117 protein-coding genes, 2 tRNA genes, 1 other RNA gene and 2 pseudogenes (1 of these 122 running past the window's edge) are annotated in these 115,343 nt (G+C 42.5%); 82 read left to right on the top strand and 40 right to left on the bottom strand.

Features of this window, described 5'->3' with window-relative positions:
• On the top strand, positions 1-101 hold the end of the coding sequence (locus DWY37_RS13170) for a D-alanyl-D-alanine carboxypeptidase family protein (protein ID WP_118542290.1). 1,321 nt of this gene lie to the left of the window's left edge; only the last 101 of its 1,422 coding nucleotides appear in the window; its start codon lies off the left edge, out of view; its stop codon occupies positions 99-101.
• A 194-nt stretch (positions 102-295) separates the two neighbouring features.
• Here DWY37_RS13170 and DWY37_RS13165 read toward each other — a convergent pair whose 3' ends face one another.
• Positions 296-808 carry a hypothetical protein gene (locus tag DWY37_RS13165; RefSeq protein ID WP_117842281.1) on the bottom strand — a complete coding sequence of 171 codons (513 nt, stop codon included), beginning with the start codon at positions 806-808 and terminating at the stop codon, positions 296-298.
• A gap of 196 nt (positions 809-1,004) precedes the next feature.
• On the opposite strand from DWY37_RS13165, the gene DWY37_RS13160 reads away from it, so the two are divergent.
• Together DWY37_RS13160 and DWY37_RS13155 are read left to right on the top strand one after the other, a co-directional pair.
• A complete protein-coding gene (locus DWY37_RS13160) occupies positions 1,005-1,619 on the top strand; it encodes a type IV toxin-antitoxin system AbiEi family antitoxin domain-containing protein (protein WP_117699118.1) in 615 nt (204 codons plus the stop codon).
• Positions 1,619-2,488, top strand: a complete 870-nt coding sequence (locus DWY37_RS13155; protein ID WP_147403597.1) for a hypothetical protein — start codon at positions 1,619-1,621, stop codon at positions 2,486-2,488. The genes DWY37_RS13160 and DWY37_RS13155 overlap by 1 nt, the downstream gene beginning before the upstream one ends.
• A gap of 4 nt (positions 2,489-2,492) precedes the next feature.
• Here DWY37_RS13155 and mobA read toward each other — a convergent pair whose 3' ends face one another.
• From mobA to DWY37_RS13135, 3 genes are all read right to left on the bottom strand, one after another.
• On the bottom strand, positions 2,493-3,539 hold the full coding sequence (gene mobA / locus DWY37_RS13150) for a molybdenum cofactor guanylyltransferase (RefSeq protein ID WP_242994347.1): 1,047 nt from the start codon (positions 3,537-3,539) through the stop codon (positions 2,493-2,495).
• Positions 3,540-3,575: 36 nt separating this feature from the next.
• Positions 3,576-4,592, bottom strand: coding sequence for an ATP-binding protein (locus DWY37_RS13145; protein ID WP_118542296.1), 1,017 nt, complete (start codon positions 4,590-4,592; stop codon positions 3,576-3,578).
• A 595-nt stretch (positions 4,593-5,187) separates the two neighbouring features.
• Entirely contained in the window at positions 5,188-5,970 is a 783-nt protein-coding gene (locus DWY37_RS13135) for a sporulation initiation factor Spo0A C-terminal domain-containing protein (protein WP_117697945.1), read from the bottom strand.
• A gap of 393 nt (positions 5,971-6,363) precedes the next feature.
• Here DWY37_RS13135 and DWY37_RS13130 point away from each other — a divergent pair, with 393 nt between their 5' ends.
• The 8 genes from DWY37_RS13130 to rsmI are packed head-to-tail and all read left to right on the top strand — an operon-like array spanning position 6,364 to position 13,232.
• Positions 6,364-7,779 carry an aminotransferase class I/II-fold pyridoxal phosphate-dependent enzyme gene (locus DWY37_RS13130; RefSeq protein WP_118541174.1) on the top strand — a complete coding sequence of 472 codons (1,416 nt, stop codon included), beginning with the start codon at positions 6,364-6,366 and terminating at the stop codon, positions 7,777-7,779.
• 56 nt (positions 7,780-7,835) lie between these two features.
• Positions 7,836-8,426, top strand: a complete 591-nt coding sequence (locus tag DWY37_RS13125) for a guanylate kinase (protein ID WP_117947469.1) — start codon at positions 7,836-7,838, stop codon at positions 8,424-8,426.
• An 8-nt stretch (positions 8,427-8,434) separates the two neighbouring features.
• Positions 8,435-8,875 (top strand): YaaR family protein, encoded by a 441-nt coding sequence (locus DWY37_RS13120; RefSeq protein ID WP_022244281.1) that lies wholly within the window; start codon positions 8,435-8,437, stop codon positions 8,873-8,875.
• Between the two features lie 49 nt (positions 8,876-8,924).
• Positions 8,925-9,914: a DNA polymerase III subunit gene (locus DWY37_RS13115; protein WP_117697941.1), complete on the top strand. Its 990-nt coding sequence runs from the start codon at positions 8,925-8,927 to the stop codon at positions 9,912-9,914.
• A 1-nt stretch (position 9,915) separates the two neighbouring features.
• Positions 9,916-10,827: a PSP1 domain-containing protein gene (locus tag DWY37_RS13110; protein ID WP_117842275.1), complete on the top strand. Its 912-nt coding sequence runs from the start codon at positions 9,916-9,918 to the stop codon at positions 10,825-10,827.
• The gene (locus DWY37_RS13105) at positions 10,814-11,563 is read left to right on the top strand and encodes a tRNA1(Val) (adenine(37)-N6)-methyltransferase (RefSeq protein ID WP_118541172.1); all 750 of its coding nucleotides are present in this window, start codon (positions 10,814-10,816) and stop codon (positions 11,561-11,563) included. Before DWY37_RS13110 ends, DWY37_RS13105 begins: the two co-directional genes overlap by 14 nt.
• Positions 11,564-11,582: 19 nt before the next feature.
• Positions 11,583-12,353: a prolipoprotein diacylglyceryl transferase gene (locus DWY37_RS13100; protein ID WP_118057582.1), complete on the top strand. Its 771-nt coding sequence runs from the start codon at positions 11,583-11,585 to the stop codon at positions 12,351-12,353.
• 39 nt (positions 12,354-12,392) lie between these two features.
• On the top strand, positions 12,393-13,232 hold the full coding sequence (gene rsmI / locus DWY37_RS13095; protein ID WP_118541170.1) for a 16S rRNA (cytidine(1402)-2'-O)-methyltransferase: 840 nt from the start codon (positions 12,393-12,395) through the stop codon (positions 13,230-13,232).
• Positions 13,233-13,235: 3 nt separating this feature from the next.
• Here rsmI and DWY37_RS13090 read toward each other — a convergent pair whose 3' ends face one another.
• Entirely contained in the window at positions 13,236-15,008 is a 1,773-nt protein-coding gene (locus DWY37_RS13090; protein ID WP_118544548.1) for a DUF885 domain-containing protein, read from the bottom strand.
• A gap of 169 nt (positions 15,009-15,177) precedes the next feature.
• Between DWY37_RS13090 and DWY37_RS13085 the strand changes: the two genes are divergently transcribed.
• From DWY37_RS13085 to DWY37_RS12980, 22 genes are all read left to right on the top strand, one after another.
• Entirely contained in the window at positions 15,178-15,792 is a 615-nt protein-coding gene (locus DWY37_RS13085) for a nucleoside recognition domain-containing protein (RefSeq protein ID WP_118541163.1), read from the top strand.
• Complete coding sequence (locus DWY37_RS13080) at positions 15,792-16,493, top strand: response regulator transcription factor (protein WP_117697930.1); 702 nt, start codon at positions 15,792-15,794, stop codon at positions 16,491-16,493. The genes DWY37_RS13085 and DWY37_RS13080 overlap by 1 nt, the downstream gene beginning before the upstream one ends.
• A 65-nt stretch (positions 16,494-16,558) precedes the next feature.
• The gene (locus tag DWY37_RS13075) at positions 16,559-17,083 is read left to right on the top strand and encodes a spore maturation protein (protein WP_022244272.1); all 525 of its coding nucleotides are present in this window, start codon (positions 16,559-16,561) and stop codon (positions 17,081-17,083) included.
• Positions 17,084-17,272: 189 nt separating this feature from the next.
• Positions 17,273-17,346: transfer RNA gene (locus DWY37_RS13070), tRNA-Met, on the top strand.
• Between the two features lie 262 nt (positions 17,347-17,608).
• Positions 17,609-18,448: a class B sortase gene (srtB, locus tag DWY37_RS13065; protein ID WP_118541161.1), complete on the top strand. Its 840-nt coding sequence runs from the start codon at positions 17,609-17,611 to the stop codon at positions 18,446-18,448.
• A 39-nt stretch (positions 18,449-18,487) separates the two neighbouring features.
• A complete protein-coding gene (locus tag DWY37_RS13060; protein ID WP_022244270.1) occupies positions 18,488-19,204 on the top strand; it encodes an NAD-dependent protein deacylase in 717 nt (238 codons plus the stop codon).
• A gap of 58 nt (positions 19,205-19,262) precedes the next feature.
• Positions 19,263-19,478 carry a DUF951 domain-containing protein gene (locus tag DWY37_RS13055; protein ID WP_117842265.1) on the top strand — a complete coding sequence of 72 codons (216 nt, stop codon included), beginning with the start codon at positions 19,263-19,265 and terminating at the stop codon, positions 19,476-19,478.
• 124 nt (positions 19,479-19,602) lie between these two features.
• A complete protein-coding gene (gene rpsF / locus DWY37_RS13050; RefSeq protein ID WP_022244268.1) occupies positions 19,603-19,893 on the top strand; it encodes a 30S ribosomal protein S6 in 291 nt (96 codons plus the stop codon).
• Positions 19,894-19,916: 23 nt separating this feature from the next.
• Entirely contained in the window at positions 19,917-20,357 is a 441-nt protein-coding gene (locus DWY37_RS13045; protein ID WP_022244267.1) for a single-stranded DNA-binding protein, read from the top strand.
• 20 nt (positions 20,358-20,377) lie between these two features.
• On the top strand, positions 20,378-20,641 hold the full coding sequence (gene rpsR, locus DWY37_RS13040) for a 30S ribosomal protein S18 (RefSeq protein WP_022244266.1): 264 nt from the start codon (positions 20,378-20,380) through the stop codon (positions 20,639-20,641).
• Positions 20,642-20,922: 281 nt separating this feature from the next.
• Positions 20,923-21,567: a hypothetical protein gene (locus tag DWY37_RS13035; protein WP_117842264.1), complete on the top strand. Its 645-nt coding sequence runs from the start codon at positions 20,923-20,925 to the stop codon at positions 21,565-21,567.
• A gap of 329 nt (positions 21,568-21,896) precedes the next feature.
• Entirely contained in the window at positions 21,897-22,145 is a 249-nt protein-coding gene (locus tag DWY37_RS13030; protein ID WP_147343689.1) for a hypothetical protein, read from the top strand.
• Positions 22,146-22,314: 169 nt separating this feature from the next.
• Positions 22,315-23,262: a substrate-binding domain-containing protein gene (locus DWY37_RS13025; protein WP_118541159.1), complete on the top strand. Its 948-nt coding sequence runs from the start codon at positions 22,315-22,317 to the stop codon at positions 23,260-23,262.
• Positions 23,263-23,291: 29 nt separating this feature from the next.
• Positions 23,292-24,146, top strand: coding sequence for a phosphate ABC transporter permease subunit PstC (gene pstC, locus DWY37_RS13020; protein ID WP_117697926.1), 855 nt, complete (start codon positions 23,292-23,294; stop codon positions 24,144-24,146).
• A complete protein-coding gene (gene pstA / locus DWY37_RS13015) occupies positions 24,146-25,012 on the top strand; it encodes a phosphate ABC transporter permease PstA (RefSeq protein WP_117947480.1) in 867 nt (288 codons plus the stop codon). Before pstC ends, pstA begins: the two co-directional genes overlap by 1 nt.
• Entirely contained in the window at positions 25,009-25,767 is a 759-nt protein-coding gene (gene pstB / locus DWY37_RS13010; protein WP_118541157.1) for a phosphate ABC transporter ATP-binding protein PstB, read from the top strand. The genes pstA and pstB overlap by 4 nt, the downstream gene beginning before the upstream one ends.
• Positions 25,768-26,412, top strand: coding sequence for a phosphate signaling complex protein PhoU (gene phoU / locus DWY37_RS13005; RefSeq protein WP_118057525.1), 645 nt, complete (start codon positions 25,768-25,770; stop codon positions 26,410-26,412). It begins immediately after the preceding gene.
• A 180-nt stretch (positions 26,413-26,592) separates the two neighbouring features.
• Positions 26,593-28,365, top strand: coding sequence for a Na/Pi cotransporter family protein (locus DWY37_RS13000; RefSeq protein ID WP_118057526.1), 1,773 nt, complete (start codon positions 26,593-26,595; stop codon positions 28,363-28,365).
• Between the two features lie 21 nt (positions 28,366-28,386).
• Positions 28,387-29,061, top strand: coding sequence for a response regulator transcription factor (locus DWY37_RS12995; RefSeq protein ID WP_022244252.1), 675 nt, complete (start codon positions 28,387-28,389; stop codon positions 29,059-29,061).
• 8 nt (positions 29,062-29,069) lie between these two features.
• Positions 29,070-30,392 (top strand): sensor histidine kinase, encoded by a 1,323-nt coding sequence (locus tag DWY37_RS12990; RefSeq protein ID WP_118541155.1) that lies wholly within the window; start codon positions 29,070-29,072, stop codon positions 30,390-30,392.
• A 218-nt stretch (positions 30,393-30,610) separates the two neighbouring features.
• Positions 30,611-31,195: a manganese efflux pump MntP gene (locus DWY37_RS12985; RefSeq protein ID WP_118541153.1), complete on the top strand. Its 585-nt coding sequence runs from the start codon at positions 30,611-30,613 to the stop codon at positions 31,193-31,195.
• A gap of 18 nt (positions 31,196-31,213) precedes the next feature.
• Complete coding sequence (locus DWY37_RS12980; protein WP_117697919.1) at positions 31,214-32,182, top strand: calcium/sodium antiporter; 969 nt, start codon at positions 31,214-31,216, stop codon at positions 32,180-32,182.
• Positions 32,183-32,292: 110 nt separating this feature from the next.
• Here DWY37_RS12980 and DWY37_RS12975 read toward each other — a convergent pair whose 3' ends face one another.
• Entirely contained in the window at positions 32,293-33,534 is a 1,242-nt protein-coding gene (locus DWY37_RS12975; RefSeq protein ID WP_118541151.1) for a hypothetical protein, read from the bottom strand.
• 529 nt (positions 33,535-34,063) lie between these two features.
• Here DWY37_RS12975 and DWY37_RS12965 point away from each other — a divergent pair.
• The 5 genes from DWY37_RS12965 (at position 34,064) to metG (ending at position 40,430) form a co-directional block, all read left to right on the top strand.
• Positions 34,064-34,429 carry a zinc ribbon domain-containing protein gene (locus DWY37_RS12965; protein WP_022244247.1) on the top strand — a complete coding sequence of 122 codons (366 nt, stop codon included), beginning with the start codon at positions 34,064-34,066 and terminating at the stop codon, positions 34,427-34,429.
• A 123-nt stretch (positions 34,430-34,552) separates the two neighbouring features.
• On the top strand, positions 34,553-35,755 hold the full coding sequence (locus DWY37_RS12960) for a BMP family ABC transporter substrate-binding protein (protein WP_118541147.1): 1,203 nt from the start codon (positions 34,553-34,555) through the stop codon (positions 35,753-35,755).
• Positions 35,756-35,765: 10 nt separating this feature from the next.
• On the top strand, positions 35,766-37,469 hold the full coding sequence (locus DWY37_RS12955; RefSeq protein ID WP_117947486.1) for a methyl-accepting chemotaxis protein: 1,704 nt from the start codon (positions 35,766-35,768) through the stop codon (positions 37,467-37,469).
• Positions 37,470-37,574: 105 nt separating this feature from the next.
• Positions 37,575-37,757 (top strand): hypothetical protein, encoded by a 183-nt coding sequence (locus tag DWY37_RS12950; protein WP_227701260.1) that lies wholly within the window; start codon positions 37,575-37,577, stop codon positions 37,755-37,757.
• A 663-nt stretch (positions 37,758-38,420) separates the two neighbouring features.
• On the top strand, positions 38,421-40,430 hold the full coding sequence (gene metG, locus DWY37_RS12945; protein ID WP_118541145.1) for a methionine--tRNA ligase: 2,010 nt from the start codon (positions 38,421-38,423) through the stop codon (positions 40,428-40,430).
• 75 nt (positions 40,431-40,505) lie between these two features.
• Here metG and DWY37_RS12940 read toward each other — a convergent pair whose 3' ends face one another.
• The 5 genes from DWY37_RS12940 to DWY37_RS12920 all read right to left on the bottom strand — a co-directional run bounded on the left by DWY37_RS12940 (position 40,506) and on the right by DWY37_RS12920 (position 46,052).
• Positions 40,506-41,681, bottom strand: coding sequence for an ABC transporter permease (locus DWY37_RS12940; RefSeq protein ID WP_118541143.1), 1,176 nt, complete (start codon positions 41,679-41,681; stop codon positions 40,506-40,508).
• Positions 41,668-42,837: an ABC transporter permease gene (locus DWY37_RS12935; RefSeq protein ID WP_118544549.1), complete on the bottom strand. Its 1,170-nt coding sequence runs from the start codon at positions 42,835-42,837 to the stop codon at positions 41,668-41,670. Before DWY37_RS12935 ends, DWY37_RS12940 begins: the two co-directional genes overlap by 14 nt.
• Positions 42,838-42,849: 12 nt before the next feature.
• Positions 42,850-43,791 (bottom strand): ABC transporter ATP-binding protein, encoded by a 942-nt coding sequence (locus DWY37_RS12930; RefSeq protein ID WP_117697909.1) that lies wholly within the window; start codon positions 43,789-43,791, stop codon positions 42,850-42,852.
• Positions 43,792-44,246: 455 nt separating this feature from the next.
• Entirely contained in the window at positions 44,247-45,137 is an 891-nt protein-coding gene (locus DWY37_RS12925) for an ABC transporter permease (RefSeq protein WP_118544550.1), read from the bottom strand.
• 3 nt (positions 45,138-45,140) lie between these two features.
• Positions 45,141-46,052 carry an ABC transporter ATP-binding protein gene (locus DWY37_RS12920; protein WP_118544551.1) on the bottom strand — a complete coding sequence of 304 codons (912 nt, stop codon included), beginning with the start codon at positions 46,050-46,052 and terminating at the stop codon, positions 45,141-45,143.
• A 170-nt stretch (positions 46,053-46,222) separates the two neighbouring features.
• Between DWY37_RS12920 and DWY37_RS12915 the strand changes: the two genes are divergently transcribed.
• The 4 genes from DWY37_RS12915 (at position 46,223) to DWY37_RS12900 (ending at position 49,905) form a co-directional block, all read left to right on the top strand.
• Complete coding sequence (locus DWY37_RS12915; protein WP_118541131.1) at positions 46,223-47,344, top strand: sensor histidine kinase; 1,122 nt, start codon at positions 46,223-46,225, stop codon at positions 47,342-47,344.
• Positions 47,341-47,958: a response regulator transcription factor gene (locus tag DWY37_RS12910; protein ID WP_118541129.1), complete on the top strand. Its 618-nt coding sequence runs from the start codon at positions 47,341-47,343 to the stop codon at positions 47,956-47,958. The genes DWY37_RS12915 and DWY37_RS12910 overlap by 4 nt, the downstream gene beginning before the upstream one ends.
• An 18-nt stretch (positions 47,959-47,976) precedes the next feature.
• Entirely contained in the window at positions 47,977-48,753 is a 777-nt protein-coding gene (locus DWY37_RS12905) for a TatD family hydrolase (RefSeq protein ID WP_118541127.1), read from the top strand.
• A 264-nt stretch (positions 48,754-49,017) separates the two neighbouring features.
• Positions 49,018-49,905 carry an Rpn family recombination-promoting nuclease/putative transposase gene (locus DWY37_RS12900; protein WP_118541125.1) on the top strand — a complete coding sequence of 296 codons (888 nt, stop codon included), beginning with the start codon at positions 49,018-49,020 and terminating at the stop codon, positions 49,903-49,905.
• 192 nt (positions 49,906-50,097) lie between these two features.
• On the opposite strand, the gene DWY37_RS12890 is transcribed toward DWY37_RS12900, so the two are convergent.
• The 5 genes and pseudogenes from DWY37_RS12890 to DWY37_RS12875 form a co-directional block, all read right to left on the bottom strand.
• Positions 50,098-50,388: a FadR/GntR family transcriptional regulator gene (locus tag DWY37_RS12890; RefSeq protein ID WP_118541123.1), complete on the bottom strand. Its 291-nt coding sequence runs from the start codon at positions 50,386-50,388 to the stop codon at positions 50,098-50,100.
• Between the two features lie 110 nt (positions 50,389-50,498).
• Positions 50,499-51,142 (bottom strand): annotated as a pseudogene (locus tag DWY37_RS12885) (aminotransferase class III-fold pyridoxal phosphate-dependent enzyme).
• Positions 51,058-51,246, bottom strand: coding sequence for a hypothetical protein (locus DWY37_RS16180; RefSeq protein ID WP_243092117.1), 189 nt, complete (start codon positions 51,244-51,246; stop codon positions 51,058-51,060). The pseudogene DWY37_RS12885 and the gene DWY37_RS16180 overlap by 85 nt, the downstream one beginning before the upstream one ends.
• Before the next feature lie 146 nt (positions 51,247-51,392).
• The gene (locus DWY37_RS12880) at positions 51,393-52,184 is read right to left on the bottom strand and encodes a TIGR03915 family putative DNA repair protein (protein ID WP_118544552.1); all 792 of its coding nucleotides are present in this window, start codon (positions 52,182-52,184) and stop codon (positions 51,393-51,395) included.
• Between the two features lie 47 nt (positions 52,185-52,231).
• On the bottom strand, positions 52,232-53,563 hold the full coding sequence (locus tag DWY37_RS12875; protein WP_199650063.1) for a putative DNA modification/repair radical SAM protein: 1,332 nt from the start codon (positions 53,561-53,563) through the stop codon (positions 52,232-52,234).
• A 192-nt stretch (positions 53,564-53,755) separates the two neighbouring features.
• Here DWY37_RS12875 and rsmA point away from each other — a divergent pair, with 192 nt between their 5' ends.
• The 6 genes from rsmA (at position 53,756) to DWY37_RS12845 (ending at position 60,279) form a co-directional block, all read left to right on the top strand.
• Positions 53,756-54,628: a 16S rRNA (adenine(1518)-N(6)/adenine(1519)-N(6))-dimethyltransferase RsmA gene (gene rsmA / locus DWY37_RS12870; RefSeq protein WP_118541121.1), complete on the top strand. Its 873-nt coding sequence runs from the start codon at positions 53,756-53,758 to the stop codon at positions 54,626-54,628.
• 61 nt (positions 54,629-54,689) lie between these two features.
• Positions 54,690-55,577, top strand: a complete 888-nt coding sequence (locus tag DWY37_RS12865) for a SpoIID/LytB domain-containing protein (RefSeq protein WP_118541119.1) — start codon at positions 54,690-54,692, stop codon at positions 55,575-55,577.
• A 70-nt stretch (positions 55,578-55,647) separates the two neighbouring features.
• Positions 55,648-56,463, top strand: coding sequence for a M23 family metallopeptidase (locus tag DWY37_RS12860; RefSeq protein ID WP_243092116.1), 816 nt, complete (start codon positions 55,648-55,650; stop codon positions 56,461-56,463).
• Between the two features lie 79 nt (positions 56,464-56,542).
• The gene (locus DWY37_RS12855) at positions 56,543-58,144 is read left to right on the top strand and encodes a GGDEF domain-containing protein (RefSeq protein WP_118541115.1); all 1,602 of its coding nucleotides are present in this window, start codon (positions 56,543-56,545) and stop codon (positions 58,142-58,144) included.
• A 165-nt stretch (positions 58,145-58,309) separates the two neighbouring features.
• Positions 58,310-58,579 (top strand): GIY-YIG nuclease family protein, encoded by a 270-nt coding sequence (locus DWY37_RS12850; protein WP_117697895.1) that lies wholly within the window; start codon positions 58,310-58,312, stop codon positions 58,577-58,579.
• A 113-nt stretch (positions 58,580-58,692) separates the two neighbouring features.
• A complete protein-coding gene (locus DWY37_RS12845; protein WP_118173499.1) occupies positions 58,693-60,279 on the top strand; it encodes a DEAD/DEAH box helicase in 1,587 nt (528 codons plus the stop codon).
• Positions 60,280-60,320: 41 nt separating this feature from the next.
• Here DWY37_RS12845 and DWY37_RS12840 read toward each other — a convergent pair whose 3' ends face one another.
• From DWY37_RS12840 to DWY37_RS12820, 6 genes are all read right to left on the bottom strand, one after another.
• Positions 60,321-61,280, bottom strand: a complete 960-nt coding sequence (locus tag DWY37_RS12840; protein ID WP_118541113.1) for a DUF3592 domain-containing protein — start codon at positions 61,278-61,280, stop codon at positions 60,321-60,323.
• A 19-nt stretch (positions 61,281-61,299) separates the two neighbouring features.
• A complete protein-coding gene (locus tag DWY37_RS16175; RefSeq protein WP_243092115.1) occupies positions 61,300-61,779 on the bottom strand; it encodes a response regulator transcription factor in 480 nt (159 codons plus the stop codon).
• Positions 61,780-61,826: 47 nt separating this feature from the next.
• Positions 61,827-62,144: a hypothetical protein gene (locus tag DWY37_RS16170; RefSeq protein ID WP_243092114.1), complete on the bottom strand. Its 318-nt coding sequence runs from the start codon at positions 62,142-62,144 to the stop codon at positions 61,827-61,829.
• A 300-nt stretch (positions 62,145-62,444) separates the two neighbouring features.
• Positions 62,445-63,725 carry a hypothetical protein gene (locus DWY37_RS12830; RefSeq protein ID WP_118544554.1) on the bottom strand — a complete coding sequence of 427 codons (1,281 nt, stop codon included), beginning with the start codon at positions 63,723-63,725 and terminating at the stop codon, positions 62,445-62,447.
• Positions 63,726-63,830: 105 nt separating this feature from the next.
• Positions 63,831-64,556, bottom strand: a complete 726-nt coding sequence (locus tag DWY37_RS12825) for a GLUG motif-containing protein (RefSeq protein WP_118541109.1) — start codon at positions 64,554-64,556, stop codon at positions 63,831-63,833.
• Positions 64,557-64,696: 140 nt separating this feature from the next.
• Positions 64,697-65,584 (bottom strand): hypothetical protein, encoded by an 888-nt coding sequence (locus DWY37_RS12820; protein ID WP_118541107.1) that lies wholly within the window; start codon positions 65,582-65,584, stop codon positions 64,697-64,699.
• A gap of 693 nt (positions 65,585-66,277) precedes the next feature.
• Here DWY37_RS12820 and DWY37_RS12815 point away from each other — a divergent pair.
• The 4 genes from DWY37_RS12815 (at position 66,278) to DWY37_RS12800 (ending at position 70,213) form a co-directional block, all read left to right on the top strand.
• Positions 66,278-67,111, top strand: coding sequence for an HAD family hydrolase (locus tag DWY37_RS12815; protein WP_118541105.1), 834 nt, complete (start codon positions 66,278-66,280; stop codon positions 67,109-67,111).
• On the top strand, positions 67,108-67,989 hold the full coding sequence (locus DWY37_RS12810) for a VCBS repeat-containing protein (protein WP_118541103.1): 882 nt from the start codon (positions 67,108-67,110) through the stop codon (positions 67,987-67,989). Before DWY37_RS12815 ends, DWY37_RS12810 begins: the two co-directional genes overlap by 4 nt.
• Before the next feature lie 120 nt (positions 67,990-68,109).
• Positions 68,110-69,741 carry a glycoside hydrolase family 13 protein gene (locus DWY37_RS12805; protein WP_118544555.1) on the top strand — a complete coding sequence of 544 codons (1,632 nt, stop codon included), beginning with the start codon at positions 68,110-68,112 and terminating at the stop codon, positions 69,739-69,741.
• 139 nt (positions 69,742-69,880) lie between these two features.
• Complete coding sequence (locus DWY37_RS12800) at positions 69,881-70,213, top strand: cupin domain-containing protein (RefSeq protein WP_117697884.1); 333 nt, start codon at positions 69,881-69,883, stop codon at positions 70,211-70,213.
• A 134-nt stretch (positions 70,214-70,347) separates the two neighbouring features.
• Here the strand turns inward: DWY37_RS12800 and DWY37_RS12795 are convergent, their stop codons facing one another.
• The 3 genes from DWY37_RS12795 to DWY37_RS12785 all read right to left on the bottom strand — a co-directional run bounded on the left by DWY37_RS12795 (position 70,348) and on the right by DWY37_RS12785 (position 72,741).
• Positions 70,348-70,599, bottom strand: coding sequence for a zinc-ribbon domain-containing protein (locus DWY37_RS12795; protein WP_022242724.1), 252 nt, complete (start codon positions 70,597-70,599; stop codon positions 70,348-70,350).
• On the bottom strand, positions 70,593-71,534 hold the full coding sequence (locus DWY37_RS12790) for a DUF6709 family protein (protein WP_022242723.1): 942 nt from the start codon (positions 71,532-71,534) through the stop codon (positions 70,593-70,595). The genes DWY37_RS12795 and DWY37_RS12790 overlap by 7 nt, the downstream gene beginning before the upstream one ends.
• An 82-nt stretch (positions 71,535-71,616) precedes the next feature.
• The gene (locus DWY37_RS12785) at positions 71,617-72,741 is read right to left on the bottom strand and encodes an acyltransferase family protein (RefSeq protein ID WP_158561577.1); all 1,125 of its coding nucleotides are present in this window, start codon (positions 72,739-72,741) and stop codon (positions 71,617-71,619) included.
• Positions 72,742-72,947: 206 nt separating this feature from the next.
• On the opposite strand from DWY37_RS12785, the gene DWY37_RS12780 reads away from it, so the two are divergent.
• The 3 genes from DWY37_RS12780 to DWY37_RS12770 are packed head-to-tail and all read left to right on the top strand — an operon-like array spanning position 72,948 to position 75,089.
• On the top strand, positions 72,948-73,364 hold the full coding sequence (locus DWY37_RS12780; protein ID WP_022242721.1) for an SseB family protein: 417 nt from the start codon (positions 72,948-72,950) through the stop codon (positions 73,362-73,364).
• A gap of 55 nt (positions 73,365-73,419) precedes the next feature.
• Positions 73,420-74,442 carry an alpha-hydroxy-acid oxidizing protein gene (locus DWY37_RS12775; RefSeq protein ID WP_118541186.1) on the top strand — a complete coding sequence of 341 codons (1,023 nt, stop codon included), beginning with the start codon at positions 73,420-73,422 and terminating at the stop codon, positions 74,440-74,442.
• Positions 74,443-74,450: 8 nt separating this feature from the next.
• Positions 74,451-75,089: a methylated-DNA--[protein]-cysteine S-methyltransferase gene (locus DWY37_RS12770; RefSeq protein WP_118541184.1), complete on the top strand. Its 639-nt coding sequence runs from the start codon at positions 74,451-74,453 to the stop codon at positions 75,087-75,089.
• Between the two features lie 12 nt (positions 75,090-75,101).
• Here the strand turns inward: DWY37_RS12770 and pyrB are convergent, their stop codons facing one another.
• The 4 genes from pyrB to DWY37_RS12750 are packed head-to-tail and all read right to left on the bottom strand — an operon-like array spanning position 75,102 to position 79,502.
• Positions 75,102-76,043 carry an aspartate carbamoyltransferase gene (pyrB, locus tag DWY37_RS12765; protein WP_330408263.1) on the bottom strand — a complete coding sequence of 314 codons (942 nt, stop codon included), beginning with the start codon at positions 76,041-76,043 and terminating at the stop codon, positions 75,102-75,104.
• Positions 76,040-77,341: an adenylosuccinate synthase gene (locus tag DWY37_RS12760; protein WP_118544556.1), complete on the bottom strand. Its 1,302-nt coding sequence runs from the start codon at positions 77,339-77,341 to the stop codon at positions 76,040-76,042. Before DWY37_RS12760 ends, pyrB begins: the two co-directional genes overlap by 4 nt.
• 60 nt (positions 77,342-77,401) lie before the next feature.
• A complete protein-coding gene (locus tag DWY37_RS12755) occupies positions 77,402-78,757 on the bottom strand; it encodes a threonine/serine ThrE exporter family protein (protein ID WP_118541101.1) in 1,356 nt (451 codons plus the stop codon).
• Complete coding sequence (locus DWY37_RS12750) at positions 78,750-79,502, bottom strand: DUF4866 domain-containing protein (RefSeq protein WP_118541099.1); 753 nt, start codon at positions 79,500-79,502, stop codon at positions 78,750-78,752. Before DWY37_RS12750 ends, DWY37_RS12755 begins: the two co-directional genes overlap by 8 nt.
• Positions 79,503-79,695: 193 nt before the next feature.
• Here DWY37_RS12750 and DWY37_RS12745 point away from each other — a divergent pair, with 193 nt between their 5' ends.
• The 3 genes from DWY37_RS12745 (at position 79,696) to DWY37_RS12735 (ending at position 82,774) form a co-directional block, all read left to right on the top strand.
• Entirely contained in the window at positions 79,696-80,586 is an 891-nt protein-coding gene (locus tag DWY37_RS12745) for a LysR family transcriptional regulator (RefSeq protein ID WP_117697877.1), read from the top strand.
• Between the two features lie 4 nt (positions 80,587-80,590).
• Positions 80,591-81,505: a LysR family transcriptional regulator gene (locus DWY37_RS12740; protein ID WP_118541097.1), complete on the top strand. Its 915-nt coding sequence runs from the start codon at positions 80,591-80,593 to the stop codon at positions 81,503-81,505.
• 144 nt (positions 81,506-81,649) lie between these two features.
• Positions 81,650-82,774, top strand: a complete 1,125-nt coding sequence (locus DWY37_RS12735; protein ID WP_118541182.1) for a 5-methyltetrahydropteroyltriglutamate--homocysteine S-methyltransferase — start codon at positions 81,650-81,652, stop codon at positions 82,772-82,774.
• Here the strand turns inward: DWY37_RS12735 and DWY37_RS12730 are convergent.
• Both DWY37_RS12730 and DWY37_RS12725 read right to left on the bottom strand, forming a co-directional pair.
• Positions 82,771-83,535, bottom strand: a complete 765-nt coding sequence (locus tag DWY37_RS12730) for a sulfite exporter TauE/SafE family protein (RefSeq protein ID WP_118541095.1) — start codon at positions 83,533-83,535, stop codon at positions 82,771-82,773. The genes DWY37_RS12735 and DWY37_RS12730 overlap by 4 nt on opposite strands.
• Position 83,536: 1 nt before the next feature.
• On the bottom strand, positions 83,537-83,971 hold the full coding sequence (locus DWY37_RS12725; RefSeq protein WP_117697874.1) for a MarR family winged helix-turn-helix transcriptional regulator: 435 nt from the start codon (positions 83,969-83,971) through the stop codon (positions 83,537-83,539).
• Positions 83,972-84,205: 234 nt separating this feature from the next.
• Between DWY37_RS12725 and DWY37_RS12720 the strand changes: the two genes are divergently transcribed.
• Positions 84,206-84,694, top strand: a complete 489-nt coding sequence (locus DWY37_RS12720) for a prolyl-tRNA synthetase associated domain-containing protein (protein ID WP_118057563.1) — start codon at positions 84,206-84,208, stop codon at positions 84,692-84,694.
• A 259-nt stretch (positions 84,695-84,953) separates the two neighbouring features.
• Here the strand turns inward: DWY37_RS12720 and DWY37_RS12715 are convergent, their stop codons facing one another.
• Together DWY37_RS12715 and DWY37_RS12710 are read right to left on the bottom strand one after the other, a co-directional pair.
• Entirely contained in the window at positions 84,954-85,496 is a 543-nt protein-coding gene (locus tag DWY37_RS12715; protein ID WP_022244330.1) for an NADH peroxidase, read from the bottom strand.
• Between the two features lie 192 nt (positions 85,497-85,688).
• Positions 85,689-86,060, bottom strand: a pseudogene (locus tag DWY37_RS12710) (Fur family transcriptional regulator); the annotation flags it as partial.
• A gap of 184 nt (positions 86,061-86,244) precedes the next feature.
• On the opposite strand from DWY37_RS12710, the gene DWY37_RS12705 reads away from it, so the two are divergent.
• The gene (locus tag DWY37_RS12705; RefSeq protein ID WP_118544557.1) at positions 86,245-87,120 is read left to right on the top strand and encodes a DUF6128 domain-containing protein; all 876 of its coding nucleotides are present in this window, start codon (positions 86,245-86,247) and stop codon (positions 87,118-87,120) included.
• Here DWY37_RS12705 and DWY37_RS12700 read toward each other — a convergent pair.
• A complete protein-coding gene (locus DWY37_RS12700; RefSeq protein WP_117947522.1) occupies positions 87,029-87,652 on the bottom strand; it encodes a GNAT family N-acetyltransferase in 624 nt (207 codons plus the stop codon). The genes DWY37_RS12705 and DWY37_RS12700 overlap by 92 nt on opposite strands.
• 97 nt (positions 87,653-87,749) lie before the next feature.
• On the opposite strand from DWY37_RS12700, the gene tadA reads away from it, so the two are divergent.
• The 3 genes from tadA (at position 87,750) to DWY37_RS12685 (ending at position 89,569) form a co-directional block, all read left to right on the top strand.
• A complete protein-coding gene (tadA, locus tag DWY37_RS12695; RefSeq protein WP_022244326.1) occupies positions 87,750-88,235 on the top strand; it encodes a tRNA adenosine(34) deaminase TadA in 486 nt (161 codons plus the stop codon).
• A gap of 33 nt (positions 88,236-88,268) precedes the next feature.
• Positions 88,269-88,530, top strand: an RNA gene (gene ffs / locus DWY37_RS12690) — signal recognition particle sRNA large type.
• A 100-nt stretch (positions 88,531-88,630) separates the two neighbouring features.
• Positions 88,631-89,569, top strand: a complete 939-nt coding sequence (locus DWY37_RS12685; RefSeq protein WP_118544558.1) for an ROK family glucokinase — start codon at positions 88,631-88,633, stop codon at positions 89,567-89,569.
• 250 nt (positions 89,570-89,819) lie between these two features.
• Here the strand turns inward: DWY37_RS12685 and nagA are convergent, their stop codons facing one another.
• Both nagA and nagB read right to left on the bottom strand, forming a co-directional pair.
• Entirely contained in the window at positions 89,820-90,749 is a 930-nt protein-coding gene (gene nagA / locus DWY37_RS12680) for an N-acetylglucosamine-6-phosphate deacetylase (RefSeq protein ID WP_330417619.1), read from the bottom strand.
• Positions 90,750-90,761: 12 nt separating this feature from the next.
• Entirely contained in the window at positions 90,762-91,505 is a 744-nt protein-coding gene (nagB, locus tag DWY37_RS12675) for a glucosamine-6-phosphate deaminase (RefSeq protein ID WP_118541089.1), read from the bottom strand.
• Between the two features lie 404 nt (positions 91,506-91,909).
• Between nagB and DWY37_RS12670 the strand changes: the two genes are divergently transcribed.
• The 4 genes from DWY37_RS12670 to DWY37_RS12655 all read left to right on the top strand — a co-directional run bounded on the left by DWY37_RS12670 (position 91,910) and on the right by DWY37_RS12655 (position 96,687).
• Entirely contained in the window at positions 91,910-93,541 is a 1,632-nt protein-coding gene (locus tag DWY37_RS12670; protein ID WP_243092113.1) for an N-acetylmuramoyl-L-alanine amidase, read from the top strand.
• Between the two features lie 138 nt (positions 93,542-93,679).
• The gene (locus tag DWY37_RS12665; RefSeq protein ID WP_118541087.1) at positions 93,680-95,443 is read left to right on the top strand and encodes a sensor domain-containing diguanylate cyclase; all 1,764 of its coding nucleotides are present in this window, start codon (positions 93,680-93,682) and stop codon (positions 95,441-95,443) included.
• A gap of 37 nt (positions 95,444-95,480) precedes the next feature.
• A complete protein-coding gene (locus tag DWY37_RS12660; RefSeq protein WP_022244320.1) occupies positions 95,481-95,840 on the top strand; it encodes a hypothetical protein in 360 nt (119 codons plus the stop codon).
• Positions 95,824-96,687 (top strand): DUF4300 family protein, encoded by an 864-nt coding sequence (locus tag DWY37_RS12655; protein ID WP_243092112.1) that lies wholly within the window; start codon positions 95,824-95,826, stop codon positions 96,685-96,687. Before DWY37_RS12660 ends, DWY37_RS12655 begins: the two co-directional genes overlap by 17 nt.
• 156 nt (positions 96,688-96,843) lie before the next feature.
• On the opposite strand, the gene DWY37_RS12650 is transcribed toward DWY37_RS12655, so the two are convergent.
• The 3 genes from DWY37_RS12650 to DWY37_RS12640 are packed head-to-tail and all read right to left on the bottom strand — an operon-like array spanning position 96,844 to position 98,834.
• Positions 96,844-97,752, bottom strand: a complete 909-nt coding sequence (locus DWY37_RS12650) for a TlpA disulfide reductase family protein (RefSeq protein WP_118541085.1) — start codon at positions 97,750-97,752, stop codon at positions 96,844-96,846.
• Positions 97,753-97,786: 34 nt separating this feature from the next.
• On the bottom strand, positions 97,787-98,701 hold the full coding sequence (locus DWY37_RS12645) for a 4Fe-4S binding protein (RefSeq protein ID WP_118057573.1): 915 nt from the start codon (positions 98,699-98,701) through the stop codon (positions 97,787-97,789).
• On the bottom strand, positions 98,694-98,834 hold the full coding sequence (locus tag DWY37_RS12640; protein WP_330417618.1) for a CD1871A family CXXC motif-containing protein: 141 nt from the start codon (positions 98,832-98,834) through the stop codon (positions 98,694-98,696). Before DWY37_RS12640 ends, DWY37_RS12645 begins: the two co-directional genes overlap by 8 nt.
• 101 nt (positions 98,835-98,935) lie before the next feature.
• On the opposite strand from DWY37_RS12640, the gene DWY37_RS12635 reads away from it, so the two are divergent.
• Genes DWY37_RS12635 through DWY37_RS12625 form a run of 3 tightly spaced genes read left to right on the top strand, consistent with a single transcriptional unit; the run spans position 98,936 to position 101,766 of the window.
• The gene (locus DWY37_RS12635; protein ID WP_022244316.1) at positions 98,936-99,616 is read left to right on the top strand and encodes a response regulator transcription factor; all 681 of its coding nucleotides are present in this window, start codon (positions 98,936-98,938) and stop codon (positions 99,614-99,616) included.
• Positions 99,613-100,755, top strand: coding sequence for a sensor histidine kinase (locus DWY37_RS12630; RefSeq protein WP_117842080.1), 1,143 nt, complete (start codon positions 99,613-99,615; stop codon positions 100,753-100,755). The genes DWY37_RS12635 and DWY37_RS12630 overlap by 4 nt, the downstream gene beginning before the upstream one ends.
• A 51-nt stretch (positions 100,756-100,806) precedes the next feature.
• Entirely contained in the window at positions 100,807-101,766 is a 960-nt protein-coding gene (locus DWY37_RS12625; protein ID WP_158575686.1) for a cation diffusion facilitator family transporter, read from the top strand.
• 74 nt (positions 101,767-101,840) lie between these two features.
• On the opposite strand, the gene DWY37_RS12620 is transcribed toward DWY37_RS12625, so the two are convergent.
• Positions 101,841-101,926 (bottom strand) — tRNA-Ser (locus tag DWY37_RS12620).
• Between the two features lie 181 nt (positions 101,927-102,107).
• On the opposite strand from DWY37_RS12620, the gene DWY37_RS12615 reads away from it, so the two are divergent.
• The 12 genes from DWY37_RS12615 to DWY37_RS12560 all read left to right on the top strand — a co-directional run bounded on the left by DWY37_RS12615 (position 102,108) and on the right by DWY37_RS12560 (position 114,991).
• A complete protein-coding gene (locus DWY37_RS12615) occupies positions 102,108-104,021 on the top strand; it encodes an OPT family oligopeptide transporter (RefSeq protein WP_118541081.1) in 1,914 nt (637 codons plus the stop codon).
• A gap of 87 nt (positions 104,022-104,108) precedes the next feature.
• Complete coding sequence (locus tag DWY37_RS12610; RefSeq protein ID WP_022244312.1) at positions 104,109-104,471, top strand: PqqD family protein; 363 nt, start codon at positions 104,109-104,111, stop codon at positions 104,469-104,471.
• On the top strand, positions 104,471-105,913 hold the full coding sequence (locus tag DWY37_RS12605; RefSeq protein ID WP_117697860.1) for an aminoacyl-histidine dipeptidase: 1,443 nt from the start codon (positions 104,471-104,473) through the stop codon (positions 105,911-105,913). The genes DWY37_RS12610 and DWY37_RS12605 overlap by 1 nt, the downstream gene beginning before the upstream one ends.
• 108 nt (positions 105,914-106,021) lie before the next feature.
• Positions 106,022-107,095, top strand: a complete 1,074-nt coding sequence (locus DWY37_RS12600; protein ID WP_118544559.1) for a 6-phosphofructokinase — start codon at positions 106,022-106,024, stop codon at positions 107,093-107,095.
• Positions 107,096-107,115: 20 nt separating this feature from the next.
• The gene (gene dnaX, locus DWY37_RS12595) at positions 107,116-108,678 is read left to right on the top strand and encodes a DNA polymerase III subunit gamma/tau (protein WP_118541079.1); all 1,563 of its coding nucleotides are present in this window, start codon (positions 107,116-107,118) and stop codon (positions 108,676-108,678) included.
• A gap of 21 nt (positions 108,679-108,699) precedes the next feature.
• Positions 108,700-109,056: a YbaB/EbfC family nucleoid-associated protein gene (locus DWY37_RS12590; protein ID WP_022244308.1), complete on the top strand. Its 357-nt coding sequence runs from the start codon at positions 108,700-108,702 to the stop codon at positions 109,054-109,056.
• 26 nt (positions 109,057-109,082) lie between these two features.
• A complete protein-coding gene (recR, locus tag DWY37_RS12585) occupies positions 109,083-109,679 on the top strand; it encodes a recombination mediator RecR (protein ID WP_022244307.1) in 597 nt (198 codons plus the stop codon).
• 40 nt (positions 109,680-109,719) lie between these two features.
• Positions 109,720-110,556 carry a transketolase gene (locus tag DWY37_RS12580; protein WP_117842076.1) on the top strand — a complete coding sequence of 279 codons (837 nt, stop codon included), beginning with the start codon at positions 109,720-109,722 and terminating at the stop codon, positions 110,554-110,556.
• Positions 110,544-111,491: a transketolase family protein gene (locus DWY37_RS12575; RefSeq protein ID WP_022244305.1), complete on the top strand. Its 948-nt coding sequence runs from the start codon at positions 110,544-110,546 to the stop codon at positions 111,489-111,491. The genes DWY37_RS12580 and DWY37_RS12575 overlap by 13 nt, the downstream gene beginning before the upstream one ends.
• A gap of 153 nt (positions 111,492-111,644) precedes the next feature.
• Positions 111,645-112,985 (top strand): LysM peptidoglycan-binding domain-containing protein, encoded by a 1,341-nt coding sequence (locus tag DWY37_RS12570; protein ID WP_118541077.1) that lies wholly within the window; start codon positions 111,645-111,647, stop codon positions 112,983-112,985.
• 81 nt (positions 112,986-113,066) lie between these two features.
• Positions 113,067-114,278 carry a DUF5711 family protein gene (locus DWY37_RS12565; protein ID WP_118541075.1) on the top strand — a complete coding sequence of 404 codons (1,212 nt, stop codon included), beginning with the start codon at positions 113,067-113,069 and terminating at the stop codon, positions 114,276-114,278.
• The gene (locus DWY37_RS12560; protein ID WP_118541073.1) at positions 114,275-114,991 is read left to right on the top strand and encodes a CvpA family protein; all 717 of its coding nucleotides are present in this window, start codon (positions 114,275-114,277) and stop codon (positions 114,989-114,991) included. The genes DWY37_RS12565 and DWY37_RS12560 overlap by 4 nt, the downstream gene beginning before the upstream one ends.
• Positions 114,992-115,343: the final 352 nt, after the last annotated feature.

Raw genomic sequence — 115,343 nt, 5'->3', positions numbered from 1 at the left:
TCAGACACAAATATTTCTCAAAGAGCAGACCGGATAAGCGTTACAAAACTATAAAGAGAAACTATCGCAGCAAGAGAAGACGGCACAGAAGAAGAAAATAGTCTCGAAAATTGCTATAGAACAACTGAAAAAGACAAGAATAAAAAGAAACGACAATATTTAAATTTAAATATTGTCGTTTTACGTTATCTTGGACATTAAAGTTAGGACGAGTTATATTCTGATAATTTGTGGATAAATCCATTATTATTCTGTTATCGTAGCAGAGTTATCCACACTATTTGGATAATTATCATCAATTTGTGGATAACAGAGTCTGGAGGTAGGAAAGGATACGGCTGCGCTCCCTGGTGTAGATAATGATGCCATTATAAGCCTTTACCATAGTATCATAATGTCCCTTTAAGCTGATGGAAGAACTTAAGGTATACATCAGATAATCGGCAAGCTCGGTTGGTACTTCAATCAGTACCGGTTCGGATTCCTCCAGACTTTTTAAAGAAGCTTCACTGGATTGCAGCAGGCGGCTGATTTCTTTGTCCTGCTCAAATTGCTCGGATGTTTTATTTACAATAAAGTAACCTCTCTCATCCCGGGGCATATCCATTGCCTTGATGGCACGCTGCACCTGTTTGGTCAGCGCATCGGAAGCGGGGTACAGGGACTGGAAATATCCCATAAAATCCGAAGCCTGACGGAAATGTTCATTGCAGCCCTTTTCTAATACTTCTGTGACCAGAATACGTTTGATAATCTTCTGGCAGGTTTCCCGGGAAGGGTTTTTTCGGGTAGTATTTTCTGTTTCCATAGATACCTCATTTATTAAAAACAAGCGTATATTCAAATAGACATATACGACATTAAATATTGTTCCAAATAAATTATACGACAAGAAAACAACTTTTACAACGACAAACTGAAAAATATAAGACAAATTGCAACAGAAATTGACAAGCGGCAAAAATTAACTTATACTAGAAGAAAAATGCGAAGGAGCGATATCTATGAATGCGAAGCAGAAAGAGCAGACCATTGAAGAGATAAAGAAGCTTTTAGAAGAAAATAATGGCATTGTGAAAGCCGAAAAATTATATCCTTTGGGATTGACCTATAAAAGTATTCAGGGACTGGTGAAAGCCGGCATACTTGACCATGTAAAGAGTGGATATTATTCCATGGGGTATGAAGAGAAGCCGCAGGAAGAAATTATTCTGGGACTGTTTCCGGATGGAATCTTATGTATGGACAGCGCCCTTTACTATTACGGTTATATTGAGAAGCGTCCTTATGAATGGAGTATTGCCATTAGCAAGAATACTTCGAAGTCAAGGTTCCGCATGGAATATCCGGTGGTGAAACCATATTATACAGAGCCGGAAGTCATGGAGCTTGGTGTAACGGCCATTCCTTTTGCCGGTGGCGAGATGAAGATTTACGAAAAGGAGCGCCTTATCTGTGATTGCCTCAAGTACGAGGAACGTCTGGAGCGGGAGGATTTAAAGAAGGCGCTGCTGGCATTTATCAATGAGCCAAAGAAAGATATTGCAAAATTAATGGAATATGCCAGAGCCCGCAAGGTTGTGGCAAAGATTCAGAGCAGAATTGGAGTGTGGCTGTAGTGGCAGAGTGCATACTGAGAGAATCATTGATCCGGCAGAGAAGTGAGGACTTGCAAATCCCTTTTGTGGACCTGCTTCCTTCTGCGGTAACCGAGTATTTTCTATATCAGATAAGTAAATCAACATTTGCAGAGAAGCTTTATCTTAGAAATGGCAGCAGCCTCGGTGTGGAGAATTACCGCCGGAAGAGAGTCTTTTCCCTTTCCTATTATTATCAGGTGGTAAAGGATGAGCATTTAACGGAAATGCAGTTAGGGCAGCTCATGAAAGAGGTGTTAAGCCGGAAGCCGGAGTATGTCTATCAGATAGAGAAAGAAAGGGCGGGAAGCTATCAGATAGAGGTGCTGGCAAAATCAAAGGAGCATGAAGTTCCCATTACCCTGCGTTTTCAGGAGCTTCGGGACGAGCAGATGCAGCCTGCCCATGGAGAATTGCCATTTTTCTTACAGGAGAATACGGTAATCCAGTTTCTGCAATATCCTTATGAGCAGGTTGTGGCAGAGAATTTTGTGGAAATTTTAGAGAAAATGGAATTAATCAACGATCTGTCCTGCTATGAAGAAATTTATGGAATCTTAAAGAAAGAGGCGTTAGATGGCAGAAAGGTTGAGCAGCAGATTATTGAAATTGGAACAAAGAGAGAGCTGGCCTTTGGAAAAGACCGGCTGGATACCGTCCTTCACTATAAGGATTATACTTATATGAAGCGGAAATGGGCGGCATACTTAAAGCGGGAGCGAAAAAAAGAGCCAGACTGGGTGGAAGTGATGACTCTTTTGGAAGCCTTCTTCCCACCGGTCTGGCGTGCAATTATCAGAGATGAAATTTTTATCGGAGACTGGATGCCGGAGCTGTGCCGTTTCCTGTAGATACTTAATGGCTATAGTCGCGGATCAGCGTCTTTAAGAAGCCAAGAAGTGACTTTGGCTTGCGGAAGTCAAAGCAAGGAACTTCTTCGCATTTGTAACCGAAATCACTGGCGATGGCAACAAGACCGGAAAGGGGATGCAGCGGAGTCTCATTTAACTCACTGCTCAAAAGCTCGATTTTAAAGCAGTCTTCATCCTCTAAATCACAGGTGAGGATGAGGTCTACATTCGTAATATTGGAAAAATCTTTTTCTGAATCAAAGATGGCAGCCTTAATGCCATCTTTTTTTAATGCCTCCAATAGCTGGATGCAGAAGGTCTTTTTATCAATGATGGAATCCCCCACCAGCGATACCACGGGAATAAAAGTAGCAATATTGCCTGTTGCCGGAAGCTCCAGATTGCTGTCTTCATCAAAAAGCTCTCCCCGTTCGGAAAGCAGCTTTAAGGCATGATAATAATGGGTGCGGGTATTGATGTTAAAAAATTGTTCATTCAGTGGAACCGGACATATATTTGCCAGCTCGTTTTCCGGGATATAGCCGGCATTGCATTTCTCATGAAGCCGGTTAAAGGAATATTGGTGAAAGAGCATGGCTTTTCCCACCTGCGGAATGCAGCTTTTAGAATAGACTGCGGAAAGAGTCTCCAACTGGTCATTGGCACGCTCAATCGCCCAGATAGGATGTTCCTGTGGCTGTGACAGCAGGTAAAGCCCCAGTGCCGGTTCTACAAAAGGTGTATCTACGGAAATGAAGAAGGCACGTTCCTCAGAAATCATGGAAAGTGCACTGAAGATACCGGACAGCGGACCGGCATTTCCATAGATGTCTCCAATGGTTGTCACCGGAAGATTCAGATGCGCATAATCATTTTTCTGCTGGACAGAAAGGTAGATTTTCGGAAAATCCGGCTGAAATTTCCGGACCAGATATTCAATCAGGCAGCAGTCCCCAAAAGGGAGCAAAGCCTTGTCCGTTCCAATTCTTGTACTTTTTCCACCACATAGTATAACCAGTGCATGACTCATAACATTTACCTCATGTAACATTTTACCTTCTCAAAAGTTCTTCCATCATAACATAAATCAGTCTGACTGTAAAACAAACATATCATTTCGTATATGTACCCGTTCAATTTCATTACGGCGGTAGGTCTGAATCAGATAGTGATTTTTCCGGTCAAAGACCAGGGAAATTTTTTTCGTAAATGTGGAAGTTCCCGGCGCATATTCGATGATGTGCAGGGATGCACAGTACTGTTTCTTTATCTTCCAGATGTCCATAAGACCGATTCCGCTGCCGCCACTGTCCTTGTGGGTGGTGTGCCGGGTCTGACCAAAGTCCTCAAAGAGCTGCACATCAAAGGCATTTCCGCTATCGGAAATCTCTATGGTACAACTGTCCTCATTATGGCAAAGGTAAGCAGAAAGGCTGCGCACCTCGTTATCACCAATGGCAATCATAGCATTTTCCAGCAAATCCGCCAGAAGGTGGGAAATGACATCTTCCGTCATTTTTACAATATTGCCTGTGATATGCAGGGAAAAGTTGATGTTCTGCGCCAGGGCGCGCTGCTGCATATAGGTAAAAAGCGCATCTAAAACACAGACCCCGGTCACCGGAAGAGCGTGTTCATCATGGCGGTAGGAGTTCAGCGTACCTTTCCGATCCTGTGCCATGGTCTTTAACCCGCTGGCAAGCTGTTCGCCCTTCTTTCTGGTATCACCGTCTGTGGTTCCAGCTTCTAAATATTCGCAGACAGCAAGTTCCATTGCCGGAATCAGCTTGTTATCTTTATGAATAATCTTAGCCAGGGCATCATTATTTTCCTCTAATTTCCGGATGCGGTTATCTTTCTCAATGAGTTCATTTTGTAAAGCCTTAAGCTCCGCCTGCCGCAGCTTCTCCCGGTAGTCACGGGTAATCCGGAACCGCCACCAGCAATAAAGCAGAAGTCCAATCAGGAAAAGGGCAATGAGGAGAAAGAGGAACTGCATGTCAGGAATTGAATCATAAAAGCTGATTATGGTAACAATGAGCAGAATAAAACAGCTTAAGATAAAACCTGTGGCAGAAGAGCCGATTTGATAGAGAAATGGCATGCCACGGCGGAGCCTTTTGATTTTGAAAAGAAGGAATATTAAGAGCAATTCAAGAAGTCCACCTGAAATTTGAATCAGAGCATATGGCAGGTTGTAATTTCCATAAAAGAAGGGTAATAGTGCGAATCCTATAAGAACACCTGAAATTGCAAGAAAAATGAAATTTACACTAAGAGAAATGGTAAAGGATAGCAGACTTAATGTAAGCTGTATCTTAGTTACCAAAGTAAGTATAAAAGCATTTAAAAGGACAAAGACAGGGATTGCAAATAGAGGCAGACATGCATTGATAAAATTAAATAGGAAAGCTTCACCAATGAATATAAAAGAAAGAAGAATAGCATATTTCTTTTGCGAAAGTTTAAAATTTAATAATTTAAAATATAAATAGTAGCAACATAAAAGGTCAAAGAACCAACGAATTATATTTTGAATCATACAATACCTCATATAAATGTATTAAAAATCATATAAAAACCAACCCGATTTTAAACCTAAGAAATGTTCCGAATTTTTCTATAATCTCCTTACATTTTTGAAAAGGAGGAATAGAAATGGATTGGTTATTAGATTTTATCAAGCAGTTTATCAAACATTAACGTCCATCCGTAATCTTTTCCGCGTAAAAGTAAATGAACTCCTTAATGGTAGGCATTCCGCGGTCAGGATTAATGTGGGCAGTGTAGCAGTTAAGAAGAGTTTCGGTGTCATTGGAATTCCATGCGCGGTTAATGGCATTCTGCATGGCACGTTCCACACTGGAATTACTCTTCTTATACTTGTTACCAAGAATCTGGGAAATGTTTGTGGTCGGTCCATCAATTGTTATCATAATGGCATCGGTCAGATATTTGTAACCAACAACCTTTGGACTGATACCAATGAGCTCCAGTTCCCGGTGGATTCTGCGGATAAGTCCCTGCTCTAAATCTTTTTGATTATCTTTCATATAAGAAGTATTGGATGTGGATTCTGTCATTTCAATCATAGGAAGAAGCTGTTCGAGAAAATCAACAGCAGATTCCGGAGAATAAGAATCTTCATATTTGCCGATAATGAAATCAGCACCAAGTCTTCTGGCAGATTCCAGCGTGATTTTGCTGGAGTTGTAAGTAGTGACAAGAATATAAGGCTTTTTCTCTAAGCCCAGTTTATTTAAGTCAGAGAGGAAAAACAGTCCGTTTCCACCACCATGATGTAATTCCAGATCAAGAATAACAGCGTCAGGAAGCGTATTCTGTACATATTGAATGCCAACATAAGAATTATTGGTGACGCCGGCTAAATCCATATTATCTTTGGACGCAATATAGTTTGAAATACGATTGCAGGTGTCCATATCATCTTCGATCAATAAAATGTGGAGCGTTTTTTCCATGTACAAGTCCTCCTGATTTACTCATATATCGTTTCAATAAAATAACATTTCACAAGGCATCTTTAAAATTAAGCTTATTATATCTCAAAAACCCCTTTAAAACAACAAAAAACAATACAAACCAACGAAAACCAACAACAAAAGCATAAAGTTTGTGTTGGAAAAAAGTGGTAAACTACCCAGTAAGGAGTATCGATAAAAAATTTGAGTTGTGTAAAGTTATCATATAGATTCGGGTGGCTGCTTTCAAAGCGGTCACCCGAAAGTCGTTTCTGGAGGGAAAAATCCCTTGTCTTTTCCTGCCTCAAGCCGTACTATAGAAATAGCAATATCAATTAGAAAATCAGCTATTATTCAAAGAGTATGAAACCATAATAACAGGCCAGGTGAACCATGACATATATAAAAGATGAATTATGTAAACTTGCATCCTCTGATATGTATCCCCTTCATATGCCGGGACATAAGCGGAGACTGGATTGTGACATCAATCCTTATACATATGACATTACAGAAATAGATGGATTTGATAATCTACATGCCGCAGAAGGAATCATAAAGGAAGCCGAGGAGCGGGCAGCCGCATTATGGGGCGCAAAGAGTTCTTTCTTTCTGGTAAATGGAAGTACCTGCGGTATTTTAGCAGCACTCAGTGCCGCATTACCGAAAAAGGGACATCTTCTGATGGCACGAAACAGCCATAAGGCAGCATATCATGCAGCATATTTAAGAGAGTTGCAGGTGACATATCTCTATCCGGTCTTTACAGAATTCGGGATACAGGGTGGAATACTGCCGGAGCAGGTAGAAGCTGCATTAGAAGCGGATGAAAGTATTGAGGCTGTGTTTCTTACATCACCAACCTATGATGGAATCGTATCAGATATAGAAAAAATAGCAGAAATTGCCCATCAGCATGGGATTCCGCTGATTGTGGACGAAGCTCATGGTGCGCATCTTGGCTTTCATCCGTATTTCCCAAAATCAGCTATTACACTGGGAGCAGATGTGGTAATCCAGAGCCTGCATAAGACGCTTCCGGCACCTACACAGACTGCAATTCTGCATTGGAATTCTTCTTATATAAATAAGGAACGGTTGGAGTGGTTCTTAAATATCTATGAAACCAGTTCTCCATCCTACTTATTCTTGGCCAGTATAGATGAATGTGTGCGTCTGCTGACGGAAGAGAAAGAGAAGTATTTTGATGCATATGAGAAGCATATGAAAGACTTTTATGAAAAAGCATCCCATTTTTCTAATGTGGAAGTCATGGGAGAAGTGGATTTAAAAGAGACAGAAGGCTTTGCCAAAGACCCGTCGAAGCTGGTACTCCGTGCCACGAAAGCCGGACTTTCCGGGGAAGAGCTGTATCAGCTGCTCAGGGAGAAATACCATTTGCAGTTAGAGATGTGTCAGGGAGACTATGCGCTGGCAATGACCAGTATTTTTGACAGCGAGGAAGGTTTTGACCGGCTGTATGCGGCACTGGAAGAAATTGATAAAAAAGAAGCCGCAGCAAGAAGAACAATAACGCCGCAGTTTCTGACCGAAGCCTATGCAAAGCGGACGGTCCGTATATCCATTGCAGAAGCACAGGATGCAAAGACAGTGGAAATGGGGCTGAAGGAAAGTGTTGGCAAGACGGCAGGAGCATTTGTCTATCTTTATCCGCCGGGTATCCCGATGCTGGTGCCGGGAGAAGAGATTTCCAAAGAGGCGGTGGCAGTGATAAAAACCTGCCGGGAGAATGCATTTCGTATTCATGGCGTGACTGAGGACGGAAAGATAAAAGTTGTCATTTCCTGAAAATTATTTTATACTAGAAAACAGACGGCAAAACCGTAGAAACAGGAGATTTACACATGGGAAAGATTTTCTGCCTGATGGGCAAGAGCTCAACAGGAAAAGATACCATATATAAGATGCTGCGGGATGAGAAAGCGTTGCAGCTTCAGACGATTGTACCATATACTACCCGGCCGATCCGTGCCGGCGAGACGGAGGGCGTAGAGTATCATTTTATTGATGAACAAAGGCTTTTGAAGCTCGAAAAAGAAGGAAAAGTCATAGAGCAGCGCGCATATGATACTATATACGGAATCTGGCGCTATGCCACAATTGCAGACGGGCAGGTCAATCTGTCGGAGCACAGTTATCTTCTAATTGGCACCCTTGCCGTGTATACACAGCTTTGTGCCTATTATGGAAAAGACGCAATCGTACCGATATATATAGAAGTAGAAGATGGTTTACGTCTGCAGCGGGCATTGGACCGGGAGCGGATGCAGGATAAGCCAAAGTATACAGAGCTTTGCAGGAGATTTCTTGCAGATGATGCGGATTTTGCAGAAGAAGCATTGGAAAAGGCAGGAATTACCAGACATTTTGAGAATGATAATCTGCAAAAGACAGTAGAGGAAATTGCAGCTTTTGTGCTATCATATAATGGATAGGTGATAAAATGGAGATTAGAGTAAACGACACTGCACCGGTGAATCAGACCACCGGAACCACGCCGGTAGACACCGGAGACGGCAGCTTTAAATTTACATTGACCAGTGCAATCGAAGAGCAGGAGCTTCAGCAGCGGTTGAACAGCCTCTTAGATGACATTACCAAGCAGGGTAATCTTATTGCACAGCATATGGACATCCGGGACATGAAGAAATACCGCGGACTGGTGAAGGATTTCTTAAATGAAGTCGTAACCCGTTCCCATAAATTTTCCAGAGAGAACTTTCTCGACCGGAAAGGCCGTCATCGTGTCTATGGAATCGTCAAGTTGGTGGATAAGAACTTAGACGAACTGGCAGAAGAGCTGGTGAAGGATGAGTCGGACCACATTACCATATTGGATAAAATCGGGGAAATTGCAGGCTTATTGCTGGATATTTTCACGTAAAAACAGGGCAGCCTAAGACAGCAGGAAGCTTCAGGAGAAAGGAGCGCACATGGCAGGATTTGCAGAAATCATTGGACATGAACAGATTATAGAGCATTTACAGAATGCAATAAAAATGGATAAAATATCCCATGCATATATATTGAACGGACCGGACAAATCCGGCAAGAAAATGCTGGCGGAGGCATTTGCCCAGACCCTGCAGTGTGAGAAGCACGGCATTGAGCCCTGCATGGAGTGCCATTCCTGTAAGCAGGCAGTGAACCACAACCAGCCGGACATCATTTATGTCACACATGAGAAGCCGAATACGCTTTCCGTTGCAGATATCCGCAGCCAGCTTGTAAATGATGTAGATGTGAAGCCATACAGCAGCAGATATAAGATTTATATTGTAGATGAAGCAGAGAAAATGAACCAGCAGGCGCAGAATGCACTGTTAAAAACCATCGAAGAGCCGCCGGCATATGCGGTTATCATTCTGCTGACTACCAATGCGGATGCATTTTTACCGACGATTCTTTCCCGGTGTGTGGTATTGAACCTTAAGGTAGTTTCCGATGATAAAATCAAAAAATATCTGATGGAGCACTGTAAAGTGCCGGATTATCAGGCGGATGTGTGTGTGGCATTTGCCCAGGGAAATGTGGGAAAGGCAATGGCGTTGGCATCTTCGGATGATTTTCAGGAGCTGAAAGCTGCAGCCGTGCAGTTATTAAAGCGAATCCATGAGATAGAGCTTTATGAATTTAAGGAAGCCATCAAACAGATTAACGAATATAAAATGGAAATCAACGATTATCTTGATATCATGATGATCTGGTTTCGGGACATTTTATTATATAAAGCAACAACAGATGTAAATGGACTGATATTTAAGGATGAAGTCTATGACATAAAGAAGCAGGCAAGCAAGAGTTCCTACAGTGGAATTGAAGCAATATTAGAAGCGTTGGAAAAGGCAAAGGTGCGCCTTACGGCAAATGTCAACTTTGACCTGGTGATGGAATTGTTGCTGCTGACAATAAAGGAGAATTAGAATGACAAAAGTAGTTGGAGTCAGATTCCGCAGAGCCGGAAAGATATATTATTTTGACCCGGGTAAAGCAAAGATGGCGGCAGGCAGCCATGTTATCGTGGAGACTGCCCGTGGCATAGAGTACGGAACTGTGCTGATTGCCCCGAAAGAGGTAGACGATAAAGCAGTGGTTCAGCCATTGAAGCCGGTCATCCGCGTGGCAACACCGGAGGACGATAAGACTGAGCAGAGAAATAAAGAGAAAGAAAAAGAAGCATACAAAATCTGTTTTGAGAAAATCGCAAAGCATAAGCTTGAAATGAAGCTGGTAGAAGCAGAGTATACCTTTGATAACAATAAGCTTCTGTTTTACTTTACCGCAGACGGACGAATTGATTTCCGTGAATTGGTAAAGGATCTGGCAGCAGTATTCCGTACCAGAATTGAGCTGCGCCAGATTGGAGTGAGAGACGAGACCAAGATTTTAGGCGGAATTGGAATCTGTGGAAGAGAATTATGCTGTAAATCCTATCTGGCTGATTTTGCTCCGGTATCCATTAAGATGGCAAAGGAGCAGAACCTGTCCTTAAATCCGACTAAGATTTCCGGTGTATGTGGCAGACTGATGTGCTGTCTGAAAAATGAGGCTGAAACATACGAATATTTAAACAGCCGTCTTCCGAATGTGGGTGATACCGTTACCACAATTGATGGATGTAAAGGTGAAGTACAGAGCATTAACGTATTGCGTCAGCTGGTGAAGGTTTTAATCGAAGTAAATGATGAGAAAGAACTTCGGGAATATAAGGTAAAAGAGCTGAAGTTCAAGCCAAGAAGACGCAGAGACAATATCAAACTTTCTCCGGAAGAGATGAAAGAGCTGGAAGCCTTAGAGGATAAGGGAGGAAAGTCTAAGATTAATGACGTCAAGTAATGAGATTCAATTAAAACCGGATGAGCGTGTGGACGAGCTGAATCGCAAGGGTTATCGTATCATTCAGGATACGAAGCAGTTCTGCTTTGGAATGGATGCGGTACTCTTAAGTGCTTTTGTAAAGGTAAAGCCGAAACAGAGAGTGTTAGACCTTGGAACCGGAACGGGAGTGATTCCCATCCTATTAGAGGCGAAGACTCCCGGAGAGCATTTTACCGGGCTTGAGATTCAGCCGGACAGTGCCGACATGGCAGGAAGAAGCGTTGCGTTAAATGGATTGACGGATAAAATCGATATCGTAACAGGAGATATAAAAGATGCCTCGAAGATCTTTGGGGCATCTTCTTTTGATATTATAACCACAAATCCGCCTTATATGATAGGACAGCACGGTCTTACGAATCCGGAGGAAGCAAAGGCAATTGCCCGCCATGAAATATTGTGCAATCTTACGGATATTATGAGGGAGAGTGCGAGAATACTAAAGCCGGAGGGACATTTTTTTATGGTACACCGCCCGTTTCGTCTGACAGAAATCATCTGCTGTATGCATGAGCATCGCATCGAGCCAAAGCGGATGCGGCTGGTATATCCATATGCAGACCGGGAGCCGAACATGGTACTTATCGAAGGCTGCAGAGGCGGGCGTTCCCGTATGACGGTGGAGAAGCCGCTGATTGTATACAAGGAACCGAATGTATACACCGATGAAATATATGAGATTTATGATTTGTAATGAAAGAAAGGAAAGACATATGTTTAATGAGATAACAATTGGACCGTTGACACTTCATACGTATGGACTGATGATTGGACTTGGATTTTTAGCCGCATATGCGATGTGTTATTACCGTGGGAAAAAGATGAAAATGGAAAAAAGCGGAGATATCCTTTATGGAATCTTCTGGTGTGCCATCATCGGCGGACTGGTGGGAACCAGATTGCTTTATTATATTGTAGAGATACCGGAGATTATCAAAGACCCATCCATTCTCTGGAACTTTAAAAACGGTTATGTAGTATATGGAGGAATTATCGGAGGAATCTTAGTATCCTGGCTTTACTGCAGGATAAAGAAGGTATCTTTCATCGAATACTTTGACCTTGTTATGCCGGCAGTAGCACTGGCACAGGGCTTTGGAAGAATCGGATGTTTCTTTGCAGGCTGTTGTTACGGAAAAGCAACAGACAGCTGGTTTGGAATTACCTTTACTCATTCCGACTATGCTCCAAATGGAGTCAAGCTGATACCAACACAGCTTATTTCATCTGCAGGAGACTTCATGATTTGCCTGATGCTGCTTGCTTATGCAAAGCGTAAGCCGAAAAAAGGCAGAGTGGCATCCTTATACTTAATGTTCTATGGAATCGGAAGATTTGGTGTGGAATTTTTAAGAAGTGATTACCGCGGAAGCGTGGGATTCCTTTCTACTTCCCAGTTTATTTCCATTGGTATTGTGGCAGCAGGCATCATACTCTATCAGATGTTGCCGCGCATTTATGAAAATGCGAAGAAAGCGGAGTAAGAAGATATATAATACCACTTAAATAAAAGAGGATAGATTATGGCAGGAAAACTGTATCTGTGTGCAACACCCATTGGAAATTTAGAGGACATCACATTCCGGGTATTGCGTACCTTAAAGGAAGTAGATTTAATAGCGGCAGAGGATACGAGAAATTCCATTAAGCTCTTAAATCATTTTGAGATTAAGACACCGATGACCAGCTACCATGAATATAACAAAATTGAAAAGGCATACAAGCTGGTAGAGAAATTGCAGGAAGGCAAAAATATTGCCCTGGTAACAGATGCCGGAACACCGGGTATTTCTGACCCGGGAGAAGAACTGGTCCGTATCTGTTATGAAAATGGCATCGAAGTAACATCCCTTCCGGGACCGGCAGCCTGCATTACTGCATTGACCATGTCTGGACTTCCCACCAGACGATTTGCCTTTGAGGCATTTCTTCCAAGAGATAAAAAAGAGCGTGCCAGAGTCTTGGAGGAACTGGCTCAGGAGAGCCGAACCATGATAGTATACGAAGCTCCACACCACCTTCTCAAGACTTTAAAGGAGCTTTATGAAGTTCTTGGAAACCGTGAATTAACGGTCTGCAAGGAGTTGACCAAGCGATATGAGAATGCGACAAAAACGACGTTCGAAGATGTCATAAGGTTTTATGAGGACAACGAACCAAAAGGAGAATACGTTTTAATCATTTCAGGAAAGACATTTGAGACAAAGGAACGGGAAGCCAGAGAAGCCTGGGAGAGCCTTTCCGTCGAGGAACATATGGCACATTATGAGGCTTCCGGCATGGAACGGAAGGAAGCCATGAAGCAGGTGGCAAAGGACCGTGGCATCAGTAAACGTGATGTATATCAGGCACTGTTAAAGTAGAAGTTAAATAGTCTGCCGGTAGTAGTCCTTTAAATATTTTTTTACAATATCAAAAGGTGCAGGACCGATGGACAACACTGCCTGGTGAAACTGTTTATCGGAATAGGAATCCCCGAAGGTTTCTTTGGCGTAGTCCTTTAGCTGAAGGAATTCCAGGCAGCCAATATAATATTTGAGGTAATGAGCCGGCTCCGCTACGATATAGTCGTAGATTTCGGAGACGGCTTCCTTATTGTCGATGCCATAATCACTTAAGAAGTTCTTAAGGTCACTGAGTGTCCAGCCTTTTGCATGAATGGATAAATCTGCGGTGGCATAGAGGCTCAAAAGAGCGGACTGGTTGTGCATAAGGAGCGAAGCCTTTTCCTCCGTCAGACCGGCATAAGAGTAAGAGAGCATTTCCACATAAGTTGCCCAGCCCTCTACATAGCCGGGATAGTTGAGAATGCTCCGGATGGGTGCACAGCCGGAGGCAGACGTAGTGGTAGTCTGATAGAGATGTCCCGGGAATCCTTCGTGTGCCAGTGTGGTGAAAAGCTCGAAGCCTTCGTAGTGGCTGCGGGGATTGATATAGATGACATTATGGGAAATGTCATCGATAGGGGCCGTCAGATAAAAGGCGGGAGCCATGGAATCCTGCATACAAGGGTCCACGGAGCGGACGGAAAAATCCGTAGAGACCGGCGGCAGGAAATCCTTTGCAATAGCGGAAGAAAGACAGGTAAGCATCTCTTCCGGGGTGGCATCCTTCAGCGGAAAATCATCAGTAGTAAGAGAGATACCGGGATGACTGGCAGCAATCCCGTTGATGGCAAGAAGGTCGGATTTCCGTTGCTTTTCCGTCATTTCTAAAAGTTCATCTATGGAATGGGAAGAGCCGGTGGCATCATAAACCAAAGCAGCATAATAGTCTGAGCCATCCGGAAAATAACAAAGTCCGGCGGAGTTACTGCCACTGCCCTTGTGCTCCACCAGAAAATCCCGCAAAGCTTCATAGGCTGGTAGAACATATTCTCTAAAAGCAGCTTCATTTTCGATACAGTAGGAAGCCTGTTCCTCTGCTGATAAATCAGGGAGTTCCGCTACTTTATTACGAAAAGTAGTAATCAGATAATGCTCAGAACTGTTATCACAGAAGGTATTTAAGTCTGCAATCAGCGTATCCGCCTGGGTATCCGAAAGAAAAAGTCCCTCATTGATTTTATTTGTTTCATAATCTAAGACAGAATCAAAGCAGGATGGGATCAGTGAAAGCAGAGTCAGATAATCCTCCACATCTTTACGGTCATAGAAATGGTATTCTGATAGCAGAACCGGAAGCTGGGCAGGAAATCCGGTGGAAGGACGCAGGATTTCCGGGTAATAGGTATAGTCCGACTGACTGCGGTTAGAAGAGACATAGTCATTTAAAATATCATAGGTCAGCTTCTGCTCGGTGGTCAGTACCTCATAGTCATAGGACTGTAACCCACAGGAGATATTTTCGATATTTAAGGCAGATTGCTTTCTGGCATCGGCAGAATAATCCGGCAGAGCTATTTTATAATCGGTAATGCCATAGACTTCCGGCTGGCTTAAGGTATAGTGAAGGGTCAGGGTATCGGAGGTTACTTCGCTTTGAAATAAAAGACTGGTATATTCCTCAAAGGAAACGGAATCCGGCGCAATATAACCGGAATCAGAAGCCGACTGGTCTTTGCTGCACCCGCTTAGAAGAAATAAGGATAAAGCAAAGCAAATGGTTATCAGAAAAGGAGAAATATATTTGTGCAGCATAGACGGCCTCGGATGAAGAGTGTTCAACAAAGAATATGAAAAAAATCGTATCGATATGACAAAAGAACGTGATATGGCAGAAGAGGGTGTGCTATAATCACCAGAGAAAGTAGTTCCTTCCGGGGAAACTGCATATAGTAGAGTAACGGGAAAGCAAAAGAGGTTCGAAATGAATTATCTGTGGGGATTTATGATTCTTGTGGGAGTGCTCTACGGTGCAATCAACGGAACACTGCCGGAAGTGACGGAGGCAGCAGTAAACTCTGCCAAAGAAGCAGTGGCATTAGCCATTACCATGACAGGAGTCATGGCGTTCTGGATGGGAATGATGAAAATTGCGGAATGCAGCGGCATTGTAAAAGCGGCAGTAAAGAAAATGCGGCCGGTGCTGACATTTCTTTTTCCGGATATACCCGATGACCATCCTGCCAATCATTACATAGCAGTCAACATGATAGCCAATATGTTAGGGCTTGGCTGGGCGGCAACGCCGGCAGGCTTAAAGGCAATGCAGCAATTACAGGAGTTACATATTGCCAGACTTAAGGCAGCCGGAAAAAACATACAGAAGTATTCCGGAAATGCCACAAAGGAAATGTGTACCTTTTTGATTATCAATATATCGTCTCTGCAACTGATTCCCATGAACATTGTGGCGTACCGCAGTCAGTATGGCTCGGTGCATCCGGCTGCGGTGGTGGGACCGGGACTTGCAGCGACCATTATCAGCACAGCAACGGCAGTCATTTTCTGCCGGTTTGTAAGTCGAAGGAGAACGGATTAATGTATACCATAGGAATCATCGAACAGGATAAAGCATTGGGGGATGCCATGGAGCAGGTACTGGACGAAAAAGGCTATTTTACAGTGCGGGCGGATTCCCTCACAGATGCCGGGGAGTTATTTCAGCAGGTTATTGTGGATATGGTGGTATTAGACCTTGAGCAGAAGGAATTTGCCGGAAAAGAGGATGCAGCAGCAAAATGGGAGAATACCCTCCTCGCCCTGGTGCAGGCAAAGCCACTGCTATTGATTCGGCCGGAGAAAACCGGCTCTGTTTTTGAACGGTGTAAAAAATGCATAGAACGGGCAGACGATTATATCAGAAAGCCCTTTGATATACAGGAATTCCGCATCCGGGTGGAAGTACGTCTGAGTAAGATTCCGGCAGAAAAAGAGAAAGTAAGATTTTTCTATTACGAAGAGATAAAGCTGGATATCGAGAAGCGGCTGGCGACCATTGGCGGGCAGACTACGAAGCTTACCAGAACAGAAGCTGCTATTTTAAAATGTCTGATACAGCGGAACGGACGGACAGTGACAAAGACCACGCTGTTAGATGAAATTGCAGAAGATACACCGGACTGTGTGGAAAATTCCATCAAAGTCCATGCCAGCAACTTACGACGGAAACTGCGGGAATTAAGCGGCAGGGATTACATCGAAACCCGCAAGGGCGTGGGGCTGCGCCTGCGGAAGCAGTAAAAAGCAGCATGATAGTTCTCCTGTCTGCATAGAATGAAAAAGAAGCTCTTAGCAGGAGAATGAGGATGCGCTTTCTTATGTTCCTGTCAGATGCCCTGATTCCGATACTGGTCTTTTACATCGTAGGATTCGGCATTCTGATGAAGAAAAATGTATATGACGATTTTTTAAAGGGCGCAAAAGAAGGCATACAGACAGTAGTTGGAATCCTGCCAACGCTGGTGGGGCTTATGGTAGCAGTCGGGATCCTAAGAGCCTCCGGGCTGTTGGACTTCATTTCTACTACCTGCATGGGCTGGACGAAACATATCGGAATCCCTTCCGAACTGATCCCCATTGCCATTGTCAAAATGTTTTCCTCCTCGGCGGCAACTGGACTGCTGGTGGATTTATACAAGGAAGCCGGGTGTGATTCCTTCGTGGGAATGGCAGCCTCTGTCATGTTAAGCTGCACCGAGACCATTTTTTATACCATGTCAATTTATTTTATGTCGGTAAAAGTACGAAAGACCGGCTTTACGCTTCCGGGAGCATTGTTTGCTACGCTGGCAGGAATTGCGGCAAGTATCTTTTTGGCGGGACGGGTGTAGACTTTCCATAAATAGTGTGCTACACTTTTTCTGGGTTGACGAGGACTGTACAGGACTTCAGATGATGAAGATACAATTCTTCAAAAATCAGGAATAAAAGTGCTTGTAACTGTATATTATGTAAGGCAGGGACATAGAAATTTGACATTTGCAGAAGGAAGGACTATAATAGCTTTTGCAAATAAATAGCGCGGGATGGAGCAGTCTGGAAGCTCGTCGGGCTCATAACCCGAAGGTCACAGGTTCAAATCCTGTTCCCGCAACTCTTTAACCACTGTCTTATGGGCGGTGGTTTTTTACTTTACAGGAAATTGCTTTCCTGTAAAGTAAAAACCGCTCCGCGAGGATGCACACTGCGGCGTATAAGGTAGATGTCGCAAGCGACCGCCGCAGGCGCGAGAATGTGCCAAGGCACATTCTTTTTTACGCGAGTTGCTCGCAGTTACCAACGCATCCGTAAGAAGCTGCCAGTGGCAGATTCTGTAGGTCTATTGCAGCAAATAGAGAAAAATAAGGGGTGTGACAATGACGGGAAAGATTAAAAATGAGCGAAAGAAGAAAAAACAGCAGAATATCCTGTTTCGGATTTTATTTCTGCTGGCACTGGCAGTATTTTTGTATGCGGCAGTAAGATTGATTCTGTATGGAATTACTTATTGGAAAGGAAGCCATGAATATAAGGGACTGCAGAAATATGTCAGTGAGCAGCCAAAGGATGAAAGCAGTACGGGAGAAAACGGGGAATTTACCGTAGATTTTTCCGGATTAAAGGAGTTGAACCCGGACTGCATCGGCTGGATCCGGTTTGAAAATATTGATATCAGCTATCCGATTATGCAGGGAGAGGATAATGAATATTATCTGAAGCATACCTTTGAGGGACAGGCTGTAACAGCGGCAAGTATTTTCATGGATGCCAACAATCATGCTGATTTTTCTGACCAGAATACCTTCATCTATGGTCATAATATGAAGGACAAGACCATGTTTGGTAAATTAAATAACTATAAGGATGAGGAATTTTATAAAGAAAATCCGTATTTTTATATTTATACACCGGATTATACCTACCGTTATGATATTTTTTCCTGTTATCTGGCAAGAGTGGATAATGAAGTGGATTTCTATACCCAGTTTGCATCCGATGAGCATTTTCAGGAATTCTTAGATGGTGTAAAGGCACAGTCAGCGTATGATACCGGCGTAGAGGTAACACCAGAGGATAAAGTAATTACATTGATGACCTGCAACAAGGCAGGCTATGATTACCGTTTCTTGGTACATGCGGTACAGACAGAGGCAGTTCCAAACGGTGACGTGGCACCGGCAGAGGAGAATGCAGGCACAGAAAGCGAAGCGGAATAAAAGAGAAAGACTACTTTTAATGGAACAGGAGGCAGCAGAATGGATGGTATCGAGACATTAAAGCAATGGGTCATGGACTCAGATAATATTGTATTCTTTGGAGGTGCAGGTGTATCTACGGAGAGCGGCATTCCGGATTTCAGGAGTGTGGACGGACTTTATAACCAGAAATACGATTATCCGCCGGAAACCATCTTAAGCCACAGCTTTTATATGCGTAAAAAAGAAGAATTTTACCGATTCTACCGGGATAAAATGCTGTGCCTGGATGCAAAGCCTAATGCAGCGCATAAGAAATTGGCAGAGCTTGAGGCAGCCGGTAAGTTAAAGGCGGTTGTGACGCAGAATATTGATGGACTGCATCAGGCGGCCGGCAGCAAAAAGGTATTAGAGCTTCATGGCAGTGTCCACCGGAACTACTGCCAGAGCTGCGGAAAGCTATTTGATGCCGAATATATTTTAAAGAGCAGTGGAATTCCAACCTGTGATGAATGCGGCGGCAGCATCAAGCCGGATGTGGTTTTATATGAGGAAGGCTTAGACCAGCAGACCTTAGAGGATGCGGTGTATTATATCAGCCATGCAGATATGCTCATCATCGGAGGTACTTCACTGGCAGTATATCCTGCAGCAGGACTTATCGATTATTACCGGGGCAATAAGCTGGTGCTGATTAATAAGTCCACCACGCCATTGGACAACCGGGCAGACTTACTGATACAGGGCAGCATCGGAGCCGTATTGTCAGAGGTCTGAAAGAGGCAGAAGAAATTACCTAATAATATAGAAGATAATCATAGAAGAAAGGGACGACATGAATAATTATCAATACGAAGTAGGCGATATTGTAAAATTAAAAAAACAGCATCCCTGTGGAAGCCAGGAGTGGGAAATTCTTCGGGTAGGAGCGGATTTCCGGTTGAAATGCATGGGTTGTGACCATCAGATTATGATTGCCAGAAAACTGGTGGAGAAGAATACCAAAGGTCTTCGAAAAAAAAGTGAGCAAAAAAATGAAACAGAATCGTAAGAATAATAAGAAAAACACTTGCGAAACGGGTCAGATTATGCTATCATATAGGCTCGTGATATGTAAAAATTCCTTGCTTCCCGCATAGACAGGAGGCCAGAGACCAAAAGGAGGTAAATCTAGCATGAACAAATATGAATTAGCACTTGTTGTGAATGCCAAGATCGAAGACGATGTCAGAACTGCTACAGTTGAGAGAGCAAAAGAGTATATCACTCGTGCAGGTGGAACTGTAACAGAAGTAGAAGAGTGGGGTAAGAAGAAATTAGCTTACGACATTCAGAAAATGAGCGACGGCTTCTACTATTTCATCCAGTTCGAGGCAGAATCATCTGTTCCGGCAGAAGTAGAGCAGAATGTTCGTATTATGGACAACGTACTTCGTTTCTTATGCGTTAGAAAAGACGAGGCATAAATAGAAGAGAAGGAGAAAGTGGTATGAATAAAGTTATACTTATGGGACGTTTAACAAGAGACCCGGAGGTTCGTTACTCCAGCGGAGATAACCAGATGGCAATCGCAAGATATTCACTGGCTGTAGACCGCAGAGGCAGACGTGAAGGGAATGATGGGCAGACCGCTGATTTTATCAACTGCGTGGCATTTGGAAGAGCAGGAGAGTTTGCTGAGAAATATTTCCATAAAGGAATTAAGGTACTTGTAACAGGTCGTATCCAGACCGGAAGTTACACCAACAAAGACGGTCAGAAAGTATATACCACTGATGTCATAATAGAAGAGCAGGAATTTGCTGAGAGTAAATCAGCATCCGACAATGCAGGCGGTTTTGCACCGGCTGACAGACCTTCACCAAGCAGTGCAGGCGATGGATTTATGAATATCCCTGACGGAATTGATGAGGAATTACCATTTAACTAAATCAATAGGAGGTAATAGCCATGGCTTTCAATAAGACAGACAGAGATGGTGCGCCAATGAGAAGAAGAGGCGGAATGCACAGAAGAAAGAAAGTTTGTGTTTTCTGTGGAAAAGACAACACCATCGATTATAAAGATGTAAATAAGTTAAAAAGATATATCTCTGAGAGAGGAAAAATTCTTCCAAGAAGAATCACAGGAAACTGTGCAAAACATCAGAGAGCTTTGACAGTTGCTATCAAGAGAGCACGTCATATCGCAATTATGCCATACGTTCAGGATTAATTCTGAAACCGGCAGGTACACAACGTATACAAAAGGACGATTCGAAAGAATCGTCCTTTTTGTACTTTACAGGAAATTGCTTTCCTGTAAAGTACAAACCGCTCCGCGAGGATGTACCTTGGCACATTCTTTGTTCCATGTAGCGAGAAAATCGCATGCTTGCATACAGATTTAAAACCAGAGAAGTAAAATCGGTTGCGAAATAGAATAAGGTATGGTATATTATTCCATGTAACTGCGTTAATGCGCTAAAGAACAATGAATGTAAGGGAGAAATTATCATGAAAACATTGAAGAAAGCATTAGTAACTGGTTTAGTTGCCGTAATGATGGTAGTAAACCTGGCTGGCTGTGGAAAATTTGATGCAGCAGCTTATGTAGAGTCCTGTCTGGATCTTTTAACAAAAGGAGAGACAGAGCAGTACATGAAAATGACCGGCCGTAGCAAAGAGCAGGCAGAATCTGATTACGAATCTAACATCGATGCTATGATGACAGAGATGGATCAGTTCAACTTATCTGATGAGTTAAGCAACAGCTATCGTCAGCTTTTTAAAGATGTATATGCAAAAGCAAAATACACCGTAAAAGATGCTGAGAAGATGGACGACAAAGACGGATATTATGTAACTGTTGAAATTGAGCAGATGACAGGTCTTTTCAACGGAATCCAGGAAGAACTTATGACAGAGTTCACAGAGTGGGCAAATTCCTTTGATGCAGATGCTTATCCAACAGAGGATGAAATGTATGAACAGATGTATCAGATGATGTATGATCTTATGAGTGCAAGAGTAGACAGCATCACATATAATGATCCACAGGAAGTTGTTGTAGAAGTGATTGGAGAAGACAACGTATACAGCATTTCTGATGGAAGCATGACAGAGCTTGATGAAGCATTATTAGATGTAGCAACAGAGTAATTAAAATCAGAAATCATTATTAATAAGAAGAAGGCAGGTAATTGCAAAAGCAGTTACCTGCCTTCTTCTTATTAATAATTTTATAAATGTTTTACTTGTTTTCTTTAAGGGCATTTGTTACAATCAACACAAAGCATATATTCTAATTTTCGAATGGCAAAAGCCAATCTAAATTTCTGGTATCAATTCAATGAAAATTCTATGCTTTTAAATTCTAATTACAATTAATGAACGCATAGTGCATTGGATAGGCGGAATTTCAGAATCGAAAATGAGATATGCAGTCCTGCTTTTCCGTGCATTATGGGAAAAGGAGGAAACATGAAAACTTGAAAAAGTTACATCGGATGGTAACGGCAGTTAAGCGGGATGGAGAGGTAGGTCTTGCATATATGAAGAGTTTTGAGAGAGAAGAGCGGATTCGGAAACAGGGCGAAGCAGAAGGAAAAGCAGAGGAAATCATACGTCTTGGTCGCCGATTTGAAAAATCCAAAGATGAGATAGTGGAATTATTAAAGGAAGAATTAGGCGTAAAAGAAGAAAATGCACTGGAAATTTTAGAAATGTATGATAAATAAAGAAGAACTACATTAAAATATTGAAAGCAGGCATATCATAGTTTTGATATACCTGCTTTTTTACATACAATTTACAAAACCATAGCTTTGTATTTTACGTTCCCCCGTTATGATAACAATTGTCACGAAGACGAGAAAAGAAAGAACAAATCATTTTGGAGGAAAGAAAATGAAAAAGAAATTATTATCCGTAATGCTGGTAGGAGCATTAGCAATCAGCGCATTAACAGGATGTGGAAACAAAGAAACCGCATCAGATGACAGCCAGAAGACAGGCACAACAACAGAGGCAGACCGCAGCAGTGATGCAGCAGATACATCAGATTTTGATACCAGTGAAATGATCAATGTACAGTCCAGAGAAGATGGTTCCGGTACAAGAGGAGCATTCATCGAGCTGTTCGGTATCGAAGAGAAAGATGCAGATGGAAATAAAATTGACAACACAACAGAGGAAGCAAACATCACAAACAGTACAGAAGTAATGCTTACATCTGTAGCAGGTGATGAATATGCAATCGGTTATGTATCACTTGGTTCTTTAAATGATACCGTAAAGGCATTAAAGATTGACGGAGCAGAAGCAACTGCAGAAAATATCAAAGCCGGTACATACAAAATCGCAAGACCATTTAATATCGCAACGAAAGGTGATGCAACAGGACTTGCAGCAGATTTCATCAACTACATCATGAGTGATGAAGGACAGAAAGTAATCGAAGACAATGGTTATATTTCACAGGGAAGCAACGGAGCATTTACATCGGATGGTTCTACCGGAAAAATCGTAGTAGCTGGTTCTTCTTCTGTAACACCTGTAATGGAGAAATTAATTGAAGCATACAAAGCAATCAACAAAGATGCAGAAATCGAACTTCAGGAATCTGATTCTACAACAGGTATGACAGCAGCAATGGAAGGAACCTGTGATATCGGAATGGCTTCCAGAGAATTAAAAGAAAGCGAAACAGAAGGTGGACTTACCGCACAGGTAATTGCAATGGATGGTATCGCAGTAGTAGTAAACAACAGTAACCCAATGGATGAGATGAGTTCAGATAATGTAAAGGATATCTTCACAGGTGCAGTAACAACCTGGGATGAAGTTGCAAAATAAATCTGCAAGTAGGATAAGGTAAGAACAGTATGAATAATTTCAAAGAAAAAGCAATGAAAATAGTATTCTTACTTACAGCCAGTTTCTCCATACTGGCTGTTGCCTTAATCTGCGTTTTCCTTTTTGCAAATGGAATACCGGCAATCAAAGAAATCGGATTGCCGGACTTTCTGCTAGGTACAAAATGGAAACCGGGAAATAACCTCTATGGAATCTTCCCGATGATTTTAGGCAGTATCTATGTAACCGCCGGAGCAATTGTGGTGGGAGTACCAATTGGGATCTTAATGGCAATCTTTATGGCAAGATTTTGCCCGAAGAAGCTTCACAGCTTCTTAAAGCCGATGGTAGACCTGTTAGCAGGAATCCCGTCCATCGTATATGGATTCTTTGGCCTGGTAGTCATAGTACCATTTGTAAGAGAACATTTTAAAGGAAACGGAAACAGTATATTTACCGCATCGATCCTTCTTGGAATCATGATACTTCCAACCATAATCAGTGTATCGGAAGCTGCAATCCGTGCAGTGCCGGAGCATTATTATGAAGGAGCACTGGCACTTGGTGCAACCCATGAGCGGAGTGTTTTTAAAACCGTGGTTCCGGCAGCCAAATCAGGAATTATGGCAGCAGTCATCTTAGGAATCGGCCGTGCCATTGGTGAGACCATGGCGGTTATGATGGTAGTAGGTAACCAGGCGCGTATTCCGAACAGTATATTTAAGGGTGTACGTACCCTGACAACAAATATCGTAATCGAAATGGGTTATGCAACGGACCTGCACCGTGAGGCATTGATTGCAACCGGCGTTGTACTGTTTGTATTTATCCTTATTATCAATCTGGTATTTTCAATTGTAAAAGGAAAGGCGGATAAAGAATAATGACAAAATTCAAAGATAAAATGAATTCTTATAAAAAGCATCCGGGTTCCTTCCTTTTATTACTGCTGGTAGTAGCAGCGGCAATTATAACAGTAGCAGTATTACTTTATCTGGTGGCGTACATATTGATTCACGGTGTGCCATATTTAAAACCAGGTCTTTTCGCACTGGAATATAATTCGGATAACGTATCCATGCTTCCAGCAATGATAAATACATTGGAAATGACGCTGTTTTCCCTGCTTTTTGCAGTGCCGCTTGGAATCGGAGCCGCAGTTTATCTGGTGGAATATGCACCGAAGGGAAGTAAACTGGTTAAAGTAGTCAGAATTACGGCAGAGACCTTAACGGGTATCCCTTCTATTATTTACGGTCTGTTTGGTATGTTATTTTTCGTAACTTATCTGCACTGGGGTTATTCCATGTTAGCCGGTGCGGCAACCCTTGCCATTATGGTATTGCCGGTTATCATGCGAACCACAGAAGAAGCATTACTCTGTGTACCGGATACCTACCGGGAAGGAAGCTTTGGATTGGGAGCCGGAAGACTTCGTACGGTATTCCGTATCGTTCTTCCATCTGCAATGCCGGGAATCCTATCCGGAATCATCCTGGCAGTAGGGCGAATTGTAGGAGAGACCGCAGCACTGATTTATACTGCAGGAACGGTAGCAGACCTTGCACCGAACCTGATGGCATCCGGACGAACTTTGGCCGTTCATATGTATTCACTTTCCAGAGAGGGCTTACATACCAATGAAGCTTATGCAACCGGCGTAGTCCTTCTGGTCATTGTATTACTGATAAATGGTGTATCAACGTTGATAGCCGGGAAATTCACGAAAGGAGATGGAGAAGTAAAATGAGTGAGCAGGCAAAATTTTCTGTCAAAGGACTTGACTTATATTACGGAGACTTCCACGCATTAAAAGATGTGAATCTTGATATCAATGCAAAAGAGATAACTGCATTTATCGGACCATCCGGTTGTGGAAAGTCAACATTTTTAAAAACATTAAACAGAATGAATGATTTGGTAGAGGGCTGTAAGATTACCGGAGACGTAAGATTAGACGGTGAAAATATATACAGCGGCATGGATGTCAGCCAGCTTAGAAAGCGTGTGGGAATGGTATTCCAGAAGCCAAATCCATTTCCGATGAGTATCTATGACAACATTGCATACGGTCCGAGAACCCACGGTATCCACAACAAAGCCAAATTAAATGAAATCGTGGAGACATCCCTGCGTCAGGCAGCTATCTGGGATGAAGTAAAGGATCGTCTGCATAAGAGTGCATTGGGAATGTCCGGTGGACAGCAGCAGAGACTTTGTATTGCAAGAGCACTGGCAGTACAGCCGGAAGTAATCCTGATGGATGAGCCGACTTCTGCACTGGATCCGATTTCCACTTCCAAAATTGAGGATCTGGTAATCGAATTAAAAAAAGATTATACCATTATTATGGTAACCCACAATATGCAGCAGGCAACCCGAGTATCGGATAAAACCGTATTTTTCTTATTGGGAGAGATTATCGAGAGTGGAGATACCGAAAAATTATTCTCCGTTCCAACAGACAAACGGACAGAAGATTATATTACAGGGAGGTTCGGTTAAATGCGTAATCGTTTTGACAGACAGCTAGAACAGTTAAACAATGAATTAATCCAGATGGGAAGCATGATAGAGCATGCCATTGAAATGGCAGTTTCTGCCCTGGTAAACCAGGATACGGAAAAAGCCAAGGAAGCAATGGCATATGATGTGGAAATCGACCATCAGGAGCGTGATATTGAATCCTTATGCATGAAGCTTTTATTGCAGCAACAGCCGGTGGCAAGAGATTTGCGCCTGATTTCTGCAGCATTAAAAATGATTACCGATATGGAGCGAATCGGTGACCATGCCGGTGATATTTCCGAGATGACACTGCTGATGTCTGATGAACCGTATATCATCAGCCCGGAAGAGATTCAGGGTATGGCAAAGGAAACCACAGACATGGTTATCAAGAGCATTGATGCTTTTGTAAAACGCGATATGGAGCTGGCAAAGAAAGTAATCGCACAGGATGATATTGTGGATGACCTTTTCATGAAAGTAAAACAGGATTTAATCCAGATGATCAATAAAAGTGCAGAAAATGGCGAGCAGGCAGCAGATATTCTTATGGTAGCCAAGTATTTTGAGCGAATCGGAGATCATGCGACCAATATTGCGGAGTGGGTCATCTATTCTATTACGGGAAGTCATATTGACTAAAAATTCTTAGACAAAAGAGAAAAAATAAGTACATTTTTTACACTGCTTATACATAATTCTTACAAACTGATAAAATATCCTTGCAAAAAGTCTCTAAAGTGTATATGGTGTATATGTAAGACGAAAAATATGTAAAAAATTGAAAAGTCTATGCATATTACCATGCATAAGGAGGACAAAATGGATATTTTTGGAATACTGACACTGATTGGAGGATTGGCCCTGTTCCTGTATGGAATGGATGTTATGGGAGCTGGGCTGGAGAAAGTATCAGGAGGCAAGTTAGAACGGATACTGGAGAAATTAACTTCCAATCCGCTGAAAGGTGTATTATTAGGAGCCGGAGTAACTGCTGTTATTCAGTCATCTTCAGCAACTACCGTAATGGTAGTTGGTTTTGTAAATTCCGGAATTATGAAACTTTCCCAGGCAATTGGTATTATCATGGGTGCCAATATCGGTACAACGGTAACATCTTGGCTCTTAAGTCTGACCGGAATAGATAGTGGAAATGTATGGATTAATCTCTTAAAACCATCTTCTTTTACACCGGTTCTTGCGATGATAGGTATTGTTTTAATGATGACCGGAAAGAAAAGCAAGAAAGCTGATGTAGGGGAGATTTTATTAGGCTTTGCAGTATTGATGACCGGAATGGAAAGTATGAGCGGAGCAGTAAAACCGTTGGCTGATGTTCCTGAATTTACCAATATACTGACTATGTTCCATAATCCAATTTTAGGAATTCTGGTAGGAGCACTTCTGACAGCGGTGATTCAGAGCTCGTCCGCATCTGTAGGTATACTGCAGGCACTGTCTGTAACAGGAGCATTTACTTATGGCTCAGTTATTCCAATTATTTTAGGACAGAATATCGGAACCTGTGTTACAGCTATGATTTCTTCTGTTGGAGCAAACCGGAATGCAAAGCGAACTGCTTTTGTGCATCTGTATTTTAATATTATTGGTACCGTATTGTTTCTGACATTATATAGTATTTTGAATGCAGTTATTCATTTTCCGTTTGCAAATGATACAGTTGGTGTAGCAGGAATTGCACTGATTCACAGTATCTTTAATATGTTTGCAACTGTAGTTTTATTCCCGTTTACAAAAGGACTGGAGAAGCTGGCATATCTGACACTTCCGATTACAGAAGAGGAAAAGAGCAAGACGGGAGTACAGGAGTTTCCATTATTAGACGACCGTTTTCTTGCAACACCATCCTTTGCCATTGAGCAGTGCCACAGTATGTCCATTGAGATGGCGAACCTGTCCAAGGATTCCTTCTTAGAAGCAATCGGACTTTTGGAGAATTATACACAGGAAGTAGCAGATGACATTATCGCAAAGGAAAATCTCGTAGATAAATACGAAGACAAGCTGCGTGCTTATCTGACCAAGTTAAGCAGTCAGAATCTGACCTATGCAGACAGCCAGAATGTATCTACGCTGTTACATTGTATTACAGATTTTGAACGTATTTCGGATCATGCAGCGAATATCGTAGATTCCATTATCGAGATGAAAAAGAAGGAGCTGGTTTTCTCTAAGAAAGCAGAGGAAGAAATGCATGTATTTGGAAAAGCAGTAGAAGACATTCTCTGCCGTACCATGACTGCATACACTGCCGATGATGAAGAGCTGGCTAAGACCGTAGAACCATTAGAGCAGGTTATTGATGAATTAAATAAAGCAATTAAGAAACGACATATCAAACGTCTCCGGAAAGGAAAATGTTCTATCGAGTTAGGACTGGTGCTGGCAGATATCGTTACCAACTATGAGCGTGTATCTGACCATTGTTCCAACATTGCAGTCTGCCTGATCCAGGAACAGGATAAAGATGTAGAAGAGCATGACCTGACGGCACATATGGATGAAGAAGACAATAGAAAATTTGCAGAGCAGATAAAAGAATATACAGAAAAATACGCTTTGCCGGAAAAATAAAAAAGCCGGGAGGAAAATGCAATGGCACTTATTTATATCGTAGAAGATGATATAAACATACGGGAAATCGAACGTTATGCACTAAAAAACAGTGGATTTGAAGTAGAGGAATTTGATAACGGAAAAGATTTCTTCCAGAGAGTGTCAGAGCAGGCACCATCCCTGATGCTGTTAGATATTATGCTGCCGGGAGAGGATGGACTGGAAATTTTAGGCCGTGTCCGGAAAAATCCGGCAACAGAAAAGACTCCTGTGATTATGGTAACGGCAAAGACCACAGAGATTGATAAAGTCCGTGGACTGGATATGGGTGCAGATGATTATATCAGTAAGCCTTTTGGCGTTATGGAGCTGATTTCCAGAGTGAAAGCATTACTCCGCCGCACCGAAAAGGAAGATGATGGTGATACATTAGCCTGTGGAAGCATAGAGATTGATAATAAGCGTCACAGCGTAACCGTTCAGGGAGAAACCTGTGAGCTTACTTTTAAAGAATTTGAACTATTAAAATATCTTATGATAAACCAGGGCATTGTATTATCCCGTGACAAGCTGATGAATCAGGTCTGGGGATTTGAATACGAAGGAGAAAGCCGTACTGTAGATATGCACATAAAGACGCTCCGGCATAAGCTTGGCGATGGCGGGCAACAGATTAAAACCGTCCGCAATGTGGGCTATGTGATGGAGCCGTAGGAGCATTCATGAAGAAAAAAATAAATATACGATTTATTATGATAGCAGCGCTTGCCATTGTGGTCACAGCGCTGTCTGCTATGTTAGTGTATTATAATATTTTAAAAGAGCAGGTATTTGGAGATTTGAAAGCCTACGCCCATGTGATAGAGCTTTTGAATATAGATGACCTTGCAGCAGGAATAGAAAAAGACCCGTATAATCCCATCGATGATGACCTTCGAATCACATTGATTGGAGCAGAAGGGGAAGTATTATATGAAAGTCTGTTAAATAAGGATGAGATGGACAATCATAATGAACGCCCGGAAATTATTGAAGCAAGGGAAAAAGGCGAAGGCGAAGCCATCCGTTACTCGGCCACTTCCGGAACCCATACCTTTTACTATGCGGAGCGTTTACAGAATGGAAATGTGCTTCGAATCGGAAGGGATTCCGTCAGTGTAAACCGTATTATGGTAAATACTTTAGTGATTGTACTGGTAATTGCACTTTGTATCCTCTTTGTCTGTATGGGAATTTCCCATTATCTGACGAAGAAGCTGGTAGAGCCTATCGAGAAGCTGGCAACGAATATTATGCTGGTGGATGAAAATAATGTATATGAAGAAATCCGGCCTTTTGTGAATACTATTAAGGAGCAGCACGTCAATATTATCAATAATGCGCAGCTTCGCCAGGAATTTACCGCGAACGTATCCCATGAATTAAAGACACCGCTGACGGCAATTTCCGGTTATGCGGAGTTAATCGGAAACGGAATGACCGGTAAAGAGGATACCATCCGTTTCTCTAATGAGATACATTCCAATGCCAACCGGCTGTTAAGCCTGATTAATGATATTATAAAGCTTTCCGAACTGGATGAAGCAGACCACCAGATGGAAATGGAAAGAATCGACCTTTATAAACTGGCAGAGAACTGTGTGCAGATGATGCAGGTGACAGCAGAGAAGCAGGGAATCAGGCTGACGTTGCAGGGAGAAAGCACCATGGCCATGGCAAACAAGGGACTGATGGATGAAGTCTTTTATAATCTTTGCAGCAATGCCATCCGCTATAATAAGCCAGGCGGAAGTGTCACAGTAACGGTAGGAACAAAGGATGAGCGTCCGTTCTTAAGTGTAGCGGATACCGGAATCGGAATTCCAAAGGAATGCCAGGAACGTGTATTTGAGCGGTTTTACCGGGTAGATAAGAGCCGTTCGAAATCCACCGGCGGAACAGGACTTGGACTTGCCATTGTAAAGCATATTGTGGCACAGCATAATGCTGCCCTTCACTTGGACAGTGAGCTGGATGAGGGAACCACCATAGAAATTGTATTTTAGGAAGAACAAGAATGGAAAGAATTGACATAAATTATCATTTAGCGTATATTTGAATAACAATCCGTGAGGGAGTAGTTCGCGTGAATACGTGATTTGTCAACAACCTCGGTCTGATGAAGGCCTGGCAAATCTTAATGAATGAGACTCATGTATGCAGCACAGGATAACTGCATACATGCAGTCTCATTTTAAATATACTATCGGAGGAAATTGTGTTTATGGTAATGTTCTTTACACTCTTACTGATGGGAGCAGGTCTTTCGATGGATGCTTTTGCAGTGTCTATTTGTAAGGGACTTTCCATGCGGAAGGTAAACAAAAAGCAATGTCTTGTAATTGGCTTATTCTTCGGAGGATTCCAGGCACTGATGCCATTTATTGGCTGGGTACTGGGAAGCCAGTTTGAACAGTATATTACAAGCATTGACCACTGGATTGCATTTATCCTGTTAGGATTTATCGGTGGAAAAATGGTAGTGGAAGCAATCCGGGAAAAGGATGAAGCAGTAGAAGTCGGGAAAATGGACTCGCCACTGGATTTAAAAGAGATGTTTATTCTGGCAATCGCAACCAGCATTGATGCCCTTGCCGTTGGAATCACATTTGCATTTCTGCAGGTGCCAATCGTTGAGGCAGTTTCCATCATCGGGATTACGACCTTTGTGATTTCTGTCATTGGTGTGTATGTAGGAAACTTCTTTGGAAACAGATATAAGAAGAAGGCGGAATTGGCTGGCGGTATAATTCTTATCTTAATCGGACTTAAGATTTTGCTGGAGCATCTTGGAATTTTGGCATTTTAAAAGAAGGAGGAACATAATATGACAACAATCTGGACATATGTATTACTGGTAGTTGGTTTTGTACTGTTAATTAAAGGAGCAGATTTCTTTGTAGAAGGAAGCTCGGGAATTGCAAAGAAATTAAAGGTGCCATCGTTGATTATCGGACTTACGATAGTGGCAATGGGAACGTCCCTGCCGGAATGTGCCGTCAGTGTGGCAGCATCTATTTCCGGAAACAATGCCCTGGCAGTCAGTAATGTAGTTGGCTCAAATATCTTTAACCTGATGGTGGTTTGTGGCTTCTGTGCCGTAATTACACCGCTTGCAGTAGGAAAAAAGACCTTAAAGCAGGAATTTCCGTTTTCTGTGCTTATGGCAGCCCTGCTTTTAGTGCTGGGTTACATTGGAATGAGCGTTGGCAGAATAGATGGTGTGATTTTATTGATTTTCTTTGCTCTCTTCATGTTCTGGATGGTGCGTTCTGCATTAAAGGCAAGAACAGCAGGAATTACAACAGATGCTTCCGAGGAAGCAGATGAGATTGAACGCGCAAAGCCAATCCCGGTATGGCTCTGTCTTGTATACATTGTGGGTGGAGCAGCAGCCATTGCATTTGGTGGCGACATGGTAGTAGACAGTGCGTCTGCTATTGCAGCAGCATTTGGTTTGAGCCAGAATTTAATCGGGCTTACGATAGTAGCAATGGGAACGTCATTACCGGAGCTGGTAACCTCTATTGTGGCAGCCCGTAAAAATGAAGTAGATATGGCTTTGGGAAATGTCATTGGTTCTAATATTTTCAATATCCTTTTTGTTCTTGGTATTGCCGCAGCCATAAGTCCGGTCGCCTTTATCATGGAAAATGTGATTGATATTGTAATCTTAATTGCAATGAGCATAATGGTACTGCTGTTTGCCTGGAGCAGGCAGAAAATAAACCGCATTGAAGGAGCAATTATGCTGCTTTCCTATGCGGGATATATGGTCTATATCTGTATGAGATAATATATTTGATAAGAAATAAGAAGCCCGTTTTTGTGGGCTTCTTATTGTGTTATGCGCGCAGCAAAAATATCTGTAAGAAGCTGCCGGTGGCAGATACTGCAGGATGCTGACTAATTTTCCGATTCTTCTAACTGGGAAAGTACATTGTTAAGCTGGAAGGTGGAGCTGTCTATCAGGTCCGGAATGGAACCTAAGTATTCCAGATGAAAGCCGGCATAGCGGAAGAAATAGGTTGTTCTTAATCCATCATCCGGGATGGCAAGCTCGATATATTCATCTGTTGTATCAAGGTCAATGAGATAATATTCATTTGTTATATCGGAGGCAGCACTGCGGGACAGTGTAAAGTCGCCATTATAAAGCATTTCAGAATAATCTGTTCCATCTACCGTCAGGGTAGAAGAAAGCATTCCCGTTTCTTCGTTGTAAGTGGTGTCATAGTAGACGGCATCCATTTCTCCGTTTCCATCCATATCTGCAGAAACAGCAGACCCCATTAAAGCGTTCAACTGAAAATTACCGGTGTAATGATATTCAGCCTTCAGGGCATTCAGCTGCTGATAAGGAACGGAAAATAAAAGTGTATCGGAATAAGACGGTGTAATAGCACCATGATTGGCGATAAAGGTAATACCGCCTTTGGTAAAATACCAGTTGCCATCCCTCAGTACATGTTTTAAAAGGTTCGAAGATACATCGGAGCCGTCATGTTTGGCAAGCTGGCTGATTTTGCCGTAGTTCGGTAACAAAAGCTGCTGGTTAATAAAAGAAAGTGCACTGTTTATCAGGGCATTGGAATCTGTAGCAATATCAGAAAGAGTAAGTGTTTTGCCATTTTCCAGATCATAATTAAACCCACCATAAGCAGCACTGTGGGTCTCCTCACTGGTAAATTCTTTTCTGGTACTCTCAAAAGAGATAATCCGGCTGTCCTGTCTGGTACAGGAAAAATCCTCATCTAAGTGATAGGCGGAAAAGGAATCCGGTGACTCAGCAAAAGAAATTCTTGCGGAAAGCAGACTTTCTAATCGGGCATCCTGGAAAGCATCCAGTTCTTCGTTTAAAGATTGTGTAATGGTTTTGGAAATCTTCGGATGACCGTCTATGGTCACCATGGGTTTCTGATAGGAGGTATATAATAAAACAGTAGATAAATCATCGGCATGATAAGTCTCTGTTTTGGAATTAAATGTTATTGTTACCGGGTCATTCCGGGACTGTTCTGTTGACTCTTCTGTAGCGTCCGGCTGTTCACTGCCGGAATCCGTCTGTACAGAAGACTGTTTCTTCCCACCACATCCGCAAAAGACCAGGGTGGCAATACAAATCAGGGCAATAAATCTTTGCTTCATAGATATCTCCTTGTGGTTCGCATTCGTACCTAGAGTATAGCACATTTTATCTGGAAAAATCTTTAAAAAAGAATGAAGTTTTCCGGGGAAAGCGTTAGGGGGTGAAAGAAGCGTAATGTCCGTGCTGTTCAGTGAGTCCGAATGCGACATAAGGGCGGCAAGGGGCACTAAGAATTTCGAAGGGATATGAGATTGACTGGCAACCGGCGTAAATTCACATCCATGTTCATCTGCGCCTCACCGGCACGTCCCTGTGCCGGCGTTGCCTGGCACTATCCGAAATTCCAAGTGCCCCTAGCTGCTCTTATCATGCATCTGCACTTTGCTGAACAACACGGACATTTGGCATTCCAAGTGCCCCTTGCCGCCCTTTTATCGCGTCCGGACCCGGTAAACGGTGCAGACATCCGTTTGACCAAAATTTTATTCTTTTTTAAAATTCGCCCAATTGAAAAGCAATATCAAGAGGTATATAATCAGGTAAAGTGCGGACGCACAGGGGAATATAGTAAGAAAAGGAGGATACACAATGGATTTTTTTGACCGCATGGGAGAGAAACTGGTAACTGCAGGAAAGGATGTCACACAGAAGGCAAAGGATTTATCCGGAACTGCAAAGTTAAACTTTGACATCAAGGCAAAAGAGGATTTTATTGAAAAGCAGTATGCACAGATTGGAAAGCTTTATTATGAAGACCACAAGGAAGAAGCAGATGGTGCATATGGACAGCAGATGCAGGCAATTGCAGAGGCATTTGCAGCAATTGACCATATGAAAGAGGAAGTATTAAAGATTAAAGGAGCGCGTCAGTGCCCGCAGTGTGGCGCTACTGTGCCGGAGGACACAGAGTTCTGTGGAAAATGTGGAGCAAAACTGAATATCTTTGAAGATTAGTGGACAACCTACCCATTTGTTTTGAGAAAATCATACCAATGGGTAGGTTGTTTTATAAAATAACATAAGATATAATAAATGGTATACCAATATAAATGAGAAGGGCAGGGAGGTGCAGTATTTATGAAGAAACGAATGATAAAGCTGACCGGAGTCATGTTACTGATTGCCAGCTTTGTTTTTGGCGGATGTGGGAAGAGTTCGCAGCTAGATGATTATGCTACCAATGAAGACAGCGATGGTGTAGAAGAAAGTTCTGAAGCAGTGGCGTCGGATACATCGGAGAATACCGGGGGAATACCAAAAGATGAGATTAAGGTAGGGGTTCTTCATTTGTCTGATCCGGCTGAGGGAAGTGGCTATACCTATACCCATGACCTTGGTATTCAGGGAATGCAGCAGAACTTAAATCTTTCCGATGACCAGATTGTGCGTAAAATTAATATTTCGGATACTGATGCAGATGCAACCAGAGCAGCAATACAGGAATGCATTGACGAAGGATGTAATATTATTTTCACCACGAGCTGGGGTTATATGGAGACCACCGCAGAGATGGCAGAAGAATATCCGGATATTTATTTTTCCCATGGAACCGGATATATGAGCAATGGAAAGAATTTCAATAATTATTTTGGAAGAATTTATCAGGCACGTTACTTGAGCGGAATCGTGGCGGGCATGAATACAAAGTCCGATAAAATCGGTTATGTGGCAGCGATGGATTCAACTAATTCAGAGGTAACCGGCGGAATTGATGCATTTGCAATGGGAATTTATTCTGTCAATCAGAATGCAAAGGTCTATGTAAAAGTTACAAACAGCTGGTTTGATCCGGACGGAGAGAAGGCGGCAGCAGAGACGCTTCTTAACATGGGCTGTGATGTAATTGCACAGCATTGTGATACAGAATATCCGCAGACATTGGCACAGGAAAAAGGTGTTTATAGTATCGGTTATAATTCTGATATGAGTAAAAATGCACCGGAGGCTTGTCTTTGCAGTGTTATCTGGAACTGGAGTGCCTATTATACATCAGCAGTGCAGAGTGTTATCGACGGAACCTGGGATGGCAGCAATTATTATGGAGGAATGAATGAGAACCTGGTAGGACTTACGTCGCTTGCTGATTTCTGCGCAGATGGAACTACGGAGAAAGTTGAAGAGGCAAAGGCAGCAATCCTTTCCGGGGAAAATGGCGTGTTTGATGGTGTAATTGAGACCAATACCGGAGAAACCGTAGGAAAAGAAGGAAAAACATTAGATGATGCGACAATTACCGGAGGAATAGACTGGTATTTTAAGACGGTTGAAGTGGTAGAGTAGGGGGATGCAAATGAATCTAAAGAAAAAAATTCTGGCAATTACAATTGGACCGGTATTGATATTAGGAATTATCACCATACTATTTACCGTAACCATGGTAAAGAATTCCATGATGGATGAGACAAAGGATGCATTAAAGGGAACCGCTGCCGCAACGTTGGCAGCATATGACCAGAATACCGGAGATTATCTTGAGACCAGCAATGGGGACATCTGGAAGGGAAGTTACAATATTTCCAAATCAGAGAATCTGGTAGACCGGATTAAAGATAATACCGGAATGGATGTAACTTTTTTCTATGGAGATAAACGAATCATGACTTCAGCAACGGATGAGAATGGAAATCGTATCTTAAAATCCAAAGCAGGAGATGTCATTGTAGAAAAAGTATTAAATGGTGGAGAAGAATATTTTAGTGAAGCAGTATCTATAGAAGGAACTTTAAATTATGGTTATTTTATGCCGGTATATCAGAATGGCTCCGATACAGATATTGTGGGAATGGTATTCGTAGGAACCAATAAGCAGGATAAAGATGCTGTTGTAATGCGGCTTTTAGGATCGATTGTGGCAGCGGTGGTGGCAATTATGCTGGTCTGCCTGATTGTCAGCACGAAGCTGGCAAGCACTATCAGCAGGAATATCAGAACCAGTATTAAAACGGTGGAGAAGATTGCAGCAGGCGATTTGAATGTACAGGTGAATAATAAGCTGCTTAAGAGTAAGGATGAAATCGGAGACCTTTCCAGAGTTACGATTACCCTGCGTGATGCGATGCAGCGGACAACACTTGAAATCAATCAGAATGTGCAGAAGTTGTTAGAGGCATCTTCTCTGCTTGGAACAGCGGCCGATAATACCAATGGAACCATGAATAAGGTGCGCACAGCCGTAAACCGTATTGTAGAAAATTCTACGGAGCAGGCAGAGAATTCAAAGAGTACCTCAGAACATATGCGGCTGATGGGAGATAATATAACAGAGACTTCTGCTGAGGTGGAGGCATTAAACAGCAATGCGGCATTTATGCATGAATCCAGTGAAAAAGCAGCGGAGACACTGGCAAATCTCCAGCGCATCAATGGCGAAGTAGAGCGGATTATTGGCGAAGTACAGGAACAGACCAACCGTACCAACGATTCTGTCCAGCAGATTTACAAAGCAACCGCATTTATCGCATCGATTGCAGAAGAGACAGATTTACTTAGTCTGAATGCATCCATAGAGGCAGCCAGAGCAGGAGAGAACGGAAAAGGATTTGCCGTAGTTGCAGAACAGATTAAGAAATTATCTGAGCAGTCTAACCAGTCCAGCAGTGAGATTGAAGAGACTGCCATGATGTTAAGTGAGGATTCCCAGAAGGCTGTAGAGATTATGCAGAAGATGCAGGAAATCATTATGAGCCAGAGTGAGAGCATGCAGGATACCCAGAAGGTGGTGGAAGAGGTTGTGGCACAGATAGCCAATTCCATGCAGAGTATCCAGCAGATTAAAGAGACCACAGAGCATCTTGCGAATGTGAGAAATGAGGTTCTGCAGGCAGTTGAGACTCTTTCTAATATAGCGCAGGACAGTGTATCCGGAACGAAAAAGACTTACGAAGATACGGAAGAGGTTGTAGATACCTTTAAGCAGGTATACATGAGCGCAGAGCAGCTTCGTGAGATTGCTGACCAGCTGGCAGGAAGCGTACAGTATTTCCATGTGGAATAAATATACAACCATAGCAATTCTAAAATTGTGAAAAAGTGCCTTTGAAATCGCAGACTGAAAAGTTTATCATAAAAAGCGAAAATATGCGGTGTCAGAGGTGAGAAAATGTATCCAATTGGAGCATATATTGTAAAATCAACAAATGGAGTATGCAAAATAAAGGACATTGTAAATCCGGATTTTGTAGCAGATTCCAACAAATTGTATTATAAAGCTAATCTATCAGAGGAAAAAGACGCGCCAGGAGCAGGGAAAGAAAACAACTACAGTAGATGGACGTTATTTTAATCTGGCAGAAAATCTTCTCTATTCTGAACTTGAATTAGTATTGCAGAAAAATAAAGATGAGATTTACCAGATGATAAAGGCAATTTGTGAAGCTTAAGGATATCGGATGGTCCGGTTGCAAAGGTTGACTTTTCAAATAAATTGTGTTAGTTTTACACCTAGATGATAAACGCAAGGAAGAAGAGAGTACATTTATCGGAATTGTACAGAGAGTTCCAATAAACCGCAAGGTTTAGCTGAGATGGAATCAAGGGCGATAGATGGAAGATGGCTTTGGAGTGGCGGGGCTGAATCCTAAGAGACAAGGCTTCGACAGGACCGCCTGTTATAGCGGGGAGTATTGCAGGATACTTCATGAGGCACATATTGTAAGGTATGTGTAAAATAGAAGTGGTAACACGGATAACACCCGTCTTCTTTCATTAGAAGACGGGATTTTTTTTCGCGAGTAGCGATGAAAATGCCGTGCTTGCACGAGCATTTGAGGAGCACCGCGAAAACCTGTGAAACGAAGTTTCTCAGGTCGCGAGTAGCGAAGCAGCTCGCAGGAACGTTTGAGAAATACCGCGAAAACCTGTGAAACGAAGTTTCTCAGGTCGCGAGTAGCGAAGCGGCTCGCAGGAACGCTTGAGGAGCACCAAAAGTATAAAAAGGAGAATGAAGATGAGCAGCAAAGGAAAGTTTTACATGACCACCGCGATTGCCTACACATCAGGTAAACCGCACATTGGAAACACTTATGAGATTGTACTGGCAGACGCAATCGCAAGATACAAGAGACTGGAAGGCTATGATGTATATTTCCAGACCGGTACCGATGAACATGGACAGAAGATTGAATTAAAGGCAGAGGAAAAAGGAATTACACCGAAGCAGTTCGTAGACGAAGTTGCCGGAGAAGTAAAGAGAATCTGGGATTTGATGAATACTTCTTATGATAATTTCGTGCGTACTACCGATGAAGACCATGAGACACAGGTTAAGAAGATTTTTAAGAAACTTTATGATAAAGGTGATATTTATAAGGGTTCCTATGAGGGACTTTATTGTACTCCATGTGAGTCTTTCTGGACAGAATCCCAGCTGGTAGATGGAAAATGTCCGGACTGTGGACGTGAAGTACAGCCGGCAAAAGAAGAAGCATATTTCTTTAAAATGAGCAAATATGCGGACCGGTTAATCGAATATATCAATGAGCATCCGGAGTTTATCCAGCCGGTATCCCGTAAGAATGAGATGATGAACAACTTTTTACTTCCGGGACTTCAGGATTTGTGCGTATCCAGAACCTCATTTTCCTGGGGAATTCCGGTAGACTTTGATCCAAAGCATGTAGTATACGTATGGCTGGATGCACTGACCAACTACATTACCAAGATTGGCTATGATGCAGATGGCAATTCTTCCGATTTATTCAAGAAGAACTGGCCGGCAGATTTACACTTAATAGGAAAAGATATCATCCGTTTCCATACCATTTACTGGCCGATTTTCTTAATGGCATTAGACCTGCCACTGCCAAAGCAGGTATTTGGACATCCATGGCTCTTACAGGGTGGCGAGAAAATGAGCAAATCCAAGGGAAATGTAATCTATGCTGATGATATGGTAGACCTCTTTGGTGTAGATGCAACCCGTTATTTCGTATTGCATGAGATGCCATTTGAAAATGATGGAATCATTACCTGGGAGCTGGTTGTAGAGCGTTTCAATTCCGACCTTGCCAACATCCTTGGAAACCTGGTAAGCCGTACCATTTCCATGAGCAATAAATATTTTGACGGTGTCGTAAAGAGCACCGGAGTCACAGAAGAAGTAGATAATGACTTGAAGGCAGTCGTAACCGGTGCAAGAGATAAGATTGCAGATAAGATGTCCGGACTTCGTGTGGCAGATGCCATTACAGAAGTATTTAACGTATTCCGCCGCTGCAACAAATATATTGATGAAACAGCACCTTGGGTACTGGCAAAGGATGAAGCAAAGAAAGACCGCTTAAGCGAAGTGCTTTATAATCTGACCGAGTCCATCGCTATCGGCGCAAGCCTTTTAGCAAGCTTTCTGCCGGAGACCGCAGAGAAAATCGCAGCGCAGCTTAATACAGGACTGCGTGGATTTGATGAGCTGAATCAGTTTGGACTTTATCCAAATGATAATAAAGTAACGGAGAAACCGGAGATTCTTTTTGCAAGATTAGACCCGAAGGAAGTAATGCCGAAGGTAGAAGCTATCCGCGCTGCCCAGAAAGCAGAATTCGAAGCAGAGCAGAAAGCATTGGGCAAAGATGTACCGGTAGAAGGTGCAGGAAGTGATGAAAATGCAAAAGTAATCGACATCGAGCCAAAAGAAGAGATTACTTATGATGATTTTATGAAAATGCAGTTCCAGGTTGGTGAAATCATCGAGTGTAAGGCAGTAGAGAAATCCAAGAAATTACTGTGTTCACAGGTAAGAATCGGAAGCCAGGTAAAACAGATTGTATCCGGTATCCGCAAACAGTACACACCGGAAGAAATGGTCGGCAAGAAAGTTATGGTATTAGTAAACTTAAAACCGGCAAAACTTGCAGGTGTATTATCTGAAGGAATGTTACTTTGCGCAGAGGATGCAAATGGAGAATTAGCACTTCTGACACCGGAAAAGGATATGCCGGCAGGAGCAGAAATCTGCTAAGTATAAGATTTTCCGATTAGCTATATAAAGAACCCCCGGAAGAACCATTGCAAATTGGTTTTTCCGGGGGTTCTATTATGCGTTGCGGCTGCGTTTCTGGTATTTGCTGGAAACCAGATAAATACAGAATATTGCGACGAAGAAGCCAAACTGGATACCGATAAAGCGCCAGTATTTCGCAGTGGTAAGTATTTCATCCGATATACCGCCTAGCATGGAATTGAGGCGGATATACCAGTAGGTTGGAAGAAAATGCGCCACAGCAAGAACACCTTTTCCCAAAAGGTATTGCGGAACGAAGATTCCGGAGAGGAAACTCAATCCCAGGGAGGCAACATTTGCAATCATACTGAGGGACTGCTGTTTGAGTGCAAAAGTACTTACAAGGAGCGTAAGTGCTATGGAAAACAGCAGAACCATGGCACTGTTTAAAAGAGAGTGGAGTCCGTTTATCGAGAACAGAGTGTCTGGTCCGTAGATAAAAAGTGCAGTCAGGATAAAGAGCAGCCATACAAAGAGACTGAATACGATACATCCTAAAGTAATCTGCGCATTTCTGGACTTTAAGGAAAGAGAGGAGCAGGAAATCCTTGCACCTAAATCTTTCTGGTTAAAGGTCATCAGAATCGGAGTCATACCAAGTAACAGCATATTAATGAGCACATAAGGAAAATACTGGAAGAAATAGGTAAGTCCAATCTGTGCACCATCCGTTTCCTTTTCTTCAAGGTTAAGAACCGTAGTATCGTTTCCTTTGGAAAGTGATTCACTGGATTTTGTTACTGCTTCGGAAAGAGAGAAGCCACCAGCCATAAATAAGCGGACACTGGAAAGATACTCAGTTACCTGCTGGTCTACAAAATAGCCATTGGAGTTGTCCTTTCGCATGGAAACCGGAAGGAAATCTCTGGCATCAGAATCAGTAAGCTGTTCTTCAAAACCTTCCGGGATGGTTAAAATATAGTCAACCTTTTGATAATAAAGGGCATCCTGTAAGGTCATAGTATCTGTATCCTTTAAAGTGACCGGATTGTGCATGGAGGAAAGATAATCACTTAAAGCGTGGCTTGCAGTGCTGTCATCCTCATCAATAATATAAATGTCTGCCTTTGTGGCAGTAAAAGAAGTTTCATGGTCGGATGCTCCGATTTTACTCATGGCAATTACAACAACGGTAAAAATAATATAGTATAAAAGCACCGAAGGAAATTTCTTCTTTGCAATTTTCAGAAAAGTTTTAAATACTTGCATATCTTTTCCTCCTTGTCAGTAAGAATCCACCCAAACAGAAGAGAGCGGAAATGCCAACCAATGTCAGAATACATTGGTAATACTGGTTTAGGTTATCCTGAATGCCCAGTGTATAGAAGGCACGGGAAATCAGGGCAGCCGGTGAAATCCGGTTGATAACCGGGCAGGTATTCTCGACAATGATCCACATATTTCCAACCATAAGCCCGCTTAAGAAGCAAAGCAGCAGACTGCCGGAGACAAGAATTCCCTGTTTCGTTCCCTCGGAAAAGGCTCCGATGGAACCTACGAAAAAGCCCATGGTAGTTCCGGTCAGACAGCCGACAAATACCGTTAGGATTGCCAGTGGGAGATGGTAGGTTAAATCAATCTTAAGCACCAGTACAATAAATGCAAAGGAAACCAGATTACAGATAAACTGGAATATCACATTGGAAAAAAGCTCTGCTATAATGACCTTCATTTTATGAACCGGAGAGATATTGCGTCTTGCACCAATGGCGGAGAGATTTCCCTGGTTATTGAGGGAAATATACAGTCCGGAAAGGCTGGTAAAGAGGCATGCCATAGCCATCAGATTGTAAAAGTACTGTGTATAAGTATTGGTATTATGTTTGTTTAAAGAAACTTCTTTGGTATAAGTAACCTGTTCAGAGAGACTTTGAAGCAGTGCTTCTAAGTTCTCCGGGTGATTTTTTGCAGTATCCGCAATGGCAGAAACCGAGGAATTGTACTGCTTTACAAATGCCTGCAAAACACTCTGATTCATGCGGACGGTATCAGAGCTGGAAGAAGAAACCGTAAGGGAAAGTGTGACTGTATCAGATGCAGAATCATTTGTATACAAAATGCCATCCACTGTCTGGTCCTTTAACAGGGAAACGGCTTTTTCTTCTGTGCAGTAGGTTGGAACAAAGAGGGCAACGCCATCTTTTAATTCCGTTTTTTCTAAAAAGGTCTTGATATTTTTTAATGCATCCGAATTATTTTCTTCTACAACAGCAATGGAAACCGGCTTTTGTATTTCGGAACTGCTGATATTGGAAAATGCTACCTTGAACATAATGCCAAGCAGAATCGGAAAAAGCAGTATCCAGAACATCTGCTCCCTATTTCTAAGGAGAATCCGGAAATGATATTTCATGATTTGAAGCATATCTTTTTCCTCCTAGTCTCTTAATTCTTTGCCGGTAATCTCTAAGAATACGTCATTTAAGGTCGGAAGCTCGGAATACACTTTTCCGAAGGTAATCTCATGCTGCTGCAGATAATCCAGCACATGAATGAGATTGTGGCTTCCACCGCTGCATAAAACAGTCAGCATGTGATTTTCGTAAGTCACTTCATAAACATGTTTTAAAGCACGGATTTCATCGATTGCTGCATCCGGCAGGTCTAAGATATCAATGGAAATGCTTTCGCTCTTCTTAATCATCTGCTTTAATTCATCCTTCGTGCCGATGGCAAGATTTTTTCCTTTGTCCATAATGGCAATCCGGGAACAAATCTGCTCCACCTCTTCCATGTAATGGGAAGTGTAAATGATGGTGGCACCGTTCCGGTTCAGCTCCACGATTCCCTCAAGAATCTTATTCCGGCTCTGCGGGTCAACGGCAACGGTCGGCTCATCCATGATAATCAGCTTTGGTTTATGGGCAATGCCGCAGGCAATATTTAACCGCCTTAAAAGTCCGCCGGATAATTTCTTCGGAAAGAATTTACGGAAATCATCTAAGCCTACAAAAGCAATGGCTTCCTCTACATACTGTTTCCGGAGTGCTTTATCTTTTACATAAAGCCCACAGAAATAATCAATGTTTTCATATACCGTCAGTTCATCTACTACGGCAACGTTCTGCATAACAACGCCGATTTGCCGCTTCAGGTCATAACTATCCGGGTTCATCTTTTTCCCAAATACTTCAATGTTTCCTTTGTCATAGGAAAGCAGGGAAAGAAGGCAGTTGATGGTCGTAGTCTTGCCGGAACCGTTTGGACCGAGCAGACCGAAAATCTCACCTTCTTCAATTTCTAAGTTAAAGTGGTCTAATGCTACAAGCTCTTTGTAGCGTTTCACCAGGTTTTCTATTTTTACAACTGGGGTACTCATAGGTTTCCTCCTTTTTTAGGTTGATTGGTTGTGCAGGCGATTGCGAGAGGAGAAAAGAAATTTATAAAAACTGTTTTGCTGTGTTACATCAAAAGCACTGGAGTGTTCGTCGAAACTGGATACTGCATGATGCTTGAAAAGGGGCACTAAGAATTTCGAAACATGAGTAGTTTTTTCGGCAACCGGCGCAAATTCGCATCCATGTTCATATGCGCCTCGCCGGTACATCCCTGTACCGGCGTTGCCGGATATTGGGCGAAATTCCAAGTGCCCCTAACAAGCCTCATAAGGTATCCGTATTCCGATGAACGCTCCAGCGCTTTTGCCAGACATTGGCAAGCCAGCTTCTTTATGAAATTTTCTCTTCTCGCAATCGCTTATAACCTAAGTATAGGGAAAAGAGCTGCAGAAGGTAAGTGCATTCTGTCAGGAAATAAAATGACATTTGTCATATCTTAATGTTCCTGTTGTCTTTTCCTTGAAAGAATAGCCGTTGCAAGACCAAGGAAGATAAGACCGGAGATAAACATATATAGTATTTTCATATGAGGGGAAAGAGTGGCATTTCCAAAAGAAATGGTAAGTCCCATATAATCCGCATATCCGGTCTTTATTTCGGAGGGGCAATGAAACCATTGCAATTCCTGATTCATCCAGATTTCACGAATGGCGGAAGCCCCCTGAAAGGCTGGAAGAAAGCGGATGATATATTTAAGAGTCTGGGGCATATTGCCGTATGGAACATAAATTGCAGCAAAAAATCCAATCAGAGTACCCAAAAGCGTGGTCAGACCATTGAATGCACTATTGGTATGAATAAAAGAAGCGCATAAAAAGACAAAGGAAGCAGAGGAAAAAATAATTGCAAGAAGTGCAAAGAGAATTTCTAAAGTATCATGGGCAGTTATAAAGGAGCCATTGGCAATACCAAGATAGGTGATTCCGATTATCAATGTGAGCAGGCACATGATAAAGGAGACAATAATTGCAGCAATGACATAACCTGCAACATAGTATCCACGTTTTACAGGTGCAACAAAAAATGCAGATATCTTACCGGATTCCTCATCTCTTACCATGGTTCCCACCAGAGTCATGGAAATGCTTACGGCATTGACAACCAGGATACCGGCAATGGTCCAGATAATGATGAGCGAAGATGCATGAACAGCTTCGTATTTCAGACCGGTTCCAAGAACCTGAATTGTGGAATCAATATTTCCCTGTCCGAGAAATGCAATCATAAGGGTTAACACAATAAGAGTAGAAAGAAGAGAAAAGAATACACTGATTCGGTCTCGGAAATAAAGTAAGATATTACGTTTTATAAATGAAATTAGTATCATAGGTTAATCCTCCAGTTTTTTTCCTGTTATTTGAATAAAAGCATCATCCATACTGCCTTGAATAATTTCAATGCCATCATAGGGAGTGGTTATCTGGGGCATGATATGCAAAGCATCTTTGGTAGTAGATAGGGAAATTGCAATTCCGTTAGGGAGACGATAAGAAGCCAGTGAAAGAGCAGCCAATTCCCGGTTCAATGGTGTAATTTTGTCAGTATAGATTTTTAAAGTATCGGAAGCATATTTATTTTTTAACTGGGATGGAGAGCCGGAAGCAATGATTTTTCCGGCATCCATAATGCAAAGTTGTTGTGCCATAGAGGCTTCTTCCATATAGTGTGTGGTGAGAAAAATTGTCATATGGCGCTTTAACCGGAGACTTTCCAGACAGTCCCACATAAGTTTTCTGGTCTGCGGGTCAAGCCCGGTAGAAGGCTCATCTAGAAATAATATTTCAGGAGTATTCATGAGTGCCCGGGCAATTTCGCAGCGTCGTTTCTGACCACCGGATAATTTACGAAAAGGTCGTGATAATAAATTTTGAATGTTAAGAATTTCGGCAATCTCATAGAGATTTTTTTGAACCGTCTTTAAATCTTTTTCATATAGAAAGCCTCTCATCAAAAGATTTTCTTTTACGGTCAGATAATCATCTAAAGTATTATTCTGAAAAACAACTCCAATTTTATTGCGGATGGCATTGGCTTCTTTTAAAGCATCGTAATCACATATTTTGACAGTTCCTGCAGTTGCTTTCAGTAAGGTACAAAGAATATGAATTGTAGTGGATTTTCCGGCACCATTTACACCGAGCAGTCCAAATAAATCTCCTTTTTTAACAGAAAAAGAAATATCATCTACTGCTTTTATATCGGAATAATATTTTTTCAAGTGTGAAATCTGTATTGCATCCATGTTATGCCTCCTGTAGATAGAGATAAATAATAGCGGTTTTATAAATGTAGTATAGTAGAGTGAGCGGAGGACTGGTAAGTGCATTCTGTCAGGAAATAAAATGACATTTGTCATATCTTAGGAAAAATGATACAGTAAATGCAGTAGAACCCTAAGGAAGGGGAAGAAGAATGTTAAGAATACTGGATAAGTTACTTCTTTTTGCCATGTGCAGCTGCCTTATTTTCCAGTTAGAGGGAGACTACCGCAGAGTTGTAATCTTCATCATTGGTCTGATTGTGGCAGCGTTGACTCTTTATATTGAAAACCGGAAAGTCATTGGTGCATTGCTGATAGCAATGGCAGTACTGTGTCTAATCGAGCCGGGCTTTACTTTTTTGCTGCCGCTGGTATTTTTTGACAGCTTCTGGTTCAGTTTGTGGTGGGGCATGGGATTTGCAGTTTTATTCTTTTATGCACTGCCGGTGTACCAGCCGTGGATGACAGCCATCTGGCTGTTCTTATCATTAGTGGCGGTGCTGTTGGCTCATTGCACCAGGCAGGCAACGGAATTGAAGCGGAATCTGATACGACTCCGGGATACCAGCACAGAGTTAAGCCTTGTGATGCGGGAGAAGAACCGCAAGCTTTTAGAGGAACAGGATACGGAAATCTATATGGCAACACTAAAGGAGCGGAACCGGATTGCAAGGGAAATCCATGATAATGTGGGACATATGCTCTCCCGGGCAATCCTTCAGATGGGAGCACTTGGCACGGTATATGAGGAAGAACCGCTGCATGGTCAGCTTTTAAAGGTAAATGATACCTTAAATCTTGCCATGAATAATATCCGGGAAAGTGTGCATGATCTGCATGATGATTCCGTGGATTTAAAGCAGGCATTATTAGAGGCAACCCGGGAAATGAAGCAGCATTATCATCTGGATTTAGAATACGATATGTCACAGAATGTTCCACGAAAAGTCAAATATTGTTTTATCGCAGCCGTAAAAGAAGCAATGTCAAATATTGTCAAATACAGCAACGGTGACCGGATTGAGATTGTTCTCAGGGAACATCCGGCACTGTATCAGATGACCATCGAGGACAATGGTACGGATGAGGAAAAGCAGAAAAAGGCAACGGAGCAGATGCGGGAAGAAAAGGATGACCTTAAGAGTGCAGCCGGAGGCATGGGACTTTCGAATATGCGGGAACGTGTGGAGTCGCTGGGCGGAAGCATTCATGTAAACTGCGAAAAAGGTTTTAAAATATTTATATCAATTCGAAAGAAAGAGGAGGCAGTATGAGAGTCCTGATAGTAGATGATGACGAAGATGTGGTATTTTCCCTGCAGACCATTCTCTGCGCCAAGGGAGTGGATGTAGTCGGAACAGGCACCGATGGAAGTGAAGCGGTAAAATTATATGAAGAGCTTCAGCCGGACATTTTATTAATGGATATCCAGATGAAGCCAATGAATGGGCTGGATGCGGCAGAGCAGATTCTTGCAGAAGACAAGACGGCAAGGGTGCTGTTTCTGACCACATTTTCCGATGATGAATATATTGTGGAGGCGTTACGAATCGGTGCGAAAGGCTATTGCCTGAAGCAGGATTTTGCAGCAATTGTTCCATCGTTAAATGCAGTCATGAGCGGACAGAGCGTTTTTGGTGGGGAAATTGTGAATAAGCTTCCGGTTCTGATGCAGAATAAGGAAAGCCTTGACTATGCCAGCTATGATATCAGTGAAAAAGAACAGGAAATCATTCACCAGGTGGCACTGGGACGCAGCAATAAAGAAATTGCGGAAGCCTTATTTTTAAGTGAAGGGACTGTCCGCAACTATATCAGCAGCATATTAGAAAAGCTGTCCTTAAGGGACCGGACGCAGCTGGCGGTATTTTATTACCAGCATTTATAAAATAGAAAGAGGATTTTTATGATTTTTGAGACACATGCACATTATGATGATGAAAAATTCAAAGAGGATAGAGAACAGCTGATAGCATCCCTTCCGGAAAAAGGAATAAAAAGGGTAATTAATGTTGGTGCAGACTTCGCCGGTTGTGTGGACAGTGTTGCACTGGCAGAGAAATACGATTATATTTATGCGGCAATCGGAATTCATCCAAGCAATATCGAAGATGCAACGGAAGAAAATTTAGCATGGATAAAGGGAAAGGCTTCCTGGGAGAAAACCGTTGCCATCGGAGAAATCGGGCTTGATTATTATTGGGATAAGGAGCCAACAGTGCAGCAGGCACAGCGGGAAATGTTCTGCCGTCAGCTTGCGCTGGCAAAAGAGATGAGTCTTCCGGTTATCATTCATTCCAGAGATGCCGCAGAGGATACCATGAAAATTATGCAGCAGGCCCATAAGGATGACATTCCGGGTGTCATTCATTGTTATTCTTATTCCAAGGAAATGGCGAAAGAATATGTGAAAATGGGATATTATATTGGTGTCGGCGGTGTAGTTACCTTTAAAAATGCAAAGAAGTTAAAGGAGACCGTAGCAGAAATCGGACTGCCTCACATTGTATTGGAAACTGACTGTCCCTATATGGCACCGGAACCGCATCGTGGCACCCGGAACGATTCAAGAAATCTTATTTATGTAGTAAAAACCATTGCCGAACTGACCGGAACAACACCGGAAGAAGTGGAAGCAGTTACCTGGGAAAATGCAAAAAAATTATTTCAAAAAGTGAGGTGACCTTCCTGTCAGAAGGGAATCAGATTTTATAAATATTTTACTTGTATTATAAATATGCATTTGTTACAATCAACACAAAGCATATATTCTGATTTTCGAGTGGCAAAAGCCAATCTAAATTTCTGGTATCAATTCAATGAATTCTATGCTTTTAAATTCTTATTACAATTTACGAACGCATAGTGCATTGAATAAGCGGAATTTCAGAATCGGAACAGGATATGTAATCCTGCTTTTCCTTGCATTATGGGAAAAGGAGGAAACATGAAAACTTTAGAAGAACTGAATCTGGTGGATGACTTTCTGGTAAACAGCCTGACCAGCCACAAAATTTATGGGGAACAGTCGGCGAGGTATATTTTGGAGTGTATTCTGCACCGGCAGATAGGAAAGCTTACGGTAGTGCCACAGCGTTTCTTCTGCGGAGAAAATTTGGAAACCCACGGCATTCGGCTGGATGTGTATCTGGATGAGGAGAACGGAGAAATCTTTGATATAGAACCGGATCAGAATGACGGGAAAGAAGAAATTGTATCATTGCCACGAAGAGTCCGGTTTTACCATGCGAAGATTGATGCAGGCAATCTGACTGCAGGTGATACCTATGGGAGTCTTCGGAATGTCATCGTAATTTTTATTACAACCTATGACCCCTTTGGACTGAATCGTATGGTGTATACTATCAAGAATTGTTGTATCGAAGTGCCGGAATTAGAGTATGAGGATGGTGCGCAGACGATATTTTTGTATACAAGAGGAAGGGAAGGAAACCCACCAGAGGAATTAAAACAGTTACTGCATTACATGGAGCATTCATCCATAGAGAATGCTTCCACCGAGAATCTGAAAAAGTTACACCGGATGGTAACAGCAGTCAAGCGGGATGGAGAGGTAGGTCTTGCATATATGAAGAGTTTTGAGAGAGAAGAGAGGATTCGAAGACAGGGCGAAGAAGAAGGAAGAAAAGCCGGACTGGAAGAAGGTAAGAAAGAAGGCTTGCAGGAGGGAAAACGAGAAGGTCTGGAAGAAGGCATTATAAAACTCAGCTGTAAACTTGGAAAAGAAGATACGGAAATTCTGTCATTATTGCAGGAAGAACTGCAGATAGATGAAGAGCAGGCGAAACTTATACTGGAAAAATATCAGCAATAAGTAAATAAAAAGGGGCAGCACTCCTACTGGAGTAGCTGCCTGATTAATTCTAAGTGTAGGTGGATAGCCGTTTTATAAGCATCCATATCCCGGTTCTTAAGGGATAATAAAATTTGTTCATGCTCCTGCTGTGCAGTAATTCTTCCATAAGAGGTATTTCCTTCACCATAATAAATCGATTTACTGATCAGGTTATTCAGTGTCATATAGAAGACACGAAGCGGAAGTGTTCAGGGCAGATTCAACCATATCTACAAGATCCGTTTCATTTGGAAGCGTAACATAATTGCCTTTTACGATTACATTCGTAACCAGTTTTTTCTCGGTAAGAATCTTGATGGCTTCCCGGATGACATTACGGCTGACTCCATATTGTGTTGCAAGAACACGCTCGGAAGGCAGACAGTCACCATCCTTATATTCTTTATGTAAAATTAATTGTTCGATATCGTCCGCAATGGACTGGTATAATAATGTTCCCATAGCATTTCCTCTGTTCTGTCAATTTACTGATATTCTCATCCTAAACGTTGTCAAAATAAAATGCAAGGCTTTTATTTATGTGAGTAGCTCGCCAGGCGTGTTTCCCGTAATTATAATGCCTGAATGGAAGCCTCTAAAATGGAAAGTCCCTCATCGATTTCTTCTTTTTTGACATTTAATGGAGTGGCAAACCGCATACCATTTCCATTTACGCCACAGTTTAAGGTAAGCATATGGCGTTCTAAGCAGCCCTTCTTTACTTTTGCCCAGATGTCTGGTGCCGGGGAGCCATCCTCATGGGAAAATTCAATGGCAACCATAAGACCGATACCACGGACATCGGAGATGCAAGGATATTTTTCTTTTAAAGCAAATAATTTCTCTTTTAAATAAGCTCCCATTTTATTGACATTTTCAATTAAGGTGCCATCTTCAAATTCCTTTAAGACAGCGCATCCTGCAGCGGCAGCGCAAGGATTTCCACCAAAAGTGGTTCCATGGGTACCAACCGGCCATTTATCCATAATTTCCGGGGTGGAAATCACGGCACTCATTGGAAGACCGCCGGCAATGGCTTTACCAACTGTCATAATATCAGGCACAACGTCGAAGTTCTGGCTTGCCCACATTTTTCCGGTACGTCTGTAGCCACACTGGATTTCGTCAAAATCAGGAGAATACCATGTTTATCACAAATTTCACGGACACTCTGTACGAATTTCCTGGAAGGAACGACATAGCCGCCTTCGCCCATAACCGGCTCATATAAATGCAGGCAACATCTTCCGGATAGACAATATATTTCAATAATTTATTCAGCTCAAACAGTGCATAATCGGTACGTTCTTCTTCTGTCATACCGGCAGGACACAAATCTTTTCCAGGATATGGCGCAAAGTAGACATTATCCAGTTTATGGTTTCATCTGCATGTACTCTGCTGCCGGGTAATGTCTGCCGGGTAGAGACTGCCAGGTAAAGTCTGCCAGAAAACAATAGAAACATTTATTTATCGGATGCCAGTTCCACCGTGTCTTTCCAGAATCGTTTTGGAATATTCTGACTTTGCAGCTTCGGATTCTTTCTTGCTTCAATGGCAATGCTGTCAAAGAAACCGCACCAGAGCTTCTGGTATTCCTTCTCGGCAGGGGAAAGCCGTGTGATAACGTCCGGATTTAAATTGGATGCATCCGTAAGGAAGTATCCACTGCCGGCTTTGTGAATGGCGGCAATCTGGTGTGTTGCGTCATAAATCATAAAATGTTCCTGCGGAAGGCGGTCAGCAAAGTGTTCTGCCAGAACGGAAATCACCTGATTCTTAGGGTGGATGGCAGAAAACAGGACTCCGTTTTCCAGTTCCTGAAAACGTAAAAAACCAAGCAGATGGTGGGCTTCATTTCCGGTGGAACGGCTCAGTTCAAAGACTCTTGCAATATAAGGATTGCCAAGAGCCTGTAAAATCCGATGACCATCCGCTAAAGAAAATCCATATAAGAGTGTACGGTAAATGCAGTCGGCTTTGTCCGGATGCTCATTCTTTTTCTTATCATCATGGGCAAGAACCGCCTGAAGAATATCCTGATAGACCTCCATGCCAAGACGGGCAATAATGGTGCGTCCAACCTTTTTGCTCTTTTCGGAATCCGGTGTGACAGTAATATATTCAGAAAAGAGTTCGTAAGTTATCGTATCATTGATACAAAGCTTTATATTTTTGTGCCCGTATCTGCTGGCCCAGGCATCATAGATGCCGGTAAAGATGCCATCGATGGAATCTTCACATAGAAATATATTCATGAGAAAAAGTCCTTTCCTGTTTACTGAAAAATCATGGTTATAGCAGTTTATCCGACGCATAAATCGTTGGTGGTCAGTTTAAAATCACTTAAAGCATCTTCATCGAAGAAGGAAATCTGCTTATAACTGAAATCCCGTATTTCCTTCGGAATCTGAGTTATATCCTGCATCAGACAGCTGCAGATATAATCTTCATTTTGTGGAATGGAATACATCATACGACCGGAGCAGGTAATAAAGTAGGCAGCCCGTTTTAAGACAACTCCGATTTTCTTTAAATCGGAAAAATCAAGGCGGCTGTGACGGCGGGCTTTTACAATGCGGTTGGCGGATTTCACACCAATGCCCGGAACACGTAGTAAGGTGTTGTAATCTGCCCGGTTAATCTCTACCGGAAAGGCTTCTAAGTGGCGGAGTGCCCAGTCGCATTTCGGGTCTAAGAAGATATTAAAATCCGGACGCTCTTCGCTTAATAGTTCTCCGGCAGAAAAACCATAGAAGCGAAGCAGCCAGTCTGCCTGATACAGGCGGTGTTCCCGCAGAAGAGGCGGGCCACCGGGAAGGGTTGGCAGATTGGAATTGTGATTTACATTGACAAAGGCAGAGTAGAAGACTCGTTTCAACTGGAAATTCTGGTACAAGCCTTCTGCAACCTTCATAATCTGATAATCGTTTTCCGGGGTGGCACCGATAATCATCTGGGTGCTCTGGCCTGCCGGTACAAATTTCGGGGTCTTACGGTAAACCATCAGCTCATTCTGATTTTCCGTAATGCCATTCTGAATCAGACGCATGGGCTTTAAGATGGTTTTGCGGGACTTATTTGGTGCAAGAGCCTTCAGTCCGTCTGCGGTCGGAAGCTCCAGATTAACGCTCATGCGGTCGGCAAGAAAGCCTGCTTTTTCAATAAGAACCGGGTCGGCACCGGGAATGGCTTTTACATGAATATATCCGTTGAAATGATGGCGGACACGAAGCTGATAAAGGGTCTGATAAATCAGTTCCATGGTATAATCCGGGCTGATGAGAATACCGGAGCTTAAGAAAAGACCTTCGATATAATTTCTGCGGTAAAATTCCATGGTAAGGGTGCAGACTTCGTCCGGTGTAAAGGAAGCCCTTGGCACATCATTGTTGCAGTTATTCTGGCAGTAGGCACAGCGGAAAATGCATTCATTGGTAAAAAGAATCTTAAGCAGGGAAATACAGCGGCCATCGGCAGAGAAGGTATGGCAGATTCCCGGAGCAACGGAATTACCCATGCCACGGCCGTTTCCCTTGCGGTCAACACCGCTGGAGGTACAGGCAACATCATATTTGGCGGCATCCGAAAGGATGGTCAGTTTTTCCATTAAAGACATGTTTTCTGTTATGTTCAAAGCAATCACCTTTTCTATAAAATTCCCAATAATAGTTGCGTAGAACTATTTTCCTCTGTTATCATAAAAAGGACTGGACAAATCAGAACATTTGTTCTAAAATGATTGTAACACAGAAAAATGCAGCTGGCAAGAAAAAAACGAACATTTATTCGAAAAAGATAGAAAGAGCGGTTAAATAAAGGAGCAGGCATGGCGGAATTAGGAAATCCACAGAATACAATAGAGGTACTGCAGAAGTACCGGTTTAATTTTCAGAAGAAATTCGGACAGAATTTTTTGATAGATACTCATGTGCTGGATAAGATTATCGATGCATCCGGAGTGACGGAGGATGATTTTGTATTGGAGATTGGTCCGGGAATCGGAACTATGACACAGTATCTTTGCGAGAGGGCAAGAGAAGTGGTTGCGGTGGAGATAGATAAGAATCTGATTCCGATTTTGTCGGACACACTGAAGAATTATTCCAATGTAACAGTAATTAATGAAGATATTTTAAAGCTTGATATCTGTAAGCTGGCAGAAGAGAAGAACCAGGGAAAGCCAATCAAGGTAGTGGCGAATCTGCCTTATTATATTACCACACCGATTATTATGGGACTGTTTGAGAGCCATGTGCCAATCGACAGCATTACGATTATGGTGCAGAAGGAAGTGGCAGAACGTATGCAGGAGGGACCGGGAAGCAAGGAATATGGAGCACTTTCCCTTGCAGTACAGTATTATGCGAAGCCGGAAATCGTGGCAAACGTACCACCAAATTGTTTTATGCCAAGACCGAATGTGGGCAGTGCGGTTATCCGGTTGACCCGTCATGAGAAGCCGCCGGTAGAAGTGGAAGATGAGAAGCTGATGTTCTGCATTATCCGGGCATCCTTTAACCAGCGCAGAAAGACACTGGCAAACGGTCTGAACAATTCCCCGGAGATTCATTTACCAAAGGAAGTAATACAGGAGAGCATTGTAAGCCTTGGAGTTCCGGAGAACATTCGCGGAGAGGCACTGTCCTTAGAGCAGTTTGCGGAACTTTCCAATGAGATAAGACAGCGTATGAAACAGTAATATTTTACTGGTATACATCCATTTCTGTTACATATATATGTAGAACAGGAGTGGACAGGATATGAAAGAAAAAATAAAAATGATACTGTGTCTGTGTCTGATTATTGCAGGATTACCGATACTTATGACCCTGGTGTTCCAGGGGGATGAGATATTATTGGATACAGACAGCAATGAAATACAACATAAGAGCAGTCATCCCGGTGAAGAAGAGAAGATGGCTGCTCTTGTGTCTATTCTGGCACGGGATATCCCGGTTACCTATGAGGAAGAGGCAATTCGTGCGCAGGCAGTTATTGTGCGGACTAATTATGAATATGCCCTGTCGCAGGGAAAAGCACCGGAGACGGGACTGAGTATTGCAGAGCAGACAAAACTATTTGGAAATGAAAATTATAATCGATATTATCAGAAATTAGAAAATTGCCTGATAGATACCGAGGGGGAAGTCTTAACATATCAGGGGCAGGAAGTCGAAGCTCCCTATTTTGCTGTTAGTGCAGAGAAAACGAGAGGGACAGAGCTTCCTTATCTCAAAAGCGTGGAATCCATATGGGACATTACATCAGAGGATTTCCTTAGGGTGGAATTCTATGATGCAGGAGAATTGGCGGATACCTGCAATCAGGCATTTCCGGAAGCAGGACTTACCGCGGAGGATTGGGTGAATACGCTGGTGGTGACAGAGCGGGAAGAAAGCGGATATGTAAAAACCATACAGGTTGGGAACAGTAGTGTCAGCGGGGAGGAATTCCGCAAGGCATTTTCCCTGAATTCCGCCTGTTTTTATATCAGGGAAATCGATGGCAGGGTACGTATTGTGACCAAAGGTTTAGGACACGGTTATGGACTTAGCATATATGGAGCAAATGAGATGGCAAAAGAGGGAAAAACTTATCAGGAGATTTTAAGCTATTATTATTCTGGAATTGAAATTACAAAAAAATGAAATATAAAAAAGAATAATATATGAAAAAACTGTTCATACTTATAAAAAATAAGATATGGATGGTGAGAAAATGAAAGGAAGAAGATCATGGATGATTGCCCTGGCTGTCATGGTACTGGCAGCAGGAGCAATGACAGCAGTATATAATTATTCCCAGAAGGAAGAAAAAAAGCAGCAGGAAAATGTTGCAGATAAGGATGCAGGAAAAGACAAAGGCAATAAGAAAGAAGATGGAGCTTCGGATGATTTTGTGGCAACGCTTCCAAAGACAGAGGAAGAAGCATCGGAGAAACTGGCAGAAGCAGACAGTATCATAAAACCTTCTGATAACGCAGTTGCTTCAAAGGATTCGGATGGACAGGCACAGTCCGACAGCGGGCAGACAGAAGAAGAAAATGTGGCAAATGCAGCGGCTGAGGCAGAAAATGAGCCAGAGACAAAGGCGGCAGCAGCCACCACAAAAACACTGCATTTTGCGGAAGAGGATGGATTAAACTGGCCATTACAGGGTAATGTAGTCTTAAATTACAGCATGGATCAGACCGTGTATTTTGCAACGCTGGATCAGTATAAATATAATCCGGCAGTGATTATTGCCGGAGAAGTAAATGACAGGGTATCCGCAGCCGCAGAAGGAAAGATAACGGATATTTCCAACAGTGCTGTCACAGGATGTACCGTGACTATGGATTTAGGAGATGGTTATAGTGCTATTTACGGGCAGCTTAAGGAAGTGCCGTATGAAGTGGGCGACATTGTCGGCAAAGGAAAACTGGTAGGTTATATTGCAGAACCGACGAAATATTATTCCGTGGAAGGAAGTAATCTTTATTTTGCCTTGCAGAAAGATAGCGAACCGGTAGACCCGGTAAGCTTCTTTGAGTAAAAGAGCCATACTTGAAAAAAGAGCCGCATACCTATATAATAAAAGACATTAAAAAATACGAAAAAGGGTGCGCAAAAAGATGGATTTTAATGCTTACAGCAGCGAAGTATTGGAATGGTTAGAGGGTGTCCGGAAGAATCGGGGAACAGATGCCGAGAAAACATTGATGCTATGTAAAAATATAAGAGATTATGCCAGAGAGCAGGATGATGAGAAACTGTTAGGCTATGCCTATTATTACAGTGGCGAGACATATTATCTTCTGAATGATGTGGATAAACTGTTTCGCAATCTTTCCTGTTCCCTGCCATACCTGGAGCATTCCAGACAGCATGGTTTATTGGCAAGAGCCTATAATATTCTTGCCATTACTTCCATGAATCGTGGAAATGCTCCTTTTGCCATGGATTATTATCTGAACGCCAGAATGTATTGTGAAAAATATAAATTATACGATATTGGTATTATTATCAATATTAATATCGGTATGCTTTACAATAATTTTGGGGAATACCGGCAGGCAGAAAAATATTTAGGGCAGGCATATGATTTATTACAGAAGAATAAGGAAATACCGGAATATTACAGTTATCTTCTGAATATCTATATAGGACTGGGAAACAGCTGCTTTTATCAGGAAGAGTATATGCAGGCACAGGAATATGCACTGCGGGCAAAAGAGGTGTGCAGTGGACATCTGGAAGAGTTAGAGCAGATTGCCTTTGCCTGCTTTGAAGCAAGACTCTGTAATGCCATGGGAAAGAAAGAAGAATGTGACCAGAATATAGCAATTGTGCAGAAGGTATCAGATACCAGAGTGCCGATTCTAGATATTTTTGATGATCTTTATGCTTATAGTGAGATGCTGTTAGATACCAGAAAGGAAGAGGAATTCTGGAAATTAGTAGAACTTTTAGAGAAGATGGCAAGGGAAGCTAAGATTATTTATATGCAGAAGCGGATTCTGACTTTAAAAATCCGTTATTATAAGCGGCAGGAAAAGAATCGTGAATATCTGCAGGCATGCGGTTTGTTTTTTGAATTGTCCGAGATACTGGAAAAAGAAAATAAATATATCATGACCTGCATCTTAGATATGCGTTATACATTGGAAGAGACGAACCACAGCAGAAAGAAGATGGAAAAAGAAAACAGGATTCTCTTAGAACAGTCCCAGACCGATGCACTGACCGGAATCCCGAACCGATATCGGTTAGAACAGCATGCGCAGAAGGTATTCGAACATGCCATGGCAGAGAAAATCCCTGTGGCAGTGGAAATACTGGATATCGATTATTTTAAACAATATAATGATAACTATGGACATCAGAAGGGTGATTTATGTATCTGCCGTGTGGCAAAGGAAATTCAAAAGTTAGCGGAAAAGGATGGTATTTTCTGTGCTCGGTATGGAGGGGATGAATTCATTTTAATTTATGAGGGATATTCCAGGGAAGCCGTAGTCATTCTTACAGAAAAATTAAAACGTAGTATCCGTGACCTTGATATGGAGCACGCTTTTTCAGAGGCACAGCATTATGTATCCATTTCCCAGGGGGTCTGTTATGATATACCGGATGAGGACAGAACGATGAAGAACTTTTTGCAGAAAGCCGATGATTTACTTTATCAGGTCAAAGAAGAAAACCGGGGAGGAATCTGTATTGGAAGCTGTCGGTAAATGGAACATACATAAGAAAACTGCATAAGATAAAATGTAACGGCCAAAAATCCGCAATCGATACTTTTTTACCAGTTTATGGAATATGAGTAAGATACTTTTTTGGTCGATTGCTTTATATAGAGATAAGACTGGGCGGTGCCCGGTCTACATAGGAAGGATTACATGAAAGAGAAACATAATTACACTTATATGGTGCTCTGCCGGGATGGGAGCCTCTATACCGGCTGGACGACTGATATCGACAAGCGGATTGAAGCACATAACAGTGGAAAAGGAGCAAAGTATACCAGAAACCGGGGACCGGTGGAACTGCGGTATTTAGAGGAATCCGGGACGAAAGAGGAGGCCATGCAGAAGGAAGCAGCCTATAAAAAGCTGACCAGAAAGCAGAAGGATGCGCTGATTTTGTCGAAGAAAAATCTGTTGCAGTAAATTGACAAGCAAAAAACAGTCTGTTATGATTAGCCGCGGTGGCTTTTTATAAAGTTACTGGAGAACAGGTTACTGACAGATGGGAAAAAGTTCCCGCAACAGGAAGGAAAAGAATGAATACAATCAGATTTGATGAATTAGATTTAAATCCGCAGATTTTAAGAGGAATTGCGGACATGGGATTTGAAGAGGCAACACCGATTCAGAGTCAGGCAATCCCGGTGGTTTTATCAGGTGTGGACGTTATCGGACAGGCTCAGACCGGAACCGGCAAGACAGCAGCTTTTGGAATTCCGATTTTACAGAAAGTAGACCCGTCTTTACGGAAAACGCAGGTTTTGATTTTATCTCCCACCAGAGAGCTTGCCATTCAGGTGGCAGACGAAATCCGTAAGCTGGCAAAATATATGCACGGTGTAAAAGTGCTGCCAGTGTATGGTGGACAGGACATTTCCCGCCAGATTAAAGCCCTAAAGGGTGGCGTACAGATTATTATCGGAACACCGGGACGCTTGATGGACCATCTTCGCAGAAAAACCATCCGTCCGGATTTTGTCCATACCATCGTCTTGGATGAAGCGGATGAAATGTTAAATATGGGATTCCGTGAGGACATAGAAACTGTATTAGAATATATTCCGGGAGAGCATCAGACCGTACTGTTTTCTGCAACCATGCCAAAGCCGATTCTTGACATTACAAGAAAATACCAGCATGATGCAGTCAATATCAAGGTTGTAAAAAAGGAACTCACCGTAGCCAACATTGACCAGTATTACTATGATGTAAAGCGCAAGGATAAAGTAGATGTCCTTACGAGACTTTTGGATTATTATAATCCGAAGCTTTCATTGGTATTCTGTAATACCAAGAAAATGGTAGATGAGCTGGCAACGGAATTATCCGGCAGAGGCTATAGTGCAGAGGGACTTCATGGAGATATGAAGCAGTCCCAGAGAGACCGGGTCATGAATAATTTCAGGAAAGGAAAGACGGATATTCTTATTGCAACGGATGTGGCAGCAAGAGGAATTGACGTAGATGATGTAGAGGCGGTATTTAATTATGACCTGCCGCAGGATGATGAATATTATGTACATCGAATCGGAAGAACCGGACGTGCAGGCCGCTGTGGTAAGGCATTTTCTTTTGTAAAAGGCAAGGAAGTCTATAAATTAAAAGATATCCAGCGTTACTGCAAGACAAAGATTTTAGCACAGCCGATTCCATCCACTGATGATGTGGCACAGATAAAAGCTGAAAATATCATGGAACAGATTGGAACTATCATTGAGGAAGAGAATCTTTCTGATATGATAGAGCTGATTGAGAAGCAGGTAAATGAAGCTGATTATACTGCCATGGATATTGCAGCAGCTTTCCTCTATCAGGCAATGGGGGCAGGGGAGAGTTCTTCTGAAAAAGAAGAATACGACTTTGCCAATACCGGTGCAGAAGAGGGAATGGTAAGACTGTTTATCAACATTGGAAAGAAAGATAAGATTAAGCCGGGAGATATTCTTGGCGCCATCGCCGGAGAGTCCGGTATGCCGGGCAGACTGGTGGGAGCCATTGATATGTTTGATAAATATACCTTTGTGGAAGTGCCAAGAGAATATGGAAAAGAAGTCTTAAATGCCATGAAGCATGCGAAGATAAAAGGAAAAGCCGTTAATATGGAACCGGCAAACCAGAAATAAACAAAAAATGAGGGACACGATTTACGTGTCCCTCGCAGTTTTTATACCCGTGAAAACATTTTCTTAAGAAGGGGGTTCAAAGGCTGTATATGGGAAGGGTTCAGACCGTTGATGTCAATGGTATAAGAGCCGTTAATCTGTCGTCCCAGACCAAATCCTAAGAGAACCGTCTTGTCAATCTGATACATATCCCCGTAGTTATACTGATTATAAATATCGTCAAGGGAAAACAGTTCATAGGTCGCACCGTTATTTTCCGGCATGGAAAATACCACGGTTTTCACACCGGTCTGTGGATTTACATAAATATCAACAACCTTGAACAGCCGCAGGGATGCAGATACCGCATCGGCTTTCTGGCGTTTCTCCTTTGGAATAAAGAGGTAGCGGAACAGGATAATGCCACCGAAGATACCAAAGATAGCCAGGAAGGACATTTGAAATTTATGCATAATAGTACCCATTACAATACCATCAAGACCGAATAGCAGAAGTCCGCTTCCAATCATGACGCCCTGCACCTGGTCATTTTCCAGATTCATCGGAATCAGAAGCAGAACAAATCCCAGTAGTAGAAATGCTGTAAAAAGCCAGATATCGCCTTTGTCACTGAGAGGAATATAGGACTTCGTCAACCAGTCATATTTGACAAGCACATAATTATCAGGGTCACTGTTATTGTAGAAAATCGGAATCTTTTCGCCTTCCTCAGGAACATCATCTTCCGTAAAGACCTCATCGGTAACCGGAGTATAAACCGTTCCGTTTACGTTATAAGTTAAAAAAGCCGAGTAGTGGTAATAAACATTATCATTGCTGTCCTCATGTTTGTATTCCTTCAGAGAGAGAACCTGTGCAGACCAGGTGGTGTAGTTCTTATACTTTGCCCCATAAGTAAAACGATGAACCACTCCAAGATACAAGGCCCCTGCAGTTAAGACCGCCATAACGGCAGCAATAATGTAGATGGTACTTTTTTTCACATATCTTTTTACAATCATAAACCTTCTCCTTCGTATATTATTGATTTACAAAATTTTTAATTTTATCCCGTTTATCGATGCCTAACTTTTCCAGAATTCCTGCTACATAATGCTTAACTGTGTTCATTGAAAATCCCAAATACTCTGCAATTTCCTGATTGGTCCAGTTCCGGCATGCCAGCATTGCAATGGAAAACTCCAATGGAGACAGGAGATCCGTCACTGTTTTTTGCATCTTAGGATTGTGGATTTTCATCCAGCTACGACTAAATGAGATTATCCCGCCAGCCAACTGCTTATAAATCTCTGGTTCTTTTTTTCGGACACAGACCTCCAATAATCCCTGTAACAGCCCATGATACTCAATAAATGGCTCCCAAAATCTATCCGGTCTGGCCATTTCCCATGCAGAATTTACTGAGTGTATGGCTTCTTTTTGTTCTTTCAGATTAATCTGACACATTGCCTGCACACAGTTCAGATATATTATGGGTATGGGATATGTCGTATCTGCCATCAAAAAAGCTCCCTGGACAAGGCCCTTTGCCCGGGCATATTCCTGCCTTAAATAAGTTTCATGTGCCAGAAGGCTGATTGCAAACAATCTCTGGCCTGTTGTGCCGCTTTGGAATCTCCAATTGTCAGATTGGCAAAGGTATAGAGCATATCTGCAGATAAACGAAGCATGATATCTTCTTGTGACAAATATGGTTTCACAGTCTCTGCACACAGTTCTGCATTAGCAGAAAAGTAATAATATTCTGCTAATGCAATCTGTGCTGATTCTTTATCTTCCATTTCTTTAATTACTTTTTCAGCGTTTCCTGGCTCAAATGTGCTTCCGGTTAAAGGAAGTACGGCTCTGTCCGATAATACCATCATATCCCCGTTCCTTTCAATGAAAAATTTTCCTATCCCAATTTTTGATTGCTTTAATGATTCCAGATATATTTAAGTATATCACAAGTGGGGCATATAGCACATCTTTTCTTCCTGACACCGCAATCATGAACACTACAATCTCGGTACTCCTTTTTTGATAACATGAGGGTCATTTTCTGGTAATACAATGGTTCTATATTGGAGCATTTTTGACGGAATGAAAGATGCTCTCTATATAACGTTTCCTGTAAAATGATACAGTTTGTTACATAGAGAGCATTTTTATGGGGTAATATTTATTTACAAATGTTTCTTTTTACGATAATAAACGGTACCAGCAATAATAATTTCTGAAACAATCAGCCATGCCGCCCATACCAAAGGATTATTATAATCCCCTGTCTTTGGAGATTTATCCGTAGTCTGCTTTGTATTATTTTGAGCTGCAGGATGGGTATTTGAGGCTGTAGCCGTTTCCTGATTTTTATTGTCTGGATTCTGGTTTACGCTTGCCTGGATGGTAAACGTAGTACTTGCAGAACCATCTGTCCACAACATTTCCAGGTTATGTGTTCCGGCAGTCAGTGTATTCAGGTAAGAGGATTTCAAAGTAACAATGGTTGAACCGGACTTCACATCATAATTATCTTTTCCAATCTGAACACCATCTACTTTGATTCCGGCAAATTTAGAGAACTCTGCATCCACCCGGATGGTAAGGCTGTTGCCACTCTGCAGGACATAGCTGCTTTCGGTTCCTTCAATAATTTTATAAGAAGTTTTGGTTTCTTCAGCTCCGGCTTTTACCGGCGGGATTTCGACTGCAGTTTTAGCATAATTACAAACTGTACACTGCTCATGCTTAGAACCTTTTTCCGTAGACGTAGCTTCCTTGTCGATTACCCAGGTAAAGCTATGTCCGGATTGATTTATTTTTTCACCACATTCACAGGTATTCCAATGATTATCCGCATCGGAATGCCATCCGGTACGGTCTGCTGTATGCTCTGCTGATTTTGCGATTACAACATCCAAAGAAGTAATCATATTTGCTCCACTTGCATCACTGAAATAACCACCGCAATTTGCACAGACCCAATATTGTATATTTCCCTCTGTCAGATGAGTTGCTTCTTTTCTGTCAACCTTAGACAGTGTATGTCCGCCAAGATAACTGCCGCAGATATTTGAGAGCAGGGAGGTTGTGTCTGCTGCCTTAATCTGGTTGGAACCAGGTGTTCCACTATCCGCACCTACAGCATTGAGTGAAGGGTTCTTCTTTTTATCAAAAGCGCAGCCAGCAGTGGTGCCATTATTATCATATCCAATGAATCCACCCGGTGCAATTGTTGGATGAGAACCTGTTACAGTACCTGCAGCATTACAGTTCTGAATATTTCCTTTGGTATTTGTACCGGAAAAGCCACCGGTTTTCGGCTCCCAGCCTGCCACCGTACTCTTTACATTACCATAGGAAACACTGTTACGAATCTTTCCTTTTTCCAGATATCCGACAAAACCACCGGTATTCCAGTTATTTGCCTCAACATTGCCATAAGATGCACAATGCTCTATTTCCACACTGGCGTCGGACTCAAATACACATCCGGCAAACCCACCGGTTGACCATCCTCCGGATACGCTGCCTTTAGCGGTACAGTTTTTGTAGGAGCCCTGGAAAACATTTCAGATGAATCCACCACTGATACACCTTCCTGTCACAGTAACATCCGCGGAACAATCCGAAACATGGGCACGGCTTGCATCACCAATCAGCCCTCCGGCATACATCTTGGAGTCTACCTGTCCGGTTCCCTGACAGTTTTCTACTCCAACAAAGGTAGCTCTGGAACCACCCATCGTTGTAAGCGAACCTACCAGCACTCCGGCACCGTAAATATCCGGACTGGCATTTGCATCCGTGGAATTTCCGGCATAGATGGTAGCATTTTTAATACAGAAATTTTTCAGTACTGTTTCATCAGATACAGCTACTACGACACCAAACAAGCCGGCACAGACGTTATTTCCCCGTTCATCCACATATAAGCCTGTAATGACCTGATTATTTCCATCGAAATATCCTGAAAAAGCTTTGGAACTTGCATTTCCATAACCGATAGGAATCCATCTCTTTCCGCTCAAATCAATTGGAGCGGTCAACTTGAAATATTCCCCCAAATGTGTTTGCTCAGGTACTCCAGAATTTACTTCTGATGCCAGCTTTGCAAGCTGTCCTGCCGTAGCAATCTGATATGGATCATCCTTTGTACCGCTGCCGCCAGCAAAGTCAGCTGCTGTAAAATCTGTCCATTTCTCTGTTGGAACATCTGCCCGGGAAGTTATCGGTGTCAGTGTAAACAACATACAGACTACCAAAACCAAACCTAGTAACTTTTTTCTTTTTCCCATAATTCGTCCGTTCCCTTTAATGATTTTTAGTAAGATTCAAACCGACAAAATCAAGGTTTACGATTTTATTTTACCAATTTCATTTTCCTTTGGACATGCCCGTTTTGACAGAAAAAAGTGCCTGTTTTATTGTATTTAATCTATAATTCCGGAATCGGAAATAATTCTTCCGGGGTACCAAAGTGGGCACCCAGAGGGTTCATATATTTTGTCCACTGAAGTTTCGTCTCGTCAATGTACATATTTTCCTCATCACCAATGCCATAGTTTGGAATGCCGTTATTAGTGCCCTCTAAGAAGTCTTTAAAAGCATCTACATCAAGGTCACCGTTCAGATAATCCATCCAGAAATTGTCATGGGCTGCAAATAAAAGCTTGTCCATTCGTGGAGAAGCCCAGCCTAAGAAATCACAGGCAGCCTCATACTGGGAATTGTCTTCAAATTCAATTTTCCATTCGTAAGTATCAGACCCATTTTTGATGCAGCGGATACCTTTTTCATCCATGGCAACCATATAAAATACATCTTCCGCATCTTCATCAGATTCATTTGTGGCATCTGTCGGAAACGTAACCTTAAGGGTATCGGATAAAAGCATATCGATAAGAGGCTGGGCTGGTGTATCATTTACAATGCTTTTCTTTGCTGTCTCTGCCATTTCCTTATCCTTAACTTCTTCTTCCTCTTCAATAGCTTCCTGTAAAGCTTCTTCCGCTTTATCAAAGGAGTCTAACAGCTTGTCCCATTCCTTCATGCTGAAAGACTGACCACCGATTTGAAAGCTCTCTTCGGTTTCACCATTTTTCATTTTGTTATAAATATTTTCTTTCCATTTTGCAATTTCTTCAGCCGGATTTACCGTAGCTGTAGAATCCTCATCCTCATTCATTTCAGAAAGCTTTTCCTGCACAAGCTGTTGAAAATGAGTCAGCCATTCGTTATCCTCAGTATTGTTATCCGGGTCAGTGGACAGAAAACCGAGGTAGTCCATTGGGGAGTTGTTGTTCCATATTGAGTTAATTGCCATAAGAGCTCCTTTCAGAAGTTGTTGTCTGGTGATTGCAAAAGAATATTTGTAACTTGTAAAGATTTCAGGGATTCAAAGTGCATTCTGGGTTTATCTGGCGTAAAATGCCAGCAGTTCTTAGGTACATGTTTTTCTTGCTGTCAGGCTGTCTTTCCGTTGCTTTGACACAATCGCAGTACTGTCCGTCGGGTACGGATGCGGATAAAGCCTGCAAGGGGCACTAAGAATTTCGGCAGGATAATCTTTTGTCTGGCAATCGGCGCAAATTCACATCCGTGTTCATATGCGCCTCGCCGGCACTTCCCTGTGCCGGCGTTGCCTGTTGCCAGACGAAATTCCAAGTGCCCCTAACAGCCTTTAAGATGCATCCGCACTTCGACGAACAGTCCTGTGATTTGTCAAACATTGGAAAGACCGGCTTAATAAACAAAAGAAAAACATGTATCTTAGAGCTGCGGTATTTTATGTCAAAACCCAGATACACTTTGAATATCCTGATAAATTTACAATCCATACATTTTTGCAATCATCAGAAAAAAATAAAGACACTTTATCTCAATCAATCCCTTGAAATAAAATGCCATCCATGTAATAACTTTATCGACCAATCGATTTAAATACATTAGAAGAAAATGTTGATTTCTTCAAAAAATGCAGGTAGGATAGAAGAAAAGGAGTAGGAGGACGGGCAGTATGGGAAAAATCATTTTTCTGGATGTTGACGGAACCTTGGTGGATTATGAAAATCGTTTGTCGGAATCAGCAGTTCTTGCGGTGCGGAAGGCAAGAGAAAACGGACACAGAGTGTATATCTGCACAGGAAGAAGTAAAGCAGAAGTCTATGAGAATATCTGGGAAATCGGACTGGATGGAATGATAGGCGGAAACGGAAGTTATGTGGAAGATCATGGACATGTGGTTATGCACCAGATGATTACGCCGGAGCAGTGCCGCCATATTGTGGACTGGTTAAAGGAGCGCGGACTGGAATTTTATCTGGAAAGTAATGCAGGACTGTTTGCAAGTGCCGGATTTGAAGAGGCTGGAGAACCTGTGATTCAGGAATATTCCAGGCGGAAAGGCAAAGAGGGCGCAGATAAAATAAAGGTACGGGATGCATTTCCGGAAATGATTTTTGATGGAGAGCTGTACCGGGACGATGTAAATAAAGTAAGCTTTATCTTAAATCAGTATCAGGATTATAAAGATGCCGTGACCGAATTTTCGGATTTGCAGGCTGGAACCTGGGGCGGAGCCGGTGAAATTGCATTATTTGGAGATTTGGGCGTAAAAAATATCACCAAGGGCAATGCCATTGCGCATCTGTTAGAATATCTTCATGCAGATGTGGCAGATACCATAGCTTTTGGGGATGCCAAAGTGGATATTCCTATGTTAGAATACTGTGGCTATGGTGTTGCCATGGGAAGCGGCGGAGACGAGATAAAGGCTATGGCAGATTATGTCACTGGGGATGTGGATCGGAATGGATTGTATGATGCATTTGAAAAATTGGGGTTGCTATGAAGAAAAATATTGGTATATTTTTAGTGATGTGTATCATGTTGACTGCATGTAAAAATGATAAGTTTCCTTATGATGATGAACTGGATGATTCGGAAAAGAATGAAATAAGTACAGAGTATGACTCGTTAATTGACAGAAAAATTGCCAATACAAAAGATGAAAAAATAAATATCGGCTATGATGAAGCACTTTCTGAGTATGAGGGGTATCTTGATAATGTAAAATTATTTGAGGAAAACTATAAAAATCAGGATTATGATGGAGATGGAAAAACAGATCGTGTTTTCCAGTATTTCAGAAATGATAATAAGAAAGTATATACGATTTGCTTTGGAAATGGTGACCACCTTGAATTGGGAGCATTTGATGATACATTTCTCGGTCTTGAAGTATGGGGAGCGGATATTACCGGAGACGGGAAAAATGAGATCGTCTTTTGTGGAGAGCATACAGGAAATACATGGATACAGAGTGGAAGTGAAATTGCAATCTGGAGAAAAGATGGCAGTGAGTACACAAGAATGAATCTGCCGGGAAAGCAAACCAGAATGCGATATTCTGCAGGATATGATATTTATATTGAAAAGGCGGAGCAGGAAAATACAATTCTTGTTACCTGTCCTGAATTGGGATTGGAAGAGGAATATGTTCTACCTGAAAATCAAAGAGAAGAATTTGATAGTTGTTATAAAGACTTAAAAGTTGGAGAAAGGATATTGAGTTCTTCAAAAGCATGGAAAATAGCAGTGGATGGAGATGATATATTTTTATATGAAGCGTTTTTAGACAGACAGACTGCAGCAGTTAAGATAAAAATGCAATGGAAAGAAAATAAATTTGAAGTAATGAATACGGAAATTTTAGAAGAGTATTTATAATGCATAAACAATGGCTGAAATGCAATCGCACAGGGTTGTTTTCTCCTTGGTGTTTTTAGTTGCCCGCATTAGGGAAGCAGCAAGCAGATAAAATAAGTAAAGAAAGTTTAGGAGGACAAAATGAGTAATAACGTAACAGAAAAGAAATGGTGGCAAAGTGCAGTAGTATATCAGATTTACCCAAAAAGTTTTCAGGACAGTAATGGAGATGGAGTCGGTGATTTAAGAGGAATTATGGAGCGGCTGGAGTACCTTGGAAAGCTTGGTATTGATGCAATCTGGTTATCACCGGTCTGCAAATCCCCGCAGGCGGACAATGGCTATGACATTTCTGATTATCAGGATATTGACCCGATGTTCGGCAGTGTGGAAGATATGGAAGCTTTAATTAAAGAAGCAAAGAAATACAACATCCGCATCATTATGGATCTGGTTTTAAATCATACCTCCAATAAACACAGATGGTTTGAGGAAGCAAAGAAGAGTAAGGACAACCCATATCATGATTACTATGTGTGGAGAGACGGGGAAGAAGGCGTAGAGCCAAACGATATGAAAGCCGTTTTCGGTGGAAGTGCATGGGAATGGGTACCGGAAATAAAGCAGTATTATTTCCATCAGTTTTTGCCGGAACAGCCGGATTTGAACTGGGAAAATCCGCAGGTGCGAAAAGAAATATATGACATGATTTTATGGTGGATGGAAAAAGGTGTTGGTGGCTTCCGTCTGGATGTAATCGACCAGATTGCAAAAGAGCCGGATAAGAAAATCACCATAAACGGCCCGAGACTTCATGAGTATTTCCGTGAAATGAGCAAAGAAACTTTCCAGAAGGGAGATTTGATTACCGTAGGAGAAGCCTGGGGTGCAGATCCGGAGCGGGCAAAGCTTTACAGTAATCCGGATGGAAGTGAATTTTCCATGGTATTCCAGTTTGAGCACATCGGACTGGATCAGCAGGAAGGCAAGGATAAATGGGATTTGGCACCGCTGCCATTCTTAAAGTTGAAACAGATTATGAACCGCTGGCAGACAGAGCTTTATAACTGCGGCTGGAACAGCCTTTTCTGGGATAATCACGATTTGCCGCGTATCGTATCCCGCTGGGGCAATGATAAGGAGTACCGGGTAGAGTCTGCAAAAATGCTGGCAATTTTATTACATGGAATGCAGGGAACTCCATACATTTTTGAGGGCGAAGAGCTGGGTATGACAAATGTCCGCTATAATATCGAGGATTACCGGGATGTTGAAATCCAGAATGTATACAAGGAGCGTATCGCAGCAGGCTATGATAAGGAAGATGTTATGAATTCCATTTATGCCAAGGGACGTGATAATGCCAGAACACCAATGCAGTGGGATGATACGGAAAATGCCGGATTTACAACAGGCACACCTTGGATAAAAGTAAATGACAACTATAAAACCATTAATGCCAAGAGCCAGGTAGATGACCCGGATTCCATTTTCAACTGCTACCGGAAGCTGGTAAGCTTTAGAAAAGAGTATCCTGTTTTGGTGGACGGCAGCTTCAAATTACTGTTAGCCGAGGATGAAAATATCTTTGCATATGAGCGTAAAAATGCGGATGAGACACTGCTTGTTGTCTGCAATTTCTATGGCAATACTGTGAAAATGCCTTTGACGGAAGAGACAGAGGATATGGAGCTTCTCATTTCCAACTATAAAGAGACAGAGGATTCTTCCGTGCTTCGTCCGTATGAAGCAAGAATGTACTATAAAAAATAAGAGATTTCCTATTGAAATAAATTCTTTGCATAAATGTTGGAAATCCAACAGTCAGTCACTCCGTTATCTGCTACAATATGGATAAACCCACCGAAAAGGTTTATACAAATCAGATAAAGAAAAGATAAGGAGCACAAAAATGGCAGATTTATTAAAAAATATTTCCAAGAAAGAAGTTTTAAATTTAAAAGAAGAAGTAGCATATCAGGATGGACAGATTGTAAGTAAGACACTGGCACAGAATGATGCAGTAAGCGTAACCTTATTTTCCTTTGCAAAGGGCGAGGAAATCAGCACACACGCTTCCGGCGGAGATGCCTTTGTAACCTGTCTGGATGGAGTTGGAGAAGTAACCATTGATGGTGAGAAATTCCAACTGACGGAAGGACAGTCCATCGTAATGCCGGCAGGACATCCACATGCCGTATATGGAAAAGAGCAGTTTAAAATGCTTTTAGTCGTAGTATTCTAAGAAGAAGTAAGTATTAAAATACCGCCACATACATAAGACAAAGCCATCATCAGATGTGCGTATTGCCTGTGTATGTGGCGGTTTTGTGTTGCCAGATATCCGCAAGAGCTGACGTTATATCGATAAGACATTGTTTAATAATACATCTTTGCAGCCTGTTTCCGTTCCCGGTATTCCTGTGCACTGACCGGTGTAATCATACCGCAGCTTTCGCACATAATGCCACGCTGTTTCTGGTGGCTGAAAATCGGAATATAGAAAAGGGTTGCCTGATTTAACTGTCTGCAAAGGGTATGCATGACATTATGCCGGCAGTTTGGGCAGACAGAAGTGCCAACCGGGCCTTCCCGTTTAAAAACTGTTCTTGTACCGTAGATAATTACCATGTCATAACACCTCCCTGATGAATATTTGCTTTTAACTGATTAAGAACCTGATCAAAATCTTTGCTTTTTCCACTGTGAGCGGCAACCAGAGTACGTTTACCATCTGCAGTTTCCAGTGCAATATAGCTGGTTGTTGTCGGGTCACCATTTAACATGTTACATTTGAAAACGTTCGTAATATCGTCTAAAGGAGTGACATAGAAGCCTTCCTTTGTATTGTTGTAATCCAATATGAAATGATTGGAAACAGCAACGCCAAGCTTTGGTGAAAAAATGCGTGGGCTGTTGGCAAAATCAGAGTAAATCCGCTGCAGACCGCCATTCTGTTCTAAGAGAGCAATCTTTTTCTTAACGGCCTTTTTCTTGTTGCCGCCTGCTGAAAAAATAATAATACCAAGAACCGTAAATACGGCAGCAATCACATAGAGTACAATGCTGTTTTCAACGGCTGTGTGTGTGGTATCCAGATAATGGTCACCAAAGTACTCGTCATAGTTGTAAGTAGTAATGTCCAGTCCGGTATCAGAAAGATAATCCACCAGATAATGAGCTGCCTGAGGAGGCATGCTGGTGCTTTTTCCCCGGATCGTGTGAGCAGGTAAGCTGTCGAGAACAGTGTCATCTACGTCTACACCATAGACCGGAAGGGAAGTTTCTCCCTTGGTAGCAATGATACTCCAGTAACCTTCAGAATCCTCTGCAATATAGAATTCTGTGTGATCTTTTCCATCAGAAGTAAGCTCCGCAAATGGCCCCATTACATAAGTAACCTCCATTGTTGCGTAACCATCGGTCTGTGCGTCAAACGGATCATAAGCAGTAATCCACATCAGAAGACCGAAGGCAAGGAAAACGCCACCTAATACAAAGAAAATAATCAGTGCAGCGGTGTTTTTCCCACAGACTTTCAATAAATCCTTTTTAAATTCTTCCATTTTCTTTTTTCTCCCGTGTATTTTTTTAAACCAATTCTATCATGACATAAGAGGAAGAATTGTGCAACAGATATAAGGAAGATTATTCTTTCATCACTAACCATCTGCATTTACTGAGGGCTTTTCCGAGACACAGGTAAATAATATAGAAAAGGATGCCGATGAGGAAAGTGGCAGCTGCCCAGCGCAGATGCTTAAACAGGTAAATATATGGATGCTCATAGAGCAGGGTAATCCAGTCCTGTGTATTCCAGAGACTGTAAGCAAAAGCATTATCATGTAAAAGATAAACCATAAAAGTGGAAGCTCCCACAAAATTAATCATGCGGCTGCATGGAATATGGATGCGCCGGAAGATTTCAAACAGAGAAAGTCCCACAAGAATCGGAATAATGCTATAGTCTGAAAAGGAAGGAATCTTCTGGATAAAAATGTCTTTGCTTTCATTTAAAAAGTAAGTCTGAATATTGGTCTGTGTTACATTATAAGCAGAAATATAAATAAACAGGAAGGAAACTGCAATAATCAGATAGAGGCAATAAGTTCTGATTTTCCCAAATGGATTGTAAAGGTGGATAAAACCGCCCAAGGCATATAAGAAAATACCGGTCAGCAGTGTCCGGAGTCCGTTAGCCAGGGAATTTGCCATACTTCCGGTCCAGCGGAACTGGATAAATGCAAATAAGACAATCAGAAAGGTAAAATATTTCTGCTTGTCCAGTTTTGCCAGAAACTTGTTTAAAAAGAGGTAAGCGATTACCATAATGAAGAAATAGTAGCCCACAAACCAGGACATACTGTTAAATTTATTGATGTTGACTAGTTTTAAAAAGACACCGTCAGTCATACGGTACCAGAAGGAAGATACCAGTGTCAGGGAAACTGCGGCAAAACCAAGCTGTAACAGCAATTTCTTGGAAATTTTGGCAAGATTAATTCCGTTTCCCTTTGAAACCATAAAGTATCCGGAAATCGTAATGAAAATAACATTTCCGATTTTTCCCATTGGAGCAAAGGTGGAAAGAAGCAGGAGCTTCTTATAAAAAACAGGTTCACAGAACAGTCCGTTATTCATACGCAGCATGGAAGCAGTGTCTGTTAACTGTACCTTCACGCAGTGGTCAGAAATATGAAAAATAATAATCATAAACATAGCCAGAATACGCAATAATTCAATGTTGGAACTTCTGGTTTTAGCTGGTGTCATGTTGTCTAATCTCCTAATCCTAAAATGAAATACCATGCCATTATAATACAGATGGCTTTAAGATGCCACTATTTCCGGCAAAAGTGTGTTATAATGAGCAGTGACAGTCAGGGAAAATCTTTGATTTTCGAGATGGCACTGCTGGAAATGTGCTAAGCAGTAAAAAATGAGATAAAAAAATACCCCCCACAGAAAGGAATCCACACATGGCAAAGGAAAAGATAGATGAGGGACTGATAGGAAATGAAAAAATCGAACAGGCAATTGCCGGCTTGCAGCAGGAGGCAACACCGGAGCAGTTAGCCCATACACTGACGGTAATTCGTCGGCGGATGCAGGAAGGCGGTCAGGTGATTGTGGCAGTGGAACCACCGAAGGGTGGAAGCCAGATGCTGCTACAGGCGATTGAGACAGATGGTAAGACCTGGTGGGCAGCCTTCAGCAGCTTTGAAGAAGAATTAAAAGGTGGCGGAAGTGTGAAATCCACATTTTTAGCGGATATAGAAAAGCTTTTTCAAGGAGCATTGCAGGCAGAGGGAATCGAAGGAGTCATTTTAAATCCGTGGAACCGTACCATAATGCTGGATAAGAATCTGATACAGATTGTGCTTGGCAGCAGATAGATATGTGGATAAGGAAACGTCAGAGAAGAAAAAGTGTGGAAAGAAGGAAAGAAAAATGAATTATGCAGAATGTATCGAACAGGCAAGAGGAAGGATTGGAAATTATTGTAAAGCATGTGTAGAATGCAACGGACGCGCCTGCCGGAATCAGATGCCGGGACCCGGTGCAAAGGGAATCGGCGATACTGCTATGCGTAATTATGATAAATGGAAAGAGATTCGTGTGCAGATGGATACCATTGCGGAAAATGCTCCGGTGGATACTTCGCTGAAATTATTTGGAAAAGAGTTTAAATATCCGTTCTTTGCAGGCCCGGTAGGAGCGGTGAATCTGCATTACGGAGACTGTCTCAATGACATTTCCTATAATGATATTCTGGTATCGTCCTGTGCGGAATGCGGCATTGCAGCCTTTACCGGGGATGGTACAGACAGTAATGTCATGGTGGCAGCTACAAAGGCAATTGCCAAAGAACAGGGACTTGGAATTCCAACGGTAAAGCCATGGAATCTTGAAATCATCAAAGAAAAAATGGCACTGGTGCACGAAGCGAAAGCCTTTGCGGTAGCCATGGATATAGATGCAGCAGGCTTGCCATTTCTTAAGAATCTGGAGCCGCCGGCAGGCAGCAAGACCGTGGAAGAAGTGCGGGAAGTGGCAGAGCTTGCTGGAGTTCCGTTTATTGTAAAAGGGATTATGACTGTAAAAGGAGCTTTAAAGGCAAAAGAAGCCGGGGCTGCCGGAATCGTGGTATCGAACCACGGCGGCAGGGTATTAGACCAGTGCCCGGCAACAGCAGAAGTCTTAGGCGGGATTGCAGATGCAGTGAAAGGCTCCATGAAAATTTTTGTAGACGGTGGAATCCGCTGTGGAACGGATGTATTTAAGGCAATTGCTTTAGGTGCAGATGCAGTAATTATCGCAAGACCGTTTGTGACAGCGGTTTACGGCGGCGGCAGGGAAGGCGTAGCGTCTTATGTTGCCAGGATAGGAACCGAATTAGAAGATACCATGAAAATGTGTGGCGTACACAGTCTGGCAGAGATTACAAAGGATTGCATATGGACAAAAGCATAGAGTGGAGCATGAAAACAAGAGAAGAAATATTAGCATACGGACTGTCTTTCCCGGACACCTATCAGGAGGCACCATTTCATGACCGGAACTGGCAGCTGGTGCGCGTAGAGGCAAGCAAAAAGGCATTTCTCTGGACTTATATGCGGGATGGATTTCTCAATCTAAACGTAAAAGCAGACCCTCAGTGGAGAGATTTCTGGCGGAGTGCCTATCCTGCGGTCATTCCGGGGTATCATCAGAATAAGGAACACTGGAATACCATAATCGTGGATGGCACAATCCCGGATAAAGATATCTGCCGCATGATAGCAGAAAGCTATGATTTAGTAACGGACAGCCCTACCAGACGGATTTATGAAGCAGTAAAGAAAATTCCGAGAGGACAGGTGGCAACCTATGGACAGGTGGCGGAGCTTGCCGGAAACAAGCGGATGTCAAGAGCTGTGGGAAATGCCCTGCATAAGAATAAAGACCCGGAAAACATACCCTGTTACCGGGTGGTAAATGCAAAAGGAGAGCTTTCCGGAGCCTTTGCCTTTGGCGGCGAGAATGAACAGGCACGCCGCTTGATGGCAGACGGTATAGAAGTAGTGGACGGAAAAGTAGATTTAAAACGTTTCGGAATGAAAATAGAGAAAACGGATTAAGTTACTGGAACATTAGAGAACCTTTTCTCCGGTTAGCGGGTCCGTGATTTCTAACAGGGCTAAAATCAGTGCCATACGGACATATTTTCCGTTCTGTACCTGTTGGAAATAAGCGGCGCGCGGGTCGGAATCCACATCAACAGAGATTTCATCGACTCGTGGAAGCGGATGTAAAACCGGCATATCGGAAGGAGCCAGTTCTAATTTTTCTTTATTTAAAATGTAGGTATCTTTTAACCGGATATAGTCTTCCTCGTTGAAGAAACGCTCTTTTTGGACACGGGTCATATAGAGAACATCCAGCTTTGGAAGTGTTTCCTCTAAGTCAGAGACTTCCCGATAGGTGCTGTGGGAAGGCTTTAAGGTTCTTTCAATCATATAGTCCGGAATGCGGAGTTCTTCCGGAGAAATGAAATAGAATTCGTTACCCGGATAGCGTACCAGACTGTTTACCAGGGAATGAACGGTTCTTCCGAATTTTAAATCACCACAGAAGCCCACCGTCAGGTGGTCAAGCCGTCCCTTGCGCTGGCGTATGGTTAATAAGTCAATCAGGGTCTGGGTTGGGTGATAGTGTCCGCCGTCACCGGCATTAATGACCGGAATGGTTGCATACATAGAGGCGCAGAGCGGTGCTCCTTCTTTTGGATGACGCATGGCAATAATATCTGCGTAGCAGCTTACTACCCGGACGGTATCGGCAACGGTTTCTCCTTTGGTAGCACTGGACTGTTCCGCACCGGCAAATCCCAGTGTCTGACCACCAAGACTTAACATGGCGGATTCAAAGGACAGTCGGGTTCTGGTGCTTGGCTCATAAAAGAGTGTAGCAAGCTGTTTCCCTTCTGCAAGGTGTGCATAAGCCTCTTTGTGGGTACCAATCCGGTCTGCAAGATCCAGAATACGGGTTGTTTCTTCTTCCGTAAGGTCCAGTGGACTGATTAGGTGTCTCAAAGCCATTCCCCCTTTATCATGTATTCATTTCGTTCTGCACCAGTGGAAATAAACTGGATATCGCAGTCTAAAAGGCGTTCTAATGTTTCAATGTATAATCTGGCATTTTTCGGTAAATCTTCATATTTGCGGCAGGCAGAAATATCCTGTTTCCAGCCCGGAAGCATTGTTACAACCGGAGAGAAGCTATCGATATTTTCGGTAGGGTCGAAGACGGTTGTGGTCTTATGATTTCTTTCATAAGCAGTAATGACAGGGATTTCTGTCAGGGAGCTTAAAACATCAAGCTTCGTTAAGGCAATTTTATCTGCATGCTGGCATTTCAATCCATAACGGCTGGCAACGGCATCAAAAGGTCCGACTCTACGTGGACGGCCGGTGGCAGCACCGTATTCATTTCCAAATTTACGAAGGATGTTGCACCAGTCTTCGGACATGGCTCTTTCTGCTACGAAAGGTCCGGCTCCCACACAGGTGGAATATGCTTTTAGGACACCCACAACATGGTCTAGGGATTCACCCGGGATACCGGCTCCAATCGGACCATAGGCGGAAATGGTGGAGGAACTTGAAGTGTAAGGGAAAATACCATAATCGATATCACGCATGGCTCCAAGCTGGGCTTCCAAAACCACCTTTTTATGGCTGGCAAGAGCATTTTCCAAGAAGCTTCCGGTATCGCAGATATAAGGTGCAAAAAGGGAAGCCTGTTTTTCACACCAGGACAGCAATGCCGGATAAGACATCGGCTCCTGATGATAACTGCCTGCCAGTTCCAGATTTTTGGATTCCAACATGGTTTTTATCCGAACCTGGACATTTTCTTCTTTTAAATGAAGCAAATCACCAAGACGTAGTGTTTTCTTCCGGTATTTATCGCTGTATGCGTAAGCAATGCCGCGGCGGGTGGAGCCGAAGGCAGCACCGGATTTCTCAAGACGTGTTTCTTCCAGTTCATCCTGAATCCTGTGCCATGGCATGGAGATGGTGGCACGTTTGGAAAGTTTTAAATGTTCCGGGGTAATAGAAATACCGCGGCTTTCGATATCTTCAATTTCATGGGTGAGGTGCTCTAAATCAATGACCATTCCATCCCCCAGTACGCATACTACATTGGGATGCAGAATGCCGGACGGCAGAAGATTTAAGACAAATTTTTCCTGTTTGGTTACAACGGTATGACCGGCATTGTTGCCGCCCTGATAACGGACAACGACATCTGCATGTTCTGCAAGCAGATCAATGACACGTCCTTTTCCTTCGTCTCCCCAGTTAATTCCTGTTACGGCTGTAAGCATATCGATTCTTCCTTTCTGTAATCATGTATAAAATAAATAATTTTAAGCATATAAAATTTATCAGGTGCAGTACCGGAAAGTCCGGTCGGTAAGTATTCTTGCAAAAATAAGTCCCAGCGGCAGGGCGATAATAATCATTATGGCAATGGAGAACCAGGAAACCGCTTCCGTTAAGGACATAATGCCAAAGTTATAGAAGGCGCGGTAAAGATATAGTCCCGGAACCATAATTACAATGGAAGGTACGGTTAAAGAGATTCGCGGATATCCATTGTTTTTCTTAATAAAGGATGCCAGCAGACCGGCGGTCAGTGCACCGATAAAGGCAGCAGCAACGGCTGGAATTCCGGTAAAGTCAACCAGTTCCAGACGTAAGGTATTGGCAACGGAGCCAATCAGTGCAGCAGTAGCTGCCATGGGAATGGAACTGTTAAACATAATAGAGAATCCAAATACGCCGCAGAAGCTTGCAATTAACCGCAGAACCAGCCGTGAAACATCACTGAGATTTACAGAGGTAAAGTCCTGAGGCTGAAGTCTAAGCAGCATTGCCATAATCCAGGCAAACATGGTAGCCACAAGAACAATGATGATGGAATAGGTCAGCCGCTCCAGTCCGGAACGAAGATCCAGTTTCGCAAGGTCAATGCCGCTTGTGATAAATGGAAAGCCCGGGATAATAAACAACATGGAGCAGATGTATCCGGCTTCATGGACTGCCGGAACATGGAAAAAAATTTCGGCAGCCTTTAAGCAGATGGCATACATAAGGCAGGTGGCGGAAATAGAGACCGCAATATTTAAAAACAGCGTAAAATGATGTTTGATTAATTTGGTCCGGATGACATTTCCGATACCGGCTGCAATAAATGCCAGAATCATTTCCACAGGGCCTCCGCCCAGAAGAAAAGTAAATGCGCAACAGGCTAAGGCTGCCGCAAGTCCCAGTTTGGCGGGAGAATAAAGGGCGTGGATTTTTTCGATTTTATCCAGCCGCTTATGGATTTCCTCGCCGGTTAAATGGGCTTCTTCCTTTGGAAAGCTTTCTACGAATTGTTCCATGCGGTAAAGTTTGGAGGTGTTGACGCCGGTATTGGCGATGCTTAAGGACTGGGAGACACAGTCCTTTCCATCAAAGCAGTTAAATTCGATGGACATAAGACCTACATCTACCGTACAGGTAACTCCCAGTTCCTTTGACAGCTTATTCATGGAAGTACGGACACGCCAGGCTCCGGTTCCACAGGATAACATGATTAATCCCACACGTCCGATGACCGAGGCTTTTTCAATCAGTCCCGCCTGGGCAATCAGTACGTTGCTGTCATCACTGGCATAATCATGCCAGGGTATTTCCATATGATTTTTTTCCATAATATCAATATATGAAGTAGTGGAAGATGCACTCTTATTCATAAATAATCGCCTCAGCTTTGGCAATATGCCGTTCCAGATTCTTTAAAAAAATGGAATTTGGAAGGAAAATGCCGATTTCATCATATTTTTCATCATGTTCCACAAGAGAATCCTGTCCGTAGAAGACAAATGCCATTGGAAGCTCTTTCTCTAATTTCAGTACAAGGTCGAAGATTGCAGAGTAGGCTTCCGCTTCGGTCTCCTTCTGTTTTATGGTATCCGGAAGCTCCCGGATGAGAAGCACCCCATGGCTGCGTTCTAAGACAAGCTGTCCAATGGTAGCTTCACCGGTATAAGCGTGGCTGTACCGGTATGCCTGGGAAAAATACATATTCTTTGGTTCCCCTAAATCGCGGTAGCTCTCAAGAAAATGCTGATAATCCTTATTGTGAATATCGCCACAATACTTTGGCAGAAGTCTGCCGGTATCATCGGTCATAATTATCGGATTTTCTTTTCCATCTGCGTTGAAACGGTAGGGAATCAGATAGGAATTCCTCAGTAAATCGAATAGGGTATTCTGGCAGATAGCCATAAGAAATGCCGATAAATCTTTATTTTGATAAGCATCAAAAAGAGCTTCTGAAAAATCCTGTGAAGAAAGAGAAGAATCAAATTCATCATTACAGAATAAATAATTGCAAAAAGTTTCCTGAAGTCTTTCACAGGCCCATGGGTCATGCAAAATCTTTTCAAATAAAACGTCTGCTCTTTCTTCACGAGGGAAAAATGTTGAATTTTTCATAGAAAATATGCGCTTCCTTTCTGCTTTATAGCATTCGTAAAGAGCTGCCGGTGGCAGCTCCTTGTAGGGTTTGGGTGGAGAAATGTAAAGGGGTTGTTTCCCTTAATTTCGGCTTGATTATACTATTGCATTGGAAATAAGTAAAAGCTATAATTGATATAGTAGAAATAATAAATTGATATGGTGAAAACGTATGGATATAAATTTTGAATATTATAAGATTTTTTATTATGTGGCAAAATACAGTAATTTTACCAGGGCTGCCAATGCCCTTGGCAACAGTCAGCCTAATATCACAAGGGCAATGAACGGACTGGAGCAGCAGCTTCACTGTACGCTTTTTGTCAGGACGAACCGTGGGGTACAGCTGACACCGGAAGGGGAGAAGCTGTATACCCATGTGTCGGCAGCCATGTCGCATCTTTGGGCGGCAGAAGAGGAACTGGCAGACAGCAGCGGTCTTGCCCATGGAAGCATTTCTATTGGAGCCAGCGAGACTGCCCTTAACATATTTCTTTTGGATAAGCTGAAAGATTTCCATATGAAATATCCGGGAATCCGGTTGAAAATTTATAATCATTCAACACCTCAGGCAATTGAGGCAGTAAAGAGCGGACAGATAGATTTTGCAGTAGTGTCTGCACCGGCAGAAGTAGAGCAGCCACTAAAAAAAGTTAATCTGCGGACATTCCGGGAGGTACTGGTGGGTGGAACAACATTTACCGCACTGGGCAGTCAGGAGCTTTCCCTAAAGGATTTAAAGGATTATCCGTTAATCTGTCTGGGAAAAGAAACCATGACATTTCAGTTTTATAATAAGCTGTTTTTGTCTTATGGGCTGGCACTGGAGCCTGATACAGAGACAGCAACCACAGATCAGATACTGCCACTGGTAAAGAGTGAGCTTGGTCTGGCTTTCATCCCGGAACCGATGGCAAGAGAGGCCATCGAAAAACATGAAATCGTACAGATTTCTCTTTCGGAGACGATTCCAAAAAGAAATATCTGTATGGTATACGACAGTCAGCATCCTTTAAATGAGGCGGCGCGTCAGTTAAGAAAAGTCATTTTAGAAAGCAGGTGAGCATATGACACTTCAGCAGTTACGCTATATTACAACCGTGGCAGATACCGGAACCATCACGGAGGCGGCGAAGAAATTATACATTTCCCAGCCCAGCCTTACCAACGCCATCCATGAGCTGGAAAAGGAGATGGGCATTACCATTTTTAATCGGACGAATAAGGGAATCTTTATTTCCAGGGAAGGGGAAGAATTCTTAGGATATGCAAGGCAGGTATTGGAGCAGACCACCATCTTAGAGGATAAATATAAGAAAAACGGTGGCGGAAAAAAGCAGTTTTGCGTATCAACCCAGCATTACTCTTTTGCGGTAAATGCCTTTGTGGAGCTGGTAAAAAAATACGGGCAGGAGGAATATGATTTCAGCCTGCGGGAGACCCAGACCTATAAGTTAATCGAAGATGTAGCGCAAATGAGAAGTGAAATCGGAATCCTTTTCTTAAATGATTTCAATGAAAAAGTGATTATGAAAATATTGAAATCCTCAGATTTGGAATTTCATCTGTTATTTGTGGCAGAACCCCATGTTTTCATCAGCAGGCATCATCCGCTGGCAAAGAAGAAAATCATAACCAATGAAGAACTGGCAGATTATCCGTATCTTTCCTATGAGCAGGGGGAACACAATTCCTTTTATTTCTCGGAAGAAATATTCTCCTCTTTTGAGCGGAAGAAAAATATCCGCGTCAGTGACCGGGCAACCTTATTTAATCTTCTGATTGGTTTAAATGGTTATACGGTGTGCAGCGGAATCATTGACCAGAAATTAAATGGCGAAGATATTATCGCAGTGCCGCTGGCAGATGAAGGTGATATGAGAATCGGATATGTGACCCACCGGAAGGGAATGATAAGCCGGTTAGGGGAAACCTACCTTGAGGCATTAAAAAAATATATTACAGGAGAACAAAGAATATGAGCCAAAGAAAGTAATTTTCCAATCAAAAAATGGACTGGTCATAGTTTAAAACTATGGATAACATTTATTTTTATGTATTTTTCAGAATGAGGAACTCCAATTATAATGAGGGAAATCAATTCACAGGAAATGGAGAAAATCAGAATGAAGAATTTAACAACACCGTTCCGATACGATTATGTAGGAAGTTTTTTACGTCCGGAAAAATTAAAGAAAGCCCGTGCTGACTTTGAAGCAGGGAAAATTACCAGAGAGCAGTTAAAAGAGGTAGAGGATGTCTGTATTTTAGAACTGGTCGCAAAGATAAAGGAGCTTGGATACCATGTGATTACCGATGGGGAGTTTCGCAGAGCCACCTGGCATCTGGACTTTATGTGGGGATTCGATGGAATCGAGCATAAGAAGACTGTAGATGGAAATACAACCTTTGACGGCGAAGCAGCAATGATAGATGACACTTTCATGGTGGGAAAGATTTCCATAAAGAATCATCCATTCGTTGATCATTTCAAATTTGTAAAAGCACTGGAAGATGAGAATACCATAGCAAAGCAGACCGTTCCATCTCCAGCCCAGTTCTATGCTTATTTCACCGGCGCAGAGCTTTTGGATACAACCCTTGAAATTTATGGAACAGAAGAAGCTTTTGCAGAGGATGTCATCAGGGCATATGGAGAATTTATTGAGGAAATCTATGCAGCAGGCTGCAGAAATCTTCAGTTCGATGACTGTGTATGGGGTGGACTGGTAAATCCGAAGCTTGCCGTTGCACTGACCGGAAGAAGAGGCGAAGCATTGGAAGAATATAAGAAGGTTATTCTTGCATTAAATAATAAGGTAGTAGAAGAGGCACCGGCTGACCTGATCATCAACACCCATGTATGCCGTGGAAATTATCATTCTACTTTCTTCAGCTCCGGCGCATATGACGGAGTAGCAGATTTGTTATTCGGAGAGGAGAATGTCAATGCTTATTATCTGGAATATGATGATGAGCGTTCCGGTGGTTTCGCACCGCTGGCAAAAATAACCGGCAATAAGAAGGTGGTATTAGGACTTGTTACCACCAAGATACCGAAGCTTGAAGACAAGCAGTCAGTCATTGCAAGAATAAAAGAAGCGTCCAAATATGTTCCGTTGGAAAATCTCTATTTAAGTCCACAGTGTGGATTTGCCTCCTGCGAAATCGGTAACAAGCTTACGGAAGAAGAACAGTGGGCGAAACTGAAGCTTGTCAAGGAAATCGCAGAAGAGGTCTGGGAAGCTTAAAAAATCATTACCACAATTCCAAGAATTACCAGGATGACACCGGTAACCCGGTTCAGTGTCTTTGGGGTGGCTTTATTGGCAAAGACAGCGGCAATTCTTGCCCAGATTAAGGTAAATACAATGCACAGAACCCAGACGGTGACATCCGGCAGTCCGCCGATGGCAAAATGGGAAAGGGCACCGGTAAGTGCGGTAAAGGTCATGATAAATACACTGGTGCCAACGGCAGTTTTTAATTCATAGCCCAACACAGAGGTCAGGATTAAAAGCATCATCATGCCGCCTCCAGCGCCAACAAAGCCGCAGATAAAACCAATCAGCACACCGCAGATTACGGACTGGATGGCACGTTTCTTTGCAGAAACGGCGGACATGGATTCTTTCGTGGTCATAACCGGTTTTACGATAAATTTGATTCCTAACAGGAAGGTCATGAAAACGGAGAAATTTCCCATGGTGGTAGAAGGAACAAGGCTTGAAACATAGCTTCCTACTACGGTGAAAAGCAATACGCTGACCATCATAATCAGACCGTTTTTAATATCGAGGTTCTTATGCTTTCCATATGTATAGGCAGAAATGGCACTTGCCAAAACATCGGAAGAAAGCGCAATGCCGACTGCCATATATGGGTCAATGCCTAGAAAATGAATAAGCAGCGGACTGATGACAGCAGCGGCACTCATGCCGGCAAAACCGGTTCCAAGTCCGGCACCCATGCCTGCAAAAAAAGTAACAAAAATCGTAGTTAATAAATCCATTTTAGGATACCTCCTCTAAAATCATATCCAGCGTTGTCTCCATCTGTGCCATTCCTTTAAAAAAGGCATCTTTCGTGGCATCATCCAGATCGGCAATCAGCCGGTCGGCAAAATCCTGCTGCAGAGCCTGTCCCTTTTTTATAACAGGGGCAGCTTTTTTCGTACATAGAAGCTGTGTCTTCCGGCGGTCGCCGGCAACCTCTTTGCGGCTGAGATAACCGTCTTTCACCAGCCGGTCTACATTGACGGAGACCAGATTTGCCTTAATCTGGCGCACTTCAACAATATCTCTGGCAGTTGAATATTCCGGATTATTTCCTAAAAACATCAAAATATCAAAAGCAGTCTGCGGCAGATGCAGTGACTGGCACAAAGGCTTACATACTGCAGTGTAGGCAGCAGACATTTTTCTTGCAAATGCAATACCTGTATTCATATAAGAGTCCTCCTGATGAAAATACTTCAAAATAAAATAGTTCAAAATTGAAATAATTATTTTGATGGTATACTAGCACCGGAAGGAAAAAATGTAAAGTGAACTGGAAAAAATTTTATAAAAAGTTTATGATATAGTGAGCCTGTTTACTTTTGGCGAACGGCGAATATTGATCATGGGCTGGTTTTGCACATGATATAATGAACGCAAGCGGGAAGAATGCGAGGAAATACAATGAATAAGCAGGAAATTTATGAATACCTGAGTCAACAGCATATCTGGTACGAAGTGACAGAGCATAAAGCTGTTTATAATATGGAAGATTTATCAGATGTGGAAATTCCTTATCCACAGGCAGATGCCAAGAATCTTTTTGTACGTGATAATAAGAAGCAGAATTATTATCTGATTACAGTGCGAGGGAACCAGAGGGTAGATTTAAAGGCATTTCGAAAGGCAAATGGAACGCGTCCGTTAAGTTTTGCCTCGGAAGAAGATTTAACTGAGAAAATGGGACTGCAGGCGGGTTCGGTAACGCCGCTTGGAGTACTCAACGATGAAACATGCAACGTGAAGGTATTTGTGGATGCTTATTTTCTGGAAAATGATGCATTGATTGGAGTACATCCCAACGAGAATACCGCTACTATATGGATGAAGACAGAGGATTTGCTCCGTATCATCCGGGCACATGGAAATGAAGTACATTGTGTGCCGATGTAGAGAAAATTATCCGGAGAAGCTAATGGCATGACAGTCTATGATAAAATGGCTGAAACGTAGTAAAATAGGGCTTTTGAACAATACATTATAATCTGATTCCGGCGTTTGCAAGCCAAGTGTTATACAACAATCATGCAATTATGCAATCACTTTATATTTTTTATATTCGTATTTTTATTCGCATGTTATGGAATACAAAAAGGATAGACAGTTCATGAACCATCTATCCTTAAAATGCTTATTCTATACGGTTTTAAGATTAACCAAAGTATCTCTTTAACAGACCCTCAAAAGCTTTGCCATGACGAGCCTCGTCTCTAGCCATCTCATGAACTGTATCATGGATTGCGTCGAGGTTAGCAGCTTTAGCACGTTTTGCAAGGTCAAATTTACCAGCAGTAGCACCGTTTTCTGCATCTACACGCATTTCAAGGTTCTTCTTTGTACTGTCGGTTACAACTTCACCAAGCAGTTCTGCGAATTTTGCTGCATGTTCAGCCTCTTCAAAAGCTGCTTTCTCCCAGTAAAGTCCGATTTCCGGATATCCTTCTCTATGTGCAACTCTTGCCATTGCAAGGTACATTCCAACTTCAGAACATTCTCCTTCGAAGTTTGCTCTTAAATCAGCAATGATATCTTCTGGAGCACCCTGTGCTACACCAACTACATGCTCAGCAGCCCATGTCTTATCACCTGTCTGTTCTTTGAATTTCTCAGCCGGAGCCTTACATACCGGGCAGAATTCCGGAGCACTTTCACCTTCATAAACATAACCACATACTGTACAAACAAATTTTTTCATTTTAAGATCTCCTTTTCTTTTTATAATTGTATTTATATATCAATAATAGTAATTGTTACTGATATTAAATTAGCATAATTATTTTTAAATGTCAACTGTTTTTTTTGAGATTTTCTGATTTCGTTTTTCTTTTTTATTTTCTGCAAAATTGGTTGATTTATCTGCCAGAGAACCGGATTTATCCAATAACTTTTTACATTCCGGACAAAGTCCGTAGAATCTGGTAATATGTCCCTCAATTAAACCGGAAAATTCTTCTGCAGCAATAACATTAATCAGATCAATGTTTTTCATTTTTAAATCGAGGACGGAATTACAGTTTGTACAGAAGAAGTGGTAATGAGGTTTCGGATTACCATCAAAGCGGTCCGGCCCATTTTCCGTTGAAATCTTTTGAATCTCGCCTAAATCTGCCAGAAGAGAGAGATTGCGGTATACCGTTCCCAGACTGATGTTGGGATATTCCTGCCGGATATCGGAATAAACTGTTTCGGCAGTCGGATGGTCGGTACGTCCCATCAGGTTATTCTTAATACTTTCCCGTTGTCGGCTAAATTTAATCATATATTCTCCTCAACAAATAATAATAATCGTTATTGATTTTAATATAATTCTTAAAAGGAACTTTGTCAAGGAGAAGTGTAAAGTAAAAATCTGCATGTATGGGAAGTATAGGCTAAAAATCTGCATGGAATCTTAGAAGATGGAATATGATATAAGGAACAAAAAGATATAGGAAGGAAAGGTTATGCCGCAGTTTAAACGGTTCGTTGCATATCTTTATTATTATGAAAATGATACAAAGGAATATCTTGCCGGATTTGCCAGAGTAGAAATGCGCGGAGACATCTGCAGATTAGAGATACATTTAAAAGGAACAGAATATGCGGGGCAGGAAGGAAAGGTAAGCCTTTTTATCCGTAGGGAAGGAAAAATTCTGGCTTTTCCGGTGGGTAATATGCGGCTGATGTCCCAAAGCTCAGATTATAGTGGAAGGATTTCTGATGGTGAGCTGGGCGATGAAACCTGTCATATACAGGATGTCTGTGGAATTCTGATTCAGCCGGCAGATGGTAATTTTTATGGCAGCCAGTGGGACAATGGGGAGATACATAAGGAAGAAATAGAAATGCAAGCTGCAGAAGAGCCGTCTCTTCAGACTGAGGAAGTGCCGATGCACCATATTTTCCCGGAAGAGATAAGCATGGAAAAAGGAATCCAGGAAAGAAGCACGCAGGAAAAAGGCACTGGGGAAAAAGAGGCCTCCATCTGGGAGCACTGGGAGAATCTGAAGCAGAAAATGACGATCCTGCATCCTTTTGAAGGAGAGAATATAACCTGCGTTCATATGGAACTGCAGGATTTACGGGAGCTGCCACAGAAATACTGGTGTCTTGGGAATAACAGCTTTCTTCTGCATGGTTTCTTTAATTACCGGTATCTTTTCTTCGGAGAACAGGTGACGCCGGAAGGACGAGAGCTGTTCTTGGCGGTGCCGGGGGTTTATCAGAAGCCGGAAAAAGTAATGGCGGCTATTTTTGGTTTTCCACAGTTCCGGACGGAAAAGCCGTGCCGGCAGTTAGAGGGGAGTTTTGGCTACTGGTATCGCCGGATGGACGAATAAGGGCGAACCGGATATGGTCTTCCCATTTTCCCTGTATCAGGGCATATTCCCTGGCGACACCTTCCTGTTGGAAATCAAGGGATTCTAGCAGACGGATGGAAGCGGTATTTTCCGGCATGACGGCAGCTTCTATCCGGTGCAGATGAAATTCTTCAAACATAAGCTGAATACCAAAAGCAAGGGCTTCGCGGGCGTATCCTCTGTGCCAGTATGCAGGGGAAAAGCGATAGCCGGTCTCACAGGAATAGTAAGTAGAACGGTTGATATTGCGGAAGCAGATGGTGCCTATGATTTCGTCGGGATTTTCCCTGCGGAATATATAGAAGCGGATGAGGCTGTGCTTTAAGGTGAGACTCAGCTCACAGTTCATCAGGGTCTGCTGGTAGGCCACCGTATAGAACTGCTCCGGGTGTATGGTTTCATATGGCTCAAAGACATTCCGGTTCTGCTTATAAAACTGAAGAACTGCAGGGGCATCATCTTCCCCTAACAATTTCAGGATTAAGCGGTCTGTTTCATAGATAAATTTCATGTTATTAACTCCTGCAGCTGGTATAAGAATACCTTTTTGTTACGCTCAAAATATGCTATTATTATAACAGAGAAAAGAGTAAAAGTCAGGAGTAAACATGGAACCGGAGATAAAATATATGAAAGCAGCCCTGCGGGAGGCAAGGAAAGCAGAAAAATTAGAGGAAGTTCCTATTGGCTGCGTGATTGTGCAGAATGATAAAATTATTGCCCGGGGCTATAACCGGCGCAATACCGATAAAAATACCCTTTCCCATGCGGAACTGACTGCCATTAAAAAGGCATCGAAGAAGACCGGGGACTGGAGGCTTGAGGACTGCGTGATGTATGTGACCTTAGAACCCTGCCAGATGTGTGCGGGAGCCATTGTACAGTCCCGTATGAAAAAGGTGGTAATCGGAACTATGAATCCCAAGGCTGGATGCGCCGGTTCAGTGATGAATCTTTTGCAGGTGGCAGCATTTAATCATCAGGTAGAGATAGAGCGGGGCGTATTGGAGGAAGAATGTTCAGACATGCTGTCGGAATTTTTCAGACGGTTGCGTGAGAAGAAGAAACAGCAGAAAATGAAGGCAAAACCTTGACAATCCGGCATAAAATAGGCTATAATTTAGATTCCGAGCAGCCGGGGTGGCAGCGGTGCCCTGTACCAGCAATCCGCTATAGCTGGGGTGATATCCTGTCTCGGGTTTGAAATTGTAAAGCAGCCCTGAATAAGTGGCGTTGATGTCTGGGTCTTACGCAACAAGAATCTGTGAACCGGGTCAGGTCAGGAATGAAGCAGCCCTAAGCGGAAGCTCCTGTGTGCCGTAAGGTCGCCTGGACTGAGTTGGCTGTTCAGGTAACGTTTGCAACGAGAATTCAAAACAGGATGCTCGGTTTTTAATGCAAAAAATTAGAAATTATAATATAATAAAGATAAGGGTTCTTCATAAGAAAGCTGGAGAGAAGAAAATTTAATATAATAAAGGAGATAAAGATGAAGAAGTACGGTTTTGGCGTAGATATTGGTGGAACCACCTGTAAGATCGGATTATTTGAGACCAGCGGGAGAATGCTGGATAAGTGGGAAATCCCAACCAACAAGGCAGAGAATGGCGGACATATTTTAGATGATGTGGCAGCATCCATTGACGAGAAAATGAAATCAGCATCCATTGCAAAGGAAGATGTGGAAGGAATCGGCGTAGGTGTTCCTGGTCCTGTATTAGAAGATGGCTCTGTTTCCGTATGTGTAAACCTCGGATGGGGACAGGTTCAGGTTGCCGATGAATTAAGCAGTAAGACAGGTCTTTCGGTTAAAGTAGGAAATGATGCGAATGTAGCAGCCCTTGGCGAGATGTGGCAGGGCGGTGGAAAAGGCTACACCGGAGTCGTTATGGTTACGCTTGGAACCGGTGTTGGCGGCGGAATTATTCACAATGGTAAAATTATTCCGGGCGCAAACGGAGCAGGCGGCGAAATTGGACATATTACCGTTAATACAGAGGAAAAAGATACCTGCGGATGTGGCAGACATGGCTGCTTAGAGCAGTACGCATCAGCTACCGGAATCGTCCGCATGGCGAAGAAACTTCTGGCTGAGAAAGATGATGAGTCTTCCTTACGCGGATTTGAACCGCTGACAGCAAAGGATATCTTTGATGAGGCAAAAAAAGGAGATGCTCTGGCATTAGAGGCGGTAGAAATCTTAGGCGAGACACTTGGTATGGCGTTATCTAATATTGCCTGTGTCGTTAACCCACAGGTATTCGTAATCGGTGGCGGCGTATCCAGAGCCGGAGATATCTTAATTGATACGGTAGCAAAACATTTCAAAGAGCATGCATTTGCATCCTGCAAGGACACCAAGTTTGCATTGGCATCCCTTGGAAATGATGCCGGAATGTACGGCTGCGTGCAGATGATATTAGACTAAGAATCAGATGAATCGAGAAACATGCTTTGCGAGATTCTTTCGTAAGTAAGTGAAAAGCCTCCGTCCTGGGACGGAGGCTTTTCTTGATTTATTGCGAGAACCAAAGGACTCTCTTGGACCTTGAAAAAGGCACAAAGTCCAGTAAAAAGAAAGGGAGACTAAATAATTAAAAGATGATTAAATAATCATAATACGCGTTCTAATTCGTATTTCTTATTCAACAGAAGTACATCAGCCCTTGCACCCGGGGTCAGACTGCCGATGGTTTTCTCCATTCCAATGCTCTTGGCAGGGTTGCAAAACGGCCTTTTTTGTATACAGTTTGTCCGCCAAGTTCATAAGTACCATCTGCCATTCCGGTTGCACGCATGGCATCGCTGATTAAGATGACGCGGTCATCCCCAAACATATGGAATACGCTGCGGATAACGGCTGGATGGATGTGAATGCCATCACAGATAATTTCCACCATTGCATGTGGGGCATCAGCAGCGGCACCCACAATACCTGGGTCACGGTGATGGAATGCCAGCATGGCGTTGAACAGATGAGTTGCATGGCTGGCACCTGCTGCGAAGGCCTTTGAGGCAATTTCATAAGAAGCAGTAGAGTGTCCAAGAGAAATAGCAACTTCATCATGGATTTTTTCGATAAATTTGTCTGCTCCCGGAAGTTCCGGAGCGATGGTAATTAATTTTATTTTGCCACTGGATGCTTCTGACAAGCGGCAAAATACGTCTATACTAGGGTTGCAGAGGTAACTTTCTTTCTGGGCACCCTTCTTTGCCGGGGAAAGGAAAGGACCTTCCATATGAATACCGGCTACATAGGCATGCTTTCCGTCATCCGGTACACCGGAAACAGTTTCGAAGATTTCCATAAGCTGGTTTTCAGGTAAAGTCATGGATGTTGCACAGAAGGATGTAACGCCGCAGGAATGCAGGTAAGCTGCAATCTCGGAAAGTCCGTCTGTATTTGCGTCACAGAAATCATGACCCTTTGCACCATGGATATGCACATCAACCAGTCCCGGAATCACATAATTGCCTTTTGCATCCAGAATTTCCTCGTTTTCGGAAACTGCTTTGTCTACGATTGTATGTGTAGCATCATCGATATATAAGTCTTTTTCATGGAAAGTGAAGTCATTACTCCATACAAGACCGTTTCGGATAATCATTCGAATACCCCCTTAAATCAGTTTATTTTTAATAATCAGTGAAAGAGCTGCTTCATCAGCAACGATGGATACGTTGTTATGTAACTGCAGGATAGAAGCAGGAACAGTCGGAGTGATTGGCCCAAACAGGGCCTGATACATAGCTTCTGCCTTTGCTTCACCGGAAGCAATCAGAAGGATGCTTCTTGCCTGCATGATATTTTTAATACCGGTAGAGTAAGCGTGAGTAGGCACTTCACCAATAGAAGAGAAGAAACGTGCGTTTGCCTGAATGGTATTTTCAGTCAGTTTTACGCAGTGGGTTTCTTTTTCGAAAGCTTCGCCCGGCTCGTTGAAACCGATATGTCCGTTGTTTCCGATACCAAGAAGCTGTAAATCAATGCCGCCTAAGCTTTTGATGATATTATTGTAACGGGTACATTCCTTTTCAATGTCTGTTTCCAGACCGTTTGGAATATTGGTATTTTCTGGTTTAATATTAACAGAATCAAACAGGTTGTGGCGCATAAAATATGCGTAGCTCTGTGGATTGGAAGCATCCAGTCCCTTGTACTCGTCCAGATTGACACTGCGGATTTCACTGAAATCAAGATCCCCCTTATTATACCAGTCGATTAACTGTTTGTAAGTTCCGATTGGGGAAGAACCGGTAGCAAGTCCCAATACAGCGTCCGGTTTCATAATAATCTGTGCAGAAATAATATTAGCAGCCTTACGGCTCATTTCATTATAATCCTTTGCTTTATAAATACGCATGGTACCCCTCCTTAAAAGGCAATTTCTATATTGTTTAGTCTGATTATATAATCGGAAAAATGAAAATGCTATAGATTAGGGGCAAGGGGAAAGAACTGTCCAAAAAATCACAAAAAAAGCAAAAAGAGTACCAATATTTAAAATGAAAACAGACAAAATAGCCGCTTAACGGAAATGTGCAGTGGCAAATATGATTTGAATAAAGGCTTTAACAAACTAACACATTACCATACAAAATGTGATTAAATCATAATTTAACACAGGCTATAAAAGGATTAAAACAGGATTAAACCAATTTATAAAAAATTTAAGAAATCTTAAATTGACCCATCGCAAGGGCTGCTTTACAATGAAAATAGATTGTAAGCAATTACGGAAAACATAAGAAACAACGGAGAAAAGCATTGTCTACAAGAAGAGAAAGAGAACGAAGAAAGAAATTAAAGAGAATAAGAAATGCAATTTCAGCAGTTTTTTGTGTACTGGTATTGCTGTTAGTGCTGGGAATCGTAAACCTTCTGACCGGTGTTTTGGAAAAACATCTTCCTATTATAGATGGGAATGGAGACTATACCATCAGTATACTGGAAAAGCTGTCCGGAGATAAAGAGGAGAAGGAACCGGATAAGAAGGGACTGACGGTGTGCATTGATGCGGGACACGGCGGAAAGGACAATGGTTCTGACTATAAGAACCGCTATGAGAAAGATGATACTCTTGCCCTGGCACTTGCAGTACAGAGTTATTTGCAGGAAAAAGATGTGAATGTCATCATGACGCGAAGTGATGATACCTTCTTAAAACTGTCAGAGAGATGTGATATAGCAAATGAAGCGGAAGCAGATTATTATGTATCCCTGCACCGGAATACCGGAGAAGGATATGGAGTAGAGACATGGGTATACAGTGGAGCCAATGAAGAGACCATGGGACTTGCCGGAAATATCCAGCAGGGGTTAGCCGGAGTCGGTGTACAGCGCGATCGTGATGTGAAAAAGGGAACCCAGAAGAGCAGTTCAAAGGATTATTATGTAAACAGCCATTCCCATATGCCGTCCTGTATCGTTGAAATGGGATTTATGAATAATGCCAAAGACAATCAGCTTTTTGATGATAATAAGGAAGCATATGCGGCGGCTATTGGAGATGCCATTATTGCTACTTATAAGACTTACCATGGTGACGGAACAGGTGGAAATACAGAAGCAGATACGTCCATCGGAGATACTACAACAGGTGATACAGACACAGATGGAACCTCCGGCAGCACAGAAGACAGTACCGCCACAGAAGATACGAAAAACGTTGGAGAAGTTATTACCAACCAGCAGATTGCCAATGTGGAAGCTTTGGATGGAACCTGTCAGAACTGGGGGCAGGGCGTGAATTTTGATGAAGAGAACCGGCCGATTGGAGCTGTTTCTTATCAGGAAAAATACGGAGACTATCAGGCGAATTTTATCGGAGCAGATGAAAAGAAGATTTATCTGACCTTTGACGAAGGCTACGAATATGGCTGTACGCCGCAAATCTTAGATACTTTAAAGGAAAAGGGCGTAAAGGCAACCTTTTTTGTGACAGAGCCATATGCCAAGGCACAGCCGGAGCTGGTACAGCGGATGATTGACGAGGGACATGAGATTGGTAATCACAGCGTGACCCATCCGTCCGAGGGCCTTCCATCCCAGAGCCTGGAGCAGCAGAAAAATGAAGTCATGGAGAACCATCAGTATATTAAGGATAATTTTGGCTATGATATGCACCTGTTCCGGTTCCCGGCGGGTAAATTCAGTGACCGGTCCTTAGCAGTGGTCAATAACTGCAACTACAAGAGCGTGTTCTGGAGCTTTGCATACAAGGACTATGATGTCAATAACCAGCCAGGCGAGTCAGAAGCGTTACAGAAATTAAAAGACCGGATGCATCCGGGAGCAATTTATCTTTTACATGCGGAGTCTGCCACCAATACAGCCATTCTTGGAAGATTTATTGATGCAGCGCAGGCGGCAGGTTACGAGGTAGTGGCATTCCAGTAAGAACGGAAATAGAAGGAGAAGCCCGGCTGTTTTGATATTGTGCGTTCTGATTTTTGGGTTTATACTCAGTGCATACCTGATAACAGGAAGCAGAATGAGAAGAGAAATAAGATTTTCGGGTAGTTGTGAGGACAGAAAATGCGGATACAAAAGAGAAAAATAATATTGCCAGTCATGGTATTACTGCTTGGGATGACTGCTTTGGGAGCTGTATTATATGGAGTAGGAAATATACAGCAAAACAATAGCAGAAAAATGGCGAATCTGAATGCAATGGTATATTCTGAGCGGATAAAGTCTGATATTATACAGGAAGTTGGAGTTACAAAAGCTTTAAAGCAGCTTCTGGTCAGTGAAAATGGCAGGATTAATAAATTTTCAGAGGTGGCAGAGGATATGATGATGGGTTCCGCCCAGAGTATCCAGCTTGCACCGGATGGTGTAGTAACAGAGGTATATCCGGAAGAGGGCAATGAAGCCGGAAAAATCGACTTGTTCAATGATGCAGACAGGGGAGAAATTTCCCGTTATGCCAGAGATAACCATATTGAAATTATGCAGGGACCGTTTCAGTTAGAGCAGGGTGGATACGGAATGGCAGTACGAAATCCGATATACCTGAAAAATGAAAACGGAGAAGAAGAATTCTGGGGATTTACCATTGTAATTATCCGTGTACCGGATGTTTTTTTTGATTCATTAAAAGCACTTTCGGATTTTGACTATGATTATACGTTATCAAAGACCGTTTCCCCATGGGATACAACATATGAAGAAGTATGTAGCTCAGGAGCAATTCTGACGGATCCGGTTGCTTATGAATTTGAAGCAGTTGGAAGTCAGTGGAAACTGGAAATCATGCCAAAGGCAGGCTGGTCGAATTATGAGCACTTTTATGGACTGCTGGCTGGCGGACTGTTGATTGTTCTGCTGCTGACGGGACTTGTCTCTATGATTCTGGCTTTGGATGAGCATAAAAATAGATTTAAAAAGCTGGCTGTAACCGATGTATTGACCAGAATCAATAACAGGCATGGATTTGAGGAGCAGGTAAGACAGTATTTGAAAAAGTATCCGGAAGCTTCCTGCGTGGCAGCGCAGTTTGACATTGATGATTTCAAATTTATTAATGACATATATGGACATGAATCCGGAGACAAGGCATTACAGATATTAGCAGAAAGCATGCGGAAATCGTTCCCGGAACATGCAGTGCTTGGACGGAAAGGTGGAGATGAATTCTGCATTTTCTTAGATAATTGCACCGGAGAAGAAGTAAGGGAAAAGCTGGAGCAGTTTACAAAAAAGAAGCGTTCTTTCTGGTATGAAGGTGAAAAAGTGACATATACTATTTCCCTGGGATATGCAGAGTATCCGTTGCAGGGACAAAACTATTCACGGTTGATGCGCTGTGCAGATGCAGCACTTTATGAAGTAAAGCTTGACGGGAAAAATGGCTGTCTTCAGTATCGGGAAGGAATTGGACTTGAAATCAGAAAGCAGCTTGGATTTGCATTGAAGGATGTTTCGGAAAATCTTCCGGGAGCATTTATTATTTATAAAGCAGATAAAGAAAATGATGAAATTCTTTTTGCGAACCATGAGATGATCCGTCTCACCGGATGCAGGAACATGGCAGAACTGCAGGAGTATACAAAAGGAAGCTTCCGTAACCTGATTGAAGAAGGAGAAAGAGAGCAGGTTGAAGAAAGTATCTGGCAGCAGATAGGGGGAGGACATTCCAATGATTATGTACACTTCCATCTGCGGAAAGCAGATGGAACCTCACTGAGGGTGCTTGACCATGGCAGAATTGTGGAAAATGGACGATACGGCAGAGTGTTCTATGTACTGATGGTGGACTGGAATTCTACAAAGCGGCATTACAGGGATGTATTTTAAAGACTGTAAAATATGATAAAAAAGAAAGAGGTATAGGATGATGAAGAAAAAATTAATCACTATCGTAATGGGAATGGTATTTTGGGCTGGATTATTTGGAGGATGTGGCCAGACAGAGGTGAAGCAGGATAATGCAATCACAAATAGCAGCGAAGAGGGAAAAGAAGAAGGAACAGCAGAAGAAAAAGAATTAACAGGAACCATTGATGAGATAAAGGATTTTATGTTTGTTGTGACAGATGAGAATGATACGCCATATAGTTTTACTTTTGAAGAAAAACCGGAGGGATTGGAAAATGTCAGCAATGGAGATACTGTAACGGTAAAATATACAGGAACAATTTCTGAGGTAGATCCGTTTGAGGGAGAGGTATTATCTGTTGAAAAGGCAAAATAAAATCAAAACAACAATGAGATTGTCAGCAGCAATGGTATTCCTGTCCATGCTGCTGTGTGCCTGTACAGAAGCATCGCAGAATCAGGAGATGCCGGCTGCAACATATATGGGAGGAAAAGACACCATTGCCGGGATTTGTGAAGAACTGGAATCAGCAGGAGCTTCCCATGTAGATACATTTCGGGAATGGACGACTGATTTCGCGGATACTGCCGGAAAAAATGCCGGACTGGAGGATAGCTGGTCAGATCCCGGAAAAATGAAAGCAGATATTGGAAAATGTATGGATGGCTGGGAACAGAACCATGACTATTCGGATGCTGATTGCAGAATGACAGCGTTTCTTCTGCTGGATGGTGTGCTCCGTGCAGAATCGACAGAAGACAGCTATGAGGGTACCTACTTAATGTTTGATACAGAAGCAATAGATAATGTGGACAGGTATGAAAGCATAAAAGAGAATAAAAATATGTTCACCACACTCTATGGAGAAAAAAGTGTAACAGATGGCAGTCACCCGGAAAATACATTTTCCGATAGTTGGAAACATTATGGATTTCAAGTGGATAGTGACAGGCTCTCTCTTCTTAGCATAGTAATATATGACCCATACTCGGATGTTGTTTTTGTGGGGCATACCGGTGTTCTGATAAAGTACAGTGACTATTATTTGTTTATAGAAAAAATCGCTTTTGAACAGCCGTATCAGGCAACAAGGGTGCATAATATGGATGAATTGCTCGATATTATGTCACTAAGACCGGAATATTTTGGAGAAGAGGGTGAAGCAGGTCCCTTTGTTTATTGTAATGGAGAATATCTCGGAACATTAAAGAAAAATATTTAAAGAAGTAAATATTTTACAACTTATGTTGAACCGGAGTAAAAGTCAGATAGATGTAATTTGCAAAAAACCGCCGCCTCATCGTTTGGGAAAGAACGATGGGCGGCGGATATCATATAACCAGAATGACTGCAATGGAACTGCAGCCACAGGGGCGTTTTATTTATTGGCACCGTCAGCATCAATTACAGATTGAATCTGTTTCATCAGGGTATCATAGTTGTCCTGATTATCAATTCCACCGAGCATCGGATCGCCCACAATATTACCATTTCTATCGACTAAAATTGTGGTAGGGAATGCCATAATATCAGAAGCATATTTACCTGCATCTGAAGCAGAGTCAATGGAAAGATTGCGGTATGCTGCCCCCTGGCTTTCCAGAACAGCTGCAGCTTCTTTGATGGCATCCTCGTTTCCATCAAAGGTTTCTGTATTGATTCCAATTACCTCTCCTCCCATGGATTTGATGGTATCATTTAATTCATTAAGTTTTGACAGCTCGGCAACACAAGGCTTACAGCCGGTAAACCAGAAATTAACGACAGTTACTGCATTTCCGGAAAACAGGCTTTCGTCAACAGAATTACCATCATAATCCTGACCGGAGAAATTCCTGAAAGGAGAGGTATCGTCAGAATTATCCTTCTGGGAGGCATTGTCAGATGCTGTATTGTCCTTTTCAATTGCTGCTATCTGTTCCTCGATTTTTCGAATCGTTTCAATATCATCTGTAAGAGTTTTTAATTCATCTTCTGTAAATGAGTCTTTATTTGATTCGACGGTGGCAGCCAGATAGTCGGCGTAATTTCCGCTTGGATCAGCAGTACTTTTATTCATCATGCCAAATGCTTTGTTCCATGCATCTTCATGATCAGCAAAGAGCTGATTCTCCTGCTGATATAAATCATCCAGCGTAGTGTTGGAACTGCCGGAAACTTCAGAGCCGGCTTCGGTCTGGGTATCGCGGGAAGCATCTGTGTTTGAAGTTCCTTTTCCGCTGCAGGCTGTAAACAATAATGCTGTACAGAGGGTAAAAATAGAAATAACGGTTCTTTTTGTTTTCATGAATAATTTCTCCTTTGAATAATTGATAATAAAATTAATGGTTACTTTTTTGAATATTGTTGTCTACGGATGCTCTTTTTTCACATGGCATGCCCATAAACTGATAGTGGATGGCATCTTTAGGGCAGGCTTTTATACATGCTCCGCATCGTATGCATTCCGGATGATCCGGGGTCTTGAGCACATCAACATCCATTTTACAGGCATTGGAACATTGACCGCATCCGACACATTTACTGTTTTCAACCTTAATTTTAAGAAAGCTGACCTTGTTAAACAGTGAGTAGATTGCCCCGAGAGGACAAATCCATTTGCAGAAGGGTCTGTAAAACAAAATACTTAACACAACAACTGTAATTAAAATAAGGCATTTAAAAGAAAAAAGCTTTCCCAGTGCAGATCGTATGGCAACATTTCCCAGTGAAAGAGGTATAGCCCCTTCCAGAACGCCTTGAGGACAAATGTATTTGCAGAAGAACGGATCCCCCATCCCAATGGAGTTCGTTACAAACATTGGCAGAAGTATAACGAAAACAATAAGGATAAGATATTTCAGGTATCTTAGTGGTTTCAGCCGGGCTGTAGAAAATTTTTTCCCGGGAATTTTATGGATTAAATCCTGAAACCATCCAAACGGACACAAAAAACCACATATAAATCGCCCAAGTGTCACACCGAGTAAAATAAAAAATCCTGTTATGTAGTATGAAAATTTAAATCGCGATGAACCGACAACTGCCTGAAAAGCTCCGATAGGACAGGCTCCGGATGCAGCGGGACAGGAATAACAGTTTAATCCGGGTACACATACCGTTTTAGCACTGCCCTGATATATTTTACCCTTGAATAAATTGGGAATATGAATATTAGTAAGCAGCGTGGCAGCTGCCTGTATCCATCCACGTATTCCGGCAGCTCTTTTTGATATTATTTTTTTATTCTTATCCAATTCCGACACACTCCAGACATAATTTTATTGCTTTGCCAAATACGGCAGCTGCTTCACCTCTGATTGCACCATAGCTGACCATAGTGATACCGGTGATAAGCAAGGCAATTTGAGATATTTTTTGACACTTCAAGATATTGTTGCTCCTTTCATTTATTGAATTTATTGACCTGCTGACCTGGGTATTATACAATAGCAGTTGTAAAATTTTTGTTAAGAAACAGGTGAAAGCTTTTGAGATTATTAATAGTTGAAGATGAGAAACAAATATGCGACACAATTGCAAAAAGTCTGTATGATGCCGGTTACGAGGTGGATACCTGCTATGACGGGGAAGAGGCACTGGAATGCATTCTGGCGGAGGATTATGATTTGATTGTTCTGGATCTGAATCTGCCGGGTATGGATGGAATGGACATTTTAAGGGAACTTAGACAGAAAAATGAGGAGACGAAGGTCCTGATATTATCTGCAAGAGGACAGATTGCCGATAAGGTTGAGGGACTGGATGCAGGTGCAAACGATTATATGGAAAAACCGTTTCATTTGCAGGAACTTGAGGCACGTATCAGAAGCCTGACAAGAAGAAAATTTGTGCAGAAGGATATATGCCTGGAAAGTGGTGAAATTAAGTTCAATACGATAAGACGCGAGGCATATGCAAAAGGGAAAATGGTTCCCCTGACAAGAAAAGAAAATGGTATTCTGGAATACCTTCTTCTTAATCTTGGCAGACCGGTCAGCCAGGAGGAACTGATAGAGCATGTCTGGGATGCATCCGTGGATAGCTTTAGCGGCTCCATCAGAGTGCATATGTCGTCACTCAGAAGAAAACTAAAGTCCGTGCTTGGATATGATCCGGTTTTGAACAAGGTGGGAGAGGGGTATAAAATACGAGAGGAGTCCGATAAATGAGAAGAATGTCGCTGCAGTGGAGGCTTACCTGTATCATTACATTATATATTGCGGTAATATGTGGATGCCTGACTATGCTGGTCTATAAAAACGGTGTGTATTATATGGATTCCCTGCAGGAGACTGTTGATGCACAGGGAGATGGGAATGGAAATGAATCAGACGAAATATATATCAGTATTCCGGAAGACAAGTGGGACGAATTTGCAAATGATTTTTCGGTCCAGGTATATAACAATAAGACGGATTACAAAAAAAGCAGCCTGATAATTTCAGCTTTATTGGCGCTTCTTGGTGGAGTGGCTACATATTTTATAAGTGGGCGTGCCCTCAGACCGATTAGAGAGTTTTCGGATAAAATCGAAGAAGTACAGGCACAGAATCTGGCAGATTCACGGATAGAAGAGAATCAGGTGAAAGAACTGAACCAGCTTAGTGCTTCATATAACAAAATGCTTGAACGCCTTTCGGATGCCTTTGAGATACAAAGACAATTTACCGCAAATGCAGCACATGAGCTTCGAACCCCGCTGTCTTTAATGCAGGTACAGCTTGATTTATATAATTCCGCCAGACATCCGGGCAATGATACAGATACTTTACAGACGATAAAGATGGTTACGGAACAGAATGACAGGCTCAGCAGGATGGTAAAGACACTTCTTGACATGAGCGAACTTCAGACGGTGGGGAGAGATGAGAAAATTGCAGTTGACGCTCTCATTGATGAAGTGCTGGCAGATTTGGAACCTCTTGCACAGGAAAAAAATATAAAGCTTGCTGGAAAATGCAAGAATACAACAATGGTCGGAAGTGATATTCTTATTTACAGGCTGGTATATAATCTTGTTGAAAATGCAATAAAATATAATCATTCAGGTGGACAGGTTACAGTTACTGCGTATCAGAAGGAAAAGCATGTTTATCTGTCAGTAGAGGATACAGGAAGCGGAATCCCGGAGGAACTACGGGAGCGCGTGTTTGAACCATTCTTCCGTGTGGATAAATCCAGAAGCAGGGAACTGGGGGGCGTAGGTCTGGGACTTGCTTTGGTTCATGAAATTGTGAGAGTGCATGATGGCAGTATAACAGTTAAGGCCAGTCCGTCTGGAGGGACGATTTTTGATGTGATTTTTTAAAGAGAATATATCTGATGTGCTTTTGAACAGCCAGGAATGGGAGGAAAGAAAATGCCGGAACGAAAAATAGTCCGTACAGCCAATGAAGATTTACCGGTAATTAAGGAAATGAATGCAGCCAGTAAAATGAAACTGGAAAAAAGAATGATAAACCTGTCCTTTATTGGAAGCGTACTCTTTGTAGCAGCAGAAGGAGTTATGGCATATATCAGTCATTCCCATGCAATATTGATGGACTGCGTATTTGATGTGACAGATTTAATAATGATAGGACCGTTTCTGGTGCTGGTGCCACTGTTGTACCGGCCGGTAACGGAACGCAGACCATATGGATTTTCCCAGGTGGAATCTTTATTTCTGGTAATCAAGTACAGTGTGCTTTTAGTAGTTACCATCCAGCTTTTAATTGACAGTGTTCAAAGCATCCTGCATGGTGGACATATGGTAAATGCCAGCCAGCTTGCAGGCTTTGAGTTTGGCGTATTTGCCGGCTGCCTTGTCATTTATTTCCTGCTTCATTATTTCAGTAAACGGTATGCATCCGTAGTGGTAAAAGCGGAAATGTATAACTGGAAACTGGATGTAGTCAGCAGTTTTGGCGTATCCGCCGCATTCTTCGGACAGTTCCTTCTGCAGAAGACACCGTACGAATGGCTGGCACCGTACATAGACCCGGTAGTAGCAATTGTGATGGCATTAATCTTAATTGTAGAACCGGTGAAAATGATATTGCATGGACTCAGGGAGCTGGTGCTCTTTGCACCGGAGCAGGAAGTGATGGACCAGATACGTTCCATAGCAGAACAATATATGCAGACCTGTTCCTATACGATAGAATTTTTGGATGTCATCCAGACCGGACGAAAAACCTGGGTGGAAATATACATAGACAGTCCCAATGATATTATTACAATGCAGTCCCTCACCAGAATCAGAAATGGAATCCGGGAGGAATTAAAGAAATACTTTGATCAGATTTATGTGGAACTGATACCGGATTTGCCGGAATAAAAATAATACCGGACACAGGTGCCGGAGTGTATAAAAAGTGCCGATGGAATATTCCACCGGCACTTTTTATGAAACGGAGATGGCGGGATTCGAACCCGCGTGCCCCGGAGGGCTAACGCATTTCGAGTGCGCCCCGTTATGACCACTTCGATACATCTCCAGATAAAAAAGAGTGCATACACTTTGTTGGATTCGTGTGGTAAAGTGTTTTGCACAATAACATATATATCATACAATATTTTCCTGCCGGATGCAAGCAGATTTCATTGACAGACTTGGAAAATACCCGTATAATATTATTTATATTGGTTATAGTGACCATAACTAGGAGGATTAGACAAATGAATAATGAAAAAGAGTTCAAGCCGTATATTCCGGCAGACAAAGTTTTGCCGGAACTTACGCCAGTCTCTATTATTCTGGGTATTCTGCTTGCTGTAGTTTTCGGTGGGGCAAACGCATACTTAGGACTTAGAGTAGGAATGACAGTGTCGGCATCCATACCGGCAGCGGTAATTTCCATGGGAATTATCCGCGTAATTTTAAGAAGGGACTCCATTCTGGAGAATAACATGGTACAGACCATCGGTTCTGCCGGAGAGTCTCTTGCAGCAGGAGCAATCTTTACACTCCCGGCTCTGTTCATGTGGGCAGAGGAAGGTGGTACAAGCATGCCATCTTTAGTGGAAATCGCATTAATTGCATTAATCGGTGGTGTCATCGGAGTTATGTTCATGATTCCACTTCGTAGTGCATTAATCGTACAGGAGCATGGAAAGCTTCCTTATCCGGAAGGAAAAGCCTGTGCAGAAGTACTGGTAGCCGGAGAAGAAGGCGGAGCAAAAGCAAGTACCGTATTTGCCGGTCTGGGAATTGCAGCAGCATACAAATTCATCACAGATGGTTTGAAAGTATTCCCGAGTGAAGTGACTTATGAAATCAAATCTTACAAGGGTTCCGGAGTCGGAATGGATGTACTTCCGGCACTTCTTGGAGTTGGTTATATCTGTGGAGCCAGAGTATCTTCCTACATTTTTGCGGGTGGAGTAATTGGCTGGTTCGTACTGATGCCGTTAATCGCACTCTTTGGTGCAGACCTTACCATTTTCCCGGCAAGCGTTCCGGTATCTGAACTTGGCGCATCAGGAATCTGGTCAAACTATATCCGTTACATTGGAGCAGGAGCAGTTGCAGCAGGCGGAATCATCAGCCTGGTAAAGAATCTGCCACTTATCGCAAAGACCTTCCGTCAGGCATTAAAGAGCTACGGAAGCAAAGGAAATGGCGACAACAGCCGTCTCAATAAAGATATTCCAATAAATATCGTAATTCTTACGATTGGAATCATGGCTATTATCATGTGGCTGGTTCCGGCAGTTCCGGTAAGCCTTCTTGGAGCAATTATTATCGTAATCTTTGGATTCTTCTTTGCAACCGTATCATCCAGAATGGTTGGTATCGTAGGAAGTTCTAATAACCCGGTATCCGGAATGGCAATTGCAACACTGCTTATCACAACTATGATTTTAAAAGCAACCGGAACCATCGGAATGCCTGGAATGGTAGCTTCTATTGCAATCGGTTCTGTCATCTGTATCATCGCAGCAATCGCCGGAGATACATCACAGGATTTAAAGACCGGTTATCTGGTAGGAGCAACACCTTGGAAACAGCAGGTTGGTGAAATCATCGGTGTAGCAGCATCTGCTATTGCAATCGGTGGAGTATTATATCTGTTAAATGCAGCATGGAGCTATGGTTCCTCAGCAATCCCTGCACCGCAGGCAACCTTGATGAAGATGGTAGTAGAAGGAGTTATGGGCGGAAACCTTCCTTGGGTACTGGTATTTGCAGGTGTTGGTATTGCAGTAGTAGTAGAAATCCTTGGAATTCCGGTATTGCCATTTGCAGTAGGTCTTTACCTTCCGATTTACTTAAGCACACCGATGATTGTTGGTGGATTAATCCGCTTATACTTCGATAAGAAGAAGGGTGAATCTGAAGAAGAGAAGAAACGAAAAGTGGAAAATGGAGTGCTTTATTCATCCGGTCTGATTGCTGGAGAGGGTCTGGTAGGAATACTCCTTGCAGTCTGCGCAGTCATTCCATTCAAGGGAGAGACCTTTGCAGATGCATTTAACTTATCTGCAATATTCGGTTTCAGCTTAGGAAACATTGGCGGACTGGTATTCTTTGCATTACTTGCCGTAACTTTAATCCTTTTCATCCGTGGAAAGAAGAAAAAAGAAAATTAAAAACAGAATAAAGTAGTTCTTACATCTGCCGTCTTGCGAAAAGGCGGCAGATGTTTTATACTGCTAGCGAAGATAATAGGAGGCAATATGGCAAAGAAAAAAGACAATTATTTAGATTATATCCCACGTCCGAATACATTATTTGAATGTAATAAGAACAAAGATGGCAAAATAGAAATAAAAATGCATAACAAAGGTGTGTTTAACAAAATCGCACAGGTGTTATTTAAGAAACCGAAATACAGCTATATCGAGCTGGATGAATTCGGCAGCTTCGTGTGGGAGCAGATGGATGGAAAGAAAACCATCTATGAGATTGGTACACTGGTAAAAGAAAGATTCGGTGACAAGGCAGAACCTCTTTACGAGAGACTGTCCCAGTATATCAAGATTTTGCATAACAACCATTTTATCGTATATGAGAATAAATTAAGAAAGAAGGAATCATAATGAGCGCATTAGCAGGCTTAGAACCAAAAGAGGTATTTCATTATTTTGAAGAAATCAGCAATATTCCCCGTCCATCCTATAAAGAGGAGAAAATCAGCAATTATCTGGTAAACTTCGCAAAGGAACGGAACTTAGAATATTATCAGGATGAAGTAAAAAATGTCATTATCATCAAAGAGGCAGCACCGGGCTATGAAGACGTTGCACCACTGATGATTCAGGGACATATGGACATGGTGTGCGAGAAAGAACCGGGCAGCACCATTGATTTTGAAAATGACGGACTGACACTGGAAGTAAACGGAGATTATATCAGTGCAAAAGGAACAACCCTTGGCGGCGACGATGGAATTGCAGTTGCATACGCACTGGCAATCTTAGACTCTGACAGTATTGCGCATCCGCGTATCGAATTTATCTGTACCGTGTCCGAAGAGGTTGGCATGGAAGGTGCCGTAGCACTGGATGTTTCCCACTTGAAAGCAAAGAAGCTTCTGAACCTGGATTCTGAAAATGAAGGAATCATGCTGGTAAGCTGTGCCGGTGGATGCAGCACCGTATGTGAGCTTCCGGCGGAATGGGAAAAGAGCGCAGGAAATCTTGTTTCTATTCATGTGGCAGGCTTAAAGGGCGGACATTCCGGCGTGGAAATTGACAAAGGAAGAGCCAACTCCAACATTTTACTGGGAAGAATTCTTTTGGAATTAAAAGATGAATATCATTATCAGATAGCAGCATTATCCGGCGGAAATAAGCAGAATGCCATTCCAAGAGAAAGTGCAGCAGAGCTTATGGTACAGGAAGATGCCACACAGCTTGTCCATAAAATAGAAGAAATTGCAGAGAAAATCACCCATGAATTTTCCACCAGTGATCCGGATATTCAGATATCCGTAGCAGTAGAAGAAAACTGTGAGAAGGAAGTATTAACAGAAGCTGCGGCAAGAAAAACAGTGCTTTTAATCAACCTGCTTCCAAATGGAATTCTTCGCATGAGTGATGACATCAAGGGACTGGTAGAGACTTCTTTAAACCTTGGCGTTCTGACTCTGGAAAAAGACAAGCTGACTCTGCAGTATGCCGTAAGAAGTGCAGTGGGAACCGCAAAAGAATATCTTTTGAAACGTATTGCTGCGCTGGTGGAAGAGTTTGGCGGAAGAGTCACCAATACCGGTAATTATCCTGCGTGGGAATACCGCAGGGATTCTGTACTCCGGGATGATATGGTCCGCATTTTCAAGGAAATGTATGGAAAAGAGCCGACCGTAGAAGCAATTCATGCCGGACTTGAGTGTGGCATTTTAGCAGGTAAGATTGACGGACTGGATGCTGTCTCCATCGGACCGGATATGATTGCCATTCATACCACAGAGGAGAAATTAAGCATTTCTTCCACAAAGAGAGTATGGGATTATATCTTAAAAGTAATTGCCTGTAAATAAATTGCTTAAGCGGGCATTATAGCTTGTACCCTAAAAAAAAATATATTATAATATATTTTGGATGTGTGGGCGTATGCACAACAATAAGCAAAGAAAGGGATGCAGCAAATGAAAAGAATAGGTATGTTGACCAGCGGCGGAGACTGTCAGGCATTAAATGCAGCAATGCGCAGCGTGGTAAAAGGATTAAGTCATAATGTGGATGAGTTGGAAATCTACGGTTTTTATAATGGTTACAAGGGATTGATTTATGGCGATTACCGTCTGCTTACATCAAAGGATTTTTCAGGAATCCTTACCAAGGGCGGAACTATCTTAGGTTCTTCCAGACAGCCATTTAAACTGATGCGTGTGCCGGATGAGAACGGGCTGGATAAGGTGGAAGCAATGAAGCAGACCTATCATAAACTGAAACTGGATTGTCTGGTAATCCTTGGCGGAAACGGAACACAGAAGACTGCCAATCTCCTTCGGGAAGAGGGATTAAATGTCATCCATCTGCCGAAGACCATCGACAATGATATCTATGGAACAGACATTACCTTTGGTTTCTATAGTGCAATCAATGTAGCATGTGCAGCTATTGATTGTATACACACAACAGCAGCATCCCATAATCGTGTCTTTATCGTAGAAGTCATGGGACATAAAGTGGGCTGGCTGACCCTGTACGCAGGTGTTGCCAGTGGCGCAGATATCATATTACTGCCGGAAATTCCATATGATATTGATAAAGTCATCGAAGCAATAGATAAGAGAACCAGGGATGGAAAAGGCTTTACCATTCTTGCGGTAGCAGAGGGTGCTATTTCCAAGGAAGATGCAGCACTTTCCAAGAAAGAATACAAAGAGAAGTTAAAGAATTATAAATATCCGTCTGTATCCTATGAGATTGCAGACCAGATTGAGAAACGCAGTGGCACCGAAGTACGTGTAACTGTACCGGGCCATACCCAGCGCGGTGGCAGTCCATGCCCATATGACCGTGCACTCTGTACACGGCTTGGTGCAGCAGCAGCCCAGGCAATCATTGATGAAGATTACGGATACATGATTGCGATGATTAATGATAAGACAAAGCGTGTTCCACTGAAGGATGTGGCTGGCAAGTTAAAGACTGTTGACCCGGATTGTCAGATGATTAAAGAAGCAAAGACCATTGGAATCAGCTTTGGAGATTAAGAGAAGCGAGGATGGAATAGATGTCATACATGGCACTTTACCGTAAGTTCCGCCCACAGGAATTCGCGGATGTCAAAGGACAGGAGCATATAGTAACAACCTTAAAGAACCAGATAAAGGCAGACCGTATCGGCCATGCATATCTGTTCTGTGGAACGAGAGGAACCGGTAAGACAACTATCGCAAAAATATTTGCCAAGGCAGTCAACTGCGAACATCCCGTAGATGGAAGCCCTTGTGGAGAATGTGCAAGCTGTAAAGCAATTGCGGCAGGAAGTTCCATGAATGTTATCGAAATTGATGCGGCATCCAATAACGGCGTAGATAATATCCGTGAAATCCGGGAAGAGGTAGCATACCGCCCGACAGAAGGAAAGTACAAAGTTTATATCATAGACGAGGTGCACATGCTCTCCATCGGAGCCTTTAACGCATTGTTGAAGACCCTGGAAGAGCCGCCTTCCTATGTCATTTTTATACTGGCAACCACGGAAGCCCATAAGATACCGATTACGATTCTTTCGAGATGTCAGCGGTATGATTTCCGGAGAATTTCCATTGAGACCATATCAGACCGCCTGATGGAACTGATGGAAAAGGAAAATGTGGAAGTGGAAGAACGGGCAATCCGCTATATTGCCAAAGCGGCAGACGGATCTATGCGGGATGCCTTAAGTCTTTTAGACCAGTGCATCGCCTTTTATCTGGGACAGAAGTTGACCTATGACCATGTGTTAGAGGTGCTGGGTGCTGTAGATACGGAAGTCTTTTCTAAATTACTGCGGAAAGTGCTGGCAGAAGATGTGGCAGGAGCCATTTCGCAGTTAGAAGAGCTGGTCATCGAGGGAAGAGATTTAGGACAGTTTGTCAATGACTTTACCTGGTATTTAAGAAACCTGCTTTTGTTAAAAGGCTCAGACGATATGGAAGAAGTCTTAGATATGTCTTCTGAGAACATGGCACTTTTAAAAGAAGAAGCCCAGTTGGTAGAAGCAGATGTGCTGATGCGGTATATCCGGATTTTCTCCGAGCTGTCCAATCAGGTAAAATATTCTTCCCAGAAACGAATTTTAATAGAAATTGCAATTATAAAATTATGTAAACCTGCAATGGAGACCAACATGGATTCCATTACAGACCGGTTAGCAAAGTTAGAAAAGAAGATGGAGCAGGGAATTCCCATGGCAGCACCGGTGAATACCGCGACACAGCCGGCCGAGGCAGCAGCACCGGTCAGCCGTCCGCCAATGCCAAAAGCAATCCCGGAAGATGTGGAACAGATTGTAAAGAACTGGAATTCCATTCTACCGAAGATGAGCGGCGTGGTGCGCACCTATCTTAAGTCGGCACATTTAAGTCTTGGCGGGGATGACCGTCTGATGATTGTATTGGATGACCCGGTTGCAGCAGGCTACGTGGAAGAGGAAGACCACAGAAATGAAATCCGACAGGTGATTTCTGATTATATAGAAAAAGAAGTGGAGATTCAGATTCAGCAGAATCAGTCGAATCGTCCGTTTGAAGAATCCTATGTGGATTTGTCACAGATAATCAATATGGATATAACCATTGAAGATGAATAAAATACAGGAGGAAATGGAAACATGGCAAAAAGAGGCGGAGGATTTCCGGGCGGAATGCCGGGAAATATGGGAAACCTTATGAAACAGGCACAGAAGATGCAGCGCCAGATGGAAGAGGCATCCAAGGAGTTAGAGGAGAAAGAAGTAACAGCCGCAGCAGGTGGCGGTGCAGTTGAGGTTACAGTCTCCGGTAAGAAAGAAGTAACCAAAGTAAAGATTGATCCGGAAGCAGTTGACCCGGATGATGTAGAAATGTTAGAAGACATGATTATGGCAGCAACCAATGAGGCACTGCGCCAGATTGAAGAATATTCCCAGCAGTCCATGTCCAAGATTACCGGTGGCATGGGTGGACTTGGCGGCGGATTCCCATTCTAATCAGCTGAAGGAGAAGAGGAAGCAGAATGGACTATTACAGCAGTCAGATAAGCCGTCTGATAGAACAACTTTCCGGCTTGCCGGGAATTGGACCAAAGTCGGCGCAGAGACTGGCATTTCATATTTTGAATATGCCGGAAGAAAATGTGGAAAAATTAAGTCGTTCCATATTAGATGCAAGACAGAATATACACTACTGCAAAGAGTGCCTGACCCTGACCGATGATGAACTCTGCCCGATATGCAAAAATCCCCAGCGGGATCACAGCGTAATCATGGTAGTAGAGGACACCAGGGATCTGGCAGCTTATGAGAAAACTGGAAAATATGAAGGAGTATATCATGTACTTCATGGGGCAATATCTCCGATGCTTGGAATCGGACCGAATGACATTAAGCTCAAGGAGCTGATACATCGGCTGGAGGGTGATGTAAGAGAAGTCATTATTGCCACCAATTCAAGTTTAGAGGGAGAGACAACAGCAATGTATATCAGCAAGCTGGTGAAACCGACCGGAATCAAGGTCTCAAGAATTGCCAGCGGCGTCCCTGTGGGAGGGGATTTGGAATACATTGACGAGGTAACATTACTTCGCGCGTTAGAGGGACGTGTGGAGTTGTAATGGATACAAACAAGCTTATTCATGAGAAAGGTTAAGTAAAATGACGAATGCAGAGTTGGAAAAAAAGGCAAATGAAGTAAGACAAAGTATTGTTACGGCATTGCACAGTGCAAAATCCGGACATCCAGGCGGATCACTTTCCGCAGCAGATATTATGACATATCTGTATTTTGAAGAGATGAATGTGGATCCGAAGAATCCGAAGATGGCAGACCGCGACAGATTTGTGCTGTCGAAAGGACATGTAGCTCCGGCATTATATTCTGTACTGGCACACAAAGGATATTTTCCGGTAGAAGATCTTGTGACACTGCGTCATACAGGTTCTTATTTACAGGGACATCCGGATATGAAACATATTCCGGGTGTTGATATGTCTGCAGGTTCCTTAGGACAGGGACTGTCCTGCGCAGTAGGAATGGCACAGGCTGGTAAGATGGATGATAAGGATTACCGGGTATATGCAATGTGTGGTGATGGTGAGATTCAGGAAGGACAAATCTGGGAAGCTGCCATGTGGGCAGGCGCACATCACTTAGACAACCTGACTGTAATCGTAGATAACAATAACCTTCAGATAGATGGAACGGTAGAAGAAGTATGTTCTCCATATCCGATTGATAAGAAATTTGAAGCATTCAATTTCCATGTAATCAATATCAATGGAAATGATATGGAAGAAATCCGTAATGCCTTTGCAGAAGCAAAGAAAGTAAAAGGCATGCCGGTTGCAATCATCGCAAAGACCACCAAAGGAAAAGGAGTTTCCTTTATGGAAAATCAGGTGGGCTGGCATGGAAAAGCTCCAAACGACGAGCAGTACGAACAGGCAATGGAAGAATTGAAGAAAGCAGGTGAAGCATTATGTCAGAAGTAAAGAAGATTGCAACAAGAGAAAGCTACGGTAATGCTTTAGTAGAACTGGGCAGGGAACACACAGACCTTGTAGTATTAGATGCCGATTTGGCAGGTGCAACCAAGACGGAAATCTTCAAGAAAGCATTTCCGGAACGTTTCTTGGACTGTGGAATTGCAGAAGCAAATATGGCTGGAATCGCAGCAGGACTTTCTACCTGCGGTAAAGTTCCATTCATGAGCTCCTTTGCAATGTTTGCAGCAGGACGTGCTTATGAGCAGGTGCGTAACGCAATCGGATATCCACACCTGAATGTAAAAATCGGTGCAACCCATGCAGGAATCTCTGTAGGAGAAGACGGTGCAACCCACCAGTGCTTAGAAGACCTTGCACTGATGCGTGAAATTCCTGGAATGGTAGTGATTAATCCGAGTGATGATATTGAAGCAAAAGCTGCAGTAAAAGCGGCATATGAACATGTAGGACCGGTTTACCTCCGATTTGGCAGACTTGCAATTCCTGTATTTAACGATAACGAAGATTACAAATTCGAAATCGGAAAAGGAATCGTCTTAAAAGAAGGAAAAGATGTTACCATCTTTGCAACCGGACTGGAAGTAAGCGAGACATTAGCAGCAGAGAAAATGTTGGCAGCAGATGGCATTGATGCAGAGATTATAAACATCCATACCATTAAGCCAATCGATGCAGAATTAGTTGCTGCATCAGCCGCTAAGACAGGCAAAGTCGTAACCGTAGAAGAACATTCCATCATCGGTGGACTTGGAAGTGCTGTATGTGAAGTCCTTTGCGAGAAAGCACCGGCCAAAGTGCTCCGCATTGGCGTAAATGATACCTTTGGTGAGTCGGGCCCGGCACCGGAACTGATTGCAAAATACGGACTGGATGCAGAAAGTATCTACAAAAAGGTAAAAGCCTTTGTAAAAGAAAACTAAAAAAGACAAAAAGGAAAGCTGTCACTGAAAAAGTGGCAGCTTTTTTCGTAAAAACCTGTCAGAAACTTCATTTTTCGCCATCCATGATATGGCAAAAAATCCGCCGCCTCTGTGTTATGGTTGTCCCAGGACAAGAGGAAAGGGGCGGCAGACGTGATAGAGATTATACAACGGAAGGAAATAGAAAATTCAGCAACAGGAAATGCACCGGCAGGAAATACCGCAACAGGAAATATAGTGACAGAAAATAGAAGAACGAACGAGAAGGCGGAGGATACGGCAACGTTTCCACGAAATTTCCGCCAGATTGGGACGCCAGAGGGTGAAAAACACATTTTCATAGAAGATTATGTATACACCTATCTGCATCCGGCATTTCTCGGAATGAATGAACGGAGGGTATGCATTCTGGTGGGCAGAACCGAAACCCATGGCAAGAACACGAATATCTATGTAAATGGGGCATTTGAATTGCCGGAAATTGCATATTGTGGGACAGCTCCGGTTTTTCAGGAGAAAATCCGGACAGAAATATGCACCTTAATTAAACGCTATTTTGACGGAAGCACACTACTGGGCTGGTTTTATGATGAGAAGGGGATAGCACCCTGCCTGACACCGGAACTGGAACGGATACTGAAAAATTTCTTTGGTGGAAACAATAGACTTCTGCTGCTGTCGGATTCCCTGGAAAAAGAAGAAACGTTATACATATATGAAGAGGGAGCCGTTCATAAAAAAGAAGGCTATTATATCTATTATGAACGCAACCAGGCGATGCAGGAGTATATGATAGTATCGCGGAAAGACACACCGCAGGAAGTGAAACCGGAGGAAGTCCGGGATGAGGCATTAAAAAACTACCGGGAGCTGGTCTTAAACAGACCAAAAAAGAATTTTCAACTGCCGGCATTTCATTCACTGGTTTATGGAAGTGGTCTTCTTGTGGTCATTGCAATCATAGTTGTAGGCATCAGCATGTTCAATAATTATGAGAAAATGAAGAAACTAGAAACTGCGGTCAGTGTCATGGAACAGAAAAATGATTCATCAGGAACAGACCCTGCACCGGATACGGAAACCCAGACAAAGCTGGTCATCGAGGACCTTGCGGGACAGGTAGAACCAACAGAAAAAGAGAATGCAGAAAACTTACAGGTTGCGGACAACACGGCAGCACCGGATAACATGGCAGCACCGGACAGCACGGCAGCACAGGATAGCACGGCAGCACCGGATAACACGGCAGCACCGGATAACACCGCAGCACCGGATAATACATCTGACCAGGCAGCATCCGCAAGTACACAGCCCCAGTCCGAGGCGGAAATTATATTGCAGCAGGGCTATTATATTGTGCAGCCGGGAGACAGCATGATTTCCATCAGTAAAAAGATATATCAGGATGCTTCCCATGTGGCAGATTTGTGTGCGGCAAATGGGATTGAAAATGTCGATAATATAAAGGTTGGCGAAAAATTAATACTTCCATAAGAAAAAAATAATGCCGAAACATGGAATATAGGCTATAATCAATAGAAGAGTGAAGAGAACAGCAGGAGTTAAGAAACAGAAATGGCAGATAAAACACAGTTTCGTACCATCGAAACAGACGAAGAAGAACTGAGTACCAAAATACGGAAACATCGTTTGAAAATAATAAAAATCATATTGTTGTTGCTGGCACTGGCAGCTGTTGCAGCATTGGGGATTTTCTTTTTTCAGAAATTGCGGAAATATAATAGTTACACGGTAGAAAAAAGCGTGGAACGTCAGGACACTGCTGGAAGCCAGTTTCTTGCATATGGAAATGGTTTTATCAAATATAGTAACGATGGGGCAATTTATACCGACGCCAATGATGAAGTGTACTGGAACCAGACCTATGAGATGAAAGAACCAATGGCAGATGTCTGTGAGGATTATGTGGCATTGGCAGATAGGGGCGGAACTGAAATCTATATCATGAATCAGGCGGGAATGCAGGGCAAAATTGAGACACCGATGAACATCTCCAGAATAAGCGTAGCCAACCAGGGCGTTGTGGCAGTATGGATGGAGAGTGACGGAGAGAATTACATCCGTATGTATGACCAAAATGGCAAAAATCTGGTGTCCGGCGCATTCTATACAGAAAAAAGCGGTTATCCGCTGGATATTTCCCTTTGCAATGATGGAAAGAAATTAGCAGTGTCCATGCTCACGGTCAATAATGGAGAAGTATGCAGCACAATCAAATTCTACAATTTTGGCTCAGTAGGACAAAATGAGATTGATTATATGGTAGGAAGCTTCGACTATCCGGATGTGATAATACCACAGATAGAATTTACCGATAACAACCGTCTGGTGGCATTTGGCGATTCCAAAATTATTTTGTTCAGAGGTACCCAGAAACCGGAGCCGGATGATGAAATTGCGCTGAACCAGGAAATAAAGAGTGTATTTACCAGTGAAAATTATATTGGCATCATTTACAATAATGATGTGCAGGCAGAATCCAATACCGAAAGCACAGAAGAAAGCCGCCATATGGAAATTTATAATACCGGTGGCAAACATGTATTAAGCAAGGATTTTACCATGGATTATGAAAATGTGTACTTCCTTGGAAATGGAGAAATCTGTATCCGGAACGCCACAGAGTGTCAGATTTACAATACATATGGTGTAAAGAAATTTTCCTATACATTTGATACACCGCTGTATGATGTAATTTCAGACGGCAGCCAGAATGGTTATATATTTATAATGGAAGGAACAACAGAGAAGGTAAGACTGAAGTGAATTGGTTATTGATATGTGTGATTGGAATCCTGGTAGTATGTGCCCTGGAGGGATACTTCCGTGGATTTATAAAAATAGTATTCTCCCTGCTTGCAATGATTATCACCCTTGCAGTGGTGTCAGTTGCAGCTCCAAAGATTACAACCTATATAGAAGAAAACACAGAACTGGATGAGAGAATCATGGAGAAATGCTTAGAGCATGTGGAAAAAAATGCGCAGGACCGGCTGGACCGGGAAGCACAGGAGAAGTCCGAAGAGACCAGACAGCAGTTAGAAGAAAATGGTATCAGTGGCGGAGAACTGGATGCCCTTATGGACAAAGCGGCAGAAGCGGGAAGTGATGCGGTCCATCAGGCATTGGCAGATAGCGGAGTTTATCAGGCAATGGCACAAAAAATCACGCATTTTATCATCAGTCTGATTGCCTGCATAGTGACATATGTGGTGGTATATCTGGTTCTTCATATTATTTTGAATGTGCTGGATCTGGTGGTGAAGCTTCCGGTTCTGAAAGGAATCAACCGGTTCATGGGAATGTTGGCAGGCGGTGTGAAAGGATTTCTTATAGTCTGGGTAGCATTTTATCTGATACATATTATGGCAGCCACAGAATGGGGCACGCGGCTGGTGACATATATCGGAGAAAATGAGTTCCTCGCATTTCTCTATCAGCATAATCTTCTGGTACAGATATTTACCGGAATTTTCTAAAATGTATAATAAATTTAAAATGACATAAAAATATCAGCAAATAGATATTGTAGGATGAAAAAACAGAATCCACAATATCTATTGCTTTTTGTTGGAAACCATAAACCGCCTGAAAAAAGTGTGTAAAAAAACCGAAAAAAGGGTGTTGACATCCCGAAAATGACGTGCTATTATAAAACTCCACCGCGCAGAAAACACCTGCTGCGGCGGGAGATAAGAATTAAAAAAATGAAAAAAGTTGTTGACAAAAGCTGACAGACATGATATTCTGTAAAAGTTGCAGGTCAGCAACAAAACGCAAAGAACCTTGATAACTGAACAGTGAAATAACCTTGAAAGATTTTGAGAAAAA

The sequence above is a fragment of the Roseburia sp. AF25-13LB genome, assembly GCF_003478915.1.
Taxonomy (GTDB): domain Bacteria; phylum Bacillota; class Clostridia; order Lachnospirales; family Lachnospiraceae; genus Roseburia_C; species Roseburia_C amylophila.
The sequence above is the reverse complement of the archived record's forward strand: the minus strand, read 5'-3'. Positions and strand labels throughout refer to the sequence as shown.

Coding starts and splice junctions, on each gene's coding strand:
- DWY37_RS13165 (WP_117842281.1), bottom strand. CDS start 808: ATGGAAACAGAAAATACTACCCGAAAAAACCCTTCCCGGGAAACCTGC.
- DWY37_RS13160 (WP_117699118.1), top strand. CDS start 1,005: ATGAATGCGAAGCAGAAAGAGCAGACCATTGAAGAGATAAAGAAGCTT.
- mobA (WP_242994347.1), bottom strand. CDS start 3,539: ATGTTACATGAGGTAAATGTTATGAGTCATGCACTGGTTATACTATGT.
- DWY37_RS13145 (WP_118542296.1), bottom strand. CDS start 4,592: ATGCCATTTCTCTATCAAATCGGCTCTTCTGCCACAGGTTTTATCTTA.
- DWY37_RS13135 (WP_117697945.1), bottom strand. CDS start 5,970: ATGGAAAAAACGCTCCACATTTTATTGATCGAAGATGATATGGACACC.
- DWY37_RS13130 (WP_118541174.1), top strand. CDS start 6,364: ATGACATATATAAAAGATGAATTATGTAAACTTGCATCCTCTGATATG.
- DWY37_RS13125 (WP_117947469.1), top strand. CDS start 7,836: ATGGGAAAGATTTTCTGCCTGATGGGCAAGAGCTCAACAGGAAAAGAT.
- DWY37_RS13120 (WP_022244281.1), top strand. CDS start 8,435: ATGGAGATTAGAGTAAACGACACTGCACCGGTGAATCAGACCACCGGA.
- DWY37_RS13115 (WP_117697941.1), top strand. CDS start 8,925: ATGGCAGGATTTGCAGAAATCATTGGACATGAACAGATTATAGAGCAT.
- DWY37_RS13110 (WP_117842275.1), top strand. CDS start 9,916: ATGACAAAAGTAGTTGGAGTCAGATTCCGCAGAGCCGGAAAGATATAT.
- DWY37_RS13105 (WP_118541172.1), top strand. CDS start 10,814: ATGACGTCAAGTAATGAGATTCAATTAAAACCGGATGAGCGTGTGGAC.
- DWY37_RS13100 (WP_118057582.1), top strand. CDS start 11,583: ATGTTTAATGAGATAACAATTGGACCGTTGACACTTCATACGTATGGA.
- rsmI (WP_118541170.1), top strand. CDS start 12,393: ATGGCAGGAAAACTGTATCTGTGTGCAACACCCATTGGAAATTTAGAG.
- DWY37_RS13090 (WP_118544548.1), bottom strand. CDS start 15,008: ATGCTGCACAAATATATTTCTCCTTTTCTGATAACCATTTGCTTTGCT.
- DWY37_RS13085 (WP_118541163.1), top strand. CDS start 15,178: ATGAATTATCTGTGGGGATTTATGATTCTTGTGGGAGTGCTCTACGGT.
- DWY37_RS13080 (WP_117697930.1), top strand. CDS start 15,792: ATGTATACCATAGGAATCATCGAACAGGATAAAGCATTGGGGGATGCC.
- DWY37_RS13075 (WP_022244272.1), top strand. CDS start 16,559: ATGCGCTTTCTTATGTTCCTGTCAGATGCCCTGATTCCGATACTGGTC.
- srtB (WP_118541161.1), top strand. CDS start 17,609: ATGACGGGAAAGATTAAAAATGAGCGAAAGAAGAAAAAACAGCAGAAT.
- DWY37_RS13060 (WP_022244270.1), top strand. CDS start 18,488: ATGGATGGTATCGAGACATTAAAGCAATGGGTCATGGACTCAGATAAT.
- DWY37_RS13055 (WP_117842265.1), top strand. CDS start 19,263: ATGAATAATTATCAATACGAAGTAGGCGATATTGTAAAATTAAAAAAA.
- rpsF (WP_022244268.1), top strand. CDS start 19,603: ATGAACAAATATGAATTAGCACTTGTTGTGAATGCCAAGATCGAAGAC.
- DWY37_RS13045 (WP_022244267.1), top strand. CDS start 19,917: ATGAATAAAGTTATACTTATGGGACGTTTAACAAGAGACCCGGAGGTT.
- rpsR (WP_022244266.1), top strand. CDS start 20,378: ATGGCTTTCAATAAGACAGACAGAGATGGTGCGCCAATGAGAAGAAGA.
- DWY37_RS13035 (WP_117842264.1), top strand. CDS start 20,923: ATGAAAACATTGAAGAAAGCATTAGTAACTGGTTTAGTTGCCGTAATG.
- DWY37_RS13025 (WP_118541159.1), top strand. CDS start 22,315: ATGAAAAAGAAATTATTATCCGTAATGCTGGTAGGAGCATTAGCAATC.
- pstC (WP_117697926.1), top strand. CDS start 23,292: ATGAATAATTTCAAAGAAAAAGCAATGAAAATAGTATTCTTACTTACA.
- pstA (WP_117947480.1), top strand. CDS start 24,146: ATGACAAAATTCAAAGATAAAATGAATTCTTATAAAAAGCATCCGGGT.
- pstB (WP_118541157.1), top strand. CDS start 25,009: ATGAGTGAGCAGGCAAAATTTTCTGTCAAAGGACTTGACTTATATTAC.
- phoU (WP_118057525.1), top strand. CDS start 25,768: ATGCGTAATCGTTTTGACAGACAGCTAGAACAGTTAAACAATGAATTA.
- DWY37_RS13000 (WP_118057526.1), top strand. CDS start 26,593: ATGGATATTTTTGGAATACTGACACTGATTGGAGGATTGGCCCTGTTC.
- DWY37_RS12995 (WP_022244252.1), top strand. CDS start 28,387: ATGGCACTTATTTATATCGTAGAAGATGATATAAACATACGGGAAATC.
- DWY37_RS12990 (WP_118541155.1), top strand. CDS start 29,070: ATGAAGAAAAAAATAAATATACGATTTATTATGATAGCAGCGCTTGCC.
- DWY37_RS12985 (WP_118541153.1), top strand. CDS start 30,611: ATGGTAATGTTCTTTACACTCTTACTGATGGGAGCAGGTCTTTCGATG.
- DWY37_RS12980 (WP_117697919.1), top strand. CDS start 31,214: ATGACAACAATCTGGACATATGTATTACTGGTAGTTGGTTTTGTACTG.
- DWY37_RS12975 (WP_118541151.1), bottom strand. CDS start 33,534: ATGAAGCAAAGATTTATTGCCCTGATTTGTATTGCCACCCTGGTCTTT.
- DWY37_RS12965 (WP_022244247.1), top strand. CDS start 34,064: ATGGATTTTTTTGACCGCATGGGAGAGAAACTGGTAACTGCAGGAAAG.
- DWY37_RS12960 (WP_118541147.1), top strand. CDS start 34,553: ATGAAGAAACGAATGATAAAGCTGACCGGAGTCATGTTACTGATTGCC.
- DWY37_RS12955 (WP_117947486.1), top strand. CDS start 35,766: ATGAATCTAAAGAAAAAAATTCTGGCAATTACAATTGGACCGGTATTG.
- DWY37_RS12950 (WP_227701260.1), top strand. CDS start 37,575: ATGTATCCAATTGGAGCATATATTGTAAAATCAACAAATGGAGTATGC.
- metG (WP_118541145.1), top strand. CDS start 38,421: ATGAGCAGCAAAGGAAAGTTTTACATGACCACCGCGATTGCCTACACA.
- DWY37_RS12940 (WP_118541143.1), bottom strand. CDS start 41,681: ATGCAAGTATTTAAAACTTTTCTGAAAATTGCAAAGAAGAAATTTCCT.
- DWY37_RS12935 (WP_118544549.1), bottom strand. CDS start 42,837: ATGCTTCAAATCATGAAATATCATTTCCGGATTCTCCTTAGAAATAGG.
- DWY37_RS12930 (WP_117697909.1), bottom strand. CDS start 43,791: ATGAGTACCCCAGTTGTAAAAATAGAAAACCTGGTGAAACGCTACAAA.
- DWY37_RS12925 (WP_118544550.1), bottom strand. CDS start 45,137: ATGATACTAATTTCATTTATAAAACGTAATATCTTACTTTATTTCCGA.
- DWY37_RS12920 (WP_118544551.1), bottom strand. CDS start 46,052: ATGGATGCAATACAGATTTCACACTTGAAAAAATATTATTCCGATATA.
- DWY37_RS12915 (WP_118541131.1), top strand. CDS start 46,223: ATGTTAAGAATACTGGATAAGTTACTTCTTTTTGCCATGTGCAGCTGC.
- DWY37_RS12910 (WP_118541129.1), top strand. CDS start 47,341: ATGAGAGTCCTGATAGTAGATGATGACGAAGATGTGGTATTTTCCCTG.
- DWY37_RS12905 (WP_118541127.1), top strand. CDS start 47,977: ATGATTTTTGAGACACATGCACATTATGATGATGAAAAATTCAAAGAG.
- DWY37_RS12900 (WP_118541125.1), top strand. CDS start 49,018: ATGAAAACTTTAGAAGAACTGAATCTGGTGGATGACTTTCTGGTAAAC.
- DWY37_RS12890 (WP_118541123.1), bottom strand. CDS start 50,388: ATGGGAACATTATTATACCAGTCCATTGCGGACGATATCGAACAATTA.
- DWY37_RS16180 (WP_243092117.1), bottom strand. CDS start 51,246: ATGACAGAAGAAGAACGTACCGATTATGCACTGTTTGAGCTGAATAAA.
- DWY37_RS12880 (WP_118544552.1), bottom strand. CDS start 52,184: ATGAATATATTTCTATGTGAAGATTCCATCGATGGCATCTTTACCGGC.
- rsmA (WP_118541121.1), top strand. CDS start 53,756: ATGGCGGAATTAGGAAATCCACAGAATACAATAGAGGTACTGCAGAAG.
- DWY37_RS12865 (WP_118541119.1), top strand. CDS start 54,690: ATGAAAGAAAAAATAAAAATGATACTGTGTCTGTGTCTGATTATTGCA.
- DWY37_RS12860 (WP_243092116.1), top strand. CDS start 55,648: ATGAAAGGAAGAAGATCATGGATGATTGCCCTGGCTGTCATGGTACTG.
- DWY37_RS12855 (WP_118541115.1), top strand. CDS start 56,543: ATGGATTTTAATGCTTACAGCAGCGAAGTATTGGAATGGTTAGAGGGT.
- DWY37_RS12850 (WP_117697895.1), top strand. CDS start 58,310: ATGAAAGAGAAACATAATTACACTTATATGGTGCTCTGCCGGGATGGG.
- DWY37_RS12845 (WP_118173499.1), top strand. CDS start 58,693: ATGAATACAATCAGATTTGATGAATTAGATTTAAATCCGCAGATTTTA.
- DWY37_RS12840 (WP_118541113.1), bottom strand. CDS start 61,280: ATGATTGTAAAAAGATATGTGAAAAAAAGTACCATCTACATTATTGCT.
- DWY37_RS16175 (WP_243092115.1), bottom strand. CDS start 61,779: ATGGCAGATACGACATATCCCATACCCATAATATATCTGAACTGTGTG.
- DWY37_RS16170 (WP_243092114.1), bottom strand. CDS start 62,144: ATGATGGTATTATCGGACAGAGCCGTACTTCCTTTAACCGGAAGCACA.
- DWY37_RS12825 (WP_118541109.1), bottom strand. CDS start 64,556: ATGGGAAAAAGAAAAAAGTTACTAGGTTTGGTTTTGGTAGTCTGTATG.
- DWY37_RS12820 (WP_118541107.1), bottom strand. CDS start 65,584: ATGGCAATTAACTCAATATGGAACAACAACTCCCCAATGGACTACCTC.
- DWY37_RS12815 (WP_118541105.1), top strand. CDS start 66,278: ATGGGAAAAATCATTTTTCTGGATGTTGACGGAACCTTGGTGGATTAT.
- DWY37_RS12810 (WP_118541103.1), top strand. CDS start 67,108: ATGAAGAAAAATATTGGTATATTTTTAGTGATGTGTATCATGTTGACT.
- DWY37_RS12805 (WP_118544555.1), top strand. CDS start 68,110: ATGAGTAATAACGTAACAGAAAAGAAATGGTGGCAAAGTGCAGTAGTA.
- DWY37_RS12800 (WP_117697884.1), top strand. CDS start 69,881: ATGGCAGATTTATTAAAAAATATTTCCAAGAAAGAAGTTTTAAATTTA.
- DWY37_RS12795 (WP_022242724.1), bottom strand. CDS start 70,599: ATGGTAATTATCTACGGTACAAGAACAGTTTTTAAACGGGAAGGCCCG.
- DWY37_RS12790 (WP_022242723.1), bottom strand. CDS start 71,534: ATGGAAGAATTTAAAAAGGATTTATTGAAAGTCTGTGGGAAAAACACC.
- DWY37_RS12785 (WP_158561577.1), bottom strand. CDS start 72,741: ATGACACCAGCTAAAACCAGAAGTTCCAACATTGAATTATTGCGTATT.
- DWY37_RS12780 (WP_022242721.1), top strand. CDS start 72,948: ATGGCAAAGGAAAAGATAGATGAGGGACTGATAGGAAATGAAAAAATC.
- DWY37_RS12775 (WP_118541186.1), top strand. CDS start 73,420: ATGAATTATGCAGAATGTATCGAACAGGCAAGAGGAAGGATTGGAAAT.
- DWY37_RS12770 (WP_118541184.1), top strand. CDS start 74,451: ATGAAAACAAGAGAAGAAATATTAGCATACGGACTGTCTTTCCCGGAC.
- DWY37_RS12760 (WP_118544556.1), bottom strand. CDS start 77,341: ATGCTTACAGCCGTAACAGGAATTAACTGGGGAGACGAAGGAAAAGGA.
- DWY37_RS12755 (WP_118541101.1), bottom strand. CDS start 78,757: ATGAATAAGAGTGCATCTTCCACTACTTCATATATTGATATTATGGAA.
- DWY37_RS12750 (WP_118541099.1), bottom strand. CDS start 79,502: ATGAAAAATTCAACATTTTTCCCTCGTGAAGAAAGAGCAGACGTTTTA.
- DWY37_RS12745 (WP_117697877.1), top strand. CDS start 79,696: ATGGATATAAATTTTGAATATTATAAGATTTTTTATTATGTGGCAAAA.
- DWY37_RS12740 (WP_118541097.1), top strand. CDS start 80,591: ATGACACTTCAGCAGTTACGCTATATTACAACCGTGGCAGATACCGGA.
- DWY37_RS12735 (WP_118541182.1), top strand. CDS start 81,650: ATGAAGAATTTAACAACACCGTTCCGATACGATTATGTAGGAAGTTTT.
- DWY37_RS12730 (WP_118541095.1), bottom strand. CDS start 83,535: ATGGATTTATTAACTACGATTTTTGTTACTTTTTTTGCAGGCATGGGT.
- DWY37_RS12725 (WP_117697874.1), bottom strand. CDS start 83,971: ATGAATACAGGTATTGCATTTGCAAGAAAAATGTCTGCTGCCTACACT.
- DWY37_RS12720 (WP_118057563.1), top strand. CDS start 84,206: ATGAATAAGCAGGAAATTTATGAATACCTGAGTCAACAGCATATCTGG.
- DWY37_RS12715 (WP_022244330.1), bottom strand. CDS start 85,496: ATGAAAAAATTTGTTTGTACAGTATGTGGTTATGTTTATGAAGGTGAA.
- DWY37_RS12705 (WP_118544557.1), top strand. CDS start 86,245: ATGCCGCAGTTTAAACGGTTCGTTGCATATCTTTATTATTATGAAAAT.
- DWY37_RS12700 (WP_117947522.1), bottom strand. CDS start 87,652: ATGAAATTTATCTATGAAACAGACCGCTTAATCCTGAAATTGTTAGGG.
- tadA (WP_022244326.1), top strand. CDS start 87,750: ATGGAACCGGAGATAAAATATATGAAAGCAGCCCTGCGGGAGGCAAGG.
- DWY37_RS12685 (WP_118544558.1), top strand. CDS start 88,631: ATGAAGAAGTACGGTTTTGGCGTAGATATTGGTGGAACCACCTGTAAG.
- nagA (WP_330417619.1), bottom strand. CDS start 90,749: ATGATTATCCGAAACGGTCTTGTATGGAGTAATGACTTCACTTTCCAT.
- nagB (WP_118541089.1), bottom strand. CDS start 91,505: ATGCGTATTTATAAAGCAAAGGATTATAATGAAATGAGCCGTAAGGCT.
- DWY37_RS12665 (WP_118541087.1), top strand. CDS start 93,680: ATGCGGATACAAAAGAGAAAAATAATATTGCCAGTCATGGTATTACTG.
- DWY37_RS12660 (WP_022244320.1), top strand. CDS start 95,481: ATGATGAAGAAAAAATTAATCACTATCGTAATGGGAATGGTATTTTGG.
- DWY37_RS12650 (WP_118541085.1), bottom strand. CDS start 97,752: ATGAAAACAAAAAGAACCGTTATTTCTATTTTTACCCTCTGTACAGCA.
- DWY37_RS12630 (WP_117842080.1), top strand. CDS start 99,613: ATGAGAAGAATGTCGCTGCAGTGGAGGCTTACCTGTATCATTACATTA.
- DWY37_RS12625 (WP_158575686.1), top strand. CDS start 100,807: ATGCCGGAACGAAAAATAGTCCGTACAGCCAATGAAGATTTACCGGTA.
- DWY37_RS12615 (WP_118541081.1), top strand. CDS start 102,108: ATGAATAATGAAAAAGAGTTCAAGCCGTATATTCCGGCAGACAAAGTT.
- DWY37_RS12610 (WP_022244312.1), top strand. CDS start 104,109: ATGGCAAAGAAAAAAGACAATTATTTAGATTATATCCCACGTCCGAAT.
- DWY37_RS12605 (WP_117697860.1), top strand. CDS start 104,471: ATGAGCGCATTAGCAGGCTTAGAACCAAAAGAGGTATTTCATTATTTT.
- DWY37_RS12600 (WP_118544559.1), top strand. CDS start 106,022: ATGAAAAGAATAGGTATGTTGACCAGCGGCGGAGACTGTCAGGCATTA.
- dnaX (WP_118541079.1), top strand. CDS start 107,116: ATGTCATACATGGCACTTTACCGTAAGTTCCGCCCACAGGAATTCGCG.
- DWY37_RS12590 (WP_022244308.1), top strand. CDS start 108,700: ATGGCAAAAAGAGGCGGAGGATTTCCGGGCGGAATGCCGGGAAATATG.
- recR (WP_022244307.1), top strand. CDS start 109,083: ATGGACTATTACAGCAGTCAGATAAGCCGTCTGATAGAACAACTTTCC.
- DWY37_RS12580 (WP_117842076.1), top strand. CDS start 109,720: ATGACGAATGCAGAGTTGGAAAAAAAGGCAAATGAAGTAAGACAAAGT.
- DWY37_RS12575 (WP_022244305.1), top strand. CDS start 110,544: ATGTCAGAAGTAAAGAAGATTGCAACAAGAGAAAGCTACGGTAATGCT.
- DWY37_RS12565 (WP_118541075.1), top strand. CDS start 113,067: ATGGCAGATAAAACACAGTTTCGTACCATCGAAACAGACGAAGAAGAA.